The sequence below is a fragment of the Leclercia sp. LSNIH3 genome, assembly GCF_002935105.1.
In the GTDB taxonomy this organism is placed as follows: Bacteria; Pseudomonadota; Gammaproteobacteria; order Enterobacterales; family Enterobacteriaceae; genus Enterobacter; species Enterobacter adecarboxylatus.
Genome location: NZ_CP026387.1, coordinates 3,323,358 through 3,438,700, shown reverse-complemented (window position 1 = coordinate 3,438,700; position 115,343 = coordinate 3,323,358). Strand labels below are relative to the sequence as shown.

The following is a 115,343-nucleotide window of genomic DNA, read 5'->3' as shown; positions in this document are numbered from 1 at the left end:
GAAAGAATCGCCCAAGAATAACGTTAGTCAGCCCTCCAAAGCTATTACCCATTGTTGCTATTAACACAAGCAACCAGGGCTGACTTACGCCGGACAATAGCATCGCCACCAGTACCACTTCCGAATTTCCCGGCAGGAGCGTGGCGCTTAAAAAACTGCTGGCGAATAATGAGGACAGTGACAGCAAGTCACTCACAGTAAGCGAACGTCCACTGCGTCCATGCCGGCAGCGTGCGCCGCCTGAATACCGAAGTCGGCATCTTCAAACACGACGCACCTGGCAGCGGGGACACCCATCAGCTCTGCACACAGCAGGAAGGTGTCCGGGGCGGGCTTGTGATTTTTAACATGATCGGCCGCGACAACCGCAGAAAAGTAGCGGCGCAGGCCAAGGTGGTTGAGTAATGCCTCTGCGATCGCGCTCTCACTGCCCGTCCCGACCGACATTGGCCGACGTCCGTGCCACTCTTTTACCACCTCGATTAATGGCAAAGGGCGCACGGTATCTAACAGCATCGCTTTTACCGCATCGGTTTTTTCACGCGCGAGCAGATGGGGGTCGAAATCGGCCTGATTCAGTTCAATCACGGCCTGCGCAATACGCCAGGTAGGCGATCCGTTGAGGGCAATCATGGCCTGTAAGTCGAAACGCATTCCGTAACGGCCGAGGACATCAGCCCAGGCTTTACGATGCGTTGGCTCGGTGTCCAGGATGGTGCCATCCATATCGAAGATCAAACCGTCATACTGTGCGTACATCGTGCTCTCGCAAAAGGATTACAAAGCATTACTTTATCGTAAATGATGGTTTTTGTCGCTGACAGAGAAGGTGATTGCTTACGGAACGTCGAAGGAATAAACAATGAGGAAGAAGATGGTGCATCCGGGAGGATTACTCGGCTGCGCCTTGCCCTGCGGGTCGTTGCTAAAGCAACGCTATTCTCCCTGGTGCTCGCGATTATCTCGCAGAACATGAAACAACAGTTTATCTGCTATCTCGGAGAAGATGGTGCATCCGGGAGGATTCGAACCTCCGACCGCTCGGTTCGTAGCCGAGTACTCTATCCAGCTGAGCTACGGATGCATCGGGATTTACTGCTGTACTACTCGATACTCAGTATTGCTTCATAAGCAACACAAAGTAAAAGATGGTGCATCCGGGAGGATTACTCGGCTGCGCCTCGCCCTACGGGTCGTTGCTAAAGCAACGCTATCCTCCCTGGTGCTCGCGATTATCTCGCAGAGCATGAAACAACAGTCTGGCTGCTATCTCGGAGAATATGGTGCATCCGGGAGGATTCGAACCTCCGACCGCTCGGTTCGTAGCCGAGTACTCTATCCAGCTGAGCTACGGATGCATCGGGATTTACTGCTGTACTACTCGATACTCAGTATTGCTTCATAAGCAACACAAAGTAAAAGATGGTGCATCCGGGAGGATTCGAACCTCCGACCGCTCGGTTCGTAGCCGAGTACTCTATCCAGCTGAGCTACGGATGCATCAGGATTTACTACTGTACTACTCGATACTCATATCACTTCGAAAGCAATATGAAGTAATAGATGGTGCATCCGGGAGTATTACTCGGCTGCGCCTCGCCCTACGGGTCGTTGCTAAAGCAACGCTATCCTCCCTGGTGCTCGCGATTATCTCGCATAGCATGAAACAACAGTTTAGCTGCTATCTCGGAGAAGATGGTGCATCCGGGAGGATTCGAACCTCCGACCGCTCGGTTCGTAGCCGAGTACTCTATCCAGCTGAGCTACGGATGCAAAATGGCGGTGAGGCGGGGATTCGAACCCCGGATGCAGCTTTTGACCGCATACTCCCTTAGCAGGGGAGCGCCTTCAGCCTCTCGGCCACCTCACCACACAACGCCTCTTTCGAGTGCTTCGAGTAACTCGTTAAGAGCTTCTCGTCGCTGCGTGGCGCATATATTACTTTCTGGGACTTATAAGTCAAACAATTTTCCACAAGCTTTTATCGTTTGCACAAATCGCAGGCAATTCGCATGTAAAAGCCGCAAGAAGGGTGTTTTATAAGCACATTTTACTGGCCAGCTGGCAGTTATGTGGGAGTAGAAAGCGTTGTTGTGGAGGTGAAAGCTGATTGCAGAAGGTTAAAAAGAGAGCAATTGAAATCGAACGGTAACTTTTGACAAGGAATATATCGGGAGGGTTGCGTCTCGCCAGACAGCGAGACGCGATAATATCAGTAACTGGACTGCTGGGATTTTTCAGCCTGGATACGCTGGTAGATCTCTTCACGATGAACAGAGACTTCTTTAGGGGCGTTCACACCAATACGTACCTGGTTGCCCTTTACCCCTAAAACTGTCACGGTGACCTCATCCCCAATCATGAGGGTCTCACCAACTCGACGAGTCAGAATCAGCATTCTTTGCTCCTTGAAAGATTAAAAGAGTCGGGTCTCTTGTATCCCGGCATTATCCATCATATAACGCCAAAAAGTAAGCGATGACAAACACGTAATGTGTAGGTAGTCACGGCATCACAATCTGTTAAACGTAAGTTTAGCCGATATACACAAACTCAACCTGACTTTATCATTATCGATAGCGTAGAGCGCAGTACGCCATAACGTTGTCGTTATGGCGTCTGTGCACGCTTTGTAATTATTACAGTTTAGAACTTACCCAGCTTTCAACACTGGCCAGTGCCGCTGGAAGGGCTGCTGCGTCTGTACCACCGGCTTGCGCCATGTCTGGACGACCGCCGCCTTTACCGCCCACTTGCTGAGCGACCATACCAATCAGCTCCCCTGCTTTCACACGGTCGATCACGTCCTTAGATACGCCCGCAATCAGAGAAACCTTACCTTCTGCTACCGTTGCCAGAACGATAATGGTTGAACCGAGCTGGTTCTTCAGATCGTCGACCATGGTACGAAGCATTTTCGGCTCCACGCCTGCCAGTTCGCTGACCAGCAGTTTGACGCCGTTAATCTCAACCGCTTTGCTGGAGAGATTTGCGCTCTCAGCAACGGCGGCCTGTTCTTTCAGCTGCTGCAACTCTTTTTCCAGCTGACGGGTACGTTCCATCACGCTGCGCACTTTTTCGCCCAGGTTCTGGCTATCGCCCTTCAGCAACTGCGCGATGTCGTGCAGTTGATCGCTCTGCGCATGCAGTAATGCAATCGCGCCTTCGCCAGTGACCGCTTCAATACGACGAACACCTGCCGCCGTACCCGATTCAGACACAATACGGAACAGACCGATGTCGCCCGTACGGCTGGCGTGCGTACCGCCGCACAGCTCGGTGGAGAAATCGCCCATGCTCAGCACGCGAACGCGTTCGTCATACTTCTCACCGAACAGGGCCATTGCGCCTTTGTTCTTCGCCGCGTCGAGATCCATGATATTGGTTTCGATCGGCAGGTTGCGACGGATCTGGGCATTCACCAGATCTTCTACCGCACGGATTTCCGACGGTTTCATCGCTTCGAAATGGGAGAAGTCGAAACGCAGCACTTTGTCGTTGACCAGCGAGCCTTTCTGCGCAACGTGCGTGCCCAGAACCTGGCGCAGCGCGGCGTGCATCAGGTGCGTCGCGGAGTGGTTCAGACGGATACGTGCGCGGCGCGCTTCATCAACGATAGCCTGAACGCCCTCGCCCACTTTCAGCGTGCCGGAGGCCAGCGTACCCTGATGACCAATCGCCTGGCCGTATTTCTGTGTGTCGTTCACCGCAAAGCTGAAATCACTGCCTTTCAGCTCGCCTTTGTCGCCAACCTGGCCACCTGATTCTGCATAGAACGGCGTCTTATCCAGAACCACAACCGCAGCCTGACCTGCGCTGATGCTGTCCACGGCTTTGCCGTCAACAAACAGAGCGGTCACTTTGCCGTTGGTTTCGAGATGCTCATAACCTTCGAATTCGCTGCTGCCATCAACACGGATCATCGCGTTGTAGTCGGCACCAAAACCGCTGGACTCACGCGCGCGGCGGCGCTGCTCTTCCATTGCCGCTTCAAAGCCTGCTTCGTCAACTTTGATGTTGCGCTCGCGGCAGACGTCAGCCGTCAGGTCAACCGGGAAGCCGTAGGTATCATACAGACGGAAGGCGGTTTCACCATCCAGCGTATCGCCTTTCAGCTTCGACAGTTCGTCATCCAGCAGGGCCAGACCACGTTCCAGCGTACGGGCAAACTGCTCTTCTTCGGTTTTCAGAACCTGCTCAACCTGTGCCTGCTGGCGTTTCAGTTCATCGCCGGCTGCACCCATCACGCCAACCAGTGGCCCAACGAGTTTGTAGAAGAAGGTGTCCTTCGCGCCCAGCATGTTGCCGTGACGGATAGCACGACGAATGATACGGCGCAGCACATAGCCACGGTTTTCATTCGACGGGATCACGCCGTCAGCAATCAGGAAGGCACAGGAGCGGATGTGGTCAGCAATAACGCGCAGAGATTTGTTGCTCAGATCGGTTGCGCCAGTCACTTCGGCAACAGACTTAATCAGGTTGCTGAACAGATCGATGTCGTAGTTGGAGTTAACATGCTGCAGTACTGCGGCAATACGCTCCAGACCCATACCGGTATCTACGGATGGCTTCGGCAGCGGCTCCATGGTGCCGTCGATTTGACGGTTGAACTGCATGAAGACGATGTTCCAGATCTCAATGTAACGGTCGCCGTCTTCTTCTGCGCTGCCCGGAGGGCCGCCCCAGATGTGATCGCCATGATCGTAGAAGATTTCGGTGCATGGACCGCATGGACCGGTATCGCCCATCTGCCAGAAGTTGTCAGACGCGTAAGGTGCGCCTTTGTTATCGCCGATGCGAATAATACGTTCGCGCGGGATACCCACTTCTTTTTCCCAGATTTCATAGGCTTCGTCATCGGTTTCGTAGACGGTAACCCACAGACGCTCTTTCGGCAGGTTGAACCAGTTTTCACCGGTCAGCAGTTCCCATGCGTACTGGATAGCATCGTGTTTGAAATAATCGCCGAAGCTGAAGTTACCCAGCATTTCGAAGAAGGTGTGGTGACGTGCGGTGTAACCGACGTTTTCCAGATCGTTATGTTTACCGCCCGCACGCACGCAGCGCTGCGAGGTGGTTGCGCGAGAATAATTACGCTTGTCGAGACCAAGGAAGACATCCTTGAACTGGTTCATCCCGGCGTTGGTAAACAGTAAAGTTGGATCGTTGTTCGGTACCAGGGAGCTGCTGGCAACAACCTGGTGTCCCTTACTATGGAAAAAATCGAGAAACGCCTGTCGGATCTCAGCGGTGCTCTTGCTCATAATTATCCTGAAATCAAGCTAACGAAATGTCACAGCGGGTCGCTACACAACCTTTGTTGGACGGACCAGCTACTGAAAAAAGTGGGAATAAGATAAGTTTTCTTTAAAGGGAAGTAAAATCCCGCATGCGTTCATTCGGTAAAATTACGCCAGATATCCTGAATATCTTCCATAAGGAAGCCGCGATAAAGCAAAAAGCGCTGGATTTTGACTTTTTCCGAAAACTCCCGCGGCAAAGGCTCGCCATACTTCCGTACGGCCTGTTCCCGCGCCAGTTCGCACCAGTCAATGTCGCATTCACGCATCGCCTTTTCGCTGGTTTCGCGGGCGATACCTTTTTGATTTAGCTCCTGACGGATGCGAGCTGGACCGTACCCTTTACGGCTGCGGCTGGCAATGAAGCGCAAGACAAACCGGGTATCGTCCAGATAGCTGTGCTCATAGCACCAGGCGACCACCCGATCGTAATCTTCTGCCGTGGCATCGATGGCTTCTGGTCCGTTTTTGCTCATTACCGGCGCGGCGAGCTTGCGGCGAAGCTCCTGTTCGCTGTGATCGCGAACGGCAAGAATACGCACAGCGCGATCTAACAGACGGTTATAAGCAGGACGACGTGCTGGGGATTCATTCATAGATAAACCTGCTGCAGTCAAAAAGCAAAAGGGCCGCACTAAGCGACCCTTGTCTATTACATCCGATTATCAGAAATCTTCGTTGGTTTCTTCAACGCCTTCGCCATCAACAGCGAACTGCGGTTTGGAATCCTGGTTGCTGAGCAGAAGCTCACGCACCTTCTTCTCGATCTCTTTTGCTGCTTCCGGGTTCTCTTTCAGCCAGGAGATAGCATTCGCTTTACCCTGACCAATCTTGTCACCGTTGTAGCTATACCAGGCACCCGCTTTCTCAATCAGCTTCTCTTTCACGCCCAGGTCAACCAGTTCGCCGTAGAAGTTGATACCTTCACCGTAGAGGATCTGGAACTCAGCCTGTTTAAACGGCGCAGCAATCTTGTTCTTCACAACCTTCACGCGGGTTTCGCTACCCACCACGTTTTCACCGTCTTTCACGGCACCGATACGGCGGATATCCAGACGCACAGAGGCGTAGAATTTCAGCGCGTTACCACCGGTGGTGGTTTCCGGGTTACCGAACATCACACCAATCTTCATACGGATCTGGTTGATGAAGATCAGCAGCGTGTTGGACTGCTTCAGGTTACCGGCCAGCTTACGCATCGCCTGGCTCATCATACGTGCCGCGAGGCCCATGTGAGAGTCACCGATTTCGCCTTCGATTTCTGCTTTTGGCGTCAGGGCTGCAACGGAGTCGACGATAATTACGTCTACTGCGCCAGAGCGCGCCAGTGCGTCACAGATTTCCAGTGCCTGCTCACCGGTATCCGGCTGGGAGCAGAGCAGGTTGTCGATATCAACACCCAGTTTACGTGCGTAGACCGGATCCAGCGCATGCTCAGCATCGATAAAGGCACAAGTTTTGCCCTCGCGCTGTGCAGCAGCCACGACCTGTAACGTCAGGGTGGTTTTACCGGAGGATTCTGGCCCGTAGATCTCTACGATACGACCCATAGGCAGGCCGCCAGCACCCAGTGCAATATCCAGCGAAAGCGAACCGGTGGAGATAGTTTCTACATCCATGGAACGATCTTCACCCAGGCGCATGATGGAACCTTTACCGAATTGCTTTTCGATCTGGCCCAGTGCTGCCGCCAACGCTTTCTGTTTGTTTTCGTCGATAGCCATTTTTTCCTCTCATGCCGGGTGAAACAACTGCGCTTCACCTTGGATTTCTGTTCTGTTGGGGCAATTATACTGTATGCTCATACAGTATCAAGTGTTTTGTAGAAATTGTTGCCAGAGCGTTTTTAACGCATAAACGGTGGCCTGACGACGCACGCTTTCACGGTCGCCGCTGAAGCATTCCCGCCGGGTAATCCCCTCCCCTTGCGCTGTCGCAAAGCCAAACCAGACCGTTCCGACAGGCTTTTCATCGCTGCCGCCGTCCGGCCCGGCAATGCCACTAATAGAGATAGCATAGTCCGCGCGGGCGGCACGCAGGGCACCAATCGCCATCTCGATGACAACCGGCTCGCTGACCGCGCCATGCTCGATAAGCGTAGGTTCCCGTACGCCGATCATTTGCGCTTTCGCTTCATTACTGTAGGTGACAAACCCGCGTTCAAACCAGGCGGAACTGCCAGCAATATCAGTGATCACTTTTGCCACCCAGCCACCGGTACAGGACTCGGCAGTGGTGAGCGTGGCACCGCGCTGTTTTAACGCCTGCCCGACGCTCTCACTGAGCTGCATCAATTCATGGTCAGTCATATCGTTTTGGCTCCTTAAAAACGTGCAGCACAAGATAGCACTTTAGCCTGTAGATATGAGGATGAGGTGAAGGTTTTACGAGGGTGCTTCAGAAAAATTAACCTGGCCGTCAGGGTAATTTAAAAGTGAGTGGCACCACGCCACCCACTTTTCGGCAAGAAGAGGCAGCGTTAACTGAACGGCGAGCTTACGCGCGCCTGCGCCACGGCCAGCCCCAACTGCCAGACCGCCATCGCATAGTGCGTGCTGTGGTTGTAGCGGGTGATGGTGTAGAAGTTCGGCAGACCGTACCAGTACTGGTAGCCGGTACCGATATCCAGACGCAGCAGGCTGACCTGCTGATTGCCATTCAGCGGCTGCTGCGGCGTTAACCCTGCCGCGGTCAGCTGTGCGGTGCTGTAGCGGGTTTTAAAGCCGTTCTCCAGCCCTGGCGCCTGGCCGTTCGCGAGGATTGCCACCGGCTGGCCTTGCGTCCAGCCGTGCTCTTTGAAGTAGTTGGCGACGCTGCCAATCGCATCCTCAGGGTCCCACAGGTTAATGTGGCCATCGCCATTGAAATCGACCGCATACTGCTTATAGGAGGACGGCATAAACTGGCCGTAGCCCATCGCACCGGCAAAGGAGCCTTTCAGATCCAGCGGATCGTCCTGCTCGTCACGCGCCATCAGCAGGAAGGTTTCCAGCTCAGAAGAGAAATACTCCGCGCGGCGTGGGTAGTTAAAGGAGAGCGTTGCCAGCGCATCAAGAATGCGGGTTTTGCCCATCACGCGGCCCCAGCGGGTTTCCACGCCAATAATCCCGATGATGATCTCCGGCGGCACGCCGTAAACCTGCTGGGCGCGGGTCAGCGCATCCTCATACTGGTTCCAGAACGCTACGCCGTTTTGCACGTTATCCGGGGTAATAAACTGTTTGCGATAGCGTAACCACGCGCCGTTCGGCCCGACCGGGGGCTGCGTGGTCGGAGCCTGGCGGTCCATCAACCGCAGCACGTAGTCCAGACGTTTCGCCTGGGAGAGGATCTCCTGCAGCTGGGTTTTATTGAAACCGTGCTTGCTCACCATTTTGTCGATGAACTGTTCCGCCGCGGGGTTGTTGGCGAAATCGCCCCCCATCTGCATCACATTATGCTGGGGTTCCAGCAGGAAGCCGCCGGACGGGGCGCCTGCCGTTTGCTGAACCTCTTCGGTCTTCGGTTTGCTGCTGCAGGCGGAAAGCAGAATAAGCGCAGGCAATAAGGCTGCGTAACGACGCTTGAACATGACAGATCCATTCAACAAATTCGATAAGAGGCAAGTATGGTAAAGCATCCGGGACACCTCAAGGAAGAGATGCGAAGCCGCACGGCAAAATCTTTATGCGTCCAAAGCTAAATTCGTTCTCTTCTCAACCACGTCATCCTCTTCCTGCCCAAGACGGCACTCCGTTGCAGGAGTTAAAGCCTGGTGTGATCATGCCTAATGATTCGCACTGTCAGGATGCATTATCATTAGCGCTTAAATTGAAACAGGGATAATTTCGTTGTGAACGTTATAAGCTGGCGAAATTATCATTTTGCAACCCGAAGAACTCAACGCCTATGAAACCCCGTCAGTAGCAGGCGGCGATTCCCGACCCTCTGCAAAAGCAGGGAGAATACAAGGTGTTCAGCGTCAGTAAAGCGATGTGCAACGCCGCCCGGGAAGTGATCCTGATGGCCGATTCATCCAAATTTGGTCGTAAAAGCCCCAATATTGTCTGTAGCCTTGAGAGCGTCGATAAGCTGATCACCGACGCGGGTATCGATCCGGCGTTTAAAAAAGCGCTGGAAGAGAAAGGAATCGAAGTCATTGTAACCGGAGAGAGAGATGAGTGATTTTCTGTTAAACGCGGGTCGTCAAACCCTGATGCTGGAACTGCAGGAGGCCAGCCGCCTGCCGGAACGTCTGGGGGAGGACTTCGTGCGTGCGGCAAACACCATTATCCAGTGCGAAGGAAAAGTGATTGTCGCGGGCATTGGCAAGTCCGGCCATATCGGTAAAAAGATTGCCGCGACCCTTGCCAGCACCGGCACGCCGGCCTTTTTTGTCCATCCGGCTGAAGCCCTGCACGGCGACCTGGGTATGATCGAAAGCCGCGACGTACTGCTGTTTATCTCCTACTCCGGCTCGGCGAAGGAACTGGATCTGATCCTGCCGCGCCTGCAGGAAAAATCGGTCGCGCTGCTGGCGATGACCGGCAAAGCCCGTTCGCCGCTGGCGCTCGCCGCCAAAGCCACGCTGGATATTTCCGTGGAGCGCGAAGCCTGCCCGATGCACCTTGCCCCTACCTCCAGCACCGTCACTACCCTGATGATGGGCGATGCGCTGGCGATGGCGGTTATGCAGGCTCGTGGCTTTAACGAAGAAGATTTTGCCCGCTCCCACCCTGCCGGCGCACTGGGGGCGCGCCTGCTGAATAAAGTCCACCACCTGATGCGCACCGACGCGGCAGTCCCGCAGGTGAAGCTGAATACCAGCGTGATGGATGCGATGATGGAGCTGAGCCGCACTGGGCTGGGACTGGTGGCGGTCTGCGATGATGACCTCCAGGTTAAAGGCGTCTTCACCGACGGTGACCTGCGTCGCTGGCTGGTGGGCGGCGGCCAACTGGAGGTTAACGTCAGCAGCGCCATGACCACTGGCGGCCTGACGCTGAATGCCGAAAGCCGCGCCATCGAGGCCAAAGAGCTGCTGATGAAGCGCAAAATCACCGCCGCCCCGGTGGTGGACGAAGCTGGCCGCCTGTGTGGTGCCATCAACCTGCAGGATTTTTATCAGGCAGGTATCATCTAACCCTTCAGACCCAGACGTTTCGCCAGCCGGTGCAGGTTGGCGACGTCGGTCTCCAGCGCCCTTGCGCTCGCCGCCCAGCTGCGGCTGTTCTGCTCCAGCGTCCGGGTGATCATCTGGCGCTGAAACGCCTCCGTTGCCTCACGCAGATTCTGATGTACCACCACCGGGTTTTCCGGCATGACCGCAGGTGTGCTCTCATCATGCAGGGCGAAATGCTGCGCGTGGATCACCACGTCATTCCCCAGCCGCGCCGCCCGGGCCAGCACCACCGCCCGGTGGATGGCATGTTCCAGCTCGCGCACGTTGCCTGGCCAGCCGTAACTCAGCAAATGCGCCCGCGCGCCGGGGCTAAGCACCACCCGGGACAACCCCATCCGCAACCGGCATTGTTCGCAAAAATAGCCCGCCAGCAGTACCACGTCTTCGCCCCGTTCGCGCAGCGGCGGCACCGAAAGCGGGAAGACACTCAGGCGGTGGTACAGGTCGGCGCGGAAGTTCCCGGCCAGCACCTCTTCACGCAGATCGCGGTTGGTGGCCGCCAGTACCCGCACATCGACCCGCAGGCTGCGGTCGTCGCCCACGCGCTGGATATCGCCATACTGCAAAACGCGCAGCAGCTTGGCCTGTAGCGCCAGCGACAGTTCGCCAATCTCATCAAGGAACAGGGTGCCGTTATCGGCCATTTCAAACTTGCCGCTGCGGTTGCTGATGGCCCCGGTAAAGGCCCCTTTCACGTGGCCGAACAGCTCGCTCTCCGCCACGCTCTCCGGCAGGGCCGCGCAGTTGAGGTAGACCAGCGGATTCACCGCTCTTGGCGATGCCTCATGGATAGCTTTCGCCACCAGCTCTTTGCCGGTGCCGGTTTCTCCCTCGATCAGCACGTTCAGGTCGGAAGCCGCGACAATCTCAATCTCTTTTTTCAGGCTCACCATGCCCGGCGATAGCCCGATCATTTCGGTATTTTTCACCTGCTCAAACACCGCCGGGCCAGCGGGCAGGCTGTTCTGGCTCTCCAGTTGCTCAATCAGCAGGGCATTGTTTAGCGCCCCGGCGGCAAGGGCGGCAATGAGCCTCAGCTCCTCGTCGCTGAAGGTATCGAACTGATCCGGTGACATACCGTCGAGGGTCAGCGCACCAATCAGGTTTTGTCCGGCAAACAGCGGCAGGCCGATACAGGCGTGCACCTTCAGGCTCTCCTGTCCGGGGATCAGCCCGTCGTAGGGGTCGGGCAGATCGCTGTCGGCCGGGAAGCGCACCACATCCCCGGCGCGGGCGATGGTCTCCAGCCGCGGGTGGCCCTCCAGGGTAAAGCGCCGCCCCAGCACGTCCTGCGCCAGCCCGTCGATCGCCAGCGGGATAAACTGCCGCCCTTCATAGCGCAGCAACGCCGAGGCATCGCAATCCAGCACGTGACGCAGGGTGGAGATCAGCCGCTGAAAACGATCCTGATGGCCGATACCGCTTTGCAATTCAATGGCGATTTTCGCCAGCACCTCTACAGAAAAACTCATTGTCGCCTCGCTGTCATTTTGACAATGCATCTTGTCATATTGACTATATCAATGACAGTCAAAATGACTACCCGTCAGGGGTTAATATTTTTAAAATGCTTTTAAATCAATAAATTAAAAAGTTGGCATGCAACCTGCAATTACCCTGACATCTTTCGTTTAATTTCGCTGTATTAAGTTGAGGTTGCTATGTCTATTCTGGTTAAAAACAATATTCATTGGGTTGGTCAACGTGACTGGGAAGTACGTGATTTTCACGGCACGGAATACAAAACACTGCGCGGCAGCAGCTACAACAGCTATCTCATCCGCGAAGAAAAAAATGTCCTGATCGATACCGTCGATCATAAGTTCAGCCGTGAGTTCGTGCAAAACCTGCGCAGTGAAATTGACCTGGCCGATATCGACTACATCATCATTAACCATGCGGAAGAAGATCACGCCGGGGCGCTGACAGAACTGATGTCCTGCATCCCGGACACCCCAATCTACTGCACCAACAACGCCATCGACTCCATTACCGGTCACCACCACCATCCAGAGTGGAATTTCAACGTGGTGAAAACCGGTGACTCACTGGATATTGGCAACGGCAAGCAGCTGATCTTCGTTGAAACCCCAATGCTGCACTGGCCGGACAGCATGATGACCTACATGACCGGCGACGCCGTGCTGTTCAGTAACGACGCCTTCGGCCAGCACTACTGCGACGAACGTCTGTTCAATGACGAAGTGGATCAGGCTGAACTGTACGAGCAGTGCCAGCGCTACTACGCCAACATCCTGACCCCGTTCAGCCGTCTGGTTACGCCAAAAATTACCGAAATCCTCGGCTTCAACCTGCCGGTGGATATGATTGCCACCTCCCACGGTGTGGTATGGCGTGATAACCCAACCCAGATCGTCGAGCAGTACCTGAAATGGGCCGCAGACTATCAGGAAGATCGCATCACCATTTTCTACGACACCATGTCCAATAACACCCGCATGATGGCCGACGCGATTGCCCAGGGCATCAACGAAGTGGATCCGAACGTGGCGGTGAAAATCTTTAACGTGGCGCGCAGCGACAAGAACGACATTCTGACCAATGTCTTCCGCTCTAAAGGCGTGCTGGTGGGCACCTCCACCATGAACAACGTGATGATGCCGAAAATTGCTGGTCTGGTCGAAGAGATGACCGGTCTGCGCTTCCGTAACAAACGCGCCAGTGCGTTCGGCTCCCACGGCTGGAGCGGCGGTGCGGTTGACCGTCTTTCTACCCGTCTGCAGGATGCAGGCTTTGAAATGTCGATGAGCCTGAAGGCCAAATGGCGCCCGGATCTGGATGCGCTGGAAATCTGCCGTCAGCATGGCCGCGACATTGCACGTCAGTGGGCGCTCGCTCCGCTGCCAGAAGCAACCGCCAAAGCCACACCTGAACAGGAAGCCTGCGCCTGTGCCGCCGCCGCTGCCGCCGACCTCGGCCCACGCATGCAGTGCAGCGTCTGCCAGTGGATCTACGATCCGGCCACCGGTGAGCCGATGCAGGATGTCCAGCCAGGCACACCGTGGAGCGACGTCCCTGATAACTTCCTCTGCCCGGAATGTTCCCTCGGTAAAGACGTCTTCGAAGAACTGGGATCGGAGGTAAAATGAGCCAGGGTATCGTCATTATCGGCTCGGGCTTCGCCGCCCGCCAGCTGGTGAAAAATATCCGCAAACTGGATGCGAACGTCCCGCTGACGCTGATAGCCGCAGACAGCATGGACGAGTACAACAAGCCAGACTTAAGCCACGTCATCAGCCAGAGTCAGCGCGCCGACGACCTCACCCGCCAGACGGCGGGGGAGTTTGCCGAACAGTTTAACCTGCGCCTGTTCCCTTACACCTGGGTCACCAACATTGATGCGGCGGCGCATGTGGTCAAAGGGAAAGACAACCAGTGGTCCTATGACAAACTGGTTCTGGCTACCGGCGCCTCGGCCTTTGTGCCCCCGGTTCCTGGCCGTGAACTGATGCTGACCCTTAACAGCCAGATGGAGTACCGCGCCTGCGAAAGCACCCTGCGTGATGCCCGGCGGGTGATGATTGTTGGCGCGGGGCTTATCGGCAGCGAACTGGCGATGGACTTTTGCCGGGCCGGGAAAGCAGTCACCCTGGTTGACCATTCCGCCAGCATTCTGTCGGCGCTGATGCCAGCCGAAGTAAGCAGTCGCTTACAACATCGCCTGACCGAGATGGGTGTGCATCTGCAACTGAAATCCCAGCTGCAAAGCCTGACCAAAACCGATACCGGCATTTGCGCCCTGCTGGATCGCGATCGCTGCATCGAAGTGGATGTGGTGATTGCCGCCACCGGCCTGCGCCCGGAAATCGGGCTGGCACAGCGTGCGGGGGCAGAAACCCAGCGCGGCGTGAAAGTTGACAGCTATCTGCAAACCACGCAACCGGACATCTATGCCCTGGGGGACTGCGCCGAAATTAATGGCCAGGTGCTGCCGTTCCTGCAGCCTATCCAGTTAAGCGCCATGTATCTGGCGAAGAATCTGCTCGGCGCCAATACACCACTGAAACTACCGGCGATGCTGGTGAAGGTCAAAACGCCGGAACTGCCGCTGCATCTGGCAGGTGAAACCCAGCGCCAGGATTTGAACTGGCAGATCGCCATCGAGCCTCAGGGGATGGTGGCGAAAGGGGCCGACATCGAGGGCAATTTACGCGCCTTTGTGGTCAGTGAAGATCGGATGAAGGAGGCTTTTGCCCTGCTGAAATCATTACCTGTTTAACCCTCAAACTCTTGCTCTACTCGTTGTATGTTTGTCAGATTTTGCCTTTCGCAGCCCCGGTGCCCCGGGGCTTTTTGTATTTTTCATTAATCTTAAAATTCGATAAATAATAAAATACGGAACATCCGAAAAACATCACCCTGTTTTATTCCGTGATTTCTTTTTAATCTGAGAGGATATTTATTAGCCGGAGATAAACATGGCGACCTTCCTGAAAGAAATTAACGACCTTGCTGACTATTTTAAAAAAGTTCAACCTGTCGAACGCATATTATTCCGCTGGCTTTACCTTAGCCCGGAGGCGCGCACCGAGCGCCTGAAAGAGCTGATGCTGCCTGTCAGCGCGAAAAAGAATTAATAAAAAACGGCACGACTGCCGTTTTTTTATTGTCTAAAAAGCGGAAGCATTCACCAAACATATCCTTGTTTACTTAAATATAAATATACCAAAAGAGTTGCAGGGGAATTAATTTAAAGCCCATCACATTTTTACGTCCCGCCGTTTCAACCCTCATGAAAAGCTGTTATTTTGCGCCGTGAATTAAGCCCCTTTTTTGGACATGGATATTATGAACGCATTTAGCTATCTGCAACGGCTGGGCAAGGCTCTGATGTTGCCTATCGCGACCTTACCTGTCGCCGCGATTTTATTACGTCTGGGTCAACCCGACGTGCTGAATATTCCTTTTATTGCCAGCGCAGGCGGCGGCATTTTTGACAGCCTGCCCCTGCTCTTTGCGCTCGGCATCGCCATTGGACTGGCGAAAGACAACGCCGGTGCTGCCGCCCTGGCGGGCGCTGTCGGTTTCCTGGTGCTGACCAAAGCCACGGCAGTCATTAACTCCTCCATTAACATGTCCTTCTTCGCCGGGATCATCGCGGGCGTGGTGGCGGGTCACTGTTACAACCGTTTCTCTGATACCAAACTGCCGGATTTCCTGGCGTTCTTTGCCGGTAAACGGCTGGTGCCGATCATGACCGGGCTCATCTGCCTGCTGCTGGCGTGGATTTGCGGCTACGTCTGGCCATCGGTACAGCACGGGATTGATACTTTCAGCCTGCTGGTTTCCCGCAGCGGTGAGCCGGGCTGGTTTATTTATGGCATTCTTAACCGCGCCTTGATCCCCTTCGGCCTGCATTACATTCTGCACTCGGTATTCTGGTTCAGCCTCGGCGACTGCCTGAAGGTGACCTACGATGCGGCCAGCAGCTTGCACAATATCTGCCTTGCGCCGGATGTGGTGAAAGGGTTAGTGGTCGGCGGTGCCGTGCCGGGCATTGACGGCTCCAGCATCACCCAGATCGCCACCGATCTGACCCGCGGCGATCTCAATCGCTTCTTCGCAGGCGATCCGCATGCCGGTGTTTATATGGCATGGGCTTACCCAATCTTTATGGGCGGTCTGCCCGGTGCGGCGCTGGCCATGTACTTCGCGGCCCCGAAAGCGCGCCGTTCGGCGGTGGGCGGGATGCTGCTTTCCGTTGCCCTGACCGCATTCCTGACCGGGATCACCGAACCGATTGAGTTTTCCTTCCTGTTCCTTGCCCCTGCCCTGTATGCCCTGCATGCCGTGCTGGCTGGCGTGAGCATGGTGATTGCCAACAGCCTTGGCGTATTGCACGGCTTTGGTTTCTCGGCGGGTCTGATCGACTTCGTGCTGAACTGGGGCTTAGCCACAAAACCCTGGATCCTGATCCCGCTGATTGCCCTGTTCTTTGCGATCTATTTTGTCGTCTTCAGTTTCGCGATCCGCGTCTTCAAGCTCAAAACGCCGGGCCGGGAAGATGACGAGAGCGTTACGGGGGAGTCAGACGACCAGAACGAAGCCATCACGCAGTATATTGCTGCGCTGGGCGGGGAACAGAACCTGAAGCTGGTTGACGCCTGCATTACCCGTCTGCGTTTGACGCTGGTCGATAATAGCGTCCTCGACGAACCGGCCCTGAAAACGCTGGGCGCCAAAGGCATCCTGAAGATGGGCACGCAGAATGCCCAGGTGATTCTGGGGCCGCAGGCGGAAAGCATCGCATTAAAAATCAAAGCGCGGCTTAACGCATAAAGATACCCCCTCTTCCTACGGGGAGAGGGGTTAGCCTTCAAAACCGGAACAGTTGCTACATCTCTCCCTTATTTCTTCCGTAAAACCACCTACACTCTGACCATTGCGATGATTCCCCGGGAACGCTATGCGCCAGCTTCAGAAAATCCGCCAGTACCAACGACTTACCGTCCATTACGGCTTTACGCCAAAACTCACCACCCTCGGCGAGGTCGCCGAAGTGGCGCTGTGCAGCGAACGCCACGCCCGAACTCTGTTACGCCAGCTAAGTGAAAGCGGCTGGCTGATCTGGCGCGCCCAGGCGGGACGCGGGCATCGCGCCACCCTGCACTGCCTGGTGACCACCAGCGAACTCAGCGCCCCGCTGATGCATGCCTGTCTTGAGAAGGGAGATTATCAGAGTGCGCTGCAGCTGGCGGATGGCGATCCGGCCAGCCTGCATCACATCATCACCCCCTTTCTCGGCGGCAAATGGCTGAAGCATCAGCCGACGCTGCGCATCCCCTGGTATCGCCCGCTAACCTCCCTGCACCCGGCTCGTCATCGTCGGCGCGCCGAACAGCATATTATCTGCGCAGTACACGCCGGGTTAACGCGTTACGAACCGGGTCAGGCGCAGCCGGTAGCCGATCTGGCACACCACTGGGCCTGCTCCGACGACGGGCTGCGCTGGCATTTTTACCTGCGCAGCGGCGCGCACTGGCATAACGGCCAGCCGTTGAGCGATGACGATATTTTGAGTGCGGTGCAGCAGTTGCTCGCCGACCCGGCGCGCAACAGTGGATTGTTGCATATCGATGCGGTGACCCTCGCCGCCCCCTGGTGCCTGGCGGTTTATCTGCATGCGCCGGATGCCCTGCTGGCGCATCGCCTCGCGCATCCGGTCTGCCGCCTGCCGCATCCCCGGCAACCCGAGGTCGGTGCCGGGCCGTTCGCCATTGCCCGCCACCACTCGCATTTTCTACGCCTCGAGCGTCAGCCCTGGTACTTTGCTTCCCATCCCCTGCTGCACGCCATTGAGTTCTGGCGCACCGGCACAGTAGCCGATAAACCGGCATGGATTACGGTAGGGAAAGGCAGCGCCCCGCAGGAGGCCGTGACCTCAACCAGCGGCGGTTTTGCGTGGCTGATGATGAATGCCAGCCTGCCCGCTCCGTTAGCCGCCTGGCTGCGTCAGACCGCCCTGACCCTTAACCAGCAGTGCTTTGGCAAGCGTGAGGATCTGCAGATCCACACCGAAATCCTTCCCGCACTGCGGGTACGCACCCTGCCCGCCCCCTCTGATATCGAGCTGCCGCCCCGGCTGAAACTGGTGTGCTACAACACCCCGGAGCTGCGCGAGCTGGCAGAAACCTGGCGGTTCCAGCTACAGCCGCACGGCTGTGAACTGCACATCGAGTGGAAAGATCGTGATGGCTGGTATGCCCCCGATACGCTGGCAGATGCCGATCTGCTGCTGGGAGATCATCTGGCCACCGGGATGGCAGCCTTTGCGCTGGCGGAGTGGTTTGTCTATGAACCTGCCTGGGCCACGGCGTTAGGCGAGGCGGGCTGGGAGGCCGCGAAACAGCAGCTAATGCAAAACAGCGACAGCGAAGCGCATTTTCACGCTTATCTGACGCCCTTTTTCCAGCACCTGCTGGCGGAGGGGCGCTGCACGCCGCTATTCCACTATCGCTACCGGATCAACGCCCTGGAAAACGTTCAGGATATGGTGCTGACTGCAGGGGGCTGGCTCGATTTTACCCGCGCCTGGCTGCCCCCGGCCGCCGGACTGTGATCAACGGTGTGGACCGGGGATAACCGAATCACGCAGGATCAGCTCCCCGGCAAAGGTCTGGCGGAAAGTAAAGTCCCCGCCATCGAGCATAAAGATCAGGCGGCTGATGGTCTCTTTCACCATCTCCGTCACCGGCACACGCACGCTGGAGAGCGCGGGCACCACATACGGTGCCATCGCAATGTCATCGAAACCCACTACCGAAACCGCGCCCGGCGTGGCGATCCCGCTGTCGTGGAGCTGCTTAATGGCCCCAATCGCCATGTCGTCGTTACTCGCCACCAGCGCGGTAAAATTCTCGCCGCGTGCCAGCAGCGTCGCGACGCCTGCCGCCCCGCTGGCCGGGTTCCATTTACCCTCAACAATCAGCGACTCGCGCAGCGGAATGCGGTGCTGCGCCAGCGCGTCTTTGTAGCCTGAAAGACGCTCAATCCCGGTGGGGGAGTCCAGCGATCCGGTAATAAACGCGATATCGTGGTGGCCCTGTTCGATGAGGGTGGATACCGCCGCCTGGCTGGAGGCTTTATGATCCGACCAGACGCAGTGACTGCTGTTTTTACGCAGCCGACGGTTCAGTACCATCACCGGTTGCTCGTGTTTCTGGATGATCTCATCCATCTCATCGACGCTGAGAAAACGCGGGTAGATGATGATCGCATCACAACGCATATCGAGCAGATACTGAATCGCTTCGCGCTCTTCATCGGCGCTGTGCTTGCCATCGGCAAGGATCAGCTGCCGCCCTCTCTCCTCGGTCATTCGGGCGGCATGGAACAGCAGCTCGCTGAAATAGACCCCGTGATAGAGGGTGTTGGTCACCACCAGCCCGAGGGTCTGTGTACGTTTGGTCGCCAGGTTGCGCGCCAGTAAATTGGGGCGGTAGCCGCTCTCTTCAATCGCCTGAAAAACCCGGTCTTTTGTCTCCTGGCTTACGTAGCCATTGCCCGAAAGCACCCGGGAAACCGTTGCCTTCGAGACTCCTGCCCGCTTCGCCACTTCCAGCATCGTGGTCATCAATCTGTTCCGTCTGAATCTAATGAGCGGCAGTGTACTGCACCGCGTGAAAATTGTCGCAGCAGGACGATCACGCTTTTTGCGCCCTTAGGTGATCGTCATCACGAATCTAAAAAATGGGCAAAACGTGATCTTGTTTGATCCATAGAAACTCTTCATGATTTTGTGGAACCGGTTTCCTATATAAGTTTCATCGTTGCATACGGTGAAGACGTACCTTACTGATAAAACAGGATACAACCCGATGGCCAAAAATTATGCTGCGCTGGCGAATGCCGTTGTCAGCGCGCTCGGCGGCAAAGAAAACATCGTCGCCGTCACCCACTGTATGACCCGACTGCGCTTTGTGGCGAAAGACGAGAGCCTGATTGACAGCGCCACGCTTAAAAGCATCAGCGGCGTGCTGGGGGTAGTGCGCAACGACAACCAGTGCCAGGTAATCATCGGCAATACCGTGTCCCAGGCGTACCGCGAGGTGGTCAATCTGCTGCCCGCCGAGATGCAACCTGCTGCGCCCCAGGGGCCGCAAAAACTGACGCTGCGACGCATTGGCGCGGGGATCCTGGATGCGCTGATCGGCACGATGTCACCGCTGATCCCGGCGATCATCGGCGGATCGATGGTCAAGCTGCTGGCGATGATCCTTGAGATGACCGGCGTGCTGACCAAAGGCGAGCCGACGCTGACCATTCTGACGGTGATCGGCGATGGTGCCTTCTTCTTCCTGCCGCTGATGGTGGCGGCCTCCGCCGCGGTGAAATTCAAAACCAACATGTCGCTGGCGATTGCCATTGCGGGCGTGCTGGTGCACCCGAGCTTTATCGAACTGATGGCCAAAGCGGCGCAGGGCGAGCACGTTGAGTTCGCCTTTGTTCCGGTCACCGCGGTGAAATACACCTACACGGTGATCCCGGCGCTGGTGATGACCTGGTGCCTGTCGTATATCGAACGCTGGGTGGACAAAATTACCCCAGCCGTCACCAAAAACTTCCTCAAACCGATGCTGATCGTCCTGATTGCCGCCCCGCTCGCCATCGTCCTGATTGGGCCGCTGGGGATCTGGATCGGTAGCGGCATCTCTTCACTGGTTTACACCATTCACGGTTATCTGGGCTGGTTGTCCGTGGCCATTATGGGCGCGCTGTGGCCGCTGCTGGTCATGACCGGTATGCACCGTGTCTTTACCCCTACTATCATTCAAACCATTGCCGAAACCGGTAAAGAAGGGATGGTAATGCCGTCTGAAATTGGTGCCAACCTGTCGCTTGGCGGTTCGTCGCTGGCGGTGGCGTGGAAAACTAAAAACCCGGAACTGCGCCAGACGGCGCTGGCGGCGGCGGCCTCTGCCATCATGGCAGGGATCTCTGAACCGGCGCTGTACGGTGTCGCGGTTCGCCTGAAACGTCCTTTAATTGCAAGCCTGATCAGTGGTTTTATCTGCGGCGCCGTCGCCGGGATTGCCGGACTGGCCAGCCACTCAATGGCGGCACCGGGCCTGTTTACCAGCGTCCAGTTCTTTGACCCGGCGAACCCGATGTCCATCGTCTGGGTATTCGGAGTGATGGCCCTGGCCGTGGTGCTCTCTTTCGTGCTGACCCTGATCCTGGGCTTTGAAGATATCCCGGTAGAAGAGGAAGCGGAAAAAGCGCGCGCCCTGCAAACCGCGCCGGTTCAGGCTAAAGCAGCACAAGCATAAATGTATAGCGAGGTAAAAATGTCAGTTTTTCCACAAGGATTTTTATGGGGCGGCGCACTGGCCGCTAACCAGAGCGAGGGCGCATACCGTGAAGGCGGCAAGGGCTTAACCACCGTCGATATGATCCCCCACGGCGCACATCGCCTGGCGGTGAAAGTGGGTAAGGAAAAACGCTTTGCGCTGCGTGAGGAGGAATTTTATCCGAGCCACGAAGCAATTGATTTTTACCATCGCTATAAAGAAGACATCGCCTTAATGGCCGAGATGGGCTTCACGGTATTCCGTACCTCGATTGCCTGGAGCCGTCTCTACCCGAATGGCGACGAGCCGCTGCCTAATAAAGAAGGGATTGCGTTTTATCGTGCGGTGTTCGAAGAGTGCAGGAAGTACAACATCGAGCCGCTGGTCACGCTGTGTCACTTCGATGTCCCGATGCATCTGGTGACCGAGTATGGCTCCTGGCGTAACCGCAAGATGGTCGACTTCTTCGCCCGCTATGCGCGCACCTGTTTTGAAGAATTCAACGGGCTGGTGAAATACTGGCTCACCTTCAACGAAATCAACATTATGCTGCACAGCCCGTTCTCCGGGGCCGGGCTGGTGTTCGAAGAAGGCGAAAACGAAGATCAGGTGAAGTATCAGGCGGCGCACCACGAGCTGGTGGCAAGCGCGCTGGCGACCAAAATCGCCCACGAGGTGAACCCGCAAAACCAGGTGGGCTGTATGCTGGCGGGCGGCAATTTCTACCCGTACTCCTGTAAACCCGAAGACGTATGGACGGCACTGGAAAAAGACCGCGAGAACCTGTTCTTTATCGACGTGCAAGCCCGTGGCAGCTATCCGGCCTACTCTGCCCGCGTGTTCCGCGAAAAAGGCGTGGTGATTGTCAAAGATCCGGGCGATGACGCGCTGCTGAAACACACCGTCGATTTTGTGTCGTTCAGCTATTACGCTTCGCGTTGTGCTTCGGCAGACATGAATGCCAACAACACCAGCGCGGCCAACATCGTCAAGTCCCTGCGCAATCCGCATATCGAGGTGAGCGAATGGGGCTGGGGCATCGACCCGCTCGGCCTGCGTATCACCATGAACATGATGTACGACCGCTATCAGAAACCGCTGTTCCTGGTGGAGAACGGCCTCGGCGCGAAAGACGAGCCGGACGCCAACGGCGAGATCAACGACGACTACCGCATCAGCTACCTGCGAGAGCATATCCGCGCCATGGGCGACGCAATAGAGGACGGGGTCCCGCTGATCGGCTACACCAGCTGGGGCTGTATTGATCTGGTGGCCGCCTCAACGGGCGAGATGAGCAAGCGCTACGGCTTTATCTATGTCGATCGTGATGACGCCGGTAACGGTACCCTTGATCGTAAACGTAAAAAATCGTTCTGGTGGTACAAAAAAGTGATCGCCAGCAACGGTGCTGATTTAGAGTAATCCCGCCTTCGCCGGGCGGCGCCACGCTTGCCCGGCCTGCAAATCCCTTGATAAACACAATAATTTCATCACGTTACCATCATTCATTGACACAATGAATATATCGTTGTATAAAACTCCGCCAAAATAAATGATATTCATTCTCAGCCAGATGTCCGGGCTGTGATCAATAAATAAATTAATGAAGGATAGCGTTCCATGAAGAAGATCATCAGCGCATTAGGATTGCTGATTGCCACAGCAGGCTCCGCCTTTGCGACCACCTATCCTCTGACGATTGAGAATTGCGGATATAAAGAAACCTTCACTAAAGCCCCGGAGCGCGTCGTCGCGCTGGGACAAAACACCGTTGAAATTCTGCTGCTGTTAGGCCTGCAAGATAAAGTGGTCGCCAGCGCCTTCTGGCCCACCAAAGTGCTGCCGCAGCTGGCTGAACAGAACAAAAAAGTCAAAACGCTGACCGTCGAGATCCCGACGCTGGAATCCATTCTGGCGCAAAATCCGGACTTCGTTCCGGCGCAGCTGCCGCTGCTGCTGGGGCCAGAGAGTAAAGTCGCCAAACGCGAAGATCTGGCCACCGTGGGCGTGAACAGCTATATGTCGCCAGGCATGTGTGCCACCAAAAAAGGCGTTGGCGATATGTACGGCAGCCGCCAGAAGCTCTGGGATATGACCTTCCTTTATAAAGAGATCGAAGATTTCGCCAAAATCTTTAATGTCGAAGATCGCGGCCAGGCGCTGATTGCCGATTTCAAAAAGCGCGAAGCCGACCTGCGCAGCGAATTCAGCAAAAACAAAAAAGACCTGTCATTCGTCTTCTGGTTCTCCAGCTCATCCCCCTCTTCTGACGCTTACGTCGGCGGCAAAAACAGCGCCTCTGGTTTTATCGCCAATGTGCTGGGCGGCCACAACGCCATCACCTCTGAAACCGAATGGCCAACCGTTGGCTGGGAAAGCATTATTGCCGCCAACCCGGACGTGATCGTCGTTTCCAGCCTCGACCGTAACCGCTGGGCGCTGGACAATGCCCAGGAAAAAATCAAATTCCTGAAGAGCGATCCGGCTGTCAGCCAGCTGGAAGCCGTTAAAAAAGGTCACATTGTGATCATGGACGGCCAGGCGATGAACCCGACAATCCGCACCATCTATGGCGCAGAGCAGATTGGGGAACAGCTGAGAAAGATGGGGCTTAATTAATGACCGCAGTGGTTCAACAGACCCGACTGAACTGGCTGTTGCCTGCGTCGGGTTTCCTGGCGGTCGTGGCTTTGCTGCTGGTTATCGCCATCGGCGTCAGCGTGGGGGAACTGTCGATCCCCCTGCAAAGCGTGTTCTATGCCATTACCAATAAAATTGGCTTAACCGAGGCTCCACTCAACCGCATCTACGAGAGCGTGATCTGGGACTTCCGCCTGAGCCGGGCGCTGGTGGCCGCCTGCTGCGGCGCGGGGCTGGCCATTTGCGGCGCGGTGCTGCAAAGCCTGCTGAAAAATGCCCTCGCAGAACCCTACGTGCTGGGTGTGTCAGCCGGGGCGTCCACCGGCGCGGTCTCGGTGGTAGTGCTGGGCATTGGCAGCGGCACCGTCACCCTCTCCGCTGGCGCTTTTGCCGGTGCCTTTACCGCCTTTGCCTTTGTCGCCCTGCTGACCAACGGCGCCCGCGGCGGCAGCGAACGCACCATCCTTGCGGGTGTGGCAGCCTCGCAGCTGTTTAACGCCATTACCGCTTACACCATCAGCACCTCGGCCAGCGCCCAACAGGCGCGCGACGTAATGTTCTGGCTGCTGGGCAGTTTTAGCGGCGTGAGATGGCCCGAGTTCCAGCTGGTGCTGGTGGTGATGCTGGTCGGTCTGGCTGTTTGTCTGTATTACGCCAGAGCGCTGGACGCCTTTACCTTTGGCGACGATGCCGCCGCCTCGCTGGGGATCGCCGTTCCCTGGGTACGCCTGATTCTGTTTATCGTTACTGCGTTAATGACGGCGACCATCGTCAGCATGGCAGGCTCTATTGGCTTTGTCGGCCTGGTTGTGCCGCACGTGATGCGCTTCTTCTTCGGCCCGCTGCACCGCACGCTGCTCATTGCCAGCGCTCTGGCTGGCGCAATCCTGATGGTGCTGGCGGATATCGCCTCCCGCCTACTGATCGCCCCGCAAAGCCTGCCGGTTGGCGTGGTCACCGCGCTGGTGGGCGTTCCGTTCTTTGCCATGATTATCTATCGTTCAAGGAATAAGTGATGAGCATCACGGCTGAAAATATCACCTGGAAGGTGGGTAAAAAGGTCATCGTCGATAATGTCTCTCTGACGGTATCGCCGGGGCAGACTGTCGGCCTGCTGGGGCCAAACGGCTCTGGCAAATCGTCGCTGCTGCGGATCCTTGCCGGTTTGCGTCGTCCGCATTCAGGCACCATTGCGCTGGATGGTAAAAGCATCAGTGGGATTGCCAAAAAGCAGCTCGCCCGTCGGGTGGCCTTTGTGGAACAACACGGCATGACCGATGCCAATATGCGTGTGCGGGACGTGGTGAAACTTGGGCGTATTCCGCACCATTCACCGTTTTCCGGCTGGACAGCGCAGGATGATGAGACCGTGAATTCAGCGCTGAAAACGGTGGATATGCTGCATAACAGCGATCAGGGCTGGCAAAGCCTGTCCGGCGGGGAACGCCAGCGCGTACACATTGCCCGGGCACTGGCGCAGATGCCAACCGAAATCCTGCTGGACGAACCGACTAACCACCTGGATATCCATCATCAGATGCAGCTGATGCAGCTGATCAGCCAGCTGCCGGTCACCAGCATTGTCGCCATCCACGATCTCAACCACGCCTCGATGTTCTGCGATGCGTTGGTTGTGTTGCAGAAAGGGCGCATTGTGGCCACCGGCACGCCGCAGGAGATCCTGACCGAAGAGTTGCTGTGGGAGGTCTTCCGGGTGAAAACCCGCATTGAACTGTCGCCTTACCACGGCAAAAAACACATTCATTACCTCGTCTGAGGCGAGGTAAGCCGTGACCCTGATCCGCCCCGCTAAACAACTCTGGCCGCCTGTCTTACTGGGCAGCCAGTTTGTTTTCAACATTGGTTTTTATGCCGTCGTCCCCTTCCTGGCGATCTTTTTACGCGACGATATGCTGCTCTCCGGCGGGCTTATCGGGCTGGTGCTCGGGCTGCGCACCTTCTCACAGCAAGGGATGTTTATTGTCGGCGGTGCCCTCTCCGACCGTTACGGCGCGCGCATCATTATTCTTTGCGGCTGCGTTGTACGGGTGGTGGGCTATCTGCTGCTGGCCTTTGGCTACAGCCTGCCCGTCATTATTGCCGGGGCGTGCCTCACCGGGATTGGCGGCGCGCTCTTTTCTCCCTCCATTGAGGCCTTACTGGCAAAAGCCGGAACCCGCAGCGAGGCACAAGGCAAACGCAGCCGCGCCGAGTGGTTCGCCCTGTTTGCAGTATGTGGCGAACTGGGGGCGGTGCTCGGCCCGGTGGCGGGCGCCCTGCTCACCGGTCTGGGCTTTCGTCAGGTGGCCCTGGCAGGTGCAGCGGTCTTTGTGGTGGCGCTGATTGTGCTCTTCTTCTGTCTGCCTGCCGGATCGGCAAAAAACCAGCCGCTGCACATTACTCCGTGGTGGACCACCTTTCACCAGCCGCGGTTCGTGGCCTTTATCATCGCCTGGAGCAGCTGGCTGTTAAGCTATAACCAGCTCTATCTGGCGCTGCCGGTCGAGATCCAGCGCGCGGGCGGCAGCGAAAAAGATCTCGGCCCGCTGTTTATGCTGGCATCAGCGCTGGTGATCTTCTTTCAGCTGCCGCTGGCGCGCGTGGCCCGCCGGGTGGGGGCGATACGGGTCCTGCCGGTGGGGTTTTTGCTGATCTCTGCGTCCTTCCTGAGCGTCGCGCTTTTTGCGCCCTCGGAACCTGCAACCGGCTGGCTGCGTCTGCTGCCTGCGGCCTGCTTTGTCACGCTGCTTACCACCGGGCAGATGCTGCTGGTGCCGGCGGGCAAAGATGTGGTGCCGTGGTTTGCGAGTGAATCGACATTAGGCGCGCATTACGGTGCGCTGGCCACCGCGGGTGGCTGCGCGGTGCTGGCGGGGAATTTGTTGCTGGGTGACCTGCTCGACCAGGCGCTGACGCCCTCCATCGGAGCGAGTGCGCCGTGGCTGGTGCTGGCGGTGTTTCCGCTGTGCAGCGCAATCGCCATGATCTTTATCTGCCGCCCGATGCGCAGGCCGCGCACCTGAGAGATCACTTTTTCGGGCGGTATTTTTCCGGCAGTTCAGGGACCGGGCGACGATCGTCGATAAGATGGCGAACGGTTAAAATCGGATGACGCCACAACATCCGTGGCCCTGCCCAACGCATCACCTGTTTCATCTCTTCGCGTTTGGCCGGCTGATAGCAGTGTACCGGACACTGTTTGCAGGCCGGTTTCTCCTCGCCAAACACGCATTTATCCAGCCGCTTGTCGGCGTACTCATTCAGCGCCGGATAGTGCCCCGCGGCTTTCGATGCCTGCGGACACTGCTTTTCATACAGCGCGATCATCTTGCGGATGGTCTCTTTTTCGCGCGCGATCCGTTTTCCTGACATGGCCTGATACCCACTAAAAAGTTGCATTTATAATACTCTTTTCAGGCTGGATGTTCAGCCCGATTTCATATTTTACATTCCGTTTCCTGAAGGCGCTTCGCAGTTATAGGTTTGTCTTCGCCTCATTTTACTGACATTTTATACAGGTGTTTATGTCACCGGATCCTACCCTGCGAAAAAGGAGTTTCTATGTCGGATATGCCCCTCTCCAGACCGAGCCGTCACCTCACCGTGGGCTATTTCAGAAAGCGTCACGAGGATCGTAAGACCAAAATTCCGACGCGCTACAGCGTGCATGCCGCGCTCAGTTTGAAAGGCGACTGGCTGGAAGAGGCGGGTTTTAAAACCCATTCCCAGGTGCGGGTGCTGGTCGAACAGGGGAAATTGGTGATTGAGCTGGTTCAGGAAGAGGCCTCGTAAAGTCGCGACATTTTGCTGCGCCGGGTCTTTTTTTCATGCGACAATAGAGGCATTACACGACCCTAACGTCGCCTGAACAGCACTATTTTCAAAGAAATGGACATCATCACTCCATGACCACTACTGACAATTTCGACGCGCACACCCCCATGATGCAGCAGTATCTGAAGCTGAAAGCTCAGCATCCAGAGATCCTGCTGTTTTACCGGATGGGTGACTTTTACGAGCTGTTTTATGACGATGCGAAACGGGCGTCTCAGCTGCTCGACATCTCGCTGACCAAACGCGGCGCTTCGGCCGGGGAACCGATCCCCATGGCCGGGATCCCGCATCACGCGGTAGAGAACTACCTGGCGAAGCTGGTCAATCAGGGTGAGTCGGTCGCCATCTGCGAACAGATTGGCGATCCCGCCACCTCTAAAGGCCCGGTCGAGCGCAAAGTGGTGCGCATCGTTACGCCCGGCACCATCAGCGATGAAGCCCTGTTACAGGAGCGCCAGGATAACCTGCTTGCTGCTATCTGGCAGGACAGCAAAGGTTTCGGCTACGCCACACTGGATATTAGCTCCGGGCGTTTTCGCCTGAGCGAACCGGCCGACCGGGAAACTATGGCCGCCGAGCTGCAGCGCACCAATCCGGCTGAGCTACTGTACGCCGAAGATTTTGCTGAGATGGGGCTGCTCGAAGGCCGTCGCGGCCTGCGTCGTCGTCCGCTGTGGGAATTTGAAATAGATACCGCGCGCCAGCAGCTCAATCTGCAGTTTGGCACTCGCGATTTGACCGGCTTTGGGGTTGAAAATGCCCCGCGCGGCCTGTGCGCTGCTGGCTGTTTACTGCAGTATGTGAAAGATACCCAGCGCACCGCCCTGCCGCATATCCGTTCTATTACGATTGAGCGCCAGCAGGACAGCATCATTATGGATGCCGCCACCCGCCGCAATCTGGAGATCACCCAGAACCTGGCCGGTGGTGTCGAAAACACCCTCGCCTCGGTGCTCGACAGCACCGTCACTCCGATGGGCAGCCGAATGCTGAAACGCTGGCTGCATATGCCGGTTCGCGACATCAATACGCTCACCGGACGCCAGCAGACTATTGGTGCCCTGCAGGACCGATACAGCGAACTGCAACCGGTGTTACGCCAGGTGGGTGATTTGGAGCGTATTCTGGCGCGTCTGGCGCTGCGCACCGCACGCCCGCGCGATCTCGCCCGGATGCGCCACGCGTTCCAGCAGTTGCCTGAACTGCGCAGCCAGCTGGCAGAGATCGACAGCGCGCCGGTGCAGAAGCTGCGCGACGCGATGGGCGAATTCAGCGAACTGCGCGAACTGCTGGAAAAGGCCATTATTGAGTCCCCGCCTGTGCTGGTACGCGACGGCGGCGTCATCGCTCCGGGTTACAACGCGGAGCTGGACGAGTGGCGAGCACTGGCCGACGGCGCAACAGATTATCTCGATAAGCTGGAGATCCGCGAACGTGAGCGGCTCGGGCTGGACACCCTGAAGGTCGGTTACAACGCGGTACACGGCTACTTCATTCAGATCAGCCGCGGGCAGAGCCACCTGGCACCTATCCACTATGTGCGCCGCCAGACGCTGAAAAACGCCGAGCGTTACATTATTCCTGAGCTGAAAGAGTACGAAGACAAAGTGCTCACCTCGAAGGGCAAAGCCCTGGCGCTGGAAAAACAGCTGTATGACGCTCTCTTCGATATGCTGATGCCGCACCTGGCAGATCTGCAGCAGAGCGCGACTGCATTGGCCGAGCTGGATGTGCTGGTTAACCTGGCGGAACGCGCCGAAACGCTGAACTACTGCTGCCCGACCTTTAGCGATAAACCTGGCGTACGCATTACCGAAGGCCGTCACCCGGTGGTTGAGCAGGTATTGAATGAGCCGTTCATCGCGAACCCGCTGAACCTGTCACCGCAGCGGCGCATGCTGATCATTACCGGGCCGAACATGGGCGGTAAAAGTACCTATATGCGCCAGACGGCGCTGATTGCCCTGCTGGCCTATATCGGCAGCTACGTTCCGGCACAAAAGGTAGAGATCGGCCCCATCGACCGTATCTTTACCCGCGTGGGCGCGGCGGACGATCTGGCGAGCGGTCGTTCAACCTTTATGGTGGAGATGACCGAAACCGCCAACATTCTGCACAACGCCACGGAGTACAGCCTGGTGCTGATGGATGAGATTGGCCGCGGAACCTCTACCTATGACGGCCTGTCTCTGGCGTGGGCGTGTGCCGAAAGCCTGGCCAATAAAATCAAAGCCCTGACCCTGTTTGCTACCCACTACTTCGAGCTGACCCAACTGCCGGAGAAGATGGAGGGCGTGGCAAACGTGCATCTGGATGCGCTGGAGCACGGGGATACCATCGCCTTTATGCACAGCGTGCAGGATGGCGCGGCGAGCAAAAGCTACGGTCTGGCCGTGGCTGCGCTGGCGGGGGTGCCGAAAGAGGTGATCAAGCGCGCACGTCAGAAGCTGCGCGAGCTGGAAAGCCTGGCGCCAAACGCGGCAGCGACCCAGGTAGACGGGACGCAGATGTCATTGCTGGTGCCAGCCGAAGAGACCTCCCCGGCGCTGGAAGCGCTGGAGAATCTTGACCCGGATACTCTGTCGCCACGTCAGGCACTGGAGTGGATCTATCGCTTGAAAAATCTGGTATAAGTCCGACACGCCCGGCGGCGCTACGCTTGCCGGGCCTGCGTGAGCTGTGATGAACATCGCCGGTGACTAAATTCATCCGCCACTTAAGGGTAAAGGAGAAAGAATGACCTGCTATGAAACAGAAATTATTGATGCTCACATCGCGTTAGAAAACTGGTTAGGCCTGGGTGAAGGCGATCTCGCCCCCCTGCTCGCCCGTTTTCGTCAGGACTTCCTGATGATTGCGCCAACAGGCGCACATCTGGATCATCCCGCACTGGCGCGTTTCCTTGAGGCTCAGCGCGGCAGCCGTCCGGGGCTGAAGATCGTGATTGATGAATTAACGACGTTGCAAACCTGGGACAACGGCGCAGTACTTCACTACCGCGAAACGCAAACCCGCCCCGATCAGCCGGTCAACGTGCGCTGGTCAAGTGCGGTACTGAATCAGGAAGGCGATACCATAACCTGGCGTCTGCTGCACGAAACCACGCAGCCATAACCAAAGAAAAAGGCCCGTCGAGAGACGGGCCTTTTTTGGATGAAAAGTTGCTTACTCACGGAACAGCGCTTCGATATTCAGCCCCTGGCCCTGCAGGATTTCACGCAGGCGACGCAGACCTTCTACCTGAATCTGACGAACACGTTCACGGGTCAGGCCGATTTCACGACCGACATCTTCCAGTGTCGCAGCTTCATACCCCAGCAGACCGAAACGACGTGCCAGCACTTCACGCTGTTTAGCGTTCAGTTCGAACAGCCATTTGACGATGCTCTGTTTCATATCATCGTCCTGCGTGGTGTCTTCCGGGCCGTTGTCTTTTTCATCGGCCAGGATGTCCAGCAGCGCTTTCTCTGAATCGCCACCCAGCGGGGTGTCGACGGAGGTAATACGCTCGTTGAGACGCAGCATACGGCTTACATCATCAACCGGTTTATCAAGCTGCTCGGCAATCTCTTCCGCACTTGGCTCGTGGTCCAGTTTATGGGACAACTCACGAGCGGTACGCAGATATACGTTCAGCTCTTTCACGATGTGAATAGGCAGTCGAATCGTACGGGTTTGGTTCATGATTGCCCGTTCGATGGTCTGTCGAATCCACCATGTCGCATATGTTGAGAAACGGAACCCACGTTCAGGGTCAAATTTCTCTACCGCGCGGATCAGCCCCAGGTTGCCCTCTTCAATCAGATCCAGCAGAGCCAGACCACGATTGCTGTAACGACGGGCAATCTTGACCACCAGACGCAGGTTACTTTCAATCATACGACGGCGTGATGCCACATCACCACGTAGTGCCCGGCGCGCGAAATAAACTTCTTCTTCTGCTGTTAACAGTGGAGAGTATCCAATCTCTCCCAGATAAAGCTGAGTCGCGTCCAGCACACGTTGAGTGGCGCCCTGCGATAACAGCTCTTCTTCAGCTAAATCGTTATCACTGGGTTCCTCTTCTACTAAGGCTTTTTCATCAAAAACCTCAGTTCCGTTCTCATCAAATTCCGCATCTTCATTTAAATCATGAACTTTCAGCGTATTCTGACTCATAAAGGTGGCTCCTACCCGTGATCCCTGACCGAGACAACCGAAGTGGTATGTCCCGCCAAATTATCGCTGCGGTAAATATTGCAGCGGGTTTACGGATTTCCCCTTGTAACGAATTTCAAAATGCAAGCGTGTAGAACTGGTTCCGGTGCTACCCATAGTAGCTATTTTTTGCCCCGCCTTAACTTCTTGTTGTTCCCGGACCAGCATCGTATCGTTATGGGCGTAGGCACTCAGGTAATCATCGTTGTGTTTTATGATAATAAGATTACCGTAACCTCGCAGAGCGTTACCGGCATATACCACGCGTCCATCTGCGGTCGCGATAATAGCCTGTCCCTTACTTCCTGCGATATCGACACCTTTATTTCCCCCCTCGGAGGAAGAAAAGTTCTCGATGACCTTGCCTTCAGTCGGCCAGCGCCATGAAGAGATTGGCGAGCTGGACGTCATACTGCTGGCAACGGGCACGGTAGAGCTAACGACAGGTGCCGTAACGGGCGCTGTGACAACAGCCGCAGACCCTTTGTTGTTCGGCAACATCTTGTTAGCACTCTGTTCACCTGAATCCTCAGAATACGTAATTGTCGGTTGCGACGCAACCACTGTGCTTGATTTTTGCGCAGGCGTCACACTGTTATTTTGCGCCGTTACGTCAGCCACCGACACGGTATTGCCAGGCGTTAACGGTGCGCCAGTGTTATTGCCTACCTGTAGCGTTTGGCCAACTTCCAGACCATACGGGGCCTGAACGTTATTTCGCTGCGCAAGATCACGGAAATCGTTCCCGGTGATCCAGGCAATATAGAATAAAGTATCGCCGCGTTTTACCCTGTACGTACTGCCGCCGGTATAGCTCCCTTTCGGAATGTTCCCATACTTACGGTTATACACAATGCGGCCATTTTCCGTCTGGACAGGCTGATCCACTGGCTGAATCTGTACTGGCTGGGTAACCGGACGCTGAACAGGCTGAATTTGCGGTGTTTGTTGTGTTGTGGTGCCCATCTTAGGCGGAGGGGTGATCAGCATGCCGCCGGATGAACTGCCGGATCCGCTGTTGCCGCCAACGGAACTCACCGGCGCAGGGGCATTATTTGAGGATGTACAACCTGCCAGCCACAGTGAAACCAGTGACAGTGCCGCAACTCGGCTGATGGTGAATTTTGGGCTTCCCGCGCTCATTTATCCCCCAGGAATGTTTTTAGTTACCAGTGACTTAAAATTAACCGTAGTGTCACGCGCTTTTGCGCCACAACCATACGCTGAATTGGCCTGAATAACCCTGGAAAAATCCGAGTCTCAGGCGAGCTCTCCTTTTACCAGAGGCACAAAACGTACGGCTTCTACGGTATCGATGATGAACTCGTCGCCCCGTCGACGAACACGCTTTAACAGCTGATGTTCATCGCCCACCGGTAAAACGAGGATCCCGCCGTCATCCAGTTGCGCCATAAGCGCAGCCGGGATTTCCGGCGGTGCTGCCGTCACGATAATGGCATCAAAGGGGCCGCGTGCCTTCCAGCCCTGCCATCCATCCCCGTGACGGGTAGAAACATTATGTAAATCAAGCTGCTTCAGGCGACGACGCGCTTGCCACTGCAAGCCCTTAATACGCTCCACCGAGCAGACATGATGCACCAGATGCGCCAGAATGGCGGTCTGGTAACCTGACCCGGTGCCGATCTCCAGTACCCGCGAGTCCGGGGTCAGCTCCAGAAGTTCGGTCATTCGCGCCACCATATAGGGCTGCGAAATGGTTTGTCCCTGGCCTATCGGCAAGGCGACATTTTCCCAGGCTTTGTGCTCAAACGCCTCATCGACGAACTTTTCACGCGGCACCAGCGAGATGGCATTAAGTACATGCTCATCCGCAATACCCTGAGTGCGTAATTGATCCAGAAGGGTTTGTACACGTTTACTTACCATTGTGAGCTAACTCCGGCGCGATCCAGCCAGCCTGACACCACATCCTGCGCGTTATGCGCGGTCAAATCCACATGCAGAGGCGTGACGGAAACGTACCCTTCGTCCACCGCGGCGAAGTCGGTATCCGGTCCCGCATCGTGTTTTTCACCCGGTGGGCCAATCCAGTACAGGGTATTACCCCGTGGATCTTCCTGCGGAATCACTTTATCCGCCGGGTGGCGGCTACCGCAACGCGTTACGCGAATGCCTTTAATTTGGTCCAGCGGCAGGTCCGGGACGTTGATATTGAGGATTCGCCCGGTGCGCAGCGGCTCGCGGCTCAGCGCGCGCAAAATAGAGCAGGTCACCGCGGCAGCGGTGTCGTAATGCTGATGCCCGTTGAGCGATACCGCCAGCGCTGGGAAACCGAGGTGGCGTCCCTCCATGGCGGCTGCCACGGTGCCGGAATAGATCACATCATCGCCCAGATTGGGGCCGGCATTAATGCCGGAGACTACTACGTCCGGGCGCGGTCGCATCAGCGCATTGACGCCGAGAAAGACACAGTCCGTCGGAGTACCCATCTGTACGGCGATATCGCCGTTATCGAAAGTAAAGGTGCGAAGAGAGGACTCAAGGGTTAACGAGTTAGAAGCACCGCTGCGGTTACGATCGGGCGCCACGACCTGCACCTCAGCAAACTCTCGTAGCGCCTTGGCCAGCGTCTGAATGCCTGGCGCATGGATGCCGTCATCGTTACTCAGCAATATTCGCATAGTCACCCGAAGTGTTGATAAGTTCCCTGACAACACTGGTGGCAAAGCTACCTGCCGGCAGCCAGAAACGTAACTCGACGGTCACGTCATCCCACCAGTTCCAGCTCAACTGTTGCGGATAGAGCAGCATCGCCCGGCGTGCCGCTTCGACTTTTTCCCGCACCAGCAGAGAGCATAATTCTGTTTCATCGGCGATCGCCGTCTGCTCAGCCTGCAGCGCCTCGCCCTGCGGCCCCCATTCGCCGGTACCCGGCAGGGCCGCGGTGATCAGCAGGGTTTTCGCATTGACGCGGGCCTGCAAATCAGCCATTTCTTCGTCAGTGGCGACGAACCAGCTGCCGCGTCCCGCTAATTGTAGCGCATCGCCAACAACAACTTGATTCGCGTCTGTTTTTTTCAGACGCTCGCTTACGATTTGATTAAACAACGCACTGCGGGCTGCCGACAACCAAAAACTGCGTTTATTGCGGTCACGCACCGGGGCATTGCTTTGCGCCCAGCGCAGCGCGCCCTGCAAGTTACTGCCGCCAATACCAAAACGCTGGGCACCAAAATAGTTCGGCACGCCCTGCTCGCTGATGGCTTGCAGGCGTTTTTCGACGTCTTCGCGGTTGCTCACTTCACGCAGTACCAGCGTAAAAGCATTGCCCTTTAACGCGCCGAGGCGCAATTTGCGCTTGTGACGGGCGTATTCAAGTACTTTACAGCCCTCAAGCTGGAACTGGCTTAAATCCGGCATCCCATTACCCGGCACGCGGGCGCAGAGCCACTGCTCGGTCACAGCTTGTTTATCTTTCTGCCCGGCGAAGCTTACCTCACGGGCATGAATTTTCAGGAACTTAGCCAGCGCCTCGGCCACAAAACGGGTGTTACAGCCGTTTTTCAGGATCCGCACCAGAATGTGCTCGCCCTCGCCATCCGGCTCAAAGCCCAGATCTTCGATCACCACGAAATCTTCTGGATTGGCCTTTAGCAGGCCCGTGCCCTGTGGTTTACCGTGCAGGTACGTCAGGTTATCAAAGTCCGTCATTTGGCCGCCTTCACCAGCAGCGCCACGGCTTCACAGGCGATACCTTCGCCACGCCCGACAAAGCCGAGCTTTTCCGTGGTGGTGGCTTTGACATTAACGTCGTCCATGTGGCAACCGAGATCTTCGGCAATAAACACCCGCATCTGCGGGATATGCGGCAGCATTTTGGGTGCCTGGGCAATAATGGTCACATCCACGTTTCCGAGGGTATAGCCTTTGGCCTGAATACGACGCCAGGCTTCGCGCAGCAATTCGCGGCTGTCGGCGCCTTTGAAGGCCGGATCGGTGTCCGGGAACAGTTTGCCGATATCGCCCAGCGCCGCGGCACCGAGCAGCGCGTCGGTTAACGCGTGCAGAGCAACATCGCCATCAGAATGCGCGAGCAGTCCTTTTTCATAAGGGATGCGTACGCCGCCAATGATAATTGGGCCTTCACCGCCAAAGGCGTGTACGTCAAAACCATGTCCAATTCGCATTATGCCTTCTCCTGATGGGTCGAACGGGTAAGATAAAATTCTGCCAGCTGTAAATCTTCGGGGCGCGTCACTTTTATATTATCTGCGCGCCCTTCAATGAGTTCCGGGTGGAAGCCGCAGTACTCCAGCGCCGAGGCTTCGTCGGTAATGGTTGCGCCCTCGTTAAGCGCACGGGTTAAGCAGGCCTGCAACAACTCACGGGGGAAAAATTGTGGTGTAAGCGCATGCCAGAGATCAACGCGCTCCACCGTGTGGGCGATGGCCGGAAGCCCCGGCTCGCCGCGCTTCATGGTATCGCGTACCGGCGTGGCGAGAATGCCGCCGACGCGGCTGGTTTCGCTGATGGCCAGCAGCCGTGCCAGGTCGTCCTGATGCAGGCACGGACGCGCCGCGTCATGCACCAGCACCCACTGCGCTTCACCGGCGGCCTGAAGACCCGCCAACACCGAATCGGCGCGCTCTGCGCCACCATCCACAACGGTAACCTGCGGATGGCTGGCAAGCGGCAACGCAGCAAAGCGGGCGTCGCCCGGGCTGATGGCGATAACGACCCGCGTCACGCGTGGGTTCGCCAGCAGCGCCGCCACGGTGTGCTCAAGGATGGTTTTATCACCAATTGAAAGGTACTGCTTGGGACATTCTGTCTGCATGCGCCGGCCAAACCCGGCGGCTGGCACAACGGCGCATACGTTCGAAAAAGTGACTGCCATGGCGTAATAATCCTGGGCCTGATTATCGGGTGTTTTGTACTGAGCCCTGGTTGCGTTTAGACGCATCCGGCACCAGACGATAGAAGGTTTCGCCCGGCTTAGTCATGCTGAGTTCGTTGCGCGCGCGCTCTTCAATGGCTTCTTGTCCGCCATTGAGATCGTCAATTTCCGCAAACAGCTGATCGTTTCGCGCTTTAAGTTTGCTGTTTGTTGCCTGCTGCGCCGTCACGTCATCGCTGACGCGACTGTAGTCGTGTAGACCGTTCTTACCGAACCACAGTGAATACTGAAGCCAGACCAACAAAGCCAGCAACAGCAGCGTAAGTTTACCCATCCTGCCCCCTGAAAAACGGCATCATCATCCCATAACTTTCCCCACGACTCTACATCGGGGCTACAGAGATGCCGCACCATTGCGGGCAAATGTACCACATTTTTTTTGCAGATTCGCGCAAGCCAACACCGTGTCACAGTTAGTGACGGTTTGAATTATGGCTGAACTTATCCCATGAGCCACAAAAATAACAGTCCGACCATCGCCACCACCGTCATCACGGTAGTAAATGAACTGTAGAGCAGCTTGCCGTTGAGCAGAGAGTGCAGCGCAATCCCGACCACTACAGCAACGGGCATCAGCGCCAGGAAGAAAGGCCAGGTATAGAGGAAAAAGAACAGCGTATTACTGCCGTAAAACAGGAACGGGATGCCCAGTGCCATCAGCCATGACGCGAAGCCGACAATCGCCCCTGGGAAAGACCAGGTCGTCTCGTCATTTGTCGATACCCTGTCCGACCCGGTGATAATGTAGTTTTCACTGTTTCGCATAGCTGATCCTGTGACCATGACATACCAATGGGGGGATCACCCCCCATCGATACTATCTCAGGATCTGATAATATCGCCCTGTCTGAGCAGGTCTAATAATTGGCTCACTAAATTTGTTACCAATTGTTGGCCTTCCAGATGAATTTCGGGCGCATCAGGGGTTTCATAAACTGCGTCAATACCGGTGAAATTTTTCAATTCACCCGCTCGGGCTTTTTTATACAGCCCTTTCGGATCGCGCTGCTCGCAGATCGCCAGCGGGGTATCAACAAAGACTTCGATAAAGCGGTTCTGGCCGACGCGCTCGCGCACGAACTGCCGCTCGGCACGGTGCGGCGAAATAAACGCCGTTAACACCACCAGCCCGGCATCGGCCATCAGGCTGGCCACTTCGCCCACCCGACGGATGTTCTCTTTACGATCCGCATCGCTAAAGCCCAAATCTCTGCACAGTCCGTGACGCACATTGTCGCCATCCAACAGATAGGTGCTGACCCCTAACTTATGCAGCGCCTCTTCCAGTGCGCCTGCGACGGTGGATTTACCGGAGCCAGAAAGCCCGGTAAACCACAGCACAACCCCACGGTGACCGTGGAGTTGTTCGCGATCGGCTACGGTGACCGGATGAGGATGCCAGACGACGTTCTCATCATGCTGCGCCATTACTTCCCTCCCAGCAGATCGCGTGCGCCCCAGTGCGGGAAGTGTTTGCGCACCAGCGCGTTCAGCTCCAGTTCAAAGGCGCTGAATTCTGACGGCACCACGCTCGCCTGTTCGTGCGGCTCGCGCACCATGCCAGCGCCCACGGTGACGTTGGTCAGGCGATCGATAACGATTAAGCCCCCGGTCACCGGGTTGTGCTGATACTGATCCAGCACCAGCGGTTCGTCGAAAGTGAAATCCACCAGACCAATGCCGTTCAACGGGAGCGCATCCACGCTATGCTGCGCCAGATTGTTGATATCCACCTGATACTGAATGCCGTCCACACGGGCGCGGGTCTTCTTACCGGCGATTTTGATATCGTAGCTCTGGCCCGGGGTGAGGGGCTGTTCCGCCATCCACACCACATCAATGGCGGCGCTTTGCACCGCAGGCAAGGTCTCCTGTGCATCCACCAGCAGGTCGCCGCGGCTGATATCGATTTCGTCTTTCAGCACCAGAGTGACGGCTTCGCCTGCCCCGGCTTCCTGCAGATCGCCATCAAAAGTCACGATGCGGGTAATCGCAGACTCCACGCCTGACGGCAACACTTTTACGCGCTGACCCACCTGGACGCTGCCGGAGGCAAGGGTGCCGGAGAAGCCGCGGAAATCGAGGTTCGGACGGTTAACGTACTGCACCGGGAAACGCATCGGCTGCGTCTCAACGCTGCGCTGGATCTCAACCGTCTCTAACACTTCCAGCAGCGTCGGGCCGCTGTACCACGGCATGCTGGCGCTCTGGGAGGCCACGTTATCCCCTTCCAGCGCCGAGAGCGGCACGAAGCGAATGTCGAGGTTGCCCGGCAGCTGTTCGGCAAAGGTGAGATAGCTTTCGCGGATCTCGTTAAACGTCTCTTCGCTGAAGTTAACCAGGTCCATCTTGTTGACTGCCACCACCAGGTGTTTGATCCCCAGCAAGGTGGAGATAAAGCTGTGACGACGAGTCTGATCCAGCACCCCTTTACGGGCATCCATTAACAGGATTGCCAGATCGCAGGTTGAGGCACCGGTCGCCATATTACGGGTGTACTGCTCGTGCCCCGGGGTGTCGGCGATGATAAATTTGCGCTTCTCGGTGGAGAAATAGCGATAAGCCACGTCGATGGTGATGCCCTGCTCGCGCTCTGCTTGCAGGCCATCTACCAGCAGAGCCAGATCGAGCTTCTCGCCTTGGGTGCCGTGACGTTTGCTGTCGTTATGCAGGGATGAGAGCTGATCTTCATAGATCTGACGGGTATCGTGCAGCAGTCGGCCAATGAGCGTGCTTTTGCCGTCATCAACGCTGCCGCAGGTCAGAAAACGCAGCAGGCTTTTATGCTGTTGTGCGTGCAGGTAGGCTTCTACGCCGCCTTCATCCGCAATCTGTTGAGCAATAGTGGTATTCATGGCGGCTCCTTAGAAATAACCCTGACGTTTCTTCAGCTCCATCGAGCCTGCCTGGTCGCGGTCAATCACGCGCCCTTGTCGCTCGCTGGTGGTCGACACCAGCATCTCTTCAATGATCTCTGGCAGCGTCTGCGCGCTGGATTCCACCGCGCCGGTCAGCGGCCAGCAGCCGAGGGTACGGAAGCGCACCATCTGCTTTTTGATCACTTCGCCAGGCTGCAGATCGATACGATCGTCATCCACCATCATCAGCATACCGTCGCGCTCCAGCACCGGACGTTCCGCCGCCAGGTACATAGGCACAATCTCGATATTTTCCAGATAGATGTACTGCCAGATATCCAGCTCGGTCCAGTTGGAGAGCGGGAAGACGCGGATGCTTTCGCCTTTGTTAATCTGGCCATTGTAGTTGTGCCACAGCTCCGGGCGCTGGTTCTTCGGATCCCAGCGATGGAAGCGGTCGCGGAAGGAGTAGATACGCTCCTTGGCACGAGATTTCTCTTCATCACGGCGGGCGCCACCAAAGGCGGCATCAAAGCCGTATTTGTTCAGCGCCTGCTTCAACCCTTCGGTCTTCATGATGTCGGTGTGTTTCCCGCTGCCGTGCACGAACGGGTTAATGCCCATCGCCACCCCTTCCGGGTTTTTATGTACCAGCAGTTCACAGCCGTAGGCTTTGGCAGTGCGGTCACGGAACTCATACATCTCGCGGAATTTCCAGCCCGTATCCACGTGCAGCAGCGGGAATGGCAGCGTGCCCGGGTAGAAGGCTTTACGCGCCAGGTGGAGCATCACGCTGGAGTCTTTCCCGATGGAGTACATCATTACCGGATTAGCGAACTCGGCGGCCACTTCACGGATAATATGAATACTTTCCGCTTCGAGTTGCCGCAGGTGAGTCAGTCGTTTTTGGTCCATAACCGTTCCTTAAGCCAAAGTCACTACAGAAGAACCAAAGCCTTCTGTGTCGGTAGTGTGTTGAAACCAGGCGAGCGTGCTGTGCAGCTGCACCACCTCTCCCACCACAATCAGGGCGGGCATCGGGGCGTCTTTCGCCAGGGTTGCAAGGTGTTGTAATGTGCCGGTCACCACGTGCTGATCGACGCGCGTGCCGCGAGATATCACCGCCACAGGCGTATTTGCATCGCGCCCGTGGCGAATAAGTTGTTCACTGATTTCCGCTGCCTTCATGGTGCCCATGTAGATCGCCAGCGTCTGACGGCTTTGCGCCAGATGCGTCCAGTCGAACGGTGTACTGTCGGCCTTGTAGTGGCCGGTGACAAAGGTGACGCTCTGAGCATAATCCCGGTGCGTCAGCGGAATACCGGCATAGGCCGTCACTGCGGAGGCCGCCGTGATGCCTGGTACGACCTGGAACGGCACGCCCGCTTCGGCTGCCGCCTGTAGCTCTTCGCCGCCGCGGCCAAAGATAAACGGATCGCCTCCTTTGAGACGCACCACGGTCTTACCTGCTTTCGCCGCGTCAATCAACATCTGATTGGTTTCATGCTGCGGCACAGCGTGCTGGCCCGCACGTTTGCCAACGCAGATCTGCTCGGCGTCACGACGAATCAGCTCACGTATGCCATCTGTCACCAGATGGTCATAGAACACCACATCCGCATCCTGGAGTACCTGCAAGCCACGCAGCGTCAGTAATCCGGCATCCCCTGGCCCCGCCCCGACGAGAATAATCTCGCCACAGGTGCTGCCCGGGTTATCCAGTTCGTCTTCAAGGATTTTCTGTGCCGCCGTCTCATTACCCGCCTGCATCAGGCTGGCAAAGCGGCCGCGAAACACGCGCTCCCAGAAGCGACGGCGTTCCGCCACGCTGGTCAGGCGGGTTTTCAGATGGTTACGCCAGAAGCCGGCTTTTTCTGCCATCCGGCCCAGGCTGGTTGGCAGCAGTGCTTCAATTTTTTCACGCAATACGCGCGCCAGCACGGGGGCTGTGCCGCCGGAGGAGATTGCCACCAGCAGCGGCGAGCGATCGACAATCGACGGGAAGATAAAGGAGCACAGCGGCTGATCGTCCACCACGTTCACCAGACGGTGACGGGCGTGGGCGGCATCAGAGATGCGCTGGTTGAGCGCCCGGTTTTCGGTTGCGGCAATCACCAGCACCACATTGTCGATTTGCGCTTCATCAAAGTCCGCTTCAGCAACGACCTGCACGCGCGCGCCTGCCCGGTATAAAAAGGCAATTTTGCGCTCGGCGATTTCGCCCGTGCCGATCACCAGTACCGGACGGTCTTTTACGGCAGCAAATAAAGGAAGGTAATCCACAATGCTACAACTCGCTAACAACCTGGAATAGTGGGACTATAGGGGGCTGCTCAGAACGAATGAAATTACGAATTGGAATGAGTAGTTACTCAATGGAATAACGCTCTGGAAAAGCAAATATCAAAAAGTGCTTAACACGCGTAATTACGGGCATTTAAGAGCAATTCAAATTGTGTAAGCGCGATCACAGTTTCATACTAAGCGCGTTAAAATTTTGCTCGATTTTTTAAGGACTCACTATGTTTTCCGCAATGCGCCACCGTATCGCTGCTTTGGCGCTCGGCGTTTGCTTGATCGGAACGGTTCAGGCTAAAACGCCCCCTCTGGGTGAGATCGCCGCGATGCAGGCGCGTCATATTGCCACCTTTTTCCCGGGCCGTATGACCGGCACCCCCGCCGAAATGCTCTCCGCTGACTATGTGCGACAGCAGTTCGCTGAAATGGGTTACCAGAGCGATATCCGAACCTTCCAAAGCCGCTATATCTATACCTCACGTAACCAGAGCAAAAACTGGCACAACGTGACTGGCAGCACCGTGATTGCTGCCCATGAAGGTAAAGCCGAACAACAAATTATTATCCTGGCGCATCTGGATACGTATGCGCCGATGAGCGACAGCGATGCCGATAACAATCTCGGCGGCCTGACATTACAGGGCATCGATGATAATGCTGCGGGTGTCGGGGTGATGCTGGAGCTGGCCGATAAGCTGAAAGATATTCAAACGCAGTACAGCATCCGCTTTATCGCCACCAGCGGCGAAGAAGAGGGACGCCTCGGCGCCGAGAACGTACTCAACCGCATGAGCCAGGCCGAGAAGAAAAATACCCTGCTGGTGATTAACCTCGATAACTTAATCGTGGGCGATAAGCTCTATTTTAACAGCGGAAAAACCACCCCTGCCCCGGTGCGTAAATTAACCCGTGATCGCGCGCTGGCTATTGCGCGCGCCCACGGGATTTTTGCCGCGACCAACCCGGGAGGTAACGCCGCGTACCCGAAAGGCACCGGATGCTGTAATGACGGTGAAGTTTTCGATAAAGCCGGGATCCCGGTGCTGTATGTTGAGGCCACTAACTGGTCATTGGGTAAGAAAGACGGTTATCAGCAGCGGGCAAAATCAAAAGCCTTCCCACAGGGATCGAGCTGGCATAACGTCAGGCTGGATAATCTGCAGCATATCGACGAGGCCCTCCCACAACGGATTGAACACCGCAGCCGGGACGTGGTGCGCATTATGCTGCCACTGGTGAAGGAACTGGCGAAAGCGGGGAAAAAAGCCTGATAAAGTGCATCACCCAAACGGTGCGTGGGCATTTTTCTGTTTATTTTTATACGGAGTAAGATTTGTGGGTTATCCGCGCTAAGGCGGGGAAGACTACGTTGTATCAGGCCGCGCTACACTATCCTACGGTTTATCCCCGCTGACGCGGGGAACACGAATTCGTGGATTTCGAAAAGGTGCGCATTTTCGGTTTATCCCCGCTGACGCGGGGAACACGACGCGGGCACAAAAAAAGCCGGATTTACCGGCGGTTTATCCCCGCTGACGCGGGGAACACGCAGGGCGGCAAGTGCGATTTCCTGCCAGGTATCGGTTTATCCCCGCTGACGCGGGGAACACGCTGGCCTGGCGTCCGGCAATCCATCAGCGGCCGGTTTATCCCCGCTGACGCAGGGAACACATGGTCTGCGGGTCGGTTCTCCCGCTGAATGACGGTTTATCCCCGCTGACGCGGGGAACACAAGACGCCCGGAGGCGAGCTGGCGCTGCAACTCGGTTTATCCCCGCTGACGCGGGGAACACATTGAGCCGGTGCAGCTCGTAGCGGCGGCAGTCGGTTTATCCCCGCTGACGCGGGGAACACCCAGCCCGGGTCAATTCCCTCGGGCACACTTTCGGTTTATCCCCGCTGACGCGGGGAACACCACTGCTCAAACGCCGTCGTGATAATTGTTGCCGGTTTATCCCCGCTGACGCGGGGAACACTTTATCGCCAGCATTTGCAAACTTCGCCGTAGCGGTTTATCCCCGCTGACGCGGGGAACACGCTCGGCCATGATCGTCTCGGCTTCCAGCTTCCGGTTTATCCCCGCTGACGCGGGGAACACATGCGGAGGATTTCTAAAATATCTTGCTCGTTCGGTTTATCCCCGCTGACGCGGGGAACACTTTGCCGGTGCAAGGATAACATCAGCTACAGCCGGTTTATCCCCGCTGACGCGGGGAACACACAAGGCGTTGATCGCTCAGTAATAAATCCCTCGGTTTATCCCCGCTGACGCGGGGAACACTGCTGGTTCAGAATCTCCCTCAGCCGGGTTGCCGGTTTATCCCCGCTGACGCGGGGAACACTTACCCGTTTCCTGCGCCTCCTGGACCACCAGCGGTTTATCCCCGCTGACGCGGGGAACACGGCCAACTTCTGCCGCCCAGGCCAGCAGAACGCGGTTTATCCCCGCTGACGCGGGGAACACGGCAGTTGTGGTACAGAAAGTAACGCCTCAGCCGGTTTATCCCCGCTGACGCGGGGAACACTGACGACTTATCAGGCGCGCCAGCTCGAAATTCGGTTTATCCCCGCTGACGCGGGGAACACAATATAAGCTGAGGGGCTAGAGGAGCGTAGGACGGTTTATCCCCGCTGACGCGGGGAACACAAAGCGGCGATCAGGTTGACGGAGAGTGGTTGCGGTTTATCCCCGCTGACGCGGGGAACACGCTAAACAGCACGCTATCTCTAAAAACCAACTCGGTTTATCCCCGCTGACGCGGGGAACACCAGCACCATAATGCTGACCCGAATACTCAAAACGGTTTATCCCCGCTGACGCGGGGAACACTAGTGGCCCGGTCATGCGATCCCCAGAATTTGCGGTTTATCCCCGCTGACGCGGGGAACACAGCAGGTCGTTCAGTTCGATAGTTGTCATGCGCGGTTTATCCCCGCTGACGCGGGGAACACGGCTGTGGCGTGCCAGCACGTCTACAGCCTCCCGGTTTATCCCCGCTGACGCGGGGAACACCAGGCCGCAATCTCTTTGTGACTGATGTACTGCGGTTTATCCCCGCTGACGCGGGGAACACCCTCCCAGCGTTCCGGCTGCGCCCTTGATTCCCGGTTTATCCCCGCTGACGCGGGGAACACTTGATTTTCTGCTCTGCTGGCGACGGCTGCGGCGGTTTATCCCCGCTGACGCGGGGAACACGTGTGGAAACCCTTAACAGGAAGCAAAACTATCGGTTTATCCCCGCTGACGCGGGGAACACACGCTCAAAAACATTTACACCCGCCGCCGTCGCGGTTTATCCCCGCTGACGCGGGGAACACCACTCTACACAGCCCCGCCAGTGCTCAACGGACGGTTTATCCCCGCTGACGCGGGGAACACTTATACCAACATGGAGCTCCAACTCTATTCGGCGGTTTATCCCCGCTGACGCGGGGAACACACTAATCTTATCTTTCTGTTTTTAATGGAAATTTTCAGCAAACAACAACCTACCAACTTTAATCCAACATTTCCACATTATTAAAGAGCTATTAAATTATTGATTTTAAACAGGAATAAAGGAAACCAACCTCAGCCCATCTAAATCTACCGGCATGCGTCTGTTTTCCCCCCAGGTTTGAAACTCAAAACCTGATTCCGTGTTTGTCGCCCAGGCCATAACGATATTTCCAACCCCACCCAACTGGATGATTTGCTGCCAGATCATCTCCCGCACGCGTTTAGAGACATCACCAACATATACCCCAGCCCGGATCTCCAATAACCAGATGGCAAGCCTTCCCCGCAAACGCGGCGGTACATTTTCTGTGACCACAACGACCATACTCATCAGCCGCGCCCCCGATAGCCACTATCCCCCAGCGGTTGAGGCTCAGGAATTGCGGGGGGCAACATATCTGGCGCAGGCTTTGGCGGCTCAATCTCACCGGCAGCCAGAACATCTTCAATAAGAGGGATCAGTTTTCCAGTCAGTTTGCTGCTACGAAAAATATCACGGCACGCCAGCCGAACTTCACGATCGGGTTCAGAAGGTACACGCGCAGCAATTTCAAAGGCTTTAGGTACGATAACGTCAAATTTTATGATGTCGGCAATGTCATAAATAAAGGAAAGCGGTTTACCGCTATGGATAAATCCAATTGCAGGCGCATAACCTGCCGCCAGCACCGCAGCTTCAGTAATCCCATAAAGACACGATGTTGCAGCGCTAATACACTGATTTATTACATCCCCCTTTTCCCAATCTTTCGGATCATAGTTGCGACCATGCCACTTCACGCCATATTGTTTCGCCAGTAATGCATAGGTCTGGCGCACACGGGCACCCTCAATGCCGCGTAATTGTTCAACAGAACGACGCGCTGGCGGAGGTTCACGAAAGCGGAGCTCATACATTTTGCGCACCACTTTCAGACGCAAATTATCATCCAAAGCCAGCTTCGCCTGATACAGCAGTTTATCCGCGCGGGCACCGCCTGGCTGGCCGGAAGAATATACCCGCACTCCCGCTTCACCCACCCAGACCAGCAGCGTACCTACCGTAGAGGCTAAGCGTACTGCCGCGTGAGAAACCCGCGTCCCTGGTTCCAGCATGATGCAGGCAACTGACCCAACCGGAATATGTGTGCGGATCCCTGTTTTATCGATCAACACAAACGCGCCATCCAGTACGTCAACCTGACCGTACTGGAGAAAGATCATCGACGTGCGATCTTTTAAAGGGATCGGGCTTAGCGGAACAAATGTCACGCGCGCTCTCCGGGTTTGATCAACATTAACCCACAGCCAAAAGCCCGGCTTTTGCCGTATCCCTGAGTCAAACGCTGCAGGAAAAGCACAGGATCGTTCACTACCAGCACACCGGAATAATCCACGCTGCTGAACTGGATCATCTGGCGCGCTTTTGCCCGGACGATCTGCTGTTGCCGGTAAGCATCTACATTCACTTCATGCAATGAAAAACCGTTAAGCGTCCCCTGGCGGGCCAGCCAGTCGCATGCCGCCTGCTGTTGATGTTGCCAGATATCCGTCTCCTCACACTGGCTCCGAACCTGACGCTTTGCTTCCATTAACAGATCGTGACGTTTACCATCCTTACACACCGTTGGGTTAGCGCGCAGACTAAAACGCAGAACCTGCCCGGCATTTAATACCGGCGCAAAGGGTCGCTGCTCGATGTCGAAAATTTGGCTTTTTTCAGGAGGAGTTGATGAAAGAACAAAGAAGCGAAACGCGCCCTGTAACTCTTCACGACGATAAAGAAACGTACGCTCCTGGCCTCCGGGAAAAAGTTCCCACAGCCACTGATGCATAACATATTCACCGCGATCCACCAGCTGTAATAGCTGAGACGGCGAAAGCTGGCTGGTATACAGCGTTATTTTTGACAGGAACACGATTCCTCCTTGAGCAGCCAGGGTCCTTGATTAACGGTACGCTCACCAAACGTCCATCGTTGGCGGCTTATCGGCCTGTCACGACGGCGCAGGACTTTATTGGCTTCCAGACCCTCATGCTCACCTTCCCACCAGCATTGAGGCTGCAGTTCTGCCAGCCTGATGTTCAGGGTCTTGAGTTTATCCTGGTACTGGTGGTACGCCTCGTTGAGCACCTCCGGCGCGGTGCCGTTCAGCAACAGTGGCGAAAGCGGTAAAGCCAGAGGATGACTTTTGCGTCCCAGATAGAGCGCGAATACCGGATGTTGTAACGCATCCCGCAATTGCTCCAGCGTATAAGGCGCATCGGCTGTTTGTGTGAGCCCCACCATCCACCAGGCATCGGTGTAGTAGTCCCGCCTTGAGATCAGCGCGCTCAGCAGTTCAGGATCGCTTAGCTCTTCGCGACGGCTAAAGTAGCGGACTTTACGCACCTCTTTCGGCATCTGCACCGTGTGGTAATCTCGCGCCCAGCGCGGTTCTTTGCTGGCACACAGCACGAAAGCGTAATGCTGATTGAAAGCATTCAGACGCGCCTCTTCATCACGACAGATACCCAGCGCGGCCGCCAGCAAACCGAGCAGCGCCGAACGCGAGGGTAACGCATGGCTATGGCGCACTTCGCCGGGGGCATCGACACCCCACGAAGCCATTGGCCCATGTAGCTGAAAAACCAGATATTGACTCATGGCCGCCCCTTATGCGCAGATAAAGTCCAGGACGTCCTTCATGCTTCCCTGCCGCTGCATAACATCAAAGTGGATGGATTGGTTCTGCTCGCCATAGACTTCTTGCATATTTTCACGCAGATCGGTAATGCGTTTGACGGCCACTTCAAGCTGATTGCTGCCGTTGATCGGATTATAAAATGCTGCCGCCAGTGAACGGGGTTGATCCGTCCCCGCTTCCGCCATCGCCCAGGAGGCGTAGGCGCGGCTGGCAAAGCTGTTTTGCTTGCCGGTTGGCGAGACTTTCACTGCTGCTTCGGTGAAAGCGCGCAGGGTTTTGTTTGCCAACTCTTCATTTCCGTTCAGGTTTTTCACCAGCAGATCTTTGTCGATGCAGATGTAGGTATAAAACAGCGCCGAGCCGAATCCCGTTTCGCCAAGATGCCCTGCCCCGGCATCTTCTGCCGACGCCTGACGCAGATCGTCCACAGCGGTAAAGAAATCATCTTCCACGATCGTTTCGCTGACGCCGAAGGCATGGGCCACCTGGCATGCGGCTTCTACGTTGAACTCCGGCTTATTGGCCAGCATGCGGCCAAACATCGCGATATCGACGGCCATGCGATCCTTGCGCAGCAATGCCAGCTCTTCCTCTTTTGGCGCACGTTTCTCTTCTGCCAGACGATGAGCCAGCGCTTTTACCGCCTCGAACTCTGCCAGGCTGATATGCACCAGTTGCTCAGTTTCAGCGTTGGTGAGTACATCTTTTGCCTTCTTATCTGCTTTTACTTTGCCGAAGCAGTTTGCGATGCCCTCTACCCATTCGACCGCTTTTTTCGCATCAATACCTTTTTCAATCAGGATCTTCGCCGCCTCGCGCGCAATACGCCCGCTGCGGATACCGATATTTCCGGCAAGCGCTTGTTCAAACAGCTCGGAAGTGCGCCATGCACGCTTCAGACTTTGCGAAGAAACGCGCAAGCGCGTTGCACCGCCGAGTACGACCGTTTTCGGCGCACCGGTATCGTCACGGTTCAGGTTGGCGGCTGGATAAGCGGTCAGTAAATGCAGCTGGATAAAAGTAGTCATTTGAACATCCTTATTGATCATTGTTATTGTCGTTACCTGCGTCACCGGCCTGGTAGTACTCCATAGCCCAGCGAACACGAATACATTCAGTCGGCCGTTGCTGACGACGAATATGGTTTTGCAGTTCGTCGTTTTCCCGGCACCAGCGGAAAATATCCTCCGCCAGAGATGGCAGGTTGACGGCGCCATTCAGCAACCGCACCGCGCGGAGCAACTGACGCAAAAGTTCGTCGGGAGTTTTCACCGCCGATAAGCGGGAAAAACGCAGTTCCGACATCACCGGGTTATTGCCCGTCATCTGGCCCAGCTGTGCAGCAAACGTCTGTCGCTCATCGATTGATTTAACGTGTGCCGCTAGTGCAGCCGTGATCGCCAGCGCGGTAAAACGCCACTCCTGAGCGTCAATTTTCCATAACGTATGGGTTTGCATCAGCAGGGAACGGAACCCTTCCGAGAGACAGGCATCAGTTACCGTTTTGCTGTGTCGCAGGCTGGCACGCAGACCGCGCTTTTCCTGTAGCCCGGCATGCCACTGACGTAACGTCACTCTGTGATCGTCCTTCACTATTTTCATTCAGCAGCCTCCTGCTTTTTGGCTTTGGCGGCTTTGGCACTCTGCTTCTCCGCCGATTTGGTGAAATATTTTTTCCGCGCCATCATTATGCGTTTGAGATCGACCCCTTCATGAGGGTTGGTAAACACGTGTTCATCAAAATAGCGGCGGGTAAACAGCCAGATGTCCGTTTGCCATTTACTGAGCCGGTCATCCGGCTCCCAGCCGTTTTCAAGATCGTGAATCAGGCTCAAGAAACGCTCCTGAGTGAGATTCCAGAAATCAATATCGATAAAACTGAAATCACCCCGAGCGCCTTTAGCATCGGCAAACCAGGCTTCTTTTAATGCGCTACGCAGTAAGCTGAGGTTACGCGACGCCGTTTGTGCCGCATTACGCAGATGGGGGATAATATTTTCAGTTAACAGCAACGGGAAATGATGCTCATACCAGCAGCGGGCTTTCATATTGTCGAAATCATAACCAAAGCCCCACAGCCCAATGCTGGCGCCATTGAGGTCACACGCCCCGATAGTTTTAACCACCAGCGCCGGGTATTCCGTGTTATTTTCCGAAGCGCCTTCCTGGCTCAGACCCAGCCAGTCACGCCAGATAAGCCCGCCGGGCTGCGGCTTAACGGAATAAAGACCGCTGCCTCCTTTAAGCGGCAGACGGTAAGGCGTAAGCGGATGCCGCCACCCCTCGTAGTTCACACCGTAGTTTTTTACCGTCATGCCGCTGAGTAACTCATCGCTTTGAGTTGCACAGAGGTCACAAGTGCCGGAATGGAGGTTGCTGAAATCAAGGCAAATACGCCGCGGCATCCCCCAGTAGGCCTGCAATAAATTCACCTGTTCTGGCGTGGTGACAGCGCTGGCCTGTTCACTGGTGCGGGTGGCGGAAAGCCAAGGGAAAACGGACTCATCATAAGAGGCAGGCAACGGCATTTCGGCACTATCCTGCGGCATCACGTTCAGCCACAGCTTGCGCCACAGCGGCGTTTGCCGGTTGCCCTGATATTCCTGCAATTCAATAAGCGTGGTCATCGGCCCACCGCCGCGCAGACCGGTACGATACCCTTTGCCACCCGATGGGGCATTCAATTGCAGCGAGAATAGCGCCAACGCAGCACAGTGCGGGCAAAAGCGCTCCGTTACGCCACGTTTAACAAAATGATCTTTATTAAATTTGGTGGTCTGCGCACCGGGAATTTCCGGCAACAGAGAAGCAATGGAAACTTTCTCCCCGGTTAGCGGCTCAAAATCCTGCATAAAAGAGGGCGTATTAGCACCGAACTGAAAGGCGTGCTCCAGTGGTTGCAGCGCACTATGCAGCGTATCCGCGCTTAGTCCATCAAACCAAATATCCTCCCAGCGGGTGCGATTTTTTGGTGCGATACTGCATTGCAGCAATCCCAGTAGAAATTGCCATGCCGCCCCCTGTAAATCAGCTCGCGTAGCAGCGATATCGACCACGTTTTCATCCGCCAGATTGACGGGAGCCAACTTCCCCATAGAACCATCTTTAAAGCGCACAGGAAGCCAGGGCGTTGTCAGTAAATTTATTGGAAACATACCTTTTCCTTTACTTGATGCGCCAATCCATGGCGCAAAGTATTTCCTGTAGGGTTAACGAACCGACAGTTGAAAACTGACCGAAAGCCTATTGCCTAACCGAACCATCAAGCGACAAAGAAACCGTTTATATAGGGTTTGTTTTTCATCCATGACAGGATCCTTTCCATTGATAACAGCCAAGCTCTAAAAGCATTATCAAGCTGCGAAACGTGATTAGGCTTCAGAGCACCTCTTCCTGTGGAGAAGTTCCGAAGCCTTAATCCACATTAATTATGTGGATAATACTCCCACAAATTAAGAAACGAAAGGTAATTAAGGCTGATAAATTTGAAAAAATTTCCCAGAAAACATGCCTCATAGCAATGTCTGCTAAAATACCGCCGTTCCCATAACTGGGATCGACCAGTAATTAAGGCTGATAAGCCGTTATGAGATGGTGTTCCCCGCGTCAGCGGGGATAAGCCCCGGAGCCGTCTGGCTCCGGGCACTCTAACCAGCCTTTCCGATCAATCCTTCCTGCGACGAATAGCCACTGTCAGCAACCTCCGACACTACAATCACCACGGCATATTCCTTGTTCTGAAGTTGCTCTACACACCATTCCCGCAATGCCTCGCCCTCCAGCCGTTCAAAATCATCTTTATGTTTTTCCCACCAGCCCTGACGCACCCGCACTGCACTCATCTCCCAGGCGTTTTCCCCTGTCGCATATGGCATTACGAGCCCGTCGATAATCCTCGCCAGCCACAGCGTGACGGACTCTTCAGCCAGCCGCGTCGTCAGTTTTTCCGGTAGTAAATCGCTGCTTTCAGGGCTATACCCTGGCGCAAAATTGATAAGGTTCTGTCTGGCAAATGCCCGATCGCAGTAAAACTTTCCTTCCTGCAACTGTTCCGTTTTAGCGAAACCTTCGGGTATCTCAACGTCTTCGCCGTATACCGCTTCAATAAGCCGTCTGGCGGACTGCGGCATGCGAATTTCACCCTGCTGGCGGAGTACGCGCTGGGTCAGCCACAGGCGACCATGATCGGGGTAGACGTAAGCACTGTTACCCATGACGCTGGATAGCCAATTTTCGCGCGGTGCGTCATCCCATTCAGGTGCAAGAATCAACAACTCTGGCCTCTCGCGCTCATCCCGACCGGTGGTTTTTATTCGCCCATCGCGATCGCGGATGTGTCTTTGCAGGCGCCCCGCCCGCTGGATCAGTAAATCAACCGGCGCCAGATCGGAGATCATTTCATCCATATCAATGTCTAAACTTTGCTCAATCACCTGGGTCGCGATAATGACCTTGCCGCGACGTTGAGCTGCGCTTTGCTTACCAAAGAGAGCGAGCGTCTGAGATTCAATTCTCTGGCGATCATAAAAAGCGAAACGGCTATGAAAGAGGGTAAGGTTTTCAGGCGCAACGATGCCCTGAGAAACAAGCTGGCGAGAAATGCGGATGGCGTCATCCACCGAATTGCGTATCCAGGCAATACACTTGCCGTGAAGCACCGCGTGCCCGATACGTTCAATGCACGCCTGCTCGTCGTACATCCAGCCAACATTAACGCTGCGCTCTACTTCTTTGCGGGTTGCCACATGTAAGGAAACCACTTCCGAACGGGTCACCTGAGTGAGCCAGGGGTAATCGTCATAACCTAATAGCGGGGCTTCAGCGCCACACTTTGCGCCTTTCGCAAACGCCGCGATAAGCCTCTCTCGCTGCTGCTGCGAAAGCGTGGCTGAAAGCAAAATGGTGGGGTTACCGTCACGAGCCTGTTTTTCGATCAACCCCTCCAGGATCCTGGACATGTAGTGATCGTAGGCGTGGATCTCATCTGCCAGCAGGATCTTCTGACTGAGCCCCAGCATTCGCAAGTTACTGTGCTTAAACGGCATTACCGCCATCATGGCCTGATCCAGCGTGCCGACGCCCACTTCGGCCAGCAGCGCTTTCTTATTGCTATCTGCAAACCAGGCGGCACAGCCCTGGCTGAAAGGCTGCGAATCGTCCGCCTCTTCTGAGCCAGCTAACTCACCTGACCAGATCGACTGATTAAAGCGATCCATTAATCCCCGCGCACTGTGCGCCAGCACCAGACTGGGGCGGGAATCCGGCTGGTACAATGTCAGCCAACTTGCGGCCATGCGATCAAACATGGCATTCGCGGTTGCCATGGTTGGCAAGCCAAAGTAAAACCCCTGCGCTTTTCCTGCCGCCATTAAACGGTGCGTCAGAATCAGCGCGGCTTCCGTCTTTCCGGCTCCCGTGACATCTTCCAGAATAAATAGCTGAGCGCCGTCACAGTTAACATCCAGTTCCAGCGCCTTTTGTTGTAACGGCGTGGGATGTTGAATAAAGGGAAACAGTGTCGTAATACCGGAGAATGGGGCAATATCCGCAGACGGAGGGAAAACAGAAACCGCCTCTTTTGCTTTATTTTTCGCCAGTTCCCAGTACTGCGTAACAGGCATCTGTTCCGCTATACGCGGGAAATAACGCGTTGAAGAACCGGTCCAGTCGGCAAGCACTGCCGCCGCTGAAAGAAACCAGGAAAGATGATTCACCCGTTCAATGCCGTCGTCGTCGTCCCAGTATTCAGGGATCGCAACCAGAGGGAACAGCGGCTTTATCGCCAGCAGAAAATCGCGCGCGGTTTCTTTATCCTGCTGGCGAAAATTGTTCACTTCCTGAAGAGATTCGGGCGGACGGCCATGATGTCCTGTCGTCAGCGGCATCCACATAGCAATAGCGCGTTTAAGTTTGCGGGTAGGTAATGTGGAGGGTGGGAGTAAATCAGGATAATCATTTAAATAATGATTCCAGAGCCAATAACCTAACGTCGCATGGGAAATGTTTTCATAATGCCGCGAGGCTTCATTCGGACAAGACAAATGGGGGTGGCGGAATAATTGCTGAAAGGAGTGAGAGAACTTGCCGATATCGTGCCAGCACAATAGCCAGGCGAAAAATTGCGCGGCCTGCTCGGTATTATCCAGACCCAGTTCGTGTAGATAACTGTCAAGCCGATAAATATTATTTTTTACCATCCAGTATCCTACGGCCGCGACATCCAGCGAATGCCAGCACAATAAATGATAGGCATCACCACCATCCGTGGCCCCGCCCGCAGTTTTACCCCAGTAATTAAATATTGTCACATCCAACCCTGCACCAGGTATTAAGTATGCTTTTATCTTAAGTATTACCTCGGCGCAGTTATTGATATATCTCATATGCGCTAAATATAAATATATAATTACGCAGCCACCAAATAGCAGAAATAGATAATTAATATCATTTCATAAAAGAAATAAATTTGCCGAATAATAATTGAAGAGATAATTAACACTTAATGTTAATCTTTTTTTGTAAATAGAGATTTAAAGTGATTTGGAAAAGTTATTTTCTATTAACTTGCAATAAAAAGCCCTTGCCTGGCAGCAAGGGCTAGAGAGAAACACGTCAATTACCCTTCGTGCAATCCACACTCGCGCTTGAGGCCAAAGAAGCGGGTCTCTTCTTCCGCCATGCCCGGCTCCCATTTGCGGGTAGTGTGGGTATCACCAACCGACAGATAGCCCTGATCCCACAGAGGATGGTATTTCAGGCCATGCTGTTGCAGGTACTGATAAACGGTCCGGTTGTCCCAGTCGATAATCGGCAGCACTTTGAACACGCCGCGCTGGATCGCCAGCACCGGCAAACTCGCACGGCTTCCTGACTGATCGCGGCGCAACCCGGCGAACCAGGTTTTTGCGTTAAGATCAGAGAGCGCCCGGTTCATCGGCTCGACCTTGTTGATCGCATTGTATTTCTCAATGCCTTCCACGCCCTGCTCCCACAGCTTGCCATAGCGTGCTTCCTGCCAGGCAGCGCTCTGTTCGGCGCGGTAGACTTTGAGGTTCAGCTTGAGCTTGTCCGTCAGCTCATCAATAAACTGATAGGTTTCCGGGAACAGGTAGCCAGTGTCGGTGAGGATCACCGGAATGTCCGGACGGATCTTATTCACCAGATGCAAACTGACCGCCGCCTGGATACCAAAGCTCGAGGAGAGCACATATTCACCAGGCAGGTTTTCCAGCGCCCAGGCGACACGCCCTTCCGCGTCCAGCTTTTCCAGCTGAGCATTGGTTTCGGCCAGCGCCAGAATGCGCTCGACTTTTGGCTGCTCGTTAAGGGCGTTTAGATCGAGTACGGACATAATTACCTCTCGTAGTTACTCCCAGAAATCCCTTGCGGGATCGAGCACCGGGCGAATGATGCCCGCACGCACCGTAAAGTCACCGAAGCCTTCACCCGCTTCGCGCTCTTTCGCCCAGCGCCCGACCAACTCGTCGATCGAAACCAGAATCTCTGATTCCGTTATGTTCTCGCGATACATACGTGGAATGCGCGTCCCGCTGCGATTCCCGCCCAGATGCAGGTTGTAACGCCCAGGGGCTTTGCCCACCAGACCCAGCTCCGCCAGCATCGCGCGGCCACAGCCGTTCGGGCAGCCGGTGACGCGCATAACAATATGCTCGTCAGGAATGCCGTGTTTTTCCAGCACCGCTTCCACTTTGTCGGTGAACGACGGCAGGAAGCGCTCGGCTTCGGCCATCGCCAGCGGACAGGTCGGGAAAGAGACACAGGCCATCGAGTTTTCACGCTGCGGTTTTACCGCATCCATCAGGGCATGATCCCGCGCCAGCTTCTCGATCTTCGCTTTCTGGCTTTCCGGCACGCCGGCAATGATCAGGTTCTGGTTGGCGGTGATACGAAACTCGCCCTGGTGGATCTTCGCAATTTCCAGCAGGCCAGTTTTCAGCGGGCGACCCGGATAATCCAGGATACGACCGTTTTCAATAAACAGCGTCAGGTGCCATTTATCGTCGATACCTTTTACCCAGCCAATACGATCGCCGCGACCGGTGAATTCGTACGGGCGGATCGGCTCAAACTTGATGCCTGCGCGACGCTCCACTTCCGCTTTAAAGGTCTCAACGCCCACGCGCTCCAGCGTGTATTTGGTTTTCGCGTTTTTACGATCGGTACGGTTGCCCCAGTCGCGCTGGGTGGTCACTACCGCTTCGGCCACCGCCAGGGTGTGTTCCAGCGGCAGATAACCAAACTCGCTCGCGGTACGGGCGTAGGTGTTCTTGTTACCGTGTTCGATAGAGAGACCGCCGCCAACCAGCAGGTTAAAGCCCACCAGCTTGCCGTTCTCGGCAATTGCCACGAAATTCATGTCGTTGGCATGCAGATCGATATCGTTCTGCGGCGGGATCACCACCGTGGTTTTGAACTTACGCGGCAGATAGGTCTGGCCGAGGATCGGCTCTTCGTCAGTTGTCGCGACCTTTTCCTGATCCAGCCAGATCTCGGCATAGGCGCGGGTACGCGGCAGCAGATGCTCGGAGATCTTCTTCGCCCACTCGTAAGCTTCGGCATGCAGTTCGGACTCATACGGGTTCGACGTACAGAGCACGTTACGGTTCATGTCGTTGGCGGTCGCTAAGGCGTCCAGCCCAACGGAGTGCAGCATCTGGTGTACCGGCTTCACGTTCTTCTTCAGAATGCCGTGGAACTGGAAGGTCTGACGGTTGGTCAGACGGATGCTGCCGTAAATAGTGTTGTCATGGGCGAACTTGTCGATCGCCTGCCACTGTTTGGTGGTGATGATGCCACCCGGCAGACGGCAGCGCAGCAGCATCGCATGACGCGGCTCCAGCTTCTGTTCAGCACGTTCGGCGCGAATATCGCGATCGTCCTGCTGGTACATGCCGTGGAAACGGATCAGCAGGAAGTTGTCGCCTTTGAAACCGCCGGTCAGACCGTCATTTAAATCTTCGGCAATGGTGCCACGCAGATAGTTGCTTTCAACCTTCATGCGCTCGGCATCAGACAGTTTGCCTTCGACCACCAGAGGGCCAGGATGTTTTTCGCTCATTAGTAGACATCTCGCTGATAACGGCGCTCGACGCGCAGCTCACTTAAAAATTCATCCGCCGATTCAGTATCCATACCACCGAATTCAGCAATCACTTCCAGCAACGCCTGCTCAACGTCTTTCGCCATACGATTGGCGTCGCCGCAGACATAAATGTGGGCACCGTCATTGATCCAGCGCCACAGCTCTGCGCCCTGTTCGCGCAGTTTGTCTTGTACGTATATTTTTTGTTTTTGATCGCGGGACCAGGCCAGATCGATACGGCTTAGCACGCCTTCTTTCACGTAGCGCTGCCACTCCACCTGGTAGAGGAAATCTTCGGTGAAGTGCGGGTTGCCAAAGAACAGCCAGTTTTTGCCTGGCGCTTCGTCGGCGGCGCGCTGCTGCATAAAGGCGCGGAACGGCGCAATGCCTGTGCCCGGGCCAATCATAATCACCGGGGTTTCCGGGTTAGCAGGCAGACGGAAGTTGTCGTTATGCTCGATAAAGACCCGTACTTCGCCCTCTTCTTCTACACGATCCGCCAGGAAGCTGGATGCACCACCGGCACGGGCACGACCTTCGATGTCGTAACGCACCACGCCTACAGTGACGTGGACTTCGCTTTCCACCTCGGCCTGGGCAGAGGCGATGGAATACAGACGCGGCGTCAGCGGGCGCAGCAGGCCGATTAACGCATTCGCATCCAACTGGGCTGGCGCAAAACGCACCATATCCACGATTGGCGTGGTCGCGGCGTACTGTTGCAGTTTGGCTTTATCACCCACCAGCGGCAGCAGGGATTCGCTGCGGGTCAGGGTGGCGTAGTTTTCGACGATGTTCGCGGTATTCACGGTCAGCTCAAAATGCCACTGCAGCGCTTCAGAGAGCGGCAGAGTTTTGCCGTCTACTGATACCGGCTCGTCACCTTTCAGCCACAGCAGCTCCACCAGCTCTTTCACCAGCGCCGGATCGTTCTGATACCAGACACCAAGGGCATCGCCCGGCTGGTAACGCAGACCGGAGTCACCCAGATCGATTTCGATATGGCGCACGTCTTTTTCCGAGTCGCGACCGGTAATTTTCTGGTTAACCGAGAGGCTCGCCGTCAGCGGGGCTTCTTTGGTATATGGGCTGGTATGAATATCGTTTACCGCGCCAGTGGCGGTGATGGCGGCCTGCGCAGGGGTCTCTTTCGGCACACGGGCTTTCAGCACATCGACAATGCGCGCACGCCATTCGGCAGCCGCGGCCTGGTATTCAACGTCGGTATCAACGCGATCCAGCAGGCGCTCGCCACCCAGTTCGGCCAGCTTGCTGTCAAAATCTTTGCCCGACTGACAGAAGAATTCGTAGGAGGAGTCGCCCAGGCCAAAGACCGCAAAGGCGGTACCCGACAGTTTTGGCGCTTTTTTCGAGAACAGGAATTTATGCAGCGCAACCGCTTCTTCAGGCGGCTCACCTTCTCCCTGGGTCGAGGTCACAACGACAACCAGTTTTTCTGACGCGATTTGCTTAAATTTATAATCCCCGGCGTTCACCAGGTTCACGTTCAGTTTGGCCGCGAGCAGATCGTCCCGCAGGGCTTCCGCCACGCGACGAGCATTGCCGGTTTGCGAAGCGGAAATAAGCGTAATGGCCGGGATCTCAACGGCCGCAGCCGGAGCACTCACCACAGCACCCGGCTGTTGATTGAGCATTCCCCAGAAATAACCGGAGACCCAGGCAAGCTGGGTTGGCGAAAAATCAGTGGTGGCTGCCTGCAGGCGTGCCAGTTGCTCCGGGTTCAGGGGAAGCAAATTTGAAGGTGGGGCCTGTGTTGTCATGCGTCGTTATGTTCCAGTAGCAAAGCTGAATTTTTATCTGAAAGACAGAACAGAGTGTAAGGTTAACGGCGCGGATCATAACAATTAAAGACAGGATGGAAATAATAAATAACCAAATGGACTAACCTGTTTTTGCTATCGTTCTTAACGATAAAAACGATTAATTAACCGTATGAAAATAAAAGATAAAAATGGGTTTGATAACCACGAAAAGCCAGCCGGGGGTGAATGGCCGTTTTAGGTAATGATAAAAAAGGTGCTTTCCGGTATTATGCGGCGGTTTTTTACGCATTTTTGAGAGTTCATGATGTCCACCACACTGTTTAAAGATTTCATCTTCGAAGCCGCCCACCATCTCCCTCACGTCCCGGAAGGCCATAAATGTGGTCGCCTGCACGGGCACTCCTTTATGGTGCGCCTGGAGATCACGGGTGAAGTCGATCCCCATACCGGTTGGATCATGGATTTTGCTGAGTTGAAGGCCGCGTTTAAACCGACCTATGACCGCCTCGATCACTACTATCTGAATGATATTCCGGGGCTTGAGAATCCAACCAGCGAAGTGCTGGCGAAGTGGATCTGGGATGAGATTAAGCCACTGGTGCCCCTGCTGAGCGCAGTGATGATCAAAGAGACTTGTACGGCTGGCTGCGTTTATCGCGGCGAGTAAAAAAAAGCCCGGTTTAACCGGGCTTTTTTTTAAGCAATATTCAGGTATTTATGCGTCTGCATCGACAGACGCCAGTTACGGGCAATACAGGTCTCAATGCACAGACGGGTGGCATCTTCTTTCTGGCTGATGGGTTGCAGCGCAATCACCCGCTGTTTGTCATCAGTCAGCGTTACCAGCAGTTCATCCAGCGCTTCGATATCACGCACACGGCCTACCGGGTGTTTAATCTCATCGGCACGCTCCAGCGCCTGAGAGAGCACGTCGTAACCGCCGCGCATATTCACTTTTGGCGATACCGTCACCCAGGTGGTGTGGGAACAGCGTACTTCGTGCGTACCGCTGGTCTCAATCTGGCAGCTAAAGCCGTTGCTCTCCAGCAGGGTGGTTAGCGGCATGAGATCGTGAATGCAGGGTTCCCCGCCGGTGATCACCATGTGGCGCGCCGTCCAGCCCTGACGACCAATAATCGCCAGCAGATCGTCCGGGTTTGCTGCGCCCCATTTATCGCTCTCTTTCGTTTTGGCCAGAATGCTGAACAGTGACACTTCCCGATCCGCCAGCGTTTCCCAGGTATGTTTGGTATCACACCAGGCACAACCCACCGGGCATCCCTGCAGACGAATGAAGATAGCGGGAACGCCGGTGAAGTAACCCTCGCCTTGCAGGGTCTGGAACATTTCATTAATCGGGTACTGCATAGTTATCTCTGGTCAGATTTATGGGTGGGCATTATTGCAGATCGCACATAATCAGGCAAAACAACCCCGGCCACGATTTTATTCCTGTCAGTTTAAGGATAGCCAGGCTAACAGCCTTAAGGTAGAAGCCGTTGTCAGAAGGGAATGTTAAAAACATTAAAATTTACGCTACGCTTTTAAGATATCGCCCATCCGGCACGCGTCGACGTTAACCCCCTTGACTGAGTAGCCATCAGAATACTGGACAAGCAGAATGAGCCATTTTGCGGTAATAACGCTACCGTTATACAGCCATATGCACGCTATGGAAGCACTGGCAAAACACCTTATCGTGCGTGGCCATCGGGTCACTTTTTTTCAGCAGGAAGAGGCCCGCACCTTGCTCACGGAACCGCAGGTGCACTTTATCGCTGTGGGTAACCCGACGCCGTTTGCGATGCAAGAGCCGGGTTTTTTTCACCTGATATCAGGTATGGCAAGCGTTACCGATATGCTGTGCCGTGAACTGCCCCTCGCCTTCCGACAGCACAATATTGACGCCGTGATTGTCGATCAGATGGAGCCGGCAGGAGGGCTGGTTGCACAAGCGCTCAACCTGCCCTTTATCTCTGTCTGCTGCGCCCTGCCGGTAAACCGGGATAACACCATCCCCCTGCCAGTAATGCCTTTTCGCTATGGCACAAGCGAGCGCTACCGGAAATTATACGCCTCCAGCGCGGATGTTTATGACTGGCTGATGTCAAGACAGGGCCGGGTAATTGCCCGTCATGCCCGGGCGTTTGGTCTGCCTCCGCGCAGCAGACCAGATCAATGCCTGTCGCCGTTGGCGCAAATCAGCCAGACCATTCCAGGCTTTGATTTCCCACGTACCTTGCCCGCCTGCTTCCATGCGGTAGGCCCGCTACGCTACGAGCCATCAACGATTTCATCCGGCAAAAAGAAGCCGTTTGTTTTTGCGTCATTAGGCACGATCCAGGGCTACCGCTATGGACTGTTCCGCAAGATTGCCCGCGCCTGTCGACAGGCTGGTGTGCCCTTGCTTATTGCCCACTGCGACGGACTAAATGCAAGTCAAACCGCCCGGCTGGCGCGTGCGGGAACGCAAATTGTAGGATTTGCCGATCAGCTGGCGGTATTACGTGATGCCAGCGCCGTCATCACCCACGCAGGACTGAATACGGTTATGGATGCCATCGCCACCGCCACGCCTATCCTCGCCGTGCCGCTGGCATTTGATCAGCCAGGCGTCGCAGCCCGAGTGGTCTTCAGCGGCATTGGCCTTAAGGCCTGCCGTTTTTCGCCGAGCCGCACGCTCAGTCAGCATCTTCTCGACCTGCTGGAAAATAAGCAGTACACGCAGCGCATCACCGCCCTCCAGACTCAGCTGATAAACGCCGGAGGGGCAGCACGGGCTGCAGAAATTATTGAACAGGCGGTATGCACACGTCGTAGCGTACCGACGGTGTGATGATAAAAAAAAACCCGCCGAAGCGGGTTTTTCTAAAGATTAAGGTTCAGGATTACTGACCTTTGATCTCTTTACGGCCGTTGTATGGTGCTTTTTCGCCCAGCGCTTCTTCGATACGAATCAGCTGGTTGTATTTAGCAACACGGTCAGAACGGCTCATAGAACCGGTTTTGATCTGGCCAGCAGCGGTACCAACAGCCAGGTCAGCGATGGTAGCGTCTTCAGTTTCGCCTGAACGGTGAGAGATAACGGCAGTGTAGCCAGCGTCTTTCGCCATTTTGATCGCAGCCAGAGTTTCGGTCAGAGAACCGATCTGGTTGAATTTGATCAGGATGGAGTTAACGATGCCTTTCTCGATACCTTCTTTCAGGATCTTGGTGTTGGTTACGAACAGATCGTCACCAACCAGCTGGATTTTGTCGCCCAGTACTTTGGTCTGGTATGCGAAACCATCCCAGTCAGATTCGTCCAGACCGTCTTCGATAGAGACGATTGGGTACTGTTTGGTCAGGTCTTCCAGGAAGTGAGTGAATTCTTCGGAGGTGAACGCTTTGTTGCCTTCGCCAGCCAGAACGTATTTACCGTCTTTATAGAATTCAGAAGCTGCGCAGTCCATCGCCAGGGTGATGTCGGTGCCCAGTTCGTAGCCTGCTGCTTTAACCGCTTCAGCGATTACAGCCAGTGCTTCGGCGTTGGAACCCAGGTTAGGTGCATAACCACCTTCGTCACCAACTGCAGTGTTCATACCTTTAGCTTTCAGAACTTTAGCCAGGTTGTGGAACACTTCAGAACCCATACGTACCGCTTCTTTCAGGGTTTTCGCGCCAACTGGCTGAATCATGAATTCCTGAATATCAACGTTGTTGTCTGCGTGCTCACCGCCGTTGATGATGTTCATCATCGGAACTGGCATAGAGTATTTGCCTGGAGTGCCGTTCAGTTCAGCGATGTGTTCGAACAGTGGCTGACCTTTAGAAGCAGCTGCTGCTTTGGCGTTCGCCAGGGAAACAGCCAGGATTGCGTTCGCACCGAAGTTAGATTTGTTTTCAGTACCGTCCAGATCGATCATGATTTTATCGATGCCAGCCTGGTCTTTGGCGTCTTTGCCAAGGATTGCCTGTGCAATTGGACCGTTAACCGCGCCAACAGCTTTGGTTACGCCTTTGCCCAGGAAACGGGATTTGTCGCCATCGCGCAGTTCCAGCGCTTCGCGGGAACCAGTAGAAGCACCTGACGGCGCAGCTGCCATACCGACGAAACCACCTTCCAGGTGTACTTCGGCTTCAACAGTCGGGTTACCACGGGAGTCGATGATTTCACGACCGATGACTTTAACGATTTTGGACATTAGATTTTCCTCAGTACAAGTTAAACTAAAACTCCAGACAAACAACGCGTACCTTTGGTACGCGTTGCCGTTCTAACTTTTCTTACTTCGCCTGACGCTTCTGGAACTCATTAGCGGCTTTCACAAAGCCAGCAAACAGCGGATGTCCATCACGCGGCGTAGAAGTAAATTCCGGGTGGAACTGACATGCGACGAACCATGGGTGGTTCGGCACTTCGATGATCTCGACCAACTGATCATCCCCGGAGCGGCCCGCAATACGCAGACCCGCAGCTTCAATTTGTTTCAACAGCAGGTTGTTGACTTCATAACGGTGACGGTGGCGCTCAGTAATTGTCGGCGCGCCGTACATCTGACGTACCAGGCTATCGTCGGAAAGCTGACAGGCCTGAGAACCCAGACGCATCGTGCCACCCAGATCGCTCTTCTCGGTACGGACTTCAACGTTACCTTCTTCGTCGCGCCATTCGGTGATAAGCGCCACAACAGGGTACTTACAGTCTGGCACAAATTCCGTAGAGTTCGCGTTTTCCATCCCCACCACGTTGCGAGCAAATTCAATCAGCGCAACCTGCATACCCAGGCAAATGCCGAGGTAAGGAATATTGTTTTCACGCGCATAGCGTGCGGTAGCGATCTTGCCTTCAACGCCACGGTAGCCGAAGCCGCCAGGAATCAGAATAGCATCCAGATCTTTCAGAATTTCGACACCGCGGGTTTCAACATCCTGCGAATCAATCAGCTTGATGTTGACGGTTACGCGGTTCTTCAGGCCACCGTGTTTCAGCGCTTCGATAACTGACTTATAGGCGTCCGGCAGTTCAATGTACTTGCCGACCATACCGATAGTCACTTCGCCTGCCGGGTTCGCTTCTTCATAAATAACCTGTTCCCATTCTGACAGGTTAGCTTCCGGACAGTTCAAGCTGAATCGTTTACAAATATAATCGTCCAGACCCTGTGATTTCAACAGGCCCGGGATTTTATAAATGGAATCGACATCTTTCATTGAAATAACGGCTTTTTCTGGCACGTTACAGAACAATGCAATTTTCGCACGTTCGTTGGCCGGTACCGCACGATCGGAGCGGCAAACCAGGATATCAGGCTGAATACCGATGGAAAGCAGCTCTTTAACGGAGTGCTGAGTCGGTTTGGTTTTCACTTCACCTGCGGCAGCCATATATGGCACCAGGGTCAGGTGCATGAACAGCGCGTGTTCACGACCGATATCCACCGCCAGCTGACGAATGGCTTCAAGGAACGGCAGGGATTCGATATCACCGACAGTACCGCCGATCTCAACCAGCACCACGTCGTGACCTTCACCACCGGCAATGATGCGCTCTTTGATGGCGTTGGTGATGTGCGGGATAACCTGTACGGTGGCGCCCAGATAGTCGCCACGGCGCTCTTTACGCAGAACGTCGGAGTAGATACGGCCAGTCGTGAAGTTGTTACGACGGGTCATTTTGGTGCGAATGAAGCGCTCATAGTGACCCAGGTCCAGATCGGTTTCGGCGCCGTCTTCAGTAACGAACACTTCCCCGTGCTGGATCGGGCTCATGGTACCTGGATCGACGTTGATGTACGGATCCAGCTTCATCATGGTCACATTGAGGCCACGGGCTTCAAGAATGGCTGCGAGGGAGGCTGCGGCAATGCCTTTACCCAGAGAGGATACAACCCCGCCGGTCACAAAAATATAGTTCGTTGTCATGCTGAACCTGAGAAGTTAGGGTGAAACGATGGAATAACCAGGACGGGAAAGTAGTATACCCGAACACGGCGAGCGCCACAAACTTTCATTCTCCGTCTCCTGTCTCAGGCTTTGACTCATATTGGGAGTGAGAAAATAGCCCCTTTTGGGTAAATGTTTTTGACGCAAATCAAGCGCTTGTCATTTAAAAAATCACACAAATTGCGCTTGATCGCAAAAACCCGTTAGAGATCAGATTCCTGGCGTTTTACTTCCTGCCACACTTCTTCCATCGCCTCGAGGTCCACACCGGTCATTTCCAGGCCACGGGCGGCGATAATGCGTTCCACTTCCCGGAAGCGACGTTCGAATTTGAGGTTAGCTTTTTGCAGCGCCACTTCGGCTTTGACCCCTAAATGACGTGAAAGATTGACGGTGGCAAACAGCAGATCGCCCATCTCCTCTTCCAGCTTATCCTGATCCACGACCGCCTGTTGCGCTTCGTGCATCACCTCGTCGATCTCTTCATGGACTTTGTCGAGCACCGGGCCTAAAGAAGTCCAGTCAAACCCGACCGTCGAGCAGCGTTTCTGGATCTTATGGGCACGCATCAGCGCAGGCAGGCTTAACGGGATATCGTCCAGCGCCGAATGCTGAGATTTTTCAGCGCGTTCCGCGCTTTTGATCTGCTCCCAGCGGGCCAGCACTTCGGTGCTGTTTTCAGCGCTGGCATCGCCAAAGATGTGCGGGTGGCGGCGTTCCAGCTTATCGCTGATGGCGGCACAGATATCGTTGAAATCAAAGCGCCCTTCTTCCTGGGCCATTTGCGCGTAAAACACCACCTGGAACAGCAGGTCACCCAGTTCGCCGCGCAGATCGTCAAAATCTTCCCGGGAGATAGCGTCCAGCACTTCGTAGGTCTCTTCCAGGGTGTAGGGGGCGATAGTGGCGAAAGTCTGCTCTTTGTCCCACGGACAGCCGGTTTCCGGGTCGCGCAGGCGTTGCATAATGCCGAGCAGGCGGTCAATTTGATTCATAATTCGGTCCTGATAAAAAAAATGCCGGGTGGCGGCTGCGCCTTACCCGGCCTACAAAAGAAGGTGTGACTATCCGCCGTGCAGGCGACGGGCGTCGATGACATCGGGTACCTGGTTCAGCTTGCCGAGCACCCGGCCCAGCACCTGCAGGTTATAGATTTCGATAGTCATATCGATGGTGGCGAGCTGCTGACGGGTGTCGCTGCGGCTGGCAACACCCAGCACGTTGACCTTTTCGTTCGCCAGAATGGTGGTGATATCCCGCAGCAGGCCGCTGCGATCGTTGGCAGAAACCCGCACCACCAGCGAATAGCCCGCGGAGTAACTCTCGCCCCAGACCGCATCGACGATACGTTCCGGCGCGTGGGACTGTAAATCATCCAGCTGATCGCAATCCGCGCGGTGGATAGAGATCCCGCGCCCCTGGGTGATAAAGCCGACGATCTCGTCACCCGGAATTGGCTGGCAGCAGCGGGCAATGTGGTGCATCAGGTTACCGACGCCTTCCACCACCACCCGGCCATTGTCTTTTTCTTTGCTGCGGTGTTGCGGGGTGTAGCTCTTCTGCTGAAGCTGCTTCAGCGCCGCCGCATCCTGCTCAGCCGCGCTCGGTTTGTTGAACTGCGCCTGCAGGAAATTCACCATCTGGTTAAGACGAATATCCCCGCCGCCGATGGCCGCCAACAGCTCATCCAACTCGTTGAAGTTGTAGCGCGGCAGCAGCTGCTTTTCTGCCTCCTTCAGGTGGATGCCCAGATGTTCCAGCTCGTCGTCGAGGATCTGACGGCCAGCCAGAATGTTTTTGTCACGATCCTGTTTGCGGAACCAGGCGTGAATTTTAGAGCGCCCGCGGCTGGTGGTGACGTAACCCAGGTTCGGGTTAAGCCAGTCGCGGCTTGGGTTTGGCTGCTTCTGGGTGATGATTTCAATCTGGTCGCCCATCTGCAACTGGTAGGTAAAGGGCACAATACGACCGCCGATTTTAGCGCCGATGCAGCGATGCCCCACGTCACTGTGGATGTGGTACGCGAAGTCGAGCGGCGTTGAGCCTGCCGGCAGGTCAACCACATCGCCCTTCGGCGTAAAGACATAGACCCGGTCATCAAAGACCTGGCTGCGTACTTCATCAAGCATCTCGCCAGAGTCGGCCATCTCTTCCTGCCACGCAATCAGCTTACGCAGCCAGGCGATGCGATCTTCGTGGCCGGAACGCGCCCCGCCTGAGGTACCCTCTTTGTACTTCCAGTGGGCGGCAACCCCAAGCTCGGACTCTTCGTGCATCTGTTTGGTACGGATCTGGATTTCGACCGGTTTACCGCCCGGCCCCAGAACCACGGTATGGATCGACTGATAGCCGTTCGGCTTCGGATTGGCGACGTAATCGTCAAACTCATCCGGCATGTGACGGTAATGGGTGTGAACAATCCCCAGTGCGGCGTAGCAGTCCTGCAAACGCTCGGCAACGATACGCACGGCGCGCACATCGAACAGCTCATCAAAGGCGAGATGCTTTTTCTGCATTTTGCGCCAGATGCTGTAGATATGCTTCGGACGGCCATAAACTTCGGCCTTCACGCCCTCTTCTTTCATTGACTTACGTAAGCCGCCGACAAACTCCTCGATGTAGTGTTCCCGGTCGATACGGCGTTCGTGCAGCAGTTTAGCAATGCGTTTGTATTCTGCCGGGTGCAGGTAGCGGAAGCAGTAATCTTCCAGCTCCCATTTCAGCTGCCCGATACCCAGACGGTTTGCCAGAGGGGCATAGATATTGGTGCACTCTTTCGCCGCCAGCACGCGCTCGTCTTCCGGCGCGTCCTTCACTTCCCGCAGATGGGCAACACGTTCGGCAAGCTTTATGACCACGCAGCGGAAGTCATCCACCATGGCCAGCAGCATACGGCGAACGTTATCGACCTGTTCGGACGAGACGGAATCCGTGTGGGTAGCTTTAAGCTGGCGGATGGCCGCCATGTCGCGCACGCCGTGAATCAGCGACACGATCGAGTTACCGACGCTTTCGCGCAGCACCTCTTCGGAAACCACTTCGGCGTCGGCCAGCGGGAACAGCATGGCGGCAAGCAGAGTGTCGATATCCATGCTCAGCATGGAGAGGATTTCCACCATCTCCACGCCGCGCCACAGCAGCAGCTCGGCATCAGGATGCCCCGTGGTGGTGCGCAGACAATAAGCCCAGGTTTCGGTTAAGCGTTCACACGACTGCTGGCTGGCAATCCCCAGACTTGCGATCCATTTTTGTGGGTCAAACTCACCAGCTTTATTGAGATGTGCACTTCTTACCGCAACCATTGTCCTCTCCTTTAGGGACCCTTGCCTGTCGAATTCGACAAGCCGAAACTCATCAGTTGTGTTCAAACAACGCCATTGATTCCAGATGCCCAGTGTGCGGGAACATATCAAGCATTGCCAGACGCTGAATCTGGTAACCCGCCGCTAATAATGCTTCGCTGTCCCGGGCAAGCGTCGCCGGGTTACAGGAAACATAGACCACGCGTTTAGGGGCCAGTTTAATAATATGCTGCATTACGCCTGGCGCGCCTGCACGTGCCGGATCCAGCAGAATTTTGTCGAAGCCGTGCGCGGCCCAGGGTTGCCGGGTGACATCTTCTTCCAGATTCTCGTGAAAAAATGTCACGTTTTGCAGCCCATTATTAACGGCATTGTCACGCCCTTTCTCCACCAGCGCCGCCACGCCTTCAACACCCACCACGCTGTGCGCCCGTTTTGCCAGCGGCAAGGTAAAGTTACCCATTCCGCAGAACAGATCGAGCACCCGGTCCTCTGGCTGAATATCCAGCCAGGCCAGTGCGGTGGCTACCATCTGCTGGTTAACACCATCATTGACCTGAATGAAATCGCGCGGGCTGAACGTTAAGCGTAGCCCGTCTGAATCGTACCAGGGCGTTTCACCGCTCAGTTGCTTAAGTATCTCGCTTTGCGGGGCGAGATAAAGGTCAAGCTCATGGGAATGCGAAAAGCGTTCCAGTTTTTCGCGATCTTTTGCCGAAAGCGGTGCAGTATGACGCAGGACCATCAGCGGGCCGCTGTTGGCCAGCACCAGTTCGACATGGCCCAGGTGGCGAACGCCCTGCAGCTCAGAGAGGCATTTGCGCACCTCTGGCAGCAATGCCTCAAGTTGGGGCACCAGAATGGGGCACTGTTTGACATCGACGATGTCGCTGGAATTAGCCTTGCGAAAACCCATTTCCAGACGCGCGGTTTTGGGCTGATAGTTCAGGCTCAGACGCGCCCTGCGGCGGTAGCCCCAGGGTTTATCGGCGATCACTTCGTTGACGTCGTGCTTCAGCAGGCGCGCCAGAGCATTGCTTTTGCTGCGCTCCTGTAACGCGACGCTGGCATGCTGTTGTTGGCAGCCGCCGCAGACGCCAAAGTGCGGGCAGCGCGGCGTCTCGCGCTGGGGGCTGTCATTAAGGCGGCGTTTTACCTGCCCACGCGCGTACTGACGTTTCTCTTCCGTCAGGGTGATCTCTGCGCGCTCGTCGGGCAGCAGACCCGTAATAAAAAGGGCTTTACCATCATGGCGCGCCACCCCCTGACCGAAGGGATCGAGGTCTGTCACATCAACAGTTATGATCTGACGCGTCGTCACGCGCCGCTTTGCAGAGTAGAATTGCGCCATTACCAGGTATTTTCTCAAATGAATATATTGACTCTAATTGTCCCATAACGGAACTCCATGACCAACTACAGCCTGCGTGCGCGCATGATGATTTTGATCCTCGCCCCTACCGTACTCATTGGTTTGCTGCTGAGTACCTTCTTTGTGGTGCACCGTTATAACGATCTGCAGCGCCAGCTCGAAGATGCCGGAGCCAGTATTATTGAGCCTCTGGCGGTCTCCAGCGAATACGGCATGGCCCTGCAAAATCGCGAGTCTATCGGCCAGCTCATCAGCATCCTGCACCGCCGCCATTCGGATATTGTGCGGGTGATCTCTGTGTATGACCAACATAATCGCCTGTTTGTGACCTCTAATATCCAGCAGGACCCCGGCGTGCTGAAGCTCCCGAGCGGCACGGCGTTCCCGAAGCGGTTGAGCGTGATCCGCCAGGACGAGAAGCTGATCCTGCGCACGCCGATCCTCTCGGAAAGCTATTCACAGGATGAATCTGCCGAATCGGATGCCAAGACCAATAACAACATGCTGGGATATGTGGCGCTGGAGCTGGATCTCAAGTCCGTGCGGTTGCAGCAGTACCGGGAAATTTTTATCTCCACGGTGATGATGCTGTTTTGTATCGGGATTGCGCTGATTTTCGGCTGGCGCCTGATGCGCGATGTGACCAGCCCGATCCGCAACATGGTTAATACCGTTGACCGTATCCGCCGGGGCCAGCTCGACAGCCGCGTCGAAGGCTTTATGCTCGGCGAACTGGATATGCTGAAAAACGGCATCAACTCGATGGCTATGTCGCTGGCGGCCTACCATGAGGAGATGCAGCATAACGTCGATCAGGCCACCTCCGACCTGCGTGAAACCCTGGAGCAGATGGAGATCCAGAACGTCGAGCTGGATCTGGCCAAAAAGCGCGCCCAGGAGGCGGCCCGTATTAAGTCGGAGTTCCTGGCGAATATGTCCCATGAGCTACGTACCCCCCTCAACGGCGTCATTGGCTTTACCCGCCTGACCCTCAAGACAGAGCTAAACCCGACCCAGCGCGACCATCTGCATACCATTGAACGTTCGGCCAACAACTTGCTGGCGATCATCAACGACGTGCTGGACTTCTCCAAGCTCGAGGCAGGCAAGCTGATCCTGGAGAGCATTCCGTTCCCGCTGCGCAACACGCTGGATGAAGTCGTCACCCTGCTGGCGCACTCCTCCCACGACAAAGGGCTGGAGCTGACGCTGAACATTAAAAATGATGTGCCGGATAACGTGATTGGCGATCCGCTGCGCCTGCAGCAAGTGATCACCAACCTGGTAGGGAACGCCATCAAGTTTACCGAGCGCGGTAACATTGATGTGCTGGTGGAAAAGCGCGCCATCAGCAATACCAAAGTGCAGATTGAGGTGCAGATCCGCGATACCGGGATTGGTATTCCTGAGCGCGATCAGTCCCGGCTGTTCCAGGCCTTCCGTCAGGCCGACGCCAGTATCTCACGGCGTCATGGCGGCACCGGCCTGGGGCTGGTGATCACCCAGAAACTGGTCAACGAGATGGGGGGCGATATCTCTTTCCACAGCCAGCCTAACCGCGGCTCGACCTTCTGGTTCCATATCAATCTCGACCTGAACCCGAATGTCCTGAGCGACCGACCGGTGATGGATTGTCTGCAGGGTAAACGGCTGGCGTATGTAGAGCCTAATACCGCCGCCGCGCAAAGTACCCTGGATGTCTTAAGTACCACCCCGCTGGAGGTGGTTTACAGCCCGGGATTCTCCTCGCTGCCGGTTGAGCATTACGACATTCTGCTGATGGGGATCCCGGTGACCTTTACCGGCGAGCTGACCATGCAGCAGGAGCGGCTGGCGAAAGCCGCTTCGATGACCGACTATTTGCTGTTGGCCCTGCCGTGCCATGCGCAGATCAACGCCGAAGAGCTTAAACATGACGGCGCGGCCGCCTGTCTGCTGAAGCCGCTCACCGCCACGCGCCTGCTGCCGACCCTGACTGAATATTGCCGCCTGAACTATCACGCCGCACCGATCGTCGCCGATGAGAGCAAGCTGCCGATGACCGTGATGGCGGTGGATGACAACCCGGCCAACCTGAAGCTGATCGGCGCCCTGCTGGAGGATCAGGTTCAGCACGTCGAACTGTGCGAGAGCGGCTTGCAGGCTGTTGAGCTGGCGAAGCAGATGCAGTTTGACCTGATCATGATGGACATTCAGATGCCCGGCATGGACGGGATCCGCGCCTGCGAGTTGATACGCCAGCTCCCCCACCAGCAGCAAACGCCGGTGGTCGCCGTAACCGCGCACGCGATGGCGGGCCAGAAAGAGAAGCTCTTAAGCGCCGGGATGAACGACTATCTGGCAAAACCCATCGAAGAAGAGAAGTTGCACACCCTGCTGCTGCGCTACAAGCCCGGTCCAGCCGCGGGCAACTGGGTCGCCCCTGCGGAAGCCGCCGAAATCACGGTCAATGAAAATGCCACCCTCGACTGGCAGCTGGCGCTGCGTCAGGCGGCGGGCAAAAATGACCTGGCGCGGGAGATGCTGCAGATGCTGGTGGCTTTCCTGCCGGAGATCCGCAATAAGGTGGAGGAACAGCTGGTGGGTGAAAACCCGGAAGATCTCGTCGATGCGATCCATAAGCTGCACGGCAGCTGCGGGTACAGTGGCGTGCCGCGCCTGAAAAATCTTTGTCATTTGCTGGAACAGCAGCTGCGTTCCGGGACGCCTGAAAGCGAACTGGAGCCGGAGTTCCTGGAGCTGCTGGATGAGATGGATAACGTCACGCGGGAGGCAATGAAGGTGCTGGGGTCCTGAGTTTCCTTTTTACCCTCGACTCCCTCAAGATAAAGGGAGTCGGGGGTATAAATTTCAGAAGATAATAACGCTACATCCCCATCCCGACCTTCAGCACTGCCGCAATATTCCTCGCCGCCATCCGCACATTTTCTGCGGCATCTTCCAGGGCTTCTTCCAGCGTGCAGATGGTGTAGATCACGCTGAACACCGCGTCGATGCCATGGTCGTGCACCACGCCGACATCTGCCGTCAGGCTGCCCGCCAGGCCGATCACCGGTTTATTGTGGCGTTTCGCGATCTTCGCTACCCCCACCGGCACTTTGCCATGAATGGTCTGGCTGTCGATCCGCCCTTCTCCGGTGATCACCAGATCGGCATCGGCCACCAGGCTGTCGAGGTTGAGCGCATCGGTCACGATCTCAATGCCCTGGCGTAGCTGCGCACCGCAGAAAGCGTATAGCGCCGCCCCCATACCGCCTGCAGCACCGCCGCCAGCAAGGCCAAGCACATCAACGTCGAGGTCGCGGGCGATTATCCGGGCGTACTGCGTCAGCGCGCCATCGAGGCGCGTAATCATCTCCGGCGTTGCCCCTTTCTGTGGGCCAAATACGGCCGTTGCGCCGTTTTCACCGGTCAGTGGGTTGGTAACATCGCAGGCGACTTCAATCCGGCACGCCGCCAGCCGTTTATCCAGACCGCTGATGTCGATGCGCGCCAGCTTCTCCAGCTCGCCGCCGCCAGCACCTATGGCGTTCCCCTGCTCGTCTAACAGCTTCGCGCCCAGCGCCTGCACCATCCCTGCTCCGCCATCGTTGGTGGCGCTGCCGCCAATGCCAATGATGATATGTTTCACACCCGCATCCAGCGCGTGGCGGATCAGTTCGCCGGTTCCCCAGGAGGTGGTTTTCAGCGGATTACGCTGGGCCGGGGGGACCAGCTCCAGACCGCTGGCCGCCGCCATCTCGATAAACGCACTTTTGCCGTCACCGGAACGGCCATAAAAACCGTCAACATGCTCACCGAGCGGGCCTGTTACCCGCACCTGAATAATGTCTCCCTGAGTGGCGGCAACCATCGCTTCCACAGTGCCTTCACCGCCATCGGCGACCGGCAGTTTGACATACTCTGCCGTAGGAAAAATCTCGCAAAATCCCTGCTCTATCGCCGTCGCCACAGCCAGGGCACTCAGGCTCTCTTTATAAGAGTCCGGCGCGATAACTATTTTCATAAGCCGTCCTTACGCATGTTGACTACCATAAGCATATACCTGTCACGCAAGAGAAAATGCCGACTCCCGCAGGAATCGGCACCGGACTTAACGCACCATGCAAGGGCGTTTGTTGTTGAAGGTCCACTCCGGGATCAGGTATTGCATCGCCATTGCGTCGTCGCGCGCGCCCAGACCGTGCTGCAGGTACAGTTCATGCGCCTTCATTACCTGATCCATATCCAGCTCAACGCCCAGACCTGGGGTGGTCGGCACCTGCACCATACCGCCTTTGATTTCGAACGGCTGTTTGGTCAGGCGCTGGTTGCCCTCCTGCCAGATCCAGTGGGTGTCGATAGCGGTGATATCGCCCGGCGCGGCCGCGGCCACATGGGTGAACATCGCCAGGGAAATATCGAAGTGGTTGTTGGAGTGTGAACCCCAGGTGAGGCCGAACTCGTGACACATCTGGGCGACACGTACTGAGCCTTGCATGGTCCAGAAGTGCGGATCCGCCAGCGGAATATCGACCGACTGCAGAGAGAGAGTATGACCCATCTGACGCCAGTCGGTAGCGATCATGTTGGTGGCGGTTGGCAGACCGGTGGCGCGGCGGAACTCGGCCATCACTTCGCGCCCGGAGAACCCTTGCTCAGCGCCACACGGATCTTCCGCATACGCCAGCACGCCTTTCAGGCGTTTACCGATACGAATCGCCTCTTCGAGTGACCAGGCCCCGTTTGGATCGAGGGTAACGCGCGCCTCCGGGAAGCGTTTCGCCAGCGCGATAATAGATTCGGCTTCCTCTTCCCCGGCCAGCACGCCGCCCTTCAGTTTGAAATCGTTAAAGCCGTATTTCTCATAGGCTGCTTCCGCCAGACGGACAACCGCATCCGGGGTCATCGCCTCTTCATGACGCAGACGATACCAGTCGCACTGCTCATCCGGCTGGCTCTGGTACGGCAGTGGGGTAAGCTTACGGTTGCCGACGAAGAACAGGTAACCCAGCATCTCGACTTCGCTGCGTTGCTGCCCGTCGCCCAGCAGGGAGGCCACGTTGACGCCCAGGTGCTGGCCCAGCAGGTCGAGCATTGCCGCTTCAATACCGGTCACCACGTGAATGGTGGTGCGCAGGTCAAAGGTTTGCAGCCCGCGGCCGCTCGCATCACGGTCGGCAAACTCATTACGTACCGCATTCAGGATATTTTTGTACGCGCCCAGGGTTTTACCCACCACCAGCGGGATCGCGTCTTCCAGGGTTTTGCGGATCTTCTCGCCACCGGGGATCTCGCCCACGCCGGTATGGCCGGAGTTATCTTTGATAATTACGATATTACGGGTGAAGAACGGGGCATGGGCGCCACTAAGGTTCATCAACATGCTGTCATGACCGGCAACCGGGATGATCTGCATGGAAGTGACAACAGGCGTAGTAAATGTGCTCATAATTCAATCCTTTAATCAGTGGCGACCAAACGCCGGGCGTTTACGGTCAAATGTCCAGCCGGGAATAAGGTACTGCATCGGGCCTGCGTCATTACGCGCGCCGCCGGGCAGTTTCTTATAGGCTTCGTGGGCTTTGTGGATCTGATCCCAGTCAAGCTCCACGCCAAGTCCCGGTGCATCCGGTACGGCAATTTTGCCGTGTTTAATTTCGAGTGGATTTTTGGTCAGGCGCGCTTCGCCTTCCTGCCAGATCCAGTGGGTGTCGATAGCTGTTGGCGTGCCGGGTGCAGCGGCACCAACATGGGTGAACATCGCCAGCGAGATATCGAAGTGGTTGTTAGAGTGGCAACCCCAGGTTAAGCCCCAGTCGTCGCACAGTTGCGCCACGCGTACCGCCCCGGAGAGCGTCCAGAAGTGCGGATCGGCCAGCGGAATGTCCACTGAGTTCAGCATGACGGCATGACCCATCTCGCGCCAGTTAGTAGCAATCATGTTGGTCGCTACCGGCAGGCCGGTGGCGCGGCGGAACTCTGCCATCACCTCACGGCCAGAGAAGCCCTGTTCGGCACCGCACGGATCTTCGGCGTAGGTCAGGACATCGCCCAGGCCTTTGCACAGTGCGATGGCCTCGTCCAGCAACCAGGCGCCGTTGGGATCAACGGTAATGCGCGCATCCGGGAAACGTTTTTTCAGGGCGCGGGCGCTGTCAATCTCCTGTTCGCCCGGCAGAACGCCGCCTTTCAGTTTGAAATCTTTAAAGCCGTAGCGATCCTGCGCCGCCTCTGCCAGACGAACCACCGCCTCGCTGGAGAGCGCCTCCTGATGGCGCAGGTGATACCAGTCGTGGCTGCCTGGCGAACGTTCCAGATAAGGCAGATCGGTTTTGGTGCGATCGCCCAGGTAGAAGAGATAACCCAGCACGGTGACCGCATCACGCTGCTTGCCCGGCCCGAGCAGTTCGCACACCGGTACGTTCAGCGCTTTGCCCAGCAGATCCAGCAGCGCCGCTTCCAGCGCCGCCACGGCATTGACCCGCAGTTCAAATGTCCAGGCCCCTTTGCCGAAGGTATCGAAATCGGCAGACTGGTTGCCCTTGTGGACGCGCTGTACCACTTTGTTCAGCCGCGCCACCTCCTGACCCACCACCTGCGGAATGGCATCCACCAGGGTCTGATAGATCACCTCGCCGCCGGGGGCCTCCCCGACGCCGGTGTTCCCGGCGCTGTCGGTGAGCACCACGATATTGCGGGTAAACCAGGCGTTATGTGCGCCGCCGATATTCAGCAGCATGCTGTCCTGACCGGCAACCGGAATCACCTTCATTTCGGTGACAATTGGGCTTGATTGCGTACTCATCATGAACGCTCCGCGACAGGTTTCAGTTCGATACGTTTGATATCACCCACCAGCACCAGGTAGCTCAGTACCGCCACCAGAGCGTGAATTCCGACGTAGATCAGCGCTCCGTTAAACGAACCCGTCGTGCCGACGATATAACCGATAGCGATTGGCGTGACGATCCCGGAGATGTTACCGAACATATTGAACAGACCGCCGCTCAGGCCGCTGATCTCTTTCGGCGCGGTATCTGCCATCACCGCCCAGCCCAGGGCTCCGATACCTTTACCGAAGAAGGCCATCGCCATAAAGCCGATAATCATCCACTCGGCATCAACGTAGTTACAGACCACCATCGACATGGAGAGCAACATGCCCAGCACGATTGGCGTTTTACGGGCGATATTCAGTGAACCGGTACGACGCATCAGCCAGTCGGAAATTACTCCGCCCAGTACGCCGCCAACAAAGCCGCAGATTGCCGGAACCGAGGCCACAAACCCGGCTTTCAGAATCGACATGCCGCGCGCCTGTACCAGATAGACCGGGAACCAGGTGATAAAGAAGTAGGTTAAGGCGTTGATGCAGTACTGACCAAGGTAGATCCCCACCATCATGCGGGAGCCAACCAGCTGTTTGATCTGACCCCACTTGTGGCTGAACGGCACTTTCTCTTTGCTTTTCACCTGATCCATATTGATCAGCGCGCCGCCTACGGCGATGTAATCCAGCTCTTTCTGGTTTACGCCCGGATGCTGGTTCGGCTCGTGGATCACTTTCAGCCAGACAAAGCTGATGACAATACCCAGACCGCCCATAAAGAAGAACACGTGTGACCAGCCCACCTCGTGGGTCAGCCAGCCCATGATAGGGGCGAAGATCACGGTAGCGAAGTATTGTGCGGAGTTAAAAATGGACACCGCCGTACCCCTCTCCTGTGCCGGGAACCAGGCTGCCACTATACGGCTGTTACCCGGGAAGGATGGCGCTTCTGCCAGCCCGACGAGGAAGCGCAGGGTGAAGAGCGCGACAATAATGCCAAAGCCGTTAAAGATATCGACAAAGCCCTGTAACAGGGTAAACATGGACCAGATAAAGATGGACCAGAAGTAGACGCGTTTTGAGCCGAAGCGGTCAAGCAGCCAACCGCCAGGAATTTGGCCGATAACATAGGCCCATGAAAATGCGGAGAAAACATAACCCATTCCGACCGGATCCAGACCGATATCTTTTGCCATTTCGGAACCGGCAATCGACAGGGTGGCACGGTCGCCATAGTTAAAGGATGTGACGATAAACAGCATCACCACTATCCAATAGCGAGCGTTGGTGCGCTTTTCAGCGCTGCTCGCCGCCTGGCTTAATGAACTCATTCTTGCACTCCTGAATCATAGCTTTTATCGCTACGTTCATTCTGAACAGCACAACCGGTAGGGTAATCAGAATGACGTGTATGTGTTTTTGCAGTTTTGAACGTTGAGGTCTTATGCCTTACTGACTGCATTTTTATTAACTGGCGGAAAAAGTATAAGTAAGGATCCAGGCCCCCCTCACCGTGCAACAACACAACATTGGTACAGCCCTGTGCGGTTGTTTGTGGCAAAAGCCCAGGCTAATGGAAGAGACTTCACGGAAATGAAAACTGCTTACCGGTAAACGGCGAGCTGAAGAGAGGGATTGACGGGAGTGTGAAACAGGTCGCTTGACGCAGTGAAAATGCCTGCTAATAGCCGCACTTTACGCAGGGATTTACAGGCAATTGCCCAGGGCTTAATCGATTCAATGGCCTTAAACTGGGTGTAAGGTCGCTTTGTTAACTGGCAACGAGTTTTTGCCCTCCGCTACAGGGAGGGCAGAAACTTATTTTAACAATGTGCCCCACTGTTCAACCCAGGGGTTAGATTCGCTTTCCGGCTCGGGGTGTTCAGAGGCATCGATCATCAGCATCTCACCCACGCGTTGAGCACTTTGCTCCTGTAACAGGGCATCGAACAGCTTGCCGCCACCGCAAAAATTGGCGTAGGTGCTGTCCCCAAGTGCAATAATGCCGTAGCGCATCTCAGGCTGGTAACCCAGCTTATCTTTAATGCCCTGGAACAGCGGTACGATACTGTCCGGCAGATCGCCCTGCCCGGTTGTCGAGGTGACCACCAGCGCATACTGGCCCTGGTATTTTTCCCAGTCGGCCAGCTCGGGATCTTCATAGACCGTGGCTTTATGGCCCATTCCCGAGAGGATTGCTTCAGCTTCTTCGGCCACCAACAGCGAATTGCCGTACATCGTACCGACAAAAATTCCGACCACAGCCATGGTTTACTCCCTCAATGAATGCAATTAACGTTCATCCTGAACGTTGGCGGGATCAAACTCAACCCTTTCATTTTCGTGGAGTTGCCCGCGCCAGCCAAAGTGTGACAGCGCCTGCATCCACACTGGATCAAGCCCAGCCCGAATGGTCAGCGGCTCGCCGGTAAAAGGATGAACCAGGTCCAACTGGCTGGCGTGCAGCATCAGACGGTTACAGCCGAAGTGCTCGGCGGCGCTGCGGTTCTGACGCAGATCGCCGTGCTTACTGTCACCGATGATGGGATGACGCAGATGCGAAAGATGGCGTCGTAGCTGGTGCTTACGCCCGGTTTTTGGCTCCAGCTCGACCAGGCTGTAGCGCGTGGTGGGGAACTTGCTGGTGGCAACAGGCATTTCGGTGGTCGCCAGGCCGCGATAATCCGTTATCGCAGGCTGCGGCTCTTTGTCATCGCGGGCATATTTGTCGGCGATTTTATCCAGCTCTTCGATCAGCGGATAATCGAGCGTCGCGGCCTCGGTCAGCCAGCCCCGGACAATCGCATGATAACGTTTCTGGATCTGATGCTGCTCAAACTGCTGCGACAGACGTCGTCCGGCTTCGCTGGATAATCCCATCAGCAGTACGCCGGAAGTGGGCCTGTCGAGACGGTGAGCGGTAAAGACATGCTGACCAATCTGGTCGCGCACCGTCTGCATCACCACCACTTTTTCATCGCGATCCAGCCAACTGCGGTGTACCAGCCAGCCGGAGGGTTTATTGACCGCAACCAGCCACTCATCCTGATAAAGGATCTCAATCATGCTTCGTCGCCAAAGAGCGTATCCAGCGCCAGCAATGCCGCCAGCACCGCCTCGCGTGAGGGATGGGCCGCATCCAGCGCCATTTCATAGTAGGGCGCGACGGCAAAGCTTTGTGGCAGCGGATGCCCGCCCTCAATCAGGGCGTGCATGCGGGGGATGAGCACCCATTGCAGCCATTCAAACGGCTCCAGGGTATCCATGCAGAAAGGTTGCGTACTCTCAAACGCCTCAGGCTGCGGCGCCGTCTCCTGCCACAGTTGATGATCGCGCAATAAAGCTTCGATAGCGTGCAGCTGCGCACGCACGTGGTCATGTTGCGTCATGAAAACCTCAAGGGAAAATCTGAACGGCGGGCAGCATAGCAAAGACCACGCAGAAATAAAAAAAGGGAGCACTGTAAAAACAGTGCTCCCGGTTCGTTTCGCAGCAATCCAGCTACTTTTAGTGCTCCCTGCTCATCCATGACAACTTTTCCTCTGACCCGAAGGTCTGGTCTTCCTTTGACCGCTGCATCCTGCGCACATCATCCTGATGTGACTGTTTCATCCTGAAACGTCCGGGTCTCCCTGACCCACCGGACATCCGTACCGGCTCTCATTCTCCTTCCTGGAGGTGTCCTTCAACGCATCCTGCGTTATCCTCTTGCTTCGTCCTGAAGCCTTCCTTGTAACGCCTTCCTGACGTGTCCTGAGTAAGAAACGCCATCATCCTAATGTTCGTTTCTCGTGTCGGCTTCCTGTCGACGGACATAGAATCCTCTATTCCGCTTCGTCTTACAAGGTACTCCGTAAAGCAAATTAAACAGATGTTTCATCTTATTTCTGGCTTATAAGCAGTCAACACACTGATAAACAATGGCTTCTTTGCCAGCATAATATATTGGGTTAAGCAGTAATAACGCCGATCTCTTACAAGCTTTGTAAGAGATCTCTCACACGCGCAGTGGTATTCAGGATTACACGACGGGATGTAGTAGGTTGAGAAAATCCGTAAGAGAGTCAGAGAGGACCTGGCGTTTCTGGGTACCCAGCGTCTCTTTTACCACGTTCCCTGTCAGGTTGCAGACAGAGAGGATGTCCATTTCGCTGTCGAGCGTGGCGATAAAGAGCGTTGGCGATAACTTCAGGCGCTTCTGGGTCACGAGGTGCCCAATCAGGTTCTCCTGCACGCGCAGCAAATCATCTTCACTCCAGGTCTGCAACAAGGTCAGCATCTCGTTATTAAAGCGAGCGTACATATCCCCGGCGAACTGTGTGGTGTAGAACGCGTGGATCGCAGGTTGTACCACAATGTCCATTGCGCGTTCAATCGCCTTTACACTCTGCTCCACGGTATAAGGCTGGGGTTGCCAGAGTACCGTATCCCCGGAAGAGGTGATAATACAAGGTGATGGGATGCCATACAGCGCCTCGCTTTGAGGCCATGTGCCTTTCTGTTCATGCCAGGCGTCACAGTATCGCGCCGTAAACGCGGTTAAGGCAGCAGCAGTCTCTTTATCCACCGGTTTCTCTCTTCATATAAGTCAGGATACACTCAGCGCCATAGTTTACCTTTAAAGTGACAACGAAACATGTCTTACGAAAATCATGATGCCTTATCGGGTTTAACCCTGGGCAAAAGCACCGCCTACCGCGACACCTACGATGCCAGTCTGTTACAGGGCGTCCCGCGTAGTCTCAACCGCGATCCGCTGGGCCTGAAAGCGGATGCCCTGCCCTTTCATGGCGGCGATATCTGGACGCTGTACGAGCTTTCCTGGCTTAACGCTCGCGGTTTACCGCAGGTGGCGGTGGGTCACGTTGAACTGGATTACACCAGCGTGAATCTGGTGGAGTCTAAAAGCTTCAAGCTCTATCTCAACAGCTTCAACCAGACCCGCTTTGACAGCTGGGAAGCGGTGCAACACACGCTGGAACGCGACTTAAGCGCCTGTGCGCAGGGAAAAGTGACCGTTGCCCTCTACCGCATTGGCGAGCTGGAAGGTCAGCCCATCGCCCACTTCCACGGCACCTGCATTGATGAGCAGGACATAGAAATCGACAACTATCAGTTTGATACCGCCTGGCTGGAAAATGCCGCCAGCGGCAAAGTGGTAGAGGAAACGCTGGTCAGCCACCTGCTGAAATCCAACTGCCTCATCACCCACCAGCCTGACTGGGGTTCGGTACAGATCCAGTATCGCGGCGCTAAAATTGATCGTGAAAAGCTGCTGCGCTATCTGGTCTCCTTCCGTAACCACAATGAGTTTCATGAACAGTGCGTGGAGCGCATCTTTAACGATATTCTGCAGTTCTGCCAGCCAGAGACGCTGAGCGTCTACGCCCGCTATACCCGCCGCGGTGGGCTGGACATTAATCCGTGGCGCAGCAACAGCGATTTTGTCCCGGCGATCGGTCGTTTAGTCCGCCAGTAAGAGAAATAAATTCACAATATGCGCGGTTCGTTCCGCGCTTTGGGTTGTTAAAGGTCATAAGCCAGGGCTATTGTAATCAACAGGGAAAGACGATAAACGTCCCGTAAGGAGCTCACTTGATTACACATATAAGCCCGCTTGGCTCAATGGACATGTTATCGCAGCTGGAAGTGGACATGCTCAAGAGCACGGCCAGCAGCGATCTTTATCAACTGTTTCGCAACTGTTCACTTGCCGTTCTGAACTCCGGTAGTCTCACTGACAACAGCAAAGAGTTGCTGTCCCGCTTTGAAAGCTTTGATATTAACGTCTTGCGCCGTGAACGTGGCGTGAAGCTGGAGCTGATTAACCCGCCGGAAGATGCCTTTGTTGACGGGCGCATTATTCGTGCGTTGCAGGCCAACCTGTTTGCCGTGCTGCGCGACATTCTGTTTGTGAATGGCCAGATCAGTAACGCCGGTCGTTTCCAGCATCTGAACCTGGAAAGCTCGGCCCATATTACCAACCTGGTCTTCTCCATTCTGCGTAACGCCCGCGCCCTGCACGTAGGCGAAGCTCCAAGCATGGTCGTGTGCTGGGGTGGTCACTCCATTAATGAAACCGAATACCTCTATGCCCGTCGCGTGGGTACTCAACTGGGTCTGCGCGAGCTAAACATCTGCACCGGCTGCGGTCCAGGCGCGATGGAAGCCCCGATGAAGGGCGCAGCGGTGGGTCATGCCCAACAGCGCTACAAAGATGGCCGCTTCATCGGGATGACCGAGCCGTCGATCATTGCCGCTGAGCCGCCGAACCCGCTGGTCAACGAACTGATCATTATGCCGGACATCGAGAAGCGTCTTGAGGCGTTTGTCCGTATCGCGCACGGGATTATCATCTTCCCGGGCGGCGTAGGGACGGCTGAAGAGCTGCTCTATCTGCTGGGTATACTGATGCATCCGGCCAACCAGGATCAGGTGCTACCGCTGATCCTGACCGGCCCGAAAGAGAGCGCAGATTACTTCCGCGTACTGGATGAATTCATCGTGCATACTCTGGGCGAGGCGGCGCGCCGACACTATCGCATCATTATTGATGATGCTGCAGAAGTCGCCCGCCTGATGAAAAAGGCCATGCCGCTGGTGAAAGAGAACCGCCGCGATACCGGGGATGCCTACAGCTTTAACTGGTCGATCCGCATTTCACCGGACCTGCAGATCCCGTTTGAGCCGTCGCACGAAAACATGGCCAACCTGAAACTCTATCCCGATCAGCCTGTTGAAGTGCTGGCTGCCGATCTGCGTCGCGCCTTCTCAGGCATCGTTGCGGGTAACGTGAAAGAGGTGGGTATACAGGCCATTGAAGAGTTTGGCCCGTATAAAATTCATGGTGACCGCGACATGATGCGCCGCATGGACGATCTGCTGCAGGGCTTTGTCGCCCAGCACCGTATGAAGCTTCCAGGCTCTGCCTATATCCCCTGTTACGAGATTTCTGCGTAACCCCTGCCCGGCACCTATGCCGGGTGCCTGCTCCAGCCGGGAATGGCCCTTTGCCTCCCGGCTTTTTTATTCCCTTCAGGCACATGGCCTCGCTTTTGATATCACCACAGCTTATCTTTTGACGATTACCCGCCTTAACGCAAACGATTACTCAGTTTTCTAAAGCGCGATTTATCAGCCCTAACTGCCATAAAGCATGAAAAAATCCTCTAAACCACCGCTTTTACAGCGTATGCCTCCTATCTTTCAATGGGATCTATCTCGCTCCATATCGTTAATGGTAGCCTTCGCGCCCAGAAATTCGTCATGACGTTTTCTTAGCAGATAAATGGTCTAAAGATACCCACTTCATAAGTAGATTATCGCATTTGAGATCGGGATCACTGATAGATCCATTACTAAAATGTATCTTTCCGCCCGCCGATAGTTACGGAGAAAAATTATATAAAAACCGTCGCTGAACGAATTTCATATTACGATTAGCCCTTTTTGCACCAAATTTGACCAGAAACCTGACATTAGCTACTTCCTGGAGACACAGATGGAAACCACTCAAACCAGCACCGTCGCTTCGATTGAAACCCGAAGTGGATGGCGTAAAACAGATACCATGTGGATGCTTGGCCTGTACGGCACAGCAATCGGCGCTGGTGTTCTTTTCCTTCCTATTAACGCAGGTGTGGGCGGCTTAATTCCGCTGATCATCATGGCAATCATCGCCTTCCCGATGACCTACTTTGCACACCGCGGCCTGACCCGTTTTGTGCTCTCTGGTAAGAATCCGGGCGAAGACATCACCGAAGTTGTTGAAGAACATTTTGGTGTGGGCGCCGGTAAACTGATTACCCTGCTCTACTTCTTTGCTATCTACCCAATCCTGTTGGTTTATAGCGTGGCGATTACCAACACCGTTGACAGCTTCATGACCCACCAACTGGGCATGACCCCGCCACCGCGCGCCATTCTGTCGCTGATCCTGATCGTCGGCATGATGACCATCGTGCGCTTCGGTGAGCAGATGATTGTGAAGGCGATGAGCGTGCTGGTGTTCCCGTTCGTTATCGCTCTGATGGTGCTGGCCTGCTACCTGATCCCACAGTGGAACGGCGCAGCGCTGGAAACCCTGTCCCTGAGCAGCGCATCTGCTAGCGGCAACGGCCTGTGGATGACCCTGTGGCTGGCCATTCCGGTGATGGTTTTCTCCTTCAACCACTCCCCGATCATCTCCTCCTTCGCCGTGGCGAAGCGTGAAGAGTACGGTCAGGGCGCCGAGAAGAAGTGTTCCAGCATCCTGGCTCGCGCTCATGTGATGATGGTTATCACCGTAATGTTCTTCGTTTTCAGCTGCGTACTGAGCCTCTCCCCGGCGGATCTGGTAGAAGCCAAAGCACAGAACATCTCGATTCTCTCTTACCTGGCAAACCACTTTAATGCACCGGTTATTGCCTGGATGGCACCTATCATCGCCATTATCGCGATTACTAAATCCTTCCTCGGCCACTACCTGGGCGCACGTGAAGGCTTTAACGGCATGGTGATTAAATCTCTGCGCGGTAAAGGCAAGAGCATTGAAATCAACAAACTGAACAAAATCACTGCGCTGTTCATGCTGCTGACCACCTGGGCGGTTGCGACCATGAACCCGAGCATTCTCGGCATGATCGAAACCCTGGGCGGCCCGGTTATCGCGATGATCCTGTTCCTGATGCCGATGTACGCGATTCAGAAAGTGCCAGCAATGCGTAAATACAGCGGCCAGATCAGCAACGTCTTCGTTGTGGTTATGGGTCTGATTGCTATTTCCGCTATCTTCTTCTCGCTGTTCGCTTAATTCCTCCCGCGCCGTCTTCGGACGGCGCACTCTTCTCCCAATACGTAAAACAACGGACGCATCATGATTAGCGTTTTCGATATTTTCAAAATTGGTATTGGCCCTTCCAGCTCGCACACCGTCGGGCCAATGAAAGCTGGTAAACAGTTTACGGACGATCTTATTGCGCGCGGTATGCTGCACGACACGACCCGTGTGGTGGTGGATGTTTACGGCTCCCTGTCGCTGACCGGCAAAGGTCACCATACCGATATCGCCATTATTATGGGTCTGGCGGGTAACCTGCCGGATAGCGTCGATATTGACGCCATCCCTGGGTTTATCCAGGACGTTAATACCCATAGCCGGTTGATGCTGGCGAAAGGTGAACACGAAGTTGAGTTCCCGGTTGATCGCTGCATGAATTTCCATGCCGACAACCTGTCGCTGCACGAAAACGGCATGCGCATCACCGCACTGGCAGGCGATAAGGTAATTTACAGCCAAACCTATTACTCCATCGGCGGCGGTTTCATCGTCGACGAAGATCATTTTGGACAGAGCGACGACGCGCCTGTGGCAGTGCCTTATCCGTATAAATCGGCGGCCGATCTCCAGCGCCATTGCCAGGAAAGCGGTCTGTCACTCTCCGGCCTGATGATGCAAAACGAACTGGCGTTGCACAGCAAAGAAGAGCTGGAACAGCACTTTGCCAGCGTCTGGGAGGTCATGCGCGGCGGTATTGAACGCGGTATCACCACCGAGGGCGTTCTGCCAGGCAAACTGCGCGTTCCACGTCGTGCTGCAGCCCTGCGCCGTATGCTGGTCAGCAGTGATAAAACCACCAGCGATCCGATGGCGGTTGTGGACTGGATCAACATGTTCGCGCTGGCAGTGAACGAAGAGAACGCCGCGGGTGGCCGCGTGGTCACTGCGCCGACTAACGGTGCGTGCGGTATTGTTCCGGCGGTGCTGGCCTATTACGACAAGTTCATCCGTGAAGTGAATGCTAACTCACTGGCTCGCTATCTGCTGGTGACCAGCGCCATTGGCTCGCTGTACAAGATGAATGCCTCCATCTCCGGCGCGGAAGTGGGCTGCCAGGGTGAAGTGGGCGTAGCCTGCTCTATGGCGGCTGCGGGTCTTGCCGAGCTGTTGGGCGGAAGCCCGGCACAGGTCTGCATTGCAGCAGAGATCGGGATGGAGCATAACCTCGGTCTGACCTGCGATCCGGTGGCCGGCCAGGTGCAGGTGCCGTGTATCGAGCGTAACGCGATTGCTTCTGTGAAAGCGGTCAACGCCGCGCGTATGGCGCTGCGCCGTACCAGTGAACCGCGTGTCTGCCTCGATAAAGTGATCGAAACCATGTATGAAACCGGGAAAGACATGAACGCCAAATACCGCGAAACCTCCCGCGGTGGTCTGGCGATGAAGATCGTCACCTGCGATTAAGCCTAAAAAGGAGCCTTGTTTTGCGAGGCTCCTTCCCGAATGCCCCGCCACACGTAGTTTCCCCCTGCCGACAGTGTTACCCTTATTTGACTGAACAGAAGGGAGAAAATCTGTGGCCGTTCATTTGCTTATTGTCGACGCGCTGAACCTTATCCGGCGCATCCACGCGGTTCAGGGTACGCCCTGCAAGGATACTTGCCTGCATGCGCTGGAGCAGCTTATTCGCCACAGTCAGCCCAGCCACGTGGTCGCCGTGTTTGACGATGAAGCGCGTAACAGCGGCTGGCGACATCAGCGTCTGCCGGATTACAAAGCCGGACGCGCACCTATGCCGGACGATCTGCACGCCGAAATGCCCACCATCCGCGCCGCCTTTGAGCAGCGCGGGGTTCCCTGCTGGGGTGCCCAGGGCAACGAAGCCGACGATCTGGCCGCCACGCTGGCGGTAAAAGTGGCCAGCGCCGGGCATCAGGCCACCATTGTCTCGACGGACAAGGGTTACTGTCAGTTGCTTTCCCCTACCATTCGCATCCGCGATTATTTCCAGAAACGCTGGCTCGATGCCCCTTTCATTGCCGGTGAGTTTGGCGTCTCGCCGCAGCAGCTACCGGACTACTGGGGGCTGGCGGGGATCAGCAGCTCAAAGGTGCCGGGTGTGGCAGGCATTGGCCCGAAAAGCGCGGCCCAGCTACTCACCGATTTTCAGGATCTGGAAGGAATTTACGCCCACCTGAATGAGGTGCCGGAGAAGTGGCGCAAAAAGCTGGAAGTGCATAAAGAGATGGCATTTATCTGCCGGGATGTGGCGCGGTTGCAGACGGATTTACAGCTGGACGGGAATTTGCAGCAGCTCAGATTAGATCGCGTTTGAGTTCATGCCCGGTGGCGCTACGCTTACCGGGCATGGAGTCACGATCCCCCCTCCAGATGGGAGAGGTGTGGTGTAAGGGAACCGGTACTACCTCTCGTCGCGACGCCCACCGACGGCAGCCCACCAGCGGCGGATATGCACGGTGACTTCTTCGCGATCGTGGTAAAGCTGGCGCGCCTGAATAACCACGTTAATACCGTGCTCATCCATCTGCTCCTGAATGTAGGCCAGATTCTGCGAAACTTCCTCATAGCGCTTTTTCATTGGCAGCTTGAGGTTAAAAATGGTCTCACGACACCAGCCGTTCACTAACCAGGAGGCCATCAGGGCCGCCACTTTGGCCGGTTTTTCTACCATATCGCACACCATCCACGAGATGTTGTTGCGGGCTGGACGATAGCGGAAACCATCTTCACGCAGCCAGGTGACCTGCCCGGTATCCATCAGGCTTTGCGCCATCGGGCCGTTATCGACGGAGGAAACCCACATGTTGCGTTTCACCAGTTGATAGGTCCAGCCGCCCGGACAGGCACCGAGATCGACCGCATACATACCGTTTGCCAGGCGTTCGTCCCACTCATCAGCAGGAATAAAGACGTGAAACGCCTCTTCAAGCTTCAGCGTAGAACGGCTGGGTGCATCCGCCGGGAAACGCAGACGTGGGATGCCCATAAAGAACGGTGAGTTATTGGTGGTGTACGAATAACCGGTATAACAGCAGCCAGGGGCGATAAAAAAGATATGCACTACCGGACGTTTTGGTGTCTCGTAGTTGGTCAATACGCCCGCGTCACGCAATGCCGCGCGCAGCGGCACGGTGAACTTACGGCAAAACTTCATCAGCTCTTTGCTTTCGTTGGTATCTGCAACTTCAACGCGCAGATCGCCACCCTTCTCCACAACGCCCTGCAACATGCCAACAATTGGCGTAATGCGATCTTCAGGTGGAAGGTCTTTCAGAAGCTCACCCGCGACAAACATCTGGCGGGCAAAAATCAGCGAGGTGAACGGCAAGTCGCGAACCAGTTTTTCTGCATCATCTGCCTGGTAGCATTCAAAAACGACATAGCCCGAATTCTCTTTCACGCGGGCAAAACCAAACACTTCGCGCTTCGCGGCTTTATCAGTGATCTCCGCGGCACACTCTTTTTCAAAGCCCGGGCGACAATATAAGACAACTTTATTCATGAACAACGCCCTTGCGTTTCAGACGGAACGAACCGATTAACATTAAAACCCACCCGACCAGGAAGCTGACGCCGCCGACCGGGGTAACAAACGCCCACAGGCGTAAATGCGACAGCGCAAGGCAGTACAGGCTACCGCTGAAAAGCACGGTACCCAGCGCCATAAATACGCTGCTCCAGTAAAACCAGATACTGATACGGCGCTGCATCGCCACGGCTAACCCGAAGATCGCCAGGGTATGAAACGCCTGATATTCCAGACCGGTGTGGATCCAGTCCATCTCCACCACACCCAATGATTTGCGTAAGACATGTGCGCCAAAAGCGCCCAGGGCAACAAAAATAAAGCCACTCACCGCGGCAAAAATCAGCATAAAACGGCTGGTCATGTTTCTGTCCTGAAGTTATGCGCGTCCTGCGCGCAAAAGAAAGTGTTACTCGTACCGAAAGCGGAATTTTTCTTGCTCATTGGCCGCCTTTGCCAGGATCCACTGGCGAAACGCGGCTATTTTACCCAGTTCTGCCTGACTGTCATGACAAACCAGATAAAAAGCGTTCTTGCTGACCAGAACATCATTAAAGGGGCAGACCAGGCGGCCGGCCTCAATTTCGGACTGCGCCATGACGTTGTTTGCCAACGCCACGCCCTGTCCGTGAATGGCAGCCTGTAACACCATCGCACTGTGGCTAAAGATGGGGCCTTGCTGCACGTTTATATGGTTTAGACCGAGCTGGCGGGTATAAGTTTGCCAGTCGCGGCGAGAAGCATCATGTAAAAGCGTGTGCTGCGCCAGATTGGCGGGTGCTTTTAACGCTTTTTCGCCTGTTAAGAGTAGAGGCGAGCAGACCGGCAGCAAATATTCTGCGTACAATTTTTCGACACGCAGGCCTGGCCAGTTGCCGCGACCATAGAAAATCGCCACGTCAACGTCGTCTGCCAACTTGTCTTCCTGACGGTCGACGGCCTGGATTCGGACGTCGATTCCCGGATAAGCTGAGTTAAAGCTTGAGAGCCTCGGCACCAGCCACTGAATGGCAAAACTGGGCAATAAGCTTACTGTTAGTGCGCCTTTAGCACTGCGCGCCTGCAACTTACGGGTAGCCTCCGTCAGTTGGGAAAAGATCTCTTTAATATCCTGAAAATAGCTCTGCCCCTCTTCGGTCAAAAGCAGGGAACGATTGCGGCGGCGGAACAGCTTGAGGCCCAGAAAATCCTCAAGAGACTTGATTTGATGACTTACTGCGGCTTGCGTCACAAAAAGCTCATCGGCCGCGCGCGTGAAACTTAAATGGCGGGCGGCTGCATCAAATACACGTAATGCATTCAGTGGTGGTAATCGCTTGGACATGGTTATCTGGCTTAGATGTTAACGGCTTTTAACAAACAGGAAACAACGTTTAACCTATTAGTTTTTTTTATCTGAGCCATTATAAATTGTCCGTTGAGGAACTACCAGCAAATACCTATAGTGGCGGCACTTCCTGAGCCGGAACGAAAAGCTTTTTTTGGAATGCGTGTTCTGAAGGGCTTTTGGCTTACGGTTGTGATGTTGTGTTGTTGTGTTTGCAATTGGTCTGCGATTCAGACCTCGGTAGCTACGCTACCAATTTTTCACTTCCTGTACATTTACCCTGTCTGTCCATAGTGATTAATGTAGCACCGCCCAATTGCGGTGCTTTTTTTTGTCTGCAATTCTGTTAGTGATCCAGCTCAACCATCTCTTTCACATCACTACGGTTGATTTGCTGTTTGTTCCCGTTTGCGTCCTTATACGAGATCATGCCGGTATCATTATCGGTTTGTGGCTTACCTTCCGACACGATTGAACGGCCATCATTGGTATGCATCACGTAGTTGTTACCGGAACAGGCGCTCAGGGCAAAAGTAAGCATACAAGCAGAGGCAATTGCGATAGTCTTTTTCATCTTTATCTCCTTTAGCAATTAATGCTATTAAAAGCATGTTTCATAACAGGCTAAAACATTCTCCTGACTCTATTTCAGCATAACCTGCTTCGTCTGTTACGCCAGGATAAACAGACAAATCCGATAGAGATCAACCTTCTTGCCCTTCCACTGAATTTGCGCGACGATCTATTCACGATGAAGAGGAATTCAATGAACGCATTCAGCCCTGCCCATTTCCGCGCACAGTTCCCGGCGCTGGCCGATGCCGGTGTCTATCTTGATAGCGCTGCGACAGCCCTCAAGCCACAAGCGGTGATCGATGCCACGCACCAATTTTACAGCCTGAGCGCAGGCAATGTGCATCGCAGCCAGTTTGCCGAGGCGCAACGCTTAACCGCGCGCTATGAAGCGGCCCGCGATCAGGTCGCACAACTTCTTAATGCCGAAAGCGGTAAAAACATTGTCTGGACGCGGGGCACCACCGAAGCCATCAACATGGTAGCGCAGTGTTATGCCCGACCACGCCTGCAACCGGGCGATGAGATTATCGTCAGCGAGGCAGAACATCATGCCAATCTGGTTCCATGGTTGATGGTGGCTGAACAGACCGGTGCGCGGGTGGTGAAATTACCCCTGGGCGCAGATTTCTTAGCCGATGTTACCCGCCTCCCCGAATTGATCACCCCGCGCAGCCGCATTCTTGCCCTGGGGCAGATGTCCAACGTCACCGGCGGCTGCCCGGATCTGGCCCGCGCCATCCAGCTTGCCCATGCCAGCGGCATGGTGGTGATGGTCGATGGCGCACAGGGCGTCGTGCACTTCCCGGCAGACGTGCAGCAGCTGGACATCGATTTCTATGCCTTCTCCGGGCATAAACTGTATGGCCCAACCGGCATCGGCGCGCTGTACGGCAAAGCGGAGTTGCTGGAGCAAATGACGCCGTGGCTCGGCGGCGGCAAGATGATCACCGAAGTGACCTTCGACGGCTTTAAAACCCAGGCGGTGCCGTATCGCCTGGAAGCCGGGACGCCAAACGTCGCCGGGGTGATTGGCCTGAGCGCAGCGCTGGAGTGGCTGGCGGATATCGATCTGCAGCAGGCCGAGAGCTGGAGCCGCGGGCTGGCGACGCTGGCAGAAGAAGCGCTGAAAAAGCGCCCCGGTTTTCGCTCTTTCCGCGTCCAGGACTCAAGCCTGCTGGCATTCGATTTTGCCGGGGTGCATCACAGCGACATGGTGACCCTGCTGGCGGGATATGGCATTGCCCTGCGTGCCGGACAGCATTGCGCCCAGCCGCTGCTGGCAGCGCTTGGTGTCAACGGCACGCTGCGCGTCTCGTTTGCTCCCTATAACACCCAAAGCGATGTCGAGGCATTGGTTTCCGCCGTCGATCGCGCCCTTGCTTTACTGGTGGATGAATGACAAGCCCAATCCTCGCCGGACACCCGTTCGGCACCGTTATCACGGAAGAGACGTTAAAACAGACCTTCGCCCCGCTGAGCCAGTGGGAAGACAAATATCGCCAGCTGATCCTGCTGGGCAAACAGCTGCCTGCGCTGTCCGATGAGCTAAAAGCACAGGCAAAAGAGATCCCCGGCTGTGAGAACCGCGTCTGGCTTGGGGTAACGCCCGTTGGAGAGAAGCTGCACTTTTATGGCGACAGCGAAGGCCGCATTGTGCGTGGCTTACTGGCCGTGCTGCTGACGGCAATAGAGGGAAAAAGCGCTGCGCAGATCCTTGGCGAAAGCCCGCTGGCGCTGTTTGATGAACTGGGTTTACGCGGACAACTGAGCGCCTCGCGCAGCCAGGGGCTGAATGCGCTGAGCGAGGCGGTGCTGGAGGCGGCGCGTCAGGCCTGACGTTCCGCCTTCGCCATCATCTTTTTCAGGGCGTGAGACACGGCGATAAAACCAAAGGTCGCGGTCACCATGGTGGCCGCGCCAAACCCGGAGGCACAGTCCATTCGTTTTGGCCCTTCGGCGGAGCTCTTCATGGCACACACCGAACCGTCTGCCTGCGGATAGACCAGGGCTTCCGTTGAGAAGACGCAGTCTATGCCCAGCTTCCCTTTGCTGTTCTTCACTACCCCAAAATCGCTTTTCAGACGTTCGCGCAACTTGGCCGCCAGAGGATCCTGGATAGTTTTCGCCAGATCGGTGACCTGAATCTGCGTCGGGTCGATCTGCCCGCCCGCTCCGCCGGTAGTGACCAGCGGCACTTTATTGCGACGACACCAGGCGATCAGCGCCGCTTTCGGGCGCACGCTGTCGATGGCGTCAATGACGTAGCTGTAACCCGCCCCCATGTACTGGGCGACGTTATCGGCCGTCACAAAATCATCAATCACCGTGACGCGGCACTCCGGGTTTATCTGGCGAATGCGATCCGCCATCACCTCGGATTTTGCCAGCCCGACGCTGTCGCGAAGGGCGTGGATCTGCCGGTTGGTGTTGGTAACGCAGACATCATCCATGTCGATAAGCGTAATGGCGCCGATCCCGGTTCGTGCCAGCGCTTCCGCCGCCCATGAGCCAACGCCGCCAATCCCGACCACGCAGACATGCGCATCGGCAAACAGTTGCAGGGCTTTTTCACCATATAAACGCGCGGTGCCACCAAAACGCTGGCGCCAGGCTTCGCTCATTACCACAGACATAAGACCTCAGATGTAAAAAGGGTGAGAGTTACCCCTCACCCCGGAAAACATGGCGTCAATATTACCACACTCAGCCGCTAAACACGTTGCCCGCGCCTGCTGCGCTTTTCAGAACCCATACGCGCCCGTAGTGGTTATACCAGCCTGCGCGGTGACCGGCATCAGGCCCGATCCCCTGATAGATGTCGAAGTGCTGGCCTTTGATGGCCCCACCCACATCCAGCGCGACCATCAGACGCAGTTCATACTGGCCGGAGAATTTACCGTTGTTATCCAGCGTCGGCACTTCTGCTAACAGCGTCGTACCCGGCGGGATCACTGTCTTGTCAGAGGCCACCGATGCACGGCCAATCAGCGGGACCGCGCTCGCCCCTTTCACCGGAGCAAAGTTTTGCGGTTTAAAGAATACAAATGAAGGGTTTTGCTCAAGCAGTTCACGCACTTCGTATTCACTGTGCTTCTCGCCCCACTCGCGGATCGCCTGCATCGACATATCTTCGCGTTTCACTTCCCCACGATCGATCAGCACCTTGCCGATGCTGCGGTAAGCATGGCCGTTCTTGCCGGAGTAGCTGAAGAAGTTAAGCGGGCTGCCGTCGCCAAAATCAATATAGCCGCTGCCCTGCACATCCATGATGAAGTTATCCATCAGCGAGTTGCTGTAGGCCAGGATGTAGTTGTCGCTTAACGCCCCGGAATAGATCTCGGCGCGGGACGGCAGGCGGCCACGTTTTGGCGGCATGCGGTAAATCGGGTATTTGAACTCACCCTGGGCGGTATGGCGCGCCTGCACTACCGGGGTGTAGTAGCCAGTAAACTGGACGTTACCGTAGTTATCGGTGCCTTCCATCTGCCAGGCATCAATACCGTACTGGCGCATGGTGCGCGTATCGCCCCCGGCGCGTAGCCAGTCCTGTACAGCGTTATACACGGCATTCTGCGAACCATACAGCCGCGGCGATGCGGTACGGATTTGGCTTACCTGTTCTGCGAAGTCACCGCCGTTAATGGGCGCGCCCACGGCATCCGGCTGATTCACTAAAGAGAAAGGCTGGGTCAGTTTCCCGTCTTTATATTGCTGACCGCGGTCGGTCGGTTTGGAGGAGCAGGCAGCCAGAATGGCTACCATCGCGCCCGTCATCAGATACTTCGCCCAACGTCCTTTCATTATATCCCGTCTTTAAGTTGCCCGATTCTGCGCAATGAAGATAACAAACCGGCAGAGGTAATGAAATGCGATTACCGCCCCTTACGCAAATTTTGCATAAAAAACAGTCAAATTGTCGCCAGAGCGTACAATCAACACCTAATTTGGTGATTTTTACGAAAAAGGGTTGCAACAAAAAGTCAGCAGAGTATAGTGCGCTTCCACGGACGCGGGGTGGAGCAGCCTGGTAGCTCGTCGGGCTCATAACCCGAAGGTCGTCGGTTCAAATCCGGCCCCCGCAACCAATTAAAATTTGATGAAGTATCTTCTACGACAGTAGAAATTTTTGCGAAGTAGTTCGAAACACAGCAAGGCGGCGACGCAGTGAATCCTTAGAAACTTACTCAAGTAAGTGACTGAGGTGAACGAGGAAAGCCAACGCAGATGTGGTTTGAAATACGAAGCGAAAAGACGGACGCGGGGTGGAGCAGCCTGGTAGCTCGTCGGGCTCATAACCCGAAGGTCGTCGGTTCAAATCCGGCCCCCGCAACCAATCAAATTTAAAGAAGTAAGATTCTACAATAGTAGAAATTTTTGCGAAGTAGTTCGAAACACAGCAAGGCGGCGACGCAGTGAATCCTTAGGAACTTACTCAAGTAAGTGACTGAGGTGAACGAGGAAAGCCAACGCAGATGTGGTTTGAAATACGAAGCGAAAAGACGGACGCGGGGTGGAGCAGCCTGGTAGCTCGTCGGGCTCATAACCCGAAGGTCGTCGGTTCAAATCCGGCCCCCGCAACCAACACTTCTAAAAACAATAAACACCCTTCCGGGTGTTTTTTTGTATCTGAAGTTTGTCATTTTGCCGGGCGTCAACCCGGCCTGGCTGATTAGCCTCGTCTGGCGAGTGTCGCCCCATCCGAGAAATAAGCTTTAATCCCCGCCAGTATCGACTCCGCCACTTCCTGCTGGAAGGCGGCCGTCTTGAGCTTGCGCTCCTCTTCCACGTTACTGATAAAGGCGGTTTCGACCAGTATCGACGGGATATCCGGCGCTTTTAGTACCGCAAACCCGGCCTGCTCGACGCTGTTTTTGTGCAGTTTATTAACCCTACCCAGTCTACCCAGCACGGCTTTACCGAACTTCAGGCTGTCGGTGATGGTCAGCGACTGCACCATATCAAACAGCGTGTGGTCGACATAGCGATCGCCGCTCTTGCTGACGCCACCGATAAGGTCAGAGGCGTTTTGCGAATCTGCCAGCAGTTTTGCCGCCGTACTGGTTGCCCCTTTGGTTGATAGCGCAAATACCGATGACCCGCTGGGCTGGCGGCTGGTAAAAGCATCCGCATGAATAGAGATGAACAGATCCGCGCGCTGCTTTTGCGCTTTCGCCACGCGCACTTTTAGCGGAATAAAGACATCTTCGTTGCGCGTCATATAGGCGCGCATGTTGCCTTCTCTGTCGATCAACGCCTTCAGGCGACGGGCGATCTGTAGCACCACGTCTTTTTCCCGGGTGCGGTATTTGCCCACCGCGCCGGAGTCTTCCCCGCCATGACCCGGATCGAGCATGATCACAATCGGACGATCCCGTCCGGCTTTGCCCGGCTGCGGACCACTTTGCGCAGGCGGAACCTGCTTTTCAAGATCGCCTTTGTTGTAATCTTCCAACAGCGCCAACAAAGGATCCTGAATATCCGTCGCGTTGGCAGGATAGAGATCCATCACCAGACGCTCTTTAAAACCCGCCACGGGCGCCAGGGCAAACAGCTGCGGCTTAACGTTCTGCTTCAGTTCAAAGACCATGCGCACGGTGTTCGGATCAAACTGCCCGACCCGCGCTGATTTGATGTAGGGATCGTCGCCCCGGATCTGGGCGCTCATCCCTTTGAGGACAGAATTGAGGTTCACTCCTTCGATATCCACCACCACCCTCTCCGGGTTACTCAGGGCGAATTGCTTATATTTCAATATCCGGTTGGACTCTACCGTCACGCGTGTATAGGTTGAAGACGGCCAGACACGCACCGCGACGACCTGACTGACGGCGGCAAGCCCTACCTGACTTACGCTAAGCAACCACATTGCCCCGGCCCCTTGTAGCAGGCGGCGACGACTTAATGCTTTACTGGATCCCGACATGCTTCTCCCGAGCAAAGATATCGAATAACTTCTCATAACGTCCAAATTGACCGAAAACTTTAACGAATGATGCATAAACTGTCATCCCTAAAAGGGTAAACAATCATGCGTTAACGATTACTTCACTGAAGATTTTATTTGCTTCGCAGAAAAGTTTGGCTTGCACGCAGGTGCATATTCGAATAAAAATACAAAAATTACGAATAAACATTCATTGAGGGGTTGTGCCGTGGTGAAGGAACGTAGAATCGAACTGGTCCAGGGATTCCGCCATTCTGTTCCCTATATCAACACCCACCGGGGGAAGACGTTCGTCATTATGCTGGGTGGCGAAGCCATTGAGCATGAGAACTTCTCCAGCATTGTCAATGACATCGGCCTGCTGCACAGCCTTGGAATTCGCCTTGTCGTCGTTTATGGCGCTCGCCCGCAGATCGAAGCCAATCTGGCCGCACATCACCATGAGCCGATTTACCATAAACACACCCGCGTCACCGACGCCAAAACGCTGGAACTGGTTAAGCAGGCTGCTGGCCAGCTGCAGCTGGACATTACCGCGCGGCTGTCGATGAGTCTCAACAATACCCCGCTGCAGGGGGCACACATTAACGTGGTGAGTGGCAATTTCATTATCGCCCAGCCGCTGGGGGTGGACGACGGGGTGGATTATTGCCACAGCGGTCGTATCCGTCGTATCGATGAAGAGGCTATCCACCGCCAGCTCGACGGCGGCGCGATTGTGCTGACCGGCCCGGTTGCCGTCTCGGTGACCGGCGAAAGCTTCAACCTCACCTCAGAAGAGATTGCCACTCAGCTGGCGATCAAGCTGAAAGCAGAAAAAATGATCGGCTTCTGCTCCTCGCAGGGTGTCACTAACGAGCTGGGGAATATCGTCTCCGAGCTGTTCCCGAACGAAGCCCAGGCGCGGGTCGAAGCGCTTGAGGAGCAAGGCGACTACTACTCCGGTACCGTGCGTTTCCTGCGCGGCGCCATCAAAGCCTGCCGCAGCGGCGTGCGCCGCAGCCACCTGATCAGCTATCAGGAAGATGGCGCCCTTCTGCAGGAGTTGTTCTCCCGCGACGGGATCGGAACGCAGATCGTGATGGAGAGCGCCGAACAGATCCGCCGCGCCACGATCAACGACATTGGCGGCATTCTGGAACTGATTCGCCCGCTGGAGCAGCAGGGGATCCTGGTGCGTCGCTCCCGCGAACAGCTGGAGATGGAGATCGACAAGTTCACCATTATTCAGCGCGACAACCTCACCATCGCCTGTGCGGCGCTCTACCCCTTCCCGGAAGAGAAGATTGGCGAGATGGCTTGCGTGGCGGTACACCCTGACTACCGCAGTTCGTCGCGCGGCGAAGTGTTGCTGGAGCGTATCGCACTCCAGGCGCGGCAACTGGGGTTGAGTAAGCTGTTTGTGCTGACTACCCGCAGCATTCACTGGTTCCAGGAGCGCGGCTTCACGCCGGTGGACATTGATTCCCTGCCGGAAACCAAGAAAGAGATGTACAACTATCAGCGTCGTTCGAAGGTGTTGATGGCGGATTTGGGATAAGAGGCAGGATCCCAGGCCGGGCGAGCACAAGCGCCGCCCGGCTTTTCACAGTCTTACAAGGCTTCGAAAATCGCACTCAGACCGCTGCGTCGCTCCGTTCGGGTGGTAACCGCCTGCACCAGCACACCGTCATCCGCATACAGTGATAGCCGCCGCCGTGCGCGGGTAATGGCGGTATAGACCAGCTCGCGGGTGACCACCGGGGACATCTGAGTAGGCAAAATCAGCGCCGCATGATCGAACTCAGAACCCTGGGATTTATGCACCGTCATCGCCCATGCGGTTTCATGCTCCGGCAGGCGGCTCGGCTGGACGGACTTCAGGCTGCCATCCGGCATCTGGAACCAGACGCGCAGCCCCTGCCCCCGATCCAGCGCAATGCCGATATCACCGTTAAACAACCCCAGCGCACTGTCGTTACGCGAGATCATCACCGGGCGTCCTTCATACCAGCGTGAATGTGGCTGACGGCTGATGCGGCGTTTTTGCACCAGCACGTGCTCCAGCCTTTCGTTGAGTCCGGCCACGCCAAAAGGCCCGTCACGTAAGGCGCACAGCAGCTGGTAGCTGCCAAATGCCGCCAGAATTTCTTCTTCGGAGGCCTGATGTTGCACCCGGTCAAGGAAATGGTGATAACCCTGCAGGGCATCCTCCAGCATCACCAGATACTCTTCCCCGCTCTGGAGCTGCTTTTTCTCGATATCACTGAACGTGCCGTCAAATACTGAGCGAATAGCGTGACGATCGCCGCGGTTGACCGCGGCCGCCAGCTGCCCGATGCCGGAGTCGCTGCCAAATCGGTAGCTTTTTTGCAGCAGGCAAAGGCTGTCACGCAGCGCGCCCGCGACCGGACTGATGTTGCCTTCCATCTGGCATCCTGTCATCCCGGCCAGCTCCTGGGCACGCTGCACGGTAAAACCGGCGCTGGCCCAGGTACAAATATCGCCCAGCACCGCACCCGCTTCGACAGAGGCCAGCTGATCGCGATCGCCGAGGAAGATGACCCTGGCATGAGGCGGCAAGGCGTCAATCAGACGAGACATCATGGTCAGGTCGATCATCGAGGCCTCATCCACCACCAGCACATCCAGATGTAACGGATTCCCGGCATGGTAGCGCAGACGCTGGCTGCCCGGCTGAGCACCAAGCAAACGGTGCAGGGTACTCGCTTCGGTCGGGAAACGCTTACGCTGGAGGTCGGACAGCGGGAGCTGTTGCAGCGCACCGCCCAGAGACTCGGTGAGGCGCGCGGCGGCTTTACCGGTTGGGGCGGCCAGCCGGATACGGCACTTCTCCTCTCCCGCCATCTGGATCAGCGCCGCCAGCAGGCGGGCGACGGTGGTGGTTTTACCGGTGCCCGGTCCGCCGGAAATTACCGAGATACGCCGCGTTAACGCCACGGCCGCCGCCACCTTTTGCCAGTTAACGGCTTCGTCAGAGGTGAACAGCGCGTTCAGGGTACGCTGAACGTCAGCACTGTCATGAGGCAACGGCTGGTTGGCTTCGCTAAAGAAACTGGCCACAGCCCGCTCATAGCGCCACATGCGGTTGAGGTAGAGCCGGTCCCCTGTCAGCACCAGCGGCGTTGGCTCGTCCCCTGCGCTCACAGCCCGGGAACGCATCAGCGTTGTGGGCCAGTCCAGCGTTTCATCATGCAGGGCAAAACAGGCCTGCAGGGCGGCGGTTTTCGCCTCCGCCTGCAGGCGTGACAGCGGCAGGCAGACATGCCCCTCGCCGGTATCCCGGCTCAAGATGGCTGTCGCCAGCATCACGGAGGGTTCATCATTCCCCGCCACCATCATCGCAAACTGCACATCCAGACGACGCAACACGCGCTGTTCTACGGCCTCCAGCAATAATTCCTGCATCGTCATGACACAAGCTCCTCTCGGCTTGCAGAAAACAAGCTATCCATTTGATTTATTAACATTTCATCCGGGCGGGTGGTAAAGCAACCGGCCCCCGGCGAGCTGCCGTCCACTCCGCGTAAAAACAGGTAGATCACACCGCCGAAATGCCGCTGATAGTCATAATCAGCGATACGGTGGCGCAGATAACGGTGTAGCGCCAGCGTGTAGAGCTGATATTGCAGATCGTAGCGGTGGGACTGCATCGCGCGCGCCATCGCCTCCGGGGTATAGGCCTCGCCATTTTCGCCCAGCCAGTTGGACTTATAGTCCAGCAGGTAGTAACGGCCATTATGGCGAAACACCAGGTCGATAAAGCCTTTCAGCATACCGCGCACCTGGCGGAAATCGAGCGGCGGGCAGTCGCGTGACAGCGGATCGTACTCGCGGATCAATGCATCCAGCGCATCGGCGGTAAGCGGCCCGGCAACCGGCAGGTAAAACTCCATCTCAACCTGTTTATCGGTGGCTGATAGCTGGCTCAGCGAGACCCCTTCTTCATTGAGCGGTGTCTGCAGAACCTGGGTGATCCACTGGGTTAACACCGGCTGCCAGCGGGCGTCATAGCCGCCTTTCTGCAACATCTCCAGTACCCACTCCGGCGAGACGGGTTGGGTAAAATCGAGCGCTTCAAACAGGCCGTGTAAAAAGGTGCCCGGCGAGGCACCGCGCGGGAACTGATGTGGCGTCAGCTCCGGCTCTTGTACGACTTGGCCAGTGCCTGCGGCATCGATGTCGAGCCGCGGCATCAAATCCTGGGCGATACTGTGCCCGCGCTGTTGCAGCCCGGAATAACTGGTCACTCGCCAGTCATCGAACAGTACGCGAGCCACCTGCCGCGCCTGCAGATCCGGCATTGTTGACTCCGGCATGTTCCAGCGGGCGGTATCGGCCACCCCGGCAATCTGCAGCGCAAGAGGGCCAGTGCACAGGGTTTCCAGGCACTGGCGCAGCCCGGCGGCATCTTTCGGCTCACCGCGCTGGATCAGGCGACCCAGCGCACTGAGGTGGAAATCGCTGTCACCAGACTTGTCGCCACGACGACGAAACAGCGGCGCGACGCCCAGACTGCAATGCCAGACCGAGCGGGTTAATGCCACATATAGCAGGCGCAAATCTTCCGCCAGCCGCTCGGCTTCGGCCAGCTCAACGCTGTCCTCCGCCTTGCTGAGATCGAGCACGGCTTCAAAGGTTTTGCGATCGTGGTAAAAGGCCTGATCCTGCACCCGATAGTTGGCAATAAAGGGCAGCCAGACCAGCGGGTATTCCAGTCCTTTCGATTTGTGAATGGTGACAATTTTTACCAGATGTTTATCGCTTTCGAGGCGCATCTGCTGGCTGGAGGCATTGCTGTTGGGTTCGGCGATATGCTGCGCCAGCCAACGCACCAGGGCGTGCTCGCTCTCCAGCTGCGTTCCCGCCTCCTGGAGCAACTCGCTGATGTGCAAAATATCGGTCAGACGGCGTTCGCCGCCGGCGGTGGCCAGCATATTTTCCGCAATATTGCGCTGCGTCATGATGTCGCGCAGCATCGCCATCACGCCCCGCTTCTGCCAGCGTTCGCGGTAGTGGGTAAACTCTTCTACCGCCTCATCCCAGAGGGTTTCACTGTTATTCAGCATGTCGATGTCGCGAGCGGTAAGCCCGAGCATGGAACTTGCCAGCGCGCTGCGCAGGATGCTTTCACGCTCGGGTGCCAGCACCGCCTGCAGCAGCCAGAGCATCTCCTGGGCTTCGAGCGTTTCAAACACGCTGTCGCGGTTGGAAAGATAGACCGAAGGGATGGTCAGCAGCGTCAGCGCATCGCGAACCAGCGCCGCTTCCTGACGACTGCGCACCAGCACCGTGATGTCCGAGGCTCTAACCGGACGAGCCTCGTCACCCCGATGCAGGATGGCTTCACCGCGAACACCCGCACTCAGCCAGTCGCGGATTTGTGCCGCGCAGTGCTGGGCCATAAAGGCCTGATAATCTCCGACGCCACATCCCTCGCCCTCCATCAGCCAGACGTTCATCGCTGGCTGAAAATCACCTCGCAGCTCAAAGCGCAGCCCGGCATTTTTAGGGGCCGATTTGACCGGCAGGAACGGGATTTCACGGAACATGAAGGCGTCGTTCATTTGTGAAAAGAGGGTATTCACGCTTTCTACCATTCCGGGCGCTGAGCGCCAGTTGGTATCCAGCGTATAGTGCGCAGCGACTTCGCCACGCGCTTTCATATAGGTAAAGATATCTGCCCCACGGAACGCATAGATCGCCTGTTTCGGGTCACCAATCAGTAGCAGGGCAGTGTCTGGCTGCTGACGCCAGATCCGGCGGAAAATCCGGTACTGCTGGGGGTCGGTATCCTGAAATTCATCGATCATCGCCACCGGGAAACGGCCACGAATAGCCGCAGCCAGCGCATCACCATTGTCACTGTTCAGGGCCTCATCGAGACGACTGAGCATATCGTCAAAGCCCAGCTCGCCACGACGGCGCTTTTCCCGCGCCACTGCGGCGCGGATCTCTGCCAGCGCACGAGTGATCATCAGATCGTTCAGGGTCAGCGGCTCAGCCAGCAGAGTGTCGATGGCGGCAAACAGAGGGTGCTGCGGCACTTCGCCGCCCGCTTTTGTCCGCTCCGCAAGAAACGTTTGCGAGAACTTTTCCAGCGCGTCAGGCAGTTGATAGCTGTGCTTCTCCTCCTGAGCCCAGGCCGTCACACGCTCGATGTATTTTGCCTGGTTGCCGCGGTTGAACTTGCGCCGGTCGATACCCGAACGTTCAATAACCGCGTCGATTTCCGCCACGCTGCTGGACCACTGCTGCTTCATGGTGGCAATTAAGCCGACGATCTTCTCATGGCGGGAGGCCAGCGTTTCGTCCGCAGGCGGAGGGGATTTAATGACCGGGGCCTCGCCCTGCAGATAACGATCGATGGAGCGGAGTAACTCTTCCGGCCCTTTCCATAAACCATGAACCGCTTCGGCAATATCACGTGGCAAGGGGTAGCAGTGACGACGCCAGAAATCGGCGCACGCCTGGTAGCGCAACAGGGATTCATCTTCGATCAGTTGTTGCTCAAAGAGCATGCCGGATTCAAAGGCGTTCAGGCTGAGCATCCGCTGACAGAAGCCGTGGATGGTGAACACGGCGGCCTCGTCCATCTGGCGTTCCGCCAGCAGCAGCCACTGCGCCGCCTGCTGGGTATCTTCGATCTCGTCCAGCAGGCTGGCATATAGCGGGTTATCTGTGCTCTGTCTGAGGCAGGCAATCCGCAATTCGTGAATGTTAGCGCGGATACGGCCGCGTAGTTCTTCCGTTGCGGCTTCGGTGAAGGTCACCACCAAAAGCTCTTCTACGCTGAGCGGGCGGCTGAAGGCTGCGCTGCCGCCCAGTCCGAGCAGCAGACGCAGATAGAGTGCCGCAATGGTGAAGGTTTTTCCGGTTCCCGCTGAGGCCTCTATCAGTCGCTCCCCCTGTAACGGTAAACGTAGGGGATCAAGGGACTCGGCGGTATCGGTCATTCGTTCTTACTCCTGGGCAAAGATTGCTGCAATGCGCTCACGCTCTTCCAGACTGTCCAGCCTGCAGGCGGGGTGACGTCGGCTTTTTTACTCTGACTACCCGAGACCTGGGACAGGATCGCCATCCCCTGCGGGGCAACCACCGCCTGGTGGAAGAAGTCAGCCACTTTCTGCGGCGTGAGCTGTTTTATCTGGGCCACTACTTTATCATGCGAATCGAAGCGCATATTACCCCGATCGAAATCTTTGCTGATCTTTGATGCCTCTTCGGCCAGGGTTTGCGGCGGCTGCGTAATCTGGGCGATCACCGCCTGCTGGATCTGAGCAAACTCTTCTGGCTTCATGGCCCGCAACTTCGCTTCTGCCTGCGGGAAGAATGCCTGGAAACGCTGCCAGAGATAATCTGGCTGTTTATCACTGCTTTGCAGCAGGAAGCCCATTCCCCACTGGCGGCCCACGTTCATCGAGAAGGCAAACACGGCATAGCCCAACTGCTCTTCGGTACGCAACTGGGTATAGAACCACGGCTGCACGATCTGTCCGAGCACGGCGCTGTAGGCCGAGCTGGCATATTCGTCATAGCCGGTCGGGACAAAGACCGCCGCCAGCGCAGAGTCTGTGCTGCTGCCGGGTTTCTCGAATATCACGTTCTGCTGTTTATCCACCAGCACATCCTGGTTGCGGCACCATTCAGTGCCCTTAGCCCCCAGCTGGGTGCGGACGTCCTGTGCCAGCATTTTCGCCTGATCTTCGCTCATATTGCCCACCACAAGGAACTCTGGTCTGGCGTTGGTTTTCAGCGCCGCGCGGTAGGCCATCACCTCGTCCAGCGTAATTGACGGCAGCAGCGCCCGCCGATCTTCGCGCTGGAAGTAAGGCACCAGGGACAGCATTTGCACTGGCATAATGGCCTGATCGAACGCTTTGCCCTTCTCAGCGGAGTCCATCATTTGTGCATACCAGGATTTGGCCTGCGCCAGTTGCTCCTCGGTGGCGGTGTAGCTGAAATAGCCTTCCAGCAATGCCTTAAACAGCTGTGGCAGACGCTGGGTATAACCGTTGGCGTTGAGCATCAGGCCGTTGTTGGCGTTGGTCGAGAAACCGATCCCGCCCACGGCAGCCTGATTGCTGAGCTGATCCAGGGCGATACCGGCCAGATAATCATTCAGGGCAAACATTACCTGGTTTTTAGCGCTGTCCATCGCCGCAGGATTACGCAGCACCATGCTGACATTGGCTTTTGGCTCGCTGGCGAAATAGCGGCTCGGGGTATAGACCACACGCAGGTCAGACTCATCCACAATCAGCTGCGGTTTAGGGTACGCTTTAGCGGGCTTGATCAGCGTGAAGTCGTCCGGGATATAGGGGTTTACTTCCGGCAACTTGAGCGCGATGGCGGCAGATTTCTTCTGCCAGTCAGCAAAAGTTTGCTCGCTGATTTTATCCACCTGGTACTCAGCATTCACAAAATAGGCCGTTTTGTTATGCGGTTCGTCCGGGCTGATATACCAGATACGGGCGTTCTGCGGTGTCATCATCGCCAGACGGGCTTTGACGGCATCCGCATCATACTTATCCGCGATATTGACGGCATCCAGCGTATGCTCAACCGGCACACGGATCATGGTGTCCGCCAGCCACTCAACGTAGTCCATATCGCGGGTGATGGAGGGATAACGGAAGTCGAGATCCAGCACGTGCGCCAATTCATCGAAATAGCGTTTATCGACACCTTTATCACGCAGCAGCGACAGGTAGCTGAAAATCGCGGCGACCACCTCATCACGATGGGCCAGCCCTTTATCGGTTAAGGTCGCGGAGATAGCCAGCACACCACTGTTGCCGTTAACGATGGGATCAGAATCTGCGCGAATACCTTCCACCAGCCCCTGCTTTTGCAGCCAGTCGGACAGGGTATCCGGGCTGCGGTTGCCTATCAGATAGTTAACCAGTTCATCGGTTTTGCTGCGAAACTGCGCCGTGTTGTTATCAATGCGGAATTCAACGCGCAACACCTTTCGCGGCATCGCGGGAACATAGTGAATGATCAAGCCTTTCTGCGCATCGGTGACTACCGGTACGGTGGTTTCAGGGCGGGTAATGTCTTTATTCGGTACGCGGCCGTAAGTCTCGGCGGCGAGTTTCGCCAGCTCCGGCAGAGGTTTGTTGCTGTACACCACCGCTTTCATCAGATTGGCGGAGTAGTATTTGTCGCGGAACGCGTGCAGCGCATCGAGCACCGGGCTGCCTGGCTTATCGCTCAGGGTTTCAAGATTACCGCCGGAGAAACGGGAGCCAGGGTGCGCGGGGTTGATGGTTTCGGCGCTGACCTGCGCCATACGCATACCGTCCCGGGTACGGGCCAGCGTCAGCTCGGCATTAACGGCGTTGCGTTCGCGATCGGCATATTTTTTATCCAGCAATGGGGCGGCAATGGCATCCGCAAGGCGATCAACCGCGCCGTCCAGCGCATCGTTTTCGACTTCCAGATAAAAGGCCGTACGGTAGGGCGCAGTGCTGGCGTTATGGCTGCCACCGTGCATTTTTAAAAATTCGGCCAGGCTGTCAGGCTGCGGGTACTTTTTTGAACCCATCAGGGTCATATGTTCAAGATAGTGCGCAAGCCCAGGATGGGATTCAGGATCTTCCAGCGAGCCAACAGGCACCACCAGCGCCGACAATGACTTGACGGCCTGGGGATCGGAAACCAGCAACACGACCATCCCGTTATCAAGGCGGATCGCCTGATATTCGCGGGTATCTTTATCGCTTTTGCGGATCGTTTCATGAATAGGTTGCCAACCGGTATTTGCTTGACTGAGGGGTGCCCAAAGAGCGACGAACAAAACTAAGGTTTTCAACAAGGTGCTGCCTGGCATTCACTACCTCTTCATCACGGACATCATCATTAACACGCTTCGTGCCGGACAGGCCAGCATCTCTTTGTGGTGTACATCAGTCCATGACAAGATGGGCATCATAAATGAATGCCCAAACCTGCGCAATTTTTATACAAGGTCAGGACTGATTAAATTTATACAGCGGCAACAGGTAGCGACGGGCCTCGTCTGTAATGGTCTGGAAGTACTCTGGCTCAAGGGTTCGCCACAGGCGTTGATACCAGACGTCGTCCCCTTCCCCACGCACGATCATGTTGCCTTCGTAGGCCTGCAAAAATTTGCTGCGCGCTTTTTGCAGGGTCGCGTCATCCGTTAACATCGCATCATTTGTGGCGTCATAACAGGTTTTAATCCACGCCCCCCCACTTTCTGGCAGCAACAGCAGCGGTGTATTCATCCCCTGCCGGTAACCTTCAACCAGCTGCGACAGATACTCCATTGCCTGTGCAGCAGGCAGCGCCGGGAAGCGCCATTCACCGTCTTTGCGTACAAACAACCGGCTCTCGCCTTCGCCACCGCTTGCACAATAGACAAGGTGTTCCAGCCAAAGTTGCAAACCTTGCGAAACGCTGAGCATCGACGGACGCCAGCGCAGCAAGCCATCTGGCTGCACATGTTGCAGCCACCCCGTCAGATTCACGCCGTTACAGTTGAGATCGATCTCCATGCTTGTACCGGGCTGGCGGCACTCTATCACCCGGTCGGCAAGGACCTGCATCTCCTCACACTGGGCATCCCAGGTGATTTCCCCGAAGGCGCCATACGGCAGTTGGCCTGCCGCGCGATAGCGGCGGAACAGCTTCTGCGCATCCTCCTGTTCCACCAGCGCGTTAAGCAACTGTTGGTTTAACTGGTAGCGGCTTAACCCATCCAGGGTAAACGGCTCCGCATCCGGGATCTCGCTCTCTTCGGAACGGAAATGAACCTGCAACCGCAACTGGAAAAAGGCCCGCACCGGGTGCGCCCAAAAGCGCTGGAGCTGTTCAAACGCCACCGTATCCAGCGGCAACGGATCCAGCGTCTGGATAAAGTCACCATGGGCCACCCCTTCCCGCTTCGCCGCGGGCAGCCATTCCCGGGCGTAGCTCTGCTGTTCGTTGTTCTCATAGTTGACGGCATCGAACGGCATACGGCTGTGACAGCAGGTAATATGCGCCTTCACGCGCTGTTCGCTTTCATCGCAATTAAGGTTCTCATCGCCCGGCAGGTAATGGCTTTGCCCGATGTAGTCCACCAGCTCCTGAACCAGCACCGACGGGAACCGTTCACTGTTGTCCTGGATGGAGCGGCCGATGTAGCTGATATAGAGCTGCTGCTGCGCGGAGATAAGCGCCTCAAGGAACAGATAGCGGTCATCGTCGCGGCGGCTACGGTCGCCACGCTGGGACTGTTGACTCATTAAATCAAACCCCAGCGGCGCCAGCGCGCGCGGGTAGACGCCGTCGTTCATGCCCAGCAGACAGACCACCTTAAACGGAATGGAGCGCATCGGCATCAGGGTGCAGATGTTCACCGGCCCGGCGAGGAAGCGCTGGCTGATACGCTCCTGGTCGAGACGCAGTGTTAATTCATCGCGTAACAGTGACAGCGGGATAGCTTCGCCATAGTGCGAAGAGATGCCCTCATCAATAATGGCCTGCCACTGTTGCTCGATTAACGCCATCGCCGCTTCTGTTTCCTGATCCGGCAGGAAGAAATCATTGAGCATTTCCCGGCATACCGGCATCCACTCCTCGAGCGAACGTGCTTTCACCAGCTCCCGCCGCCAGCGGTTAAGCTGCATCAGCAGCGAAGCCAGATGGCCGACCAGTTCGGCGATTAAGCCGCTGGATTCGTCATACGGCAGAACGGCATTCCACTCCCCCTGGCTGCTCTCCATGGCATAGCCGAGCAGCATGCGCGTCAGGCCAAACTGCCAGGTATGCTGGCCGGTGACCGGCAGTTCAAACTCCTGCACGTTGTCATCATCCATTCCCCAGCGTACGCCCGACTCGTTGACCCACTGGCGCAGATAACGCAGCGCGTCCTCGTCGATATCAAAACGGGCCGCCAGTACCGGAACATCGAGCAAGGCCAGTACATCTTCAGGTACGAAGCGGCTGTCCGGCAGGGAAAGCAGGCTGACAAACGCCTGCAGGGCCGGGTGGGACTGGCGCGCACGGCGGTCCGATATCGCAAACGGCACATAGCGATCGCCCGTCGCGCTGCCAAACACCGCCTGAATATAGGGGCTATAGGTGTCAATATCGGCCACCATGACCACGATATCGCGCGGCGTTAGCTGTGGATCGTCCTCCAGCATCGCCAACAGTTTGTCATGCAGCACCTCGACTTCTCGCTGCGGGCTATGGCACAGGTGGATAGATACGCTGCGATCGTCGGGATCGAGCCGACGCTTGTTGGCGCTACTGGCAAACTCGGCGGCGGTGACACCGGCCACTGCGCGGTTTTCCAGATCCAGAATATCCCGCTGCACGTTATGCAGCAGGCTGTCCGGGGTGATATCCGCAAAGGCATCGACATCCCCTTCGCCGGAAGCGGTCAGCTCCGAGAGCATATAGATATAGTCGCGTCCCAGTTTTCCCCAGGAGGCCAACAGCGGATTCGGTAAGTCCTGGATACCTTGTTCATCAAAGAGCTGCGCCGCCGTCTCGCTGTCTTTAAAGAGCGGCACCGCGTGTTCGTCGAACAGGCGACGACGCTGGCGCGTAACGAGGCGGGCCAGCCAACGGGCATCCTGAATATCCCCCCAGTAATGCCGACACGGGTTGGTAAACAGGATATGAATATCGATGTGTTTACCCAGCGCATTAAGCGCTTTCAGGTAAACCGGTGGTAAGGCGGAGATCCCGCAGATAAAGACCCGGGACGGCAGTCCGGCTGGTGGCACAGAGGCCGAATCCAGCATCGAGATAAAACGTTCATAAAGGTTGGCACGGTGCCACTGCGGCTGGCCCAGCTTTTCAGTATGTTCTACCAGCGCTTTCCACAGCGGTGCCTGCCAGACTTGCGCCTGGTCAAGACCGTCAATCAGCTCGCCCGCTTCCCAGCGCGTTAACCATTCCGGGCGGTAGACCAGATACTGGTCATAGAGATCCGCAGTACGCGACGCCAGCTGAAACAGTTTTCGTTTGTCGGTATCGTCGTTCAGGTAGTGGCGCAGCATGGCGAATTCGTCATGCGTCAGCATCTCTGGCAGGAGCGTCATTAACTTCCAGCTCATGCTTTGTTTGTTGAACGCGCTCTGTTTTGGGATGTCCGGCAGCACGCGAACAAACATATCCCAGATAAAGCTGGCGGGCAGCGGGAAATCAATATTGGCGGCAATGCCAAACTTTTGTGACAGGGACATTTGCAGCCACTGGGCCATACCTGTGCTTTGAACAAGAATCATCTCCGGTTCAAAGGGATCGTCGAGCCGCTGCTGCTCGACGATAAATTCCATCAGTGCTTCCAGCACATCAAGACGGTTTGAGTGGTAGACCCTTAACATTGCTGCTCCCAACTACTGGCTAACCGGGCAGTGCAGGCGCGTCATTTGACCCTGCCGACCCAATGGAGAAATAAGTGAGACCGAGATGCTGACACATCCGGCCGGTGTTGTCTGCACCCTGTTTACCTGCCAGCCCGGAGGCATCTCCCCGGCGGCCAGGTGTGACTGCGACCAGACATGACGCCAGAGCTGGCGATACTGCTCAAGGGCGACAAAGCGGCTGGCTAAAACACGATGGTAACCTGCCAGCCCGGTAACGACCATGACCATCAGCATCATGGCCAGCAAGACCTCGACGATGCTGAACCCTTTCTGTTTCGCTACGGTTGCTGACATAACGCCGTCTCCTTCAGGGGACAAAAATCGCTCCAGCCCTGCGGCGAGAAAGAGACTCCGTCATTCTTTACTTCGCCCAACCGCCACATCGTCACGCTGCCGCTGCTGGCAATAAGTAACGCGCGCCCTTCAAGGATGCGTAAGCAGACGCGCCACGGTTGCTGCGGATGCTGTCGGCATGTGGGCCCAGTCTGAGTTGGCCAGGAGAGCATTCTGCCCCACTCCAGCGCTGACTGGGCTATCGCCTGATGCTGTATCGCCTGATGTTCCGTACTGACGATTCGCGTCAGCGCAGCAAGCTGCTGGTTAAGCCCGGCCAGCATCAGGCTGCCGAGAATCAACAGCAGGAGCACCAGCGCCAGCGACGACATCCCCTGCTGACGGTTCACAGATTAAACCCGGTCACGGTGTGGTGCGCCTCGAACTGGCGCTGATGCTCTCCGTCGAGAGAAGCCGCCAGCGTCAGGCTCAGCTCCGGCGCAAAGCCCACACGTGAAATGCGCTGCACCTGAAAACGCTGAACCCTGATCCTGTCAGGGTCGGTTATTCTCTCCCAACCCTTACCGCCGCACTGCGTCGCACCTCGCAAAGTTTCCAGTGCGCCGTCGCTCAGGCGAAAACCAGTCTGCTCTGCGGCGGCTGAAGGCAAGGTTTCCCAGCGGCCATTACTGTTTTCGTCCCACTGAACAATGACGCATTCACCCCGCTGACCAATCGTCAACGGCTGTCCCTCGCACTTGCCCGCGCAATATCCCGCCCGTTGCAGGTGTTTACCTATGCCGTTTATACGCAGCCATAGCTCCTCTTCCAGCTCCTGCTGCTTCGTGAGCAGCACTACTGACCGCTGTAGCGCGGGCAAGAATCGCGCCGCACTCATCAGCAGTACGCTGCTTATCGCCATCGCGACCAGCACTTCGGTCAGTGAAAATCCCTGCTGCTTTAGCGGCATGCGAACTCTCCCTTTCCGTTGCACATACGGATACGCCCCCACGAGGATACGAGAATTAGCCACTCCCCGGCCTGGCTTTGCAGGCGTATGCGGCCAGCCCAGGCGGTATCCCGTAAACCGTAAAATCCCAGCCCAGGCGTTAACTCGGTGAGCTGAATGCCAGGCCACTGTGGCGTAATCACAAACGCATTGTCTGCCTGACAGACCGGAATGCCAGTTTTTAACAGACACCACCGTTTGCCGTCCTGTTTCAGGGTCACGGTATTGTCCAGGTTATTTCGCCAGGCATCATTTCGCAGCACCACCAGATAGTCACGCACCTGGCGCGCCGTCTGCCACAGCTGTTGTTGCTGCTGCCAGTGCCGCCAGCCATAGAGACCTGCCGCACTGAGCGTCAGGATCAGCGAGATGGCGATCAGCATTTCCATGAGGGTAAAGCCCTTTTCCTTTTTCATGGCAGCAGTGTGCCCGGAGGAAAAAAACGGTTCGAGCGGCAGAAAGGCAGATTACGAGGCGGTTTCAGCACTTTTAGCGGAATTGCAGCGCGTTGCAATCCTCACGGATGCAGCCTCGCAAAACCATCACGCGGGCATAAAAAAACCGGCGCGAAGAGCGCCGGTTATGTCACGATTGTGGCATCAGATTGCCACAGGCGCTTTGATACCCGGATGCGGGTCGTAACCTTCAATTTCGAAATCTTCGAAGCGATAGTCGAAAATGGAGTCCGGTTTACGTTTGATAACCAGCTTCGGCAGCGCACGCGGCTCACGGGTCAGCTGCAGGTGGGTCTGCTCCATATGGTTGCTGTACAGGTGGGTATCTCCACCGGTCCAGACAAAATCACCCACTTCCAGGTCACACTGCTGCGCCATCATATGCACCAGCAGTGCATAGCTGGCGATGTTGAACGGCAGTCCGAGGAACACATCGCAGGAGCGCTGGTAGAGCTGGCAAGAGAGCTTGCCATCCGCTACGTAGAACTGGAAAAACGCGTGGCACGGGGCCAGCGCCATCTTATCCAGCTCGCCCACGTTCCAGGCAGACACGATGATACGGCGCGAGTCTGGATCGTTTTTCAGCTGATTCATCACGGTGGTGATCTGGTCGATATGGCGGCCATCCGGCGTTGGCCAGGCGCGCCATTGCTTGCCATAGACCGGGCCAAGATCGCCGTTTTCATCCGCCCATTCGTCCCAGATGGAGACATTGTTCTCACGCAGATAGGCAATGTTGGTATCGCCCTGCAGGAACCAGAGCAGTTCATGAATGATGGAGCGTAAATGGCAGCGCTTGGTCGTGACCAGCGGAAAGCCTTCCTGCAGATTGAAGCGCATCTGGTGGCCAAAAATGGAGACCGTCCCGGTGCCGGTGCGATCGTTCTTTGGCGTGCCCTCATCGAGCACTTTTTGCATCAGTTCAAGATACTGTTTCATGATTCCTCAGGAGACCTGTTGCTGTGGACGACGGAACGCCCAGACCATCATTGCAATGCCCGCGATAATCATCGGAATGGAGAGGATCTGCCCCATGCTGATGTACTGAACCCACGTCCCGGTAAACTGCGCATCCGGCTGACGGAAGAACTCAACGATGATGCGGAACGCGCCATAACCGATCAGGAACAGGCCCGATACGGAGCCGGTCGGACGCGGCTTGCGAATAAACAGGTTCAGAATGATAAACAGCACCACACCTTCCAGCGCCATTTCATACAGTTGGGACATATGGCGCGGCAGAACGCCGTAGGTATCGAAAATGGACTGCCACTCCGGGTGCGATGGCAGCAGCGCCATATCTTCGGCACGCGACTGCGGGAAGAGCATGGTAAACGACACGCTCGGATCAACGCGGCCCCACAGTTCACCGTTGATGAAGTTACCGAGACGACCCGCACCCAGACCAAACGGGATTAATGGCGCAATAAAATCAGCCACCTGGAAGAAGCTGCGTTTAGTGCGTTTAGCGAAGATGACCATCACCAGGATGACACCAATCAGGCCACCGTGGAAGGACATGCCGCCATCCCAGACGCGGAACAGGTAGAGCGGATCGGCCAGGAAGACCGGGAAGTTATAGAACAGCACATAGCCGATACGTCCACCGAGGAAAACGCCGAGGAAACCGGCATACAGCAGGTTTTCCACTTCGTCTTTGGTCCAGCCACTGCCAGGGCGTTTGGCGCGACGGCCAGCCAGCCACATGGCAAAGACGAAACCGACCAGATACATCAGGCCGTACCAGTGAAGCGCGACGGGTCCAATTGAGAAAATGACCGGATCAAACTCCGGAAAATGCAGATAGCCACTGTTCATCTGTCACCACAAGATGTTGTTATTCCGCTGAAAGTGGACAGCGGTAGAGATGCGCGCAAAGGCGTACCCTGCGCTCCAAAGGTGCGAATCATAGCACAAGCGAGCGAGGAGGTTGCGCCCGAGATGTAAAAGATGTGTATAGAGACTTCGCCTAGTTTGTGTCCCTCCCCCGGGGAGGAGGGATACCCGGCGTTTAACGTCCGCCGCGGATCAGGCCACCCATACCGCGACGCTCCATAAAGGCCGCCACCTGATGACGTACTTCCGTCGCCAGCTGTGCTTCAAGGCTGCGTTTTGCCAGCAGCTGCGCCTCTTCAAAATCGATATGCCGCAGCAGATATTTCACACGGGCGACAGAGCGTCCGTTCATGGATAAGTGACGGAAACCGAGGCCGATCAGGATCGCGACACACATCGAGTCACCGGCCATCTCGCCGCACAAACGCAGATCGATGCCCTGCTCTTGTGCCTCGCGGGCGATCATCGCCAGCGCACGGAGCATCGCCGGATGCAGGCTATCGTAAATACTCGCCACCCGGGTGTTGTTACGATCCACCGCCAGCATGTACTGGGTCAGGTCGTTAGTGCCCACCGAGATGAAATCGACGCGGCTCGCCAGCTGCGGCAGCATAAAGACCATCGAGGGGACTTCGAGCATCACCCCGATCCGCGGTTTCGGAATTTCGTAGCCGATCATCTCTTCGACTTCGCGCCCGGCACGTTCAATAAGACGCCGGGCTTCGTCGATCTCGTCGATGCTGGTCACCATCGGCAACAAAATGCTGAGGTTACCGGTCGCGGCATTGGCGCGCAGCATGGCACGCACCTGGATCAGGAAGATCTCCGGCTGATCGAGGGTAATGCGGATCCCGCGCCAGCCCAGGCAGGGGTTCTCTTCGCTGATCGGCATGTACGGCAGTTGCTTATCCGCACCGACATCCAGGGTGCGTAGCGTCACCGGTTTGTCGTTGAACATCTGCAACATGCCCTGATACTGCGCCACCTGCTCCTCTTCGGAGGGGAAGCCGCTTTGCAGCATAAACGGAATTTCTGTGCGGTAGAGGCCGATGCCATCAATACGGCTGCCGAGCTTCTCTTCATGCTCGGGGCTTAACCCGGCATTGAGCATGACTTTGATCCGCTCGCCGCTTTTCAGCGCGGCAGGCTGATTAACGTCATCTTCGGCAAGACGGCTCAGCTCGTTCTCTTCGCTGATAAGCTTTTGATATTCTTGCAACAACACCGGTTCAGGATCGACCAGCAGCTCGCCGCGATAGCCATCGACCACCAGCGTGCGACGATGCAGCGCCGATGGCTGAATATCGGCCCCCATTACGGTCGGGATCCCCAGCGCACGCACCATAATGGCGGCGTGAGAGTTAGCGGCGCCATCGCGCACCACGATCCCGGCCAGTCGGTCCTGCGGCAGCTCTGCGAGGGTGGTTGCCGAGAGCTCATCCGCCACCAGCACAAATCGCGGCGGCCAGGTATTAGCGCCCTGAATGGTGTCATCCAGATGGAACAGCAGACGCTGACCTAAGGTGCGCAGATCCCCGGCACGCTCTTTCAGATAGCCGTCAGTTAAGGAGGCGAACTGTTCGGCGAATTTTTCGATGATCTTTTTAACCGCCCACTCGGCGACCGCGCCGTTGTCGACCTCGTTAAACAGCTCCCGGCGCAGGCGGGCATCGGACAACAGGTGAGAGTAAAGATCGAAGATCGCCGCCGTCTCTTTCTGCGCCCCGGCGGCAAAACGCTTGCTG

General features: G+C 56.0%; 94 protein-coding genes, 8 tRNA genes, 1 pseudogene and 1 CRISPR repeat array (2 of these 104 cut by a window edge). Of the genes and pseudogenes, 31 read left to right on the top strand and 72 right to left on the bottom strand.

Annotation, left to right across the window (positions count from 1 at the left end):
• The 13 genes from C3F35_RS16735 to mltB form a co-directional block, all read right to left on the bottom strand.
• Positions 1 to 196, bottom strand: partial view of a YqaA family protein gene (locus C3F35_RS16735; protein WP_032613573.1) — the 5' end (the start) only. Its footprint begins 233 nt before the window's first position; only the first 196 of its 429 coding nucleotides appear in the window; its start codon is at positions 194 to 196; the stop codon falls past the left edge of the window.
• Entirely contained in the window at positions 193 to 759 is a 567-nt protein-coding gene (yqaB, locus tag C3F35_RS16730; RefSeq protein WP_103792544.1) for a fructose-1-phosphate/6-phosphogluconate phosphatase, read from the bottom strand. Before yqaB ends, C3F35_RS16735 begins: the two co-directional genes overlap by 4 nt.
• 248 nt (positions 760 to 1,007) lie before the next feature.
• Positions 1,008 to 1,084: transfer RNA gene (locus C3F35_RS16725), tRNA-Arg, on the bottom strand.
• A gap of 197 nt (positions 1,085 to 1,281) precedes the next feature.
• Positions 1,282 to 1,358 (bottom strand) — tRNA-Arg (locus C3F35_RS16720).
• Between the two features lie 65 nt (positions 1,359 to 1,423).
• A tRNA-Arg gene (locus tag C3F35_RS16715) sits at positions 1,424 to 1,500 on the bottom strand.
• Positions 1,501 to 1,696: 196 nt separating this feature from the next.
• Positions 1,697 to 1,773: transfer RNA gene (locus C3F35_RS16710), tRNA-Arg, on the bottom strand.
• A gap of 4 nt (positions 1,774 to 1,777) precedes the next feature.
• Positions 1,778 to 1,870 (bottom strand) — tRNA-Ser (locus tag C3F35_RS16705).
• 342 nt (positions 1,871 to 2,212) lie between these two features.
• On the bottom strand, positions 2,213 to 2,398 hold the full coding sequence (gene csrA, locus C3F35_RS16700) for a carbon storage regulator CsrA (RefSeq protein ID WP_000906486.1): 186 nt from the start codon (positions 2,396 to 2,398) through the stop codon (positions 2,213 to 2,215).
• A gap of 241 nt (positions 2,399 to 2,639) precedes the next feature.
• Complete coding sequence (alaS, locus tag C3F35_RS16695) at positions 2,640 to 5,267, bottom strand: alanine--tRNA ligase (RefSeq protein WP_032613580.1); 2,628 nt, start codon at positions 5,265 to 5,267, stop codon at positions 2,640 to 2,642.
• A gap of 131 nt (positions 5,268 to 5,398) precedes the next feature.
• A complete protein-coding gene (recX, locus tag C3F35_RS16690) occupies positions 5,399 to 5,899 on the bottom strand; it encodes a recombination regulator RecX (RefSeq protein WP_032613582.1) in 501 nt (166 codons plus the stop codon).
• A gap of 69 nt (positions 5,900 to 5,968) precedes the next feature.
• Entirely contained in the window at positions 5,969 to 7,027 is a 1,059-nt protein-coding gene (gene recA / locus C3F35_RS16685) for a recombinase RecA (protein WP_032613584.1), read from the bottom strand.
• An 87-nt stretch (positions 7,028 to 7,114) separates the two neighbouring features.
• Positions 7,115 to 7,612: a nicotinamide-nucleotide amidase gene (gene pncC / locus C3F35_RS16680; RefSeq protein WP_032613587.1), complete on the bottom strand. Its 498-nt coding sequence runs from the start codon at positions 7,610 to 7,612 to the stop codon at positions 7,115 to 7,117.
• Positions 7,613 to 7,782: 170 nt separating this feature from the next.
• Positions 7,783 to 8,874 carry a lytic murein transglycosylase B gene (gene mltB / locus C3F35_RS16675; RefSeq protein WP_175637265.1) on the bottom strand — a complete coding sequence of 364 codons (1,092 nt, stop codon included), beginning with the start codon at positions 8,872 to 8,874 and terminating at the stop codon, positions 7,783 to 7,785.
• A gap of 377 nt (positions 8,875 to 9,251) precedes the next feature.
• Between mltB and srlR the strand changes: the two are divergent.
• Together srlR and gutQ are read left to right on the top strand one after the other, a co-directional pair.
• Positions 9,252 to 9,467, top strand: a pseudogene (gene srlR / locus C3F35_RS16665) (glucitol operon DNA-binding transcriptional repressor SrlR); the annotation flags it as partial.
• The gene (gene gutQ / locus C3F35_RS16660; protein ID WP_103792545.1) at positions 9,460 to 10,425 is read left to right on the top strand and encodes an arabinose-5-phosphate isomerase GutQ; all 966 of its coding nucleotides are present in this window, start codon (positions 9,460 to 9,462) and stop codon (positions 10,423 to 10,425) included. The pseudogene srlR and the gene gutQ, both read left to right, overlap by 8 nt.
• On the opposite strand, the gene norR is transcribed toward gutQ, so the two are convergent.
• The gene (gene norR, locus C3F35_RS16655) at positions 10,422 to 11,936 is read right to left on the bottom strand and encodes a nitric oxide reductase transcriptional regulator NorR (RefSeq protein WP_103792546.1); all 1,515 of its coding nucleotides are present in this window, start codon (positions 11,934 to 11,936) and stop codon (positions 10,422 to 10,424) included. The genes gutQ and norR overlap by 4 nt on opposite strands.
• Positions 11,937 to 12,125: 189 nt before the next feature.
• On the opposite strand from norR, the gene norV reads away from it, so the two are divergent.
• The 5 genes from norV (at position 12,126) to C3F35_RS16635 (ending at position 18,544) form a co-directional block, all read left to right on the top strand.
• On the top strand, positions 12,126 to 13,574 hold the full coding sequence (norV, locus tag C3F35_RS16650; protein WP_032613595.1) for an anaerobic nitric oxide reductase flavorubredoxin: 1,449 nt from the start codon (positions 12,126 to 12,128) through the stop codon (positions 13,572 to 13,574).
• Positions 13,571 to 14,704, top strand: coding sequence for an NADH:flavorubredoxin reductase NorW (norW, locus tag C3F35_RS16645; protein ID WP_103792547.1), 1,134 nt, complete (start codon positions 13,571 to 13,573; stop codon positions 14,702 to 14,704). The genes norV and norW overlap by 4 nt, the downstream gene beginning before the upstream one ends.
• Positions 14,705 to 14,903: 199 nt before the next feature.
• Positions 14,904 to 15,062, top strand: a complete 159-nt coding sequence (locus tag C3F35_RS26850) for a hypothetical protein (RefSeq protein WP_164530006.1) — start codon at positions 14,904 to 14,906, stop codon at positions 15,060 to 15,062.
• Between the two features lie 211 nt (positions 15,063 to 15,273).
• A complete protein-coding gene (gene nagE / locus C3F35_RS16640) occupies positions 15,274 to 16,764 on the top strand; it encodes an N-acetylglucosamine-specific PTS transporter subunit IIBC (protein ID WP_103792548.1) in 1,491 nt (496 codons plus the stop codon).
• 127 nt (positions 16,765 to 16,891) lie between these two features.
• Positions 16,892 to 18,544: an SgrR family transcriptional regulator gene (locus C3F35_RS16635; protein ID WP_103792549.1), complete on the top strand. Its 1,653-nt coding sequence runs from the start codon at positions 16,892 to 16,894 to the stop codon at positions 18,542 to 18,544.
• Here the strand turns inward: C3F35_RS16635 and C3F35_RS16630 are convergent, their stop codons facing one another.
• Positions 18,545 to 19,558, bottom strand: a complete 1,014-nt coding sequence (locus C3F35_RS16630; RefSeq protein WP_059307301.1) for a LacI family DNA-binding transcriptional regulator — start codon at positions 19,556 to 19,558, stop codon at positions 18,545 to 18,547.
• Between the two features lie 244 nt (positions 19,559 to 19,802).
• On the opposite strand from C3F35_RS16630, the gene ascF reads away from it, so the two are divergent.
• From ascF to C3F35_RS16600, 6 genes are all read left to right on the top strand, one after another.
• Positions 19,803 to 21,254 carry a PTS cellobiose/arbutin/salicin transporter subunit IIBC gene (gene ascF / locus C3F35_RS16625; RefSeq protein WP_103792550.1) on the top strand — a complete coding sequence of 484 codons (1,452 nt, stop codon included), beginning with the start codon at positions 19,803 to 19,805 and terminating at the stop codon, positions 21,252 to 21,254.
• Positions 21,255 to 21,272: 18 nt separating this feature from the next.
• On the top strand, positions 21,273 to 22,697 hold the full coding sequence (locus tag C3F35_RS16620; protein WP_032613669.1) for a 6-phospho-beta-glucosidase: 1,425 nt from the start codon (positions 21,273 to 21,275) through the stop codon (positions 22,695 to 22,697).
• 198 nt (positions 22,698 to 22,895) lie between these two features.
• The gene (locus C3F35_RS16615) at positions 22,896 to 23,894 is read left to right on the top strand and encodes an ABC transporter substrate-binding protein (RefSeq protein WP_032613609.1); all 999 of its coding nucleotides are present in this window, start codon (positions 22,896 to 22,898) and stop codon (positions 23,892 to 23,894) included.
• Complete coding sequence (locus tag C3F35_RS16610) at positions 23,894 to 24,931, top strand: FecCD family ABC transporter permease (protein ID WP_032613612.1); 1,038 nt, start codon at positions 23,894 to 23,896, stop codon at positions 24,929 to 24,931. The genes C3F35_RS16615 and C3F35_RS16610 overlap by 1 nt, the downstream gene beginning before the upstream one ends.
• A complete protein-coding gene (locus tag C3F35_RS16605; RefSeq protein WP_103792551.1) occupies positions 24,931 to 25,692 on the top strand; it encodes an ABC transporter ATP-binding protein in 762 nt (253 codons plus the stop codon). Before C3F35_RS16610 ends, C3F35_RS16605 begins: the two co-directional genes overlap by 1 nt.
• Positions 25,693 to 25,705: 13 nt before the next feature.
• Positions 25,706 to 26,938, top strand: coding sequence for an MFS transporter (locus C3F35_RS16600; RefSeq protein WP_103792552.1), 1,233 nt, complete (start codon positions 25,706 to 25,708; stop codon positions 26,936 to 26,938).
• 4 nt (positions 26,939 to 26,942) lie between these two features.
• Here the strand turns inward: C3F35_RS16600 and C3F35_RS16595 are convergent, their stop codons facing one another.
• Positions 26,943 to 27,287 carry a nitrous oxide-stimulated promoter family protein gene (locus C3F35_RS16595; RefSeq protein ID WP_032613618.1) on the bottom strand — a complete coding sequence of 115 codons (345 nt, stop codon included), beginning with the start codon at positions 27,285 to 27,287 and terminating at the stop codon, positions 26,943 to 26,945.
• 189 nt (positions 27,288 to 27,476) lie between these two features.
• Here C3F35_RS16595 and C3F35_RS16590 point away from each other — a divergent pair, with 189 nt between their 5' ends.
• The 3 genes from C3F35_RS16590 (at position 27,477) to C3F35_RS16580 (ending at position 30,863) form a co-directional block, all read left to right on the top strand.
• A complete protein-coding gene (locus tag C3F35_RS16590) occupies positions 27,477 to 27,707 on the top strand; it encodes a SymE family type I addiction module toxin (RefSeq protein WP_059307299.1) in 231 nt (76 codons plus the stop codon).
• A gap of 113 nt (positions 27,708 to 27,820) precedes the next feature.
• On the top strand, positions 27,821 to 30,382 hold the full coding sequence (mutS, locus tag C3F35_RS16585) for a DNA mismatch repair protein MutS (RefSeq protein ID WP_103792553.1): 2,562 nt from the start codon (positions 27,821 to 27,823) through the stop codon (positions 30,380 to 30,382).
• Positions 30,383 to 30,485: 103 nt separating this feature from the next.
• Positions 30,486 to 30,863 carry a DUF4440 domain-containing protein gene (locus tag C3F35_RS16580; protein WP_077227376.1) on the top strand — a complete coding sequence of 126 codons (378 nt, stop codon included), beginning with the start codon at positions 30,486 to 30,488 and terminating at the stop codon, positions 30,861 to 30,863.
• A gap of 51 nt (positions 30,864 to 30,914) precedes the next feature.
• Here the strand turns inward: C3F35_RS16580 and rpoS are convergent, their stop codons facing one another.
• From rpoS to cysG, 13 genes are all read right to left on the bottom strand, one after another.
• Positions 30,915 to 31,907 carry an RNA polymerase sigma factor RpoS gene (gene rpoS / locus C3F35_RS16575; protein WP_103792554.1) on the bottom strand — a complete coding sequence of 331 codons (993 nt, stop codon included), beginning with the start codon at positions 31,905 to 31,907 and terminating at the stop codon, positions 30,915 to 30,917.
• Positions 31,908 to 31,967: 60 nt separating this feature from the next.
• On the bottom strand, positions 31,968 to 33,089 hold the full coding sequence (gene nlpD, locus C3F35_RS16570) for a murein hydrolase activator NlpD (protein WP_103792555.1): 1,122 nt from the start codon (positions 33,087 to 33,089) through the stop codon (positions 31,968 to 31,970).
• 117 nt (positions 33,090 to 33,206) lie between these two features.
• A complete protein-coding gene (locus C3F35_RS16565; protein WP_032613627.1) occupies positions 33,207 to 33,833 on the bottom strand; it encodes a protein-L-isoaspartate(D-aspartate) O-methyltransferase in 627 nt (208 codons plus the stop codon).
• Positions 33,827 to 34,588 carry a 5'/3'-nucleotidase SurE gene (gene surE, locus C3F35_RS16560; protein WP_032613629.1) on the bottom strand — a complete coding sequence of 254 codons (762 nt, stop codon included), beginning with the start codon at positions 34,586 to 34,588 and terminating at the stop codon, positions 33,827 to 33,829. Before surE ends, C3F35_RS16565 begins: the two co-directional genes overlap by 7 nt.
• Complete coding sequence (gene truD / locus C3F35_RS16555; protein ID WP_103792556.1) at positions 34,569 to 35,618, bottom strand: tRNA pseudouridine(13) synthase TruD; 1,050 nt, start codon at positions 35,616 to 35,618, stop codon at positions 34,569 to 34,571. Before truD ends, surE begins: the two co-directional genes overlap by 20 nt.
• Positions 35,615 to 36,094 carry a 2-C-methyl-D-erythritol 2,4-cyclodiphosphate synthase gene (gene ispF, locus C3F35_RS16550; RefSeq protein WP_059307294.1) on the bottom strand — a complete coding sequence of 160 codons (480 nt, stop codon included), beginning with the start codon at positions 36,092 to 36,094 and terminating at the stop codon, positions 35,615 to 35,617. Before ispF ends, truD begins: the two co-directional genes overlap by 4 nt.
• A complete protein-coding gene (gene ispD, locus C3F35_RS16545) occupies positions 36,094 to 36,804 on the bottom strand; it encodes a 2-C-methyl-D-erythritol 4-phosphate cytidylyltransferase (RefSeq protein ID WP_077227378.1) in 711 nt (236 codons plus the stop codon). Before ispD ends, ispF begins: the two co-directional genes overlap by 1 nt.
• Before the next feature lie 22 nt (positions 36,805 to 36,826).
• Positions 36,827 to 37,138 (bottom strand): cell division protein FtsB, encoded by a 312-nt coding sequence (gene ftsB / locus C3F35_RS16540; RefSeq protein ID WP_032613637.1) that lies wholly within the window; start codon positions 37,136 to 37,138, stop codon positions 36,827 to 36,829.
• A 167-nt stretch (positions 37,139 to 37,305) separates the two neighbouring features.
• A complete protein-coding gene (locus C3F35_RS16535; RefSeq protein WP_032613639.1) occupies positions 37,306 to 37,629 on the bottom strand; it encodes a DUF3561 family protein in 324 nt (107 codons plus the stop codon).
• A gap of 57 nt (positions 37,630 to 37,686) precedes the next feature.
• Complete coding sequence (gene cysC, locus C3F35_RS16530; RefSeq protein ID WP_103792557.1) at positions 37,687 to 38,292, bottom strand: adenylyl-sulfate kinase; 606 nt, start codon at positions 38,290 to 38,292, stop codon at positions 37,687 to 37,689.
• The gene (gene cysN, locus C3F35_RS16525; RefSeq protein WP_103792558.1) at positions 38,292 to 39,719 is read right to left on the bottom strand and encodes a sulfate adenylyltransferase subunit CysN; all 1,428 of its coding nucleotides are present in this window, start codon (positions 39,717 to 39,719) and stop codon (positions 38,292 to 38,294) included. Before cysN ends, cysC begins: the two co-directional genes overlap by 1 nt.
• Before the next feature lie 9 nt (positions 39,720 to 39,728).
• On the bottom strand, positions 39,729 to 40,637 hold the full coding sequence (gene cysD / locus C3F35_RS16520) for a sulfate adenylyltransferase subunit CysD (RefSeq protein ID WP_103792559.1): 909 nt from the start codon (positions 40,635 to 40,637) through the stop codon (positions 39,729 to 39,731).
• A gap of 9 nt (positions 40,638 to 40,646) precedes the next feature.
• The gene (cysG, locus tag C3F35_RS16515) at positions 40,647 to 42,005 is read right to left on the bottom strand and encodes a siroheme synthase CysG (protein WP_103792560.1); all 1,359 of its coding nucleotides are present in this window, start codon (positions 42,003 to 42,005) and stop codon (positions 40,647 to 40,649) included.
• A gap of 239 nt (positions 42,006 to 42,244) precedes the next feature.
• Between cysG and C3F35_RS16510 the strand changes: the two genes are divergently transcribed.
• Positions 42,245 to 43,291, top strand: coding sequence for an aminopeptidase (locus C3F35_RS16510; protein WP_032613649.1), 1,047 nt, complete (start codon positions 42,245 to 42,247; stop codon positions 43,289 to 43,291).
• Between the two features lie 126 nt (positions 43,292 to 43,417).
• Positions 43,418 to 45,460: a CRISPR direct-repeat array (repeat unit 29 nt; unit sequence CGGTTTATCCCCGCTGACGCGGGGAACAC).
• Between the two features lie 105 nt (positions 45,461 to 45,565).
• Here the strand turns inward: C3F35_RS16510 and cas2e are convergent.
• The 11 genes from cas2e to cysJ form a co-directional block, all read right to left on the bottom strand.
• Positions 45,566 to 45,850, bottom strand: a complete 285-nt coding sequence (gene cas2e / locus C3F35_RS16505; protein WP_077227382.1) for a type I-E CRISPR-associated endoribonuclease Cas2e — start codon at positions 45,848 to 45,850, stop codon at positions 45,566 to 45,568.
• Positions 45,850 to 46,770, bottom strand: a complete 921-nt coding sequence (gene cas1e / locus C3F35_RS16500) for a type I-E CRISPR-associated endonuclease Cas1e (RefSeq protein WP_077227383.1) — start codon at positions 46,768 to 46,770, stop codon at positions 45,850 to 45,852. Before cas1e ends, cas2e begins: the two co-directional genes overlap by 1 nt.
• Positions 46,767 to 47,417, bottom strand: a complete 651-nt coding sequence (cas6e, locus tag C3F35_RS16495) for a type I-E CRISPR-associated protein Cas6/Cse3/CasE (protein WP_103792561.1) — start codon at positions 47,415 to 47,417, stop codon at positions 46,767 to 46,769. The genes cas1e and cas6e overlap by 4 nt, the downstream gene beginning before the upstream one ends.
• The gene (gene cas5e, locus C3F35_RS16490) at positions 47,399 to 48,145 is read right to left on the bottom strand and encodes a type I-E CRISPR-associated protein Cas5/CasD (RefSeq protein ID WP_103792562.1); all 747 of its coding nucleotides are present in this window, start codon (positions 48,143 to 48,145) and stop codon (positions 47,399 to 47,401) included. The genes cas6e and cas5e overlap by 19 nt, the downstream gene beginning before the upstream one ends.
• Before the next feature lie 9 nt (positions 48,146 to 48,154).
• Complete coding sequence (cas7e, locus tag C3F35_RS16485; RefSeq protein ID WP_103792563.1) at positions 48,155 to 49,213, bottom strand: type I-E CRISPR-associated protein Cas7/Cse4/CasC; 1,059 nt, start codon at positions 49,211 to 49,213, stop codon at positions 48,155 to 48,157.
• 10 nt (positions 49,214 to 49,223) lie between these two features.
• Positions 49,224 to 49,787, bottom strand: a complete 564-nt coding sequence (gene casB, locus C3F35_RS16480) for a type I-E CRISPR-associated protein Cse2/CasB (RefSeq protein WP_103792564.1) — start codon at positions 49,785 to 49,787, stop codon at positions 49,224 to 49,226.
• Complete coding sequence (gene casA / locus C3F35_RS16475; RefSeq protein ID WP_103792565.1) at positions 49,784 to 51,340, bottom strand: type I-E CRISPR-associated protein Cse1/CasA; 1,557 nt, start codon at positions 51,338 to 51,340, stop codon at positions 49,784 to 49,786. The genes casB and casA overlap by 4 nt, the downstream gene beginning before the upstream one ends.
• A gap of 492 nt (positions 51,341 to 51,832) precedes the next feature.
• Positions 51,833 to 54,493: a CRISPR-associated helicase/endonuclease Cas3 gene (locus tag C3F35_RS16470; protein WP_103792631.1), complete on the bottom strand. Its 2,661-nt coding sequence runs from the start codon at positions 54,491 to 54,493 to the stop codon at positions 51,833 to 51,835.
• A 308-nt stretch (positions 54,494 to 54,801) separates the two neighbouring features.
• Positions 54,802 to 55,536 (bottom strand): phosphoadenosine phosphosulfate reductase, encoded by a 735-nt coding sequence (gene cysH / locus C3F35_RS16465; protein ID WP_032613658.1) that lies wholly within the window; start codon positions 55,534 to 55,536, stop codon positions 54,802 to 54,804.
• 15 nt (positions 55,537 to 55,551) lie between these two features.
• Positions 55,552 to 57,264: an assimilatory sulfite reductase (NADPH) hemoprotein subunit gene (gene cysI, locus C3F35_RS16460; protein WP_032613661.1), complete on the bottom strand. Its 1,713-nt coding sequence runs from the start codon at positions 57,262 to 57,264 to the stop codon at positions 55,552 to 55,554.
• Positions 57,264 to 59,069, bottom strand: coding sequence for an NADPH-dependent assimilatory sulfite reductase flavoprotein subunit (gene cysJ / locus C3F35_RS16455; protein WP_032613663.1), 1,806 nt, complete (start codon positions 59,067 to 59,069; stop codon positions 57,264 to 57,266). The genes cysI and cysJ overlap by 1 nt, the downstream gene beginning before the upstream one ends.
• 304 nt (positions 59,070 to 59,373) lie before the next feature.
• On the opposite strand from cysJ, the gene queD reads away from it, so the two are divergent.
• A complete protein-coding gene (gene queD, locus C3F35_RS16450) occupies positions 59,374 to 59,739 on the top strand; it encodes a 6-carboxytetrahydropterin synthase QueD (protein WP_164530011.1) in 366 nt (121 codons plus the stop codon).
• Between the two features lie 29 nt (positions 59,740 to 59,768).
• On the opposite strand, the gene queE is transcribed toward queD, so the two are convergent.
• Positions 59,769 to 60,440 carry a 7-carboxy-7-deazaguanine synthase QueE gene (gene queE / locus C3F35_RS16445; protein ID WP_103792566.1) on the bottom strand — a complete coding sequence of 224 codons (672 nt, stop codon included), beginning with the start codon at positions 60,438 to 60,440 and terminating at the stop codon, positions 59,769 to 59,771.
• 253 nt (positions 60,441 to 60,693) lie between these two features.
• Between queE and C3F35_RS16440 the strand changes: the two genes are divergently transcribed.
• Positions 60,694 to 61,908, top strand: a complete 1,215-nt coding sequence (locus C3F35_RS16440) for a glycosyltransferase (RefSeq protein ID WP_103792567.1) — start codon at positions 60,694 to 60,696, stop codon at positions 61,906 to 61,908.
• Between the two features lie 52 nt (positions 61,909 to 61,960).
• Here C3F35_RS16440 and eno read toward each other — a convergent pair whose 3' ends face one another.
• The 5 genes from eno to rlmD all read right to left on the bottom strand — a co-directional run bounded on the left by eno (position 61,961) and on the right by rlmD (position 69,650).
• Positions 61,961 to 63,256, bottom strand: a complete 1,296-nt coding sequence (gene eno, locus C3F35_RS16435; protein WP_032613680.1) for a phosphopyruvate hydratase — start codon at positions 63,254 to 63,256, stop codon at positions 61,961 to 61,963.
• Between the two features lie 82 nt (positions 63,257 to 63,338).
• Positions 63,339 to 64,976, bottom strand: coding sequence for a glutamine hydrolyzing CTP synthase (gene pyrG / locus C3F35_RS16430; protein WP_032613682.1), 1,638 nt, complete (start codon positions 64,974 to 64,976; stop codon positions 63,339 to 63,341).
• A 224-nt stretch (positions 64,977 to 65,200) separates the two neighbouring features.
• Positions 65,201 to 65,992: a nucleoside triphosphate pyrophosphohydrolase gene (mazG, locus tag C3F35_RS16425; protein ID WP_077227391.1), complete on the bottom strand. Its 792-nt coding sequence runs from the start codon at positions 65,990 to 65,992 to the stop codon at positions 65,201 to 65,203.
• Positions 65,993 to 66,061: 69 nt separating this feature from the next.
• A complete protein-coding gene (relA, locus tag C3F35_RS16420; RefSeq protein ID WP_032613687.1) occupies positions 66,062 to 68,299 on the bottom strand; it encodes a GTP diphosphokinase in 2,238 nt (745 codons plus the stop codon).
• 52 nt (positions 68,300 to 68,351) lie between these two features.
• Positions 68,352 to 69,650 carry a 23S rRNA (uracil(1939)-C(5))-methyltransferase RlmD gene (rlmD, locus tag C3F35_RS16415; RefSeq protein WP_103792568.1) on the bottom strand — a complete coding sequence of 433 codons (1,299 nt, stop codon included), beginning with the start codon at positions 69,648 to 69,650 and terminating at the stop codon, positions 68,352 to 68,354.
• A gap of 57 nt (positions 69,651 to 69,707) precedes the next feature.
• Here rlmD and barA point away from each other — a divergent pair, with 57 nt between their 5' ends.
• A complete protein-coding gene (gene barA, locus C3F35_RS16410) occupies positions 69,708 to 72,467 on the top strand; it encodes a two-component sensor histidine kinase BarA (protein WP_032613690.1) in 2,760 nt (919 codons plus the stop codon).
• Positions 72,468 to 72,537: 70 nt separating this feature from the next.
• Here the strand turns inward: barA and C3F35_RS16405 are convergent, their stop codons facing one another.
• The 8 genes from C3F35_RS16405 to syd form a co-directional block, all read right to left on the bottom strand.
• A complete protein-coding gene (locus C3F35_RS16405) occupies positions 72,538 to 73,677 on the bottom strand; it encodes a glycerate kinase (protein ID WP_103792569.1) in 1,140 nt (379 codons plus the stop codon).
• A gap of 87 nt (positions 73,678 to 73,764) precedes the next feature.
• The gene (gene gudD, locus C3F35_RS16400; RefSeq protein ID WP_032613694.1) at positions 73,765 to 75,105 is read right to left on the bottom strand and encodes a glucarate dehydratase; all 1,341 of its coding nucleotides are present in this window, start codon (positions 75,103 to 75,105) and stop codon (positions 73,765 to 73,767) included.
• Between the two features lie 12 nt (positions 75,106 to 75,117).
• A complete protein-coding gene (locus C3F35_RS16395; RefSeq protein ID WP_032613771.1) occupies positions 75,118 to 76,458 on the bottom strand; it encodes an enolase C-terminal domain-like protein in 1,341 nt (446 codons plus the stop codon).
• Positions 76,458 to 77,813 carry a galactarate/glucarate/glycerate transporter GudP gene (gene gudP, locus C3F35_RS16390; protein ID WP_103792570.1) on the bottom strand — a complete coding sequence of 452 codons (1,356 nt, stop codon included), beginning with the start codon at positions 77,811 to 77,813 and terminating at the stop codon, positions 76,458 to 76,460. Before gudP ends, C3F35_RS16395 begins: the two co-directional genes overlap by 1 nt.
• A 487-nt stretch (positions 77,814 to 78,300) precedes the next feature.
• Complete coding sequence (locus tag C3F35_RS16375; protein ID WP_077227394.1) at positions 78,301 to 78,750, bottom strand: flavodoxin; 450 nt, start codon at positions 78,748 to 78,750, stop codon at positions 78,301 to 78,303.
• 24 nt (positions 78,751 to 78,774) lie between these two features.
• Entirely contained in the window at positions 78,775 to 79,548 is a 774-nt protein-coding gene (gene truC, locus C3F35_RS16370) for a tRNA pseudouridine(65) synthase TruC (protein ID WP_103792571.1), read from the bottom strand.
• Positions 79,545 to 79,871: a YqcC family protein gene (locus C3F35_RS16365; RefSeq protein ID WP_032613701.1), complete on the bottom strand. Its 327-nt coding sequence runs from the start codon at positions 79,869 to 79,871 to the stop codon at positions 79,545 to 79,547. Before C3F35_RS16365 ends, truC begins: the two co-directional genes overlap by 4 nt.
• A 632-nt stretch (positions 79,872 to 80,503) precedes the next feature.
• Positions 80,504 to 81,049, bottom strand: coding sequence for a SecY-interacting protein (gene syd, locus C3F35_RS16360; RefSeq protein WP_103792572.1), 546 nt, complete (start codon positions 81,047 to 81,049; stop codon positions 80,504 to 80,506).
• A 69-nt stretch (positions 81,050 to 81,118) separates the two neighbouring features.
• Here syd and queF point away from each other — a divergent pair, with 69 nt between their 5' ends.
• From queF to xni, 5 genes are all read left to right on the top strand, one after another.
• Positions 81,119 to 81,961 carry an NADPH-dependent 7-cyano-7-deazaguanine reductase QueF gene (gene queF / locus C3F35_RS16355; RefSeq protein ID WP_103792573.1) on the top strand — a complete coding sequence of 281 codons (843 nt, stop codon included), beginning with the start codon at positions 81,119 to 81,121 and terminating at the stop codon, positions 81,959 to 81,961.
• A 116-nt stretch (positions 81,962 to 82,077) separates the two neighbouring features.
• Positions 82,078 to 83,442 carry a nucleotide 5'-monophosphate nucleosidase PpnN gene (gene ppnN / locus C3F35_RS16350; protein WP_032613708.1) on the top strand — a complete coding sequence of 455 codons (1,365 nt, stop codon included), beginning with the start codon at positions 82,078 to 82,080 and terminating at the stop codon, positions 83,440 to 83,442.
• Positions 83,443 to 83,983: 541 nt separating this feature from the next.
• On the top strand, positions 83,984 to 85,273 hold the full coding sequence (locus C3F35_RS16345; protein ID WP_032613710.1) for an HAAAP family serine/threonine permease: 1,290 nt from the start codon (positions 83,984 to 83,986) through the stop codon (positions 85,271 to 85,273).
• A 63-nt stretch (positions 85,274 to 85,336) separates the two neighbouring features.
• Positions 85,337 to 86,704 carry an L-serine ammonia-lyase gene (locus tag C3F35_RS16340; RefSeq protein ID WP_032613712.1) on the top strand — a complete coding sequence of 456 codons (1,368 nt, stop codon included), beginning with the start codon at positions 85,337 to 85,339 and terminating at the stop codon, positions 86,702 to 86,704.
• Positions 86,705 to 86,816: 112 nt separating this feature from the next.
• Complete coding sequence (xni, locus tag C3F35_RS16335; RefSeq protein ID WP_059307279.1) at positions 86,817 to 87,575, top strand: flap endonuclease Xni; 759 nt, start codon at positions 86,817 to 86,819, stop codon at positions 87,573 to 87,575.
• Positions 87,576 to 87,662: 87 nt separating this feature from the next.
• On the opposite strand, the gene rlmM is transcribed toward xni, so the two are convergent.
• From rlmM to C3F35_RS16315, 4 genes are all read right to left on the bottom strand, one after another.
• On the bottom strand, positions 87,663 to 88,763 hold the full coding sequence (gene rlmM / locus C3F35_RS16330) for a 23S rRNA (cytidine(2498)-2'-O)-methyltransferase RlmM (RefSeq protein WP_103792574.1): 1,101 nt from the start codon (positions 88,761 to 88,763) through the stop codon (positions 87,663 to 87,665).
• A complete protein-coding gene (locus tag C3F35_RS16325) occupies positions 88,756 to 89,151 on the bottom strand; it encodes a DUF423 domain-containing protein (RefSeq protein WP_032613718.1) in 396 nt (131 codons plus the stop codon). Before C3F35_RS16325 ends, rlmM begins: the two co-directional genes overlap by 8 nt.
• Before the next feature lie 45 nt (positions 89,152 to 89,196).
• Positions 89,197 to 90,111, bottom strand: coding sequence for a glycine cleavage system transcriptional regulator GcvA (gcvA, locus tag C3F35_RS16320; RefSeq protein ID WP_032613720.1), 915 nt, complete (start codon positions 90,109 to 90,111; stop codon positions 89,197 to 89,199).
• A gap of 349 nt (positions 90,112 to 90,460) precedes the next feature.
• Entirely contained in the window at positions 90,461 to 90,688 is a 228-nt protein-coding gene (locus C3F35_RS16315) for a YgdI/YgdR family lipoprotein (protein WP_032613722.1), read from the bottom strand.
• Between the two features lie 192 nt (positions 90,689 to 90,880).
• Between C3F35_RS16315 and csdA the strand changes: the two genes are divergently transcribed.
• Both csdA and csdE read left to right on the top strand, forming a co-directional pair.
• The gene (gene csdA, locus C3F35_RS16310) at positions 90,881 to 92,089 is read left to right on the top strand and encodes a cysteine desulfurase CsdA (protein ID WP_103792575.1); all 1,209 of its coding nucleotides are present in this window, start codon (positions 90,881 to 90,883) and stop codon (positions 92,087 to 92,089) included.
• Positions 92,086 to 92,526 carry a cysteine desulfurase sulfur acceptor subunit CsdE gene (gene csdE / locus C3F35_RS16305; RefSeq protein WP_103792576.1) on the top strand — a complete coding sequence of 147 codons (441 nt, stop codon included), beginning with the start codon at positions 92,086 to 92,088 and terminating at the stop codon, positions 92,524 to 92,526. Before csdA ends, csdE begins: the two co-directional genes overlap by 4 nt.
• Here the strand turns inward: csdE and tcdA are convergent.
• Entirely contained in the window at positions 92,517 to 93,323 is an 807-nt protein-coding gene (gene tcdA, locus C3F35_RS16300) for a tRNA cyclic N6-threonylcarbamoyladenosine(37) synthase TcdA (RefSeq protein WP_032613728.1), read from the bottom strand. The two genes, csdE and tcdA, sit on opposite strands and share 10 nt — an antisense overlap.
• 70 nt (positions 93,324 to 93,393) lie before the next feature.
• Positions 93,394 to 94,491: a murein transglycosylase A gene (gene mltA, locus C3F35_RS16295; protein ID WP_032613730.1), complete on the bottom strand. Its 1,098-nt coding sequence runs from the start codon at positions 94,489 to 94,491 to the stop codon at positions 93,394 to 93,396.
• Positions 94,492 to 94,698: 207 nt separating this feature from the next.
• On the opposite strand from mltA, the gene C3F35_RS16290 reads away from it, so the two are divergent.
• The 3 genes from C3F35_RS16290 to C3F35_RS16270 all read left to right on the top strand — a co-directional run bounded on the left by C3F35_RS16290 (position 94,699) and on the right by C3F35_RS16270 (position 95,271).
• A tRNA-Met gene (locus C3F35_RS16290) sits at positions 94,699 to 94,775 on the top strand.
• 171 nt (positions 94,776 to 94,946) lie between these two features.
• Positions 94,947 to 95,023, top strand: a tRNA-Met gene (locus C3F35_RS16280).
• A gap of 171 nt (positions 95,024 to 95,194) precedes the next feature.
• Positions 95,195 to 95,271 (top strand) — tRNA-Met (locus tag C3F35_RS16270).
• Positions 95,272 to 95,359: 88 nt separating this feature from the next.
• On the opposite strand, the gene amiC is transcribed toward C3F35_RS16270, so the two are convergent.
• Entirely contained in the window at positions 95,360 to 96,613 is a 1,254-nt protein-coding gene (gene amiC / locus C3F35_RS16265; protein WP_032613732.1) for an N-acetylmuramoyl-L-alanine amidase AmiC, read from the bottom strand.
• Positions 96,614 to 96,842: 229 nt separating this feature from the next.
• Between amiC and argA the strand changes: the two genes are divergently transcribed.
• A complete protein-coding gene (argA, locus tag C3F35_RS16260; protein ID WP_059307275.1) occupies positions 96,843 to 98,174 on the top strand; it encodes an amino-acid N-acetyltransferase in 1,332 nt (443 codons plus the stop codon).
• A 53-nt stretch (positions 98,175 to 98,227) separates the two neighbouring features.
• On the opposite strand, the gene recD is transcribed toward argA, so the two are convergent.
• From recD to ptsP, 11 genes are all read right to left on the bottom strand, one after another.
• Positions 98,228 to 100,048, bottom strand: a complete 1,821-nt coding sequence (gene recD / locus C3F35_RS16255; RefSeq protein WP_059307274.1) for an exodeoxyribonuclease V subunit alpha — start codon at positions 100,046 to 100,048, stop codon at positions 98,228 to 98,230.
• Positions 100,045 to 103,590: an exodeoxyribonuclease V subunit beta gene (recB, locus tag C3F35_RS16250; protein ID WP_103792579.1), complete on the bottom strand. Its 3,546-nt coding sequence runs from the start codon at positions 103,588 to 103,590 to the stop codon at positions 100,045 to 100,047. The genes recD and recB overlap by 4 nt, the downstream gene beginning before the upstream one ends.
• Positions 103,587 to 106,469, bottom strand: coding sequence for a pitrilysin (gene ptrA / locus C3F35_RS16245; RefSeq protein WP_103792580.1), 2,883 nt, complete (start codon positions 106,467 to 106,469; stop codon positions 103,587 to 103,589). Before ptrA ends, recB begins: the two co-directional genes overlap by 4 nt.
• A 139-nt stretch (positions 106,470 to 106,608) precedes the next feature.
• Positions 106,609 to 109,983, bottom strand: coding sequence for an exodeoxyribonuclease V subunit gamma (gene recC, locus C3F35_RS16240; protein WP_103792581.1), 3,375 nt, complete (start codon positions 109,981 to 109,983; stop codon positions 106,609 to 106,611).
• Between the two features lie 12 nt (positions 109,984 to 109,995).
• On the bottom strand, positions 109,996 to 110,319 hold the full coding sequence (locus C3F35_RS16235) for a prepilin-type N-terminal cleavage/methylation domain-containing protein (RefSeq protein WP_103792582.1): 324 nt from the start codon (positions 110,317 to 110,319) through the stop codon (positions 109,996 to 109,998).
• Positions 110,304 to 110,708: a DUF2509 family protein gene (locus C3F35_RS16230; RefSeq protein WP_103792583.1), complete on the bottom strand. Its 405-nt coding sequence runs from the start codon at positions 110,706 to 110,708 to the stop codon at positions 110,304 to 110,306. The genes C3F35_RS16235 and C3F35_RS16230 overlap by 16 nt, the downstream gene beginning before the upstream one ends.
• Positions 110,705 to 111,268 (bottom strand): prepilin peptidase-dependent protein, encoded by a 564-nt coding sequence (locus C3F35_RS16225; protein WP_103792584.1) that lies wholly within the window; start codon positions 111,266 to 111,268, stop codon positions 110,705 to 110,707. The genes C3F35_RS16230 and C3F35_RS16225 overlap by 4 nt, the downstream gene beginning before the upstream one ends.
• Positions 111,259 to 111,723 (bottom strand): prepilin peptidase-dependent protein, encoded by a 465-nt coding sequence (locus C3F35_RS16220; protein ID WP_032613753.1) that lies wholly within the window; start codon positions 111,721 to 111,723, stop codon positions 111,259 to 111,261. Before C3F35_RS16220 ends, C3F35_RS16225 begins: the two co-directional genes overlap by 10 nt.
• A 183-nt stretch (positions 111,724 to 111,906) precedes the next feature.
• Positions 111,907 to 112,701 carry a thymidylate synthase gene (thyA, locus tag C3F35_RS16215; protein WP_032613755.1) on the bottom strand — a complete coding sequence of 265 codons (795 nt, stop codon included), beginning with the start codon at positions 112,699 to 112,701 and terminating at the stop codon, positions 111,907 to 111,909.
• 6 nt (positions 112,702 to 112,707) lie between these two features.
• Positions 112,708 to 113,580, bottom strand: a complete 873-nt coding sequence (gene lgt, locus C3F35_RS16210; protein ID WP_032613758.1) for a prolipoprotein diacylglyceryl transferase — start codon at positions 113,578 to 113,580, stop codon at positions 112,708 to 112,710.
• A 193-nt stretch (positions 113,581 to 113,773) separates the two neighbouring features.
• Positions 113,774 to 115,343, bottom strand: the 3' portion of a protein-coding gene (ptsP, locus tag C3F35_RS16205; RefSeq protein WP_032613760.1) for a phosphoenolpyruvate--protein phosphotransferase. 677 nt of this gene lie beyond the right edge of the window; 1,570 of the gene's 2,247 nt are visible here — the last part of the coding sequence; the start codon falls outside the window, past its right edge; its stop codon occupies positions 113,774 to 113,776.

Coding starts and splice junctions, on each gene's coding strand:
- C3F35_RS16605 (WP_103792551.1), top strand. CDS start 24,931: ATGAGCATCACGGCTGAAAATATCACCTGGAAGGTGGGTAAAAAGGTC.
- ftsB (WP_032613637.1), bottom strand. CDS start 37,138: ATGGGTAAACTTACGCTGCTGTTGCTGGCTTTGTTGGTCTGGCTTCAG.
- surE (WP_032613629.1), bottom strand. CDS start 34,588: ATGCGAATATTGCTGAGTAACGATGACGGCATCCATGCGCCAGGCATT.
- cysH (WP_032613658.1), bottom strand. CDS start 55,536: ATGTCCGTACTCGATCTAAACGCCCTTAACGAGCAGCCAAAAGTCGAG.
- ispD (WP_077227378.1), bottom strand. CDS start 36,804: ATGGCAGTCACTTTTTCGAACGTATGCGCCGTTGTGCCAGCCGCCGGG.
- C3F35_RS26850 (WP_164530006.1), top strand. CDS start 14,904: ATGGCGACCTTCCTGAAAGAAATTAACGACCTTGCTGACTATTTTAAA.
- norR (WP_103792546.1), bottom strand. CDS start 11,936: ATGAGTTTTTCTGTAGAGGTGCTGGCGAAAATCGCCATTGAATTGCAA.
- C3F35_RS16405 (WP_103792569.1), bottom strand. CDS start 73,677: ATGAAAATAGTTATCGCGCCGGACTCTTATAAAGAGAGCCTGAGTGCC.
- ptrA (WP_103792580.1), bottom strand. CDS start 106,469: ATGCCAGGCAGCACCTTGTTGAAAACCTTAGTTTTGTTCGTCGCTCTT.
- relA (WP_032613687.1), bottom strand. CDS start 68,299: ATGGTTGCGGTAAGAAGTGCACATCTCAATAAAGCTGGTGAGTTTGAC.
- cysI (WP_032613661.1), bottom strand. CDS start 57,264: ATGAGCGAAAAACATCCTGGCCCTCTGGTGGTCGAAGGCAAACTGTCT.
- cysC (WP_103792557.1), bottom strand. CDS start 38,292: ATGGCGCAGCATGATGAGAACGTCGTCTGGCATCCTCATCCGGTCACC.
- nagE (WP_103792548.1), top strand. CDS start 15,274: ATGAACGCATTTAGCTATCTGCAACGGCTGGGCAAGGCTCTGATGTTG.
- gcvA (WP_032613720.1), bottom strand. CDS start 90,111: ATGTCCAAGCGATTACCACCACTGAATGCATTACGTGTATTTGATGCA.
- queF (WP_103792573.1), top strand. CDS start 81,119: ATGTCTTACGAAAATCATGATGCCTTATCGGGTTTAACCCTGGGCAAA.
- C3F35_RS16630 (WP_059307301.1), bottom strand. CDS start 19,558: ATGACCACGATGCTGGAAGTGGCGAAGCGGGCAGGAGTCTCGAAGGCA.
- ispF (WP_059307294.1), bottom strand. CDS start 36,094: ATGCGAATTGGACATGGTTTTGACGTACACGCCTTTGGCGGTGAAGGC.
- recX (WP_032613582.1), bottom strand. CDS start 5,899: ATGAATGAATCCCCAGCACGTCGTCCTGCTTATAACCGTCTGTTAGAT.
- C3F35_RS16235 (WP_103792582.1), bottom strand. CDS start 110,319: ATGTCAGCAACCGTAGCGAAACAGAAAGGGTTCAGCATCGTCGAGGTC.
- C3F35_RS16580 (WP_077227376.1), top strand. CDS start 30,486: ATGACCTGCTATGAAACAGAAATTATTGATGCTCACATCGCGTTAGAA.
- barA (WP_032613690.1), top strand. CDS start 69,708: ATGACCAACTACAGCCTGCGTGCGCGCATGATGATTTTGATCCTCGCC.
- casA (WP_103792565.1), bottom strand. CDS start 51,340: ATGTTTCCAATAAATTTACTGACAACGCCCTGGCTTCCTGTGCGCTTT.
- tcdA (WP_032613728.1), bottom strand. CDS start 93,323: ATGTCTGTGGTAATGAGCGAAGCCTGGCGCCAGCGTTTTGGTGGCACC.
- cysD (WP_103792559.1), bottom strand. CDS start 40,637: ATGGACCAAAAACGACTGACTCACCTGCGGCAACTCGAAGCGGAAAGT.
- mutS (WP_103792553.1), top strand. CDS start 27,821: ATGACCACTACTGACAATTTCGACGCGCACACCCCCATGATGCAGCAG.
- csrA (WP_000906486.1), bottom strand. CDS start 2,398: ATGCTGATTCTGACTCGTCGAGTTGGTGAGACCCTCATGATTGGGGAT.
- cysN (WP_103792558.1), bottom strand. CDS start 39,719: ATGAATACCACTATTGCTCAACAGATTGCGGATGAAGGCGGCGTAGAA.
- norV (WP_032613595.1), top strand. CDS start 12,126: ATGTCTATTCTGGTTAAAAACAATATTCATTGGGTTGGTCAACGTGAC.
- truC (WP_103792571.1), bottom strand. CDS start 79,548: ATGATTGAGATCCTTTATCAGGATGAGTGGCTGGTTGCGGTCAATAAA.
- queD (WP_164530011.1), top strand. CDS start 59,374: ATGATGTCCACCACACTGTTTAAAGATTTCATCTTCGAAGCCGCCCAC.
- rlmD (WP_103792568.1), bottom strand. CDS start 69,650: ATGGCGCAATTCTACTCTGCAAAGCGGCGCGTGACGACGCGTCAGATC.
- C3F35_RS16340 (WP_032613712.1), top strand. CDS start 85,337: ATGATTAGCGTTTTCGATATTTTCAAAATTGGTATTGGCCCTTCCAGC.
- C3F35_RS16510 (WP_032613649.1), top strand. CDS start 42,245: ATGTTTTCCGCAATGCGCCACCGTATCGCTGCTTTGGCGCTCGGCGTT.
- pyrG (WP_032613682.1), bottom strand. CDS start 64,976: ATGACAACGAACTATATTTTTGTGACCGGCGGGGTTGTATCCTCTCTG.
- C3F35_RS16225 (WP_103792584.1), bottom strand. CDS start 111,268: ATGCCGCTAAAGCAGCAGGGATTTTCACTGACCGAAGTGCTGGTCGCG.
- recC (WP_103792581.1), bottom strand. CDS start 109,983: ATGTTAAGGGTCTACCACTCAAACCGTCTTGATGTGCTGGAAGCACTG.
- cas5e (WP_103792562.1), bottom strand. CDS start 48,145: ATGAGTCAATATCTGGTTTTTCAGCTACATGGGCCAATGGCTTCGTGG.
- C3F35_RS16395 (WP_032613771.1), bottom strand. CDS start 76,458: ATGAGTACGCAATCAAGCCCAATTGTCACCGAAATGAAGGTGATTCCG.
- gutQ (WP_103792545.1), top strand. CDS start 9,460: ATGAGTGATTTTCTGTTAAACGCGGGTCGTCAAACCCTGATGCTGGAA.
- C3F35_RS16635 (WP_103792549.1), top strand. CDS start 16,892: ATGCGCCAGCTTCAGAAAATCCGCCAGTACCAACGACTTACCGTCCAT.
- yqaB (WP_103792544.1), bottom strand. CDS start 759: ATGTACGCACAGTATGACGGTTTGATCTTCGATATGGATGGCACCATC.
- pncC (WP_032613587.1), bottom strand. CDS start 7,612: ATGACTGACCATGAATTGATGCAGCTCAGTGAGAGCGTCGGGCAGGCG.
- C3F35_RS16595 (WP_032613618.1), bottom strand. CDS start 27,287: ATGTCAGGAAAACGGATCGCGCGCGAAAAAGAGACCATCCGCAAGATG.
- gudP (WP_103792570.1), bottom strand. CDS start 77,813: ATGAGTTCATTAAGCCAGGCGGCGAGCAGCGCTGAAAAGCGCACCAAC.
- truD (WP_103792556.1), bottom strand. CDS start 35,618: ATGACGGACTTTGATAACCTGACGTACCTGCACGGTAAACCACAGGGC.
- C3F35_RS16565 (WP_032613627.1), bottom strand. CDS start 33,833: ATGGTAAGTAAACGTGTACAAACCCTTCTGGATCAATTACGCACTCAG.
- eno (WP_032613680.1), bottom strand. CDS start 63,256: ATGTCCAAAATCGTTAAAGTCATCGGTCGTGAAATCATCGACTCCCGT.
- C3F35_RS16365 (WP_032613701.1), bottom strand. CDS start 79,871: ATGACGCAACATGACCACGTGCGTGCGCAGCTGCACGCTATCGAAGCT.
- nlpD (WP_103792555.1), bottom strand. CDS start 33,089: ATGAGCGCGGGAAGCCCAAAATTCACCATCAGCCGAGTTGCGGCACTG.
- mltB (WP_175637265.1), bottom strand. CDS start 8,874: ATGTTCAAGCGTCGTTACGCAGCCTTATTGCCTGCGCTTATTCTGCTT.
- C3F35_RS16440 (WP_103792567.1), top strand. CDS start 60,694: ATGAGCCATTTTGCGGTAATAACGCTACCGTTATACAGCCATATGCAC.
- thyA (WP_032613755.1), bottom strand. CDS start 112,701: ATGAAACAGTATCTTGAACTGATGCAAAAAGTGCTCGATGAGGGCACG.
- lgt (WP_032613758.1), bottom strand. CDS start 113,580: ATGAACAGTGGCTATCTGCATTTTCCGGAGTTTGATCCGGTCATTTTC.
- mltA (WP_032613730.1), bottom strand. CDS start 94,491: ATGAAAGGACGTTGGGCGAAGTATCTGATGACGGGCGCGATGGTAGCC.
- mazG (WP_077227391.1), bottom strand. CDS start 65,992: ATGAATCAAATTGACCGCCTGCTCGGCATTATGCAACGCCTGCGCGAC.
- norW (WP_103792547.1), top strand. CDS start 13,571: ATGAGCCAGGGTATCGTCATTATCGGCTCGGGCTTCGCCGCCCGCCAG.
- recD (WP_059307274.1), bottom strand. CDS start 100,048: ATGACGATGCAGGAATTATTGCTGGAGGCCGTAGAACAGCGCGTGTTG.
- C3F35_RS16220 (WP_032613753.1), bottom strand. CDS start 111,723: ATGAAAAAGGAAAAGGGCTTTACCCTCATGGAAATGCTGATCGCCATC.
- recB (WP_103792579.1), bottom strand. CDS start 103,590: ATGACCGATACCGCCGAGTCCCTTGATCCCCTACGTTTACCGTTACAG.
- queE (WP_103792566.1), bottom strand. CDS start 60,440: ATGCAGTACCCGATTAATGAAATGTTCCAGACCCTGCAAGGCGAGGGT.
- amiC (WP_032613732.1), bottom strand. CDS start 96,613: ATGTCGGGATCCAGTAAAGCATTAAGTCGTCGCCGCCTGCTACAAGGG.
- csdE (WP_103792576.1), top strand. CDS start 92,086: ATGACAAGCCCAATCCTCGCCGGACACCCGTTCGGCACCGTTATCACG.
- ascF (WP_103792550.1), top strand. CDS start 19,803: ATGGCCAAAAATTATGCTGCGCTGGCGAATGCCGTTGTCAGCGCGCTC.
- casB (WP_103792564.1), bottom strand. CDS start 49,787: ATGAAAATAGTGAAGGACGATCACAGAGTGACGTTACGTCAGTGGCAT.
- C3F35_RS16590 (WP_059307299.1), top strand. CDS start 27,477: ATGTCGGATATGCCCCTCTCCAGACCGAGCCGTCACCTCACCGTGGGC.
- C3F35_RS16345 (WP_032613710.1), top strand. CDS start 83,984: ATGGAAACCACTCAAACCAGCACCGTCGCTTCGATTGAAACCCGAAGT.
- C3F35_RS16610 (WP_032613612.1), top strand. CDS start 23,894: ATGACCGCAGTGGTTCAACAGACCCGACTGAACTGGCTGTTGCCTGCG.
- cas2e (WP_077227382.1), bottom strand. CDS start 45,850: ATGAGTATGGTCGTTGTGGTCACAGAAAATGTACCGCCGCGTTTGCGG.
- C3F35_RS16535 (WP_032613639.1), bottom strand. CDS start 37,629: ATGCGAAACAGTGAAAACTACATTATCACCGGGTCGGACAGGGTATCG.
- alaS (WP_032613580.1), bottom strand. CDS start 5,267: ATGAGCAAGAGCACCGCTGAGATCCGACAGGCGTTTCTCGATTTTTTC.
- csdA (WP_103792575.1), top strand. CDS start 90,881: ATGAACGCATTCAGCCCTGCCCATTTCCGCGCACAGTTCCCGGCGCTG.
- recA (WP_032613584.1), bottom strand. CDS start 7,027: ATGGCTATCGACGAAAACAAACAGAAAGCGTTGGCGGCAGCACTGGGC.
- C3F35_RS16325 (WP_032613718.1), bottom strand. CDS start 89,151: ATGACCAGCCGTTTTATGCTGATTTTTGCCGCGGTGAGTGGCTTTATT.
- rlmM (WP_103792574.1), bottom strand. CDS start 88,763: ATGAATAAAGTTGTCTTATATTGTCGCCCGGGCTTTGAAAAAGAGTGT.
- cysJ (WP_032613663.1), bottom strand. CDS start 59,069: ATGACAACACAGGCCCCACCTTCAAATTTGCTTCCCCTGAACCCGGAG.
- C3F35_RS16615 (WP_032613609.1), top strand. CDS start 22,896: ATGAAGAAGATCATCAGCGCATTAGGATTGCTGATTGCCACAGCAGGC.
- C3F35_RS16315 (WP_032613722.1), bottom strand. CDS start 90,688: ATGAAAAAGACTATCGCAATTGCCTCTGCTTGTATGCTTACTTTTGCC.
- C3F35_RS16375 (WP_077227394.1), bottom strand. CDS start 78,750: ATGGCTGTGGTCGGAATTTTTGTCGGTACGATGTACGGCAATTCGCTG.
- cas7e (WP_103792563.1), bottom strand. CDS start 49,213: ATGACTACTTTTATCCAGCTGCATTTACTGACCGCTTATCCAGCCGCC.
- rpoS (WP_103792554.1), bottom strand. CDS start 31,907: ATGAGTCAGAATACGCTGAAAGTTCATGATTTAAATGAAGATGCGGAA.
- C3F35_RS16620 (WP_032613669.1), top strand. CDS start 21,273: ATGTCAGTTTTTCCACAAGGATTTTTATGGGGCGGCGCACTGGCCGCT.